Source organism: Streptomyces sp. NPDC048434 (genome assembly GCF_043200375.1).
GTDB lineage: Bacteria > Actinomycetota > Actinomycetes > Streptomycetales > Streptomycetaceae > Streptomyces.
The window spans coordinates 1-115,343 of record NZ_JBICXQ010000003.1 but is presented as its reverse complement, the minus strand read 5'-3'; the positions used below and the strand labels follow the sequence as shown (position 1 = coordinate 115,343).

General features: G+C 71.6%; 92 protein-coding genes (1 of these 92 running past the window's edge). 53 read left to right on the top strand and 39 right to left on the bottom strand.

Features of this window, described 5'->3' with window-relative positions; all coding sequences use genetic code 11:
* A protein-coding gene (locus ACGFWI_RS04735; protein WP_393904458.1) for a geranyl diphosphate 2-C-methyltransferase crosses the window boundary here: on the top strand, window positions 1-840 show its 3' portion. Its footprint begins 36 nt before the window's first position; only the last 840 of its 876 coding nucleotides appear in the window; its start codon lies beyond the left edge, outside the window; its stop codon occupies window positions 838-840.
* A 319-nt stretch (window positions 841-1,159) separates the two neighbouring features.
* Here the strand turns inward: ACGFWI_RS04735 and ACGFWI_RS04730 are convergent, their stop codons facing one another.
* Both ACGFWI_RS04730 and ACGFWI_RS04725 read right to left on the bottom strand, forming a co-directional pair.
* A complete protein-coding gene (locus tag ACGFWI_RS04730; protein WP_393904457.1) occupies window positions 1,160-3,121 on the bottom strand; it encodes an amino acid transporter in 1,962 nt (653 codons plus the stop codon).
* A 140-nt stretch (window positions 3,122-3,261) separates the two neighbouring features.
* On the bottom strand, window positions 3,262-4,038 hold the full coding sequence (locus ACGFWI_RS04725; protein ID WP_393904456.1) for a GNAT family N-acetyltransferase: 777 nt from the start codon (window positions 4,036-4,038) through the stop codon (window positions 3,262-3,264).
* A gap of 329 nt (window positions 4,039-4,367) precedes the next feature.
* Between ACGFWI_RS04725 and ACGFWI_RS04720 the strand changes: the two genes are divergently transcribed.
* The 4 genes from ACGFWI_RS04720 (at window position 4,368) to ACGFWI_RS04705 (ending at window position 10,094) form a co-directional block, all read left to right on the top strand.
* Window positions 4,368-6,548: a SpoIIE family protein phosphatase gene (locus ACGFWI_RS04720; RefSeq protein WP_393904455.1), complete on the top strand. Its 2,181-nt coding sequence runs from the start codon at window positions 4,368-4,370 to the stop codon at window positions 6,546-6,548.
* A gap of 118 nt (window positions 6,549-6,666) precedes the next feature.
* Entirely contained in the window at window positions 6,667-7,845 is a 1,179-nt protein-coding gene (locus tag ACGFWI_RS04715) for a MalY/PatB family protein (protein ID WP_393904454.1), read from the top strand.
* 150 nt (window positions 7,846-7,995) lie between these two features.
* Window positions 7,996-9,267, top strand: coding sequence for a VWA domain-containing protein (locus tag ACGFWI_RS04710; protein ID WP_393904453.1), 1,272 nt, complete (start codon window positions 7,996-7,998; stop codon window positions 9,265-9,267).
* The gene (locus tag ACGFWI_RS04705) at window positions 9,267-10,094 is read left to right on the top strand and encodes a hypothetical protein (protein ID WP_393904452.1); all 828 of its coding nucleotides are present in this window, start codon (window positions 9,267-9,269) and stop codon (window positions 10,092-10,094) included. The genes ACGFWI_RS04710 and ACGFWI_RS04705 overlap by 1 nt, the downstream gene beginning before the upstream one ends.
* A 161-nt stretch (window positions 10,095-10,255) precedes the next feature.
* Here the strand turns inward: ACGFWI_RS04705 and ACGFWI_RS04700 are convergent, their stop codons facing one another.
* The 4 genes from ACGFWI_RS04700 to ACGFWI_RS04685 all read right to left on the bottom strand — a co-directional run bounded on the left by ACGFWI_RS04700 (window position 10,256) and on the right by ACGFWI_RS04685 (window position 15,499).
* Window positions 10,256-11,158 carry a PhzF family phenazine biosynthesis protein gene (locus ACGFWI_RS04700; RefSeq protein ID WP_393904451.1) on the bottom strand — a complete coding sequence of 301 codons (903 nt, stop codon included), beginning with the start codon at window positions 11,156-11,158 and terminating at the stop codon, window positions 10,256-10,258.
* A 199-nt stretch (window positions 11,159-11,357) separates the two neighbouring features.
* A complete protein-coding gene (locus tag ACGFWI_RS04695) occupies window positions 11,358-12,650 on the bottom strand; it encodes a DUF5685 family protein (protein ID WP_393904450.1) in 1,293 nt (430 codons plus the stop codon).
* A gap of 496 nt (window positions 12,651-13,146) precedes the next feature.
* Entirely contained in the window at window positions 13,147-14,433 is a 1,287-nt protein-coding gene (locus ACGFWI_RS04690) for a PP2C family protein-serine/threonine phosphatase (protein WP_393904449.1), read from the bottom strand.
* Between the two features lie 232 nt (window positions 14,434-14,665).
* Complete coding sequence (locus ACGFWI_RS04685) at window positions 14,666-15,499, bottom strand: undecaprenyl-diphosphate phosphatase (protein WP_393904448.1); 834 nt, start codon at window positions 15,497-15,499, stop codon at window positions 14,666-14,668.
* A gap of 793 nt (window positions 15,500-16,292) precedes the next feature.
* Between ACGFWI_RS04685 and ACGFWI_RS04680 the strand changes: the two genes are divergently transcribed.
* The 3 genes from ACGFWI_RS04680 (at window position 16,293) to ACGFWI_RS04670 (ending at window position 22,372) form a co-directional block, all read left to right on the top strand.
* Window positions 16,293-17,447, top strand: coding sequence for an acyltransferase family protein (locus tag ACGFWI_RS04680; protein WP_393904447.1), 1,155 nt, complete (start codon window positions 16,293-16,295; stop codon window positions 17,445-17,447).
* A gap of 653 nt (window positions 17,448-18,100) precedes the next feature.
* Window positions 18,101-19,732, top strand: coding sequence for a PucR family transcriptional regulator (locus ACGFWI_RS04675; RefSeq protein ID WP_393904446.1), 1,632 nt, complete (start codon window positions 18,101-18,103; stop codon window positions 19,730-19,732).
* Window positions 19,733-19,894: 162 nt separating this feature from the next.
* A complete protein-coding gene (locus ACGFWI_RS04670; RefSeq protein ID WP_393904445.1) occupies window positions 19,895-22,372 on the top strand; it encodes a SpoIIE family protein phosphatase in 2,478 nt (825 codons plus the stop codon).
* A gap of 48 nt (window positions 22,373-22,420) precedes the next feature.
* Here ACGFWI_RS04670 and ACGFWI_RS04665 read toward each other — a convergent pair whose 3' ends face one another.
* On the bottom strand, window positions 22,421-23,848 hold the full coding sequence (locus ACGFWI_RS04665; protein WP_393904444.1) for an NAD-binding protein: 1,428 nt from the start codon (window positions 23,846-23,848) through the stop codon (window positions 22,421-22,423).
* 721 nt (window positions 23,849-24,569) lie between these two features.
* On the opposite strand from ACGFWI_RS04665, the gene ACGFWI_RS04660 reads away from it, so the two are divergent.
* The 15 genes from ACGFWI_RS04660 (at window position 24,570) to ppk2 (ending at window position 42,108) form a co-directional block, all read left to right on the top strand.
* A complete protein-coding gene (locus tag ACGFWI_RS04660; RefSeq protein WP_393904443.1) occupies window positions 24,570-26,033 on the top strand; it encodes an amino acid permease in 1,464 nt (487 codons plus the stop codon).
* 158 nt (window positions 26,034-26,191) lie between these two features.
* A complete protein-coding gene (locus ACGFWI_RS04655; protein ID WP_393904442.1) occupies window positions 26,192-27,181 on the top strand; it encodes a hypothetical protein in 990 nt (329 codons plus the stop codon).
* 171 nt (window positions 27,182-27,352) lie between these two features.
* Window positions 27,353-27,790, top strand: a complete 438-nt coding sequence (locus ACGFWI_RS04650; protein ID WP_393904441.1) for a hypothetical protein — start codon at window positions 27,353-27,355, stop codon at window positions 27,788-27,790.
* Window positions 27,791-27,894: 104 nt separating this feature from the next.
* On the top strand, window positions 27,895-28,215 hold the full coding sequence (locus ACGFWI_RS04645) for a hypothetical protein (RefSeq protein ID WP_393904440.1): 321 nt from the start codon (window positions 27,895-27,897) through the stop codon (window positions 28,213-28,215).
* Window positions 28,216-28,299: 84 nt separating this feature from the next.
* The gene (locus ACGFWI_RS04640) at window positions 28,300-29,328 is read left to right on the top strand and encodes a zinc-dependent alcohol dehydrogenase family protein (protein ID WP_393904439.1); all 1,029 of its coding nucleotides are present in this window, start codon (window positions 28,300-28,302) and stop codon (window positions 29,326-29,328) included.
* Between the two features lie 166 nt (window positions 29,329-29,494).
* Entirely contained in the window at window positions 29,495-31,159 is a 1,665-nt protein-coding gene (locus tag ACGFWI_RS04635; protein WP_393904438.1) for an FAD-dependent oxidoreductase, read from the top strand.
* A 340-nt stretch (window positions 31,160-31,499) separates the two neighbouring features.
* Window positions 31,500-33,905 (top strand): SpoIIE family protein phosphatase, encoded by a 2,406-nt coding sequence (locus ACGFWI_RS04630; RefSeq protein WP_393904653.1) that lies wholly within the window; start codon window positions 31,500-31,502, stop codon window positions 33,903-33,905.
* Between the two features lies 1 nt (window position 33,906).
* On the top strand, window positions 33,907-35,007 hold the full coding sequence (locus tag ACGFWI_RS04625; protein WP_393904437.1) for a sugar ABC transporter substrate-binding protein: 1,101 nt from the start codon (window positions 33,907-33,909) through the stop codon (window positions 35,005-35,007).
* An 11-nt stretch (window positions 35,008-35,018) separates the two neighbouring features.
* On the top strand, window positions 35,019-35,828 hold the full coding sequence (locus ACGFWI_RS04620) for an ATP-binding cassette domain-containing protein (RefSeq protein ID WP_393904436.1): 810 nt from the start codon (window positions 35,019-35,021) through the stop codon (window positions 35,826-35,828).
* Window positions 35,810-37,111 carry a sugar ABC transporter permease gene (locus ACGFWI_RS04615; protein ID WP_393904435.1) on the top strand — a complete coding sequence of 434 codons (1,302 nt, stop codon included), beginning with the start codon at window positions 35,810-35,812 and terminating at the stop codon, window positions 37,109-37,111. The genes ACGFWI_RS04620 and ACGFWI_RS04615 overlap by 19 nt, the downstream gene beginning before the upstream one ends.
* Window positions 37,112-37,169: 58 nt before the next feature.
* Window positions 37,170-38,354: a permease gene (locus ACGFWI_RS04610; RefSeq protein WP_393904434.1), complete on the top strand. Its 1,185-nt coding sequence runs from the start codon at window positions 37,170-37,172 to the stop codon at window positions 38,352-38,354.
* Window positions 38,355-38,499: 145 nt separating this feature from the next.
* Window positions 38,500-39,369, top strand: a complete 870-nt coding sequence (locus ACGFWI_RS04605) for a universal stress protein (RefSeq protein ID WP_393904433.1) — start codon at window positions 38,500-38,502, stop codon at window positions 39,367-39,369.
* A gap of 176 nt (window positions 39,370-39,545) precedes the next feature.
* Window positions 39,546-39,845 (top strand): dsRBD fold-containing protein, encoded by a 300-nt coding sequence (locus ACGFWI_RS04600; RefSeq protein WP_393904432.1) that lies wholly within the window; start codon window positions 39,546-39,548, stop codon window positions 39,843-39,845.
* 61 nt (window positions 39,846-39,906) lie between these two features.
* A complete protein-coding gene (locus tag ACGFWI_RS04595) occupies window positions 39,907-41,253 on the top strand; it encodes a nicotinate phosphoribosyltransferase (protein WP_393904431.1) in 1,347 nt (448 codons plus the stop codon).
* A gap of 33 nt (window positions 41,254-41,286) precedes the next feature.
* Window positions 41,287-42,108 (top strand): polyphosphate kinase 2, encoded by an 822-nt coding sequence (ppk2, locus tag ACGFWI_RS04590; protein WP_393904430.1) that lies wholly within the window; start codon window positions 41,287-41,289, stop codon window positions 42,106-42,108.
* A 21-nt stretch (window positions 42,109-42,129) separates the two neighbouring features.
* On the opposite strand, the gene ACGFWI_RS04585 is transcribed toward ppk2, so the two are convergent.
* A complete protein-coding gene (locus tag ACGFWI_RS04585; protein ID WP_393904429.1) occupies window positions 42,130-43,005 on the bottom strand; it encodes a universal stress protein in 876 nt (291 codons plus the stop codon).
* Between the two features lie 213 nt (window positions 43,006-43,218).
* Between ACGFWI_RS04585 and ACGFWI_RS04580 the strand changes: the two genes are divergently transcribed.
* The 3 genes from ACGFWI_RS04580 (at window position 43,219) to ACGFWI_RS04570 (ending at window position 47,165) form a co-directional block, all read left to right on the top strand.
* Entirely contained in the window at window positions 43,219-43,815 is a 597-nt protein-coding gene (locus ACGFWI_RS04580; protein WP_393904428.1) for a hypothetical protein, read from the top strand.
* A gap of 141 nt (window positions 43,816-43,956) precedes the next feature.
* Window positions 43,957-44,721, top strand: coding sequence for an HAD family hydrolase (locus ACGFWI_RS04575; RefSeq protein ID WP_393904427.1), 765 nt, complete (start codon window positions 43,957-43,959; stop codon window positions 44,719-44,721).
* 41 nt (window positions 44,722-44,762) lie between these two features.
* Window positions 44,763-47,165, top strand: coding sequence for a glycoside hydrolase family 65 protein (locus tag ACGFWI_RS04570; protein WP_393904652.1), 2,403 nt, complete (start codon window positions 44,763-44,765; stop codon window positions 47,163-47,165).
* A 73-nt stretch (window positions 47,166-47,238) separates the two neighbouring features.
* Here ACGFWI_RS04570 and ACGFWI_RS04565 read toward each other — a convergent pair whose 3' ends face one another.
* On the bottom strand, window positions 47,239-49,566 hold the full coding sequence (locus tag ACGFWI_RS04565; protein ID WP_393904426.1) for a collagenase: 2,328 nt from the start codon (window positions 49,564-49,566) through the stop codon (window positions 47,239-47,241).
* Between the two features lie 156 nt (window positions 49,567-49,722).
* Between ACGFWI_RS04565 and ACGFWI_RS04560 the strand changes: the two genes are divergently transcribed.
* The gene (locus tag ACGFWI_RS04560; RefSeq protein ID WP_393904425.1) at window positions 49,723-51,108 is read left to right on the top strand and encodes an aminopeptidase P family protein; all 1,386 of its coding nucleotides are present in this window, start codon (window positions 49,723-49,725) and stop codon (window positions 51,106-51,108) included.
* Between the two features lie 13 nt (window positions 51,109-51,121).
* On the opposite strand, the gene ACGFWI_RS04555 is transcribed toward ACGFWI_RS04560, so the two are convergent.
* From ACGFWI_RS04555 to ACGFWI_RS04530, 6 genes are all read right to left on the bottom strand, one after another.
* On the bottom strand, window positions 51,122-51,838 hold the full coding sequence (locus tag ACGFWI_RS04555; protein ID WP_393904424.1) for a GntR family transcriptional regulator: 717 nt from the start codon (window positions 51,836-51,838) through the stop codon (window positions 51,122-51,124).
* A 93-nt stretch (window positions 51,839-51,931) separates the two neighbouring features.
* Window positions 51,932-52,933 (bottom strand): proline racemase family protein, encoded by a 1,002-nt coding sequence (locus ACGFWI_RS04550; RefSeq protein WP_393904423.1) that lies wholly within the window; start codon window positions 52,931-52,933, stop codon window positions 51,932-51,934.
* A gap of 12 nt (window positions 52,934-52,945) precedes the next feature.
* Window positions 52,946-53,842: a dihydrodipicolinate synthase family protein gene (locus tag ACGFWI_RS04545; RefSeq protein ID WP_393904422.1), complete on the bottom strand. Its 897-nt coding sequence runs from the start codon at window positions 53,840-53,842 to the stop codon at window positions 52,946-52,948.
* Between the two features lie 74 nt (window positions 53,843-53,916).
* On the bottom strand, window positions 53,917-55,311 hold the full coding sequence (locus ACGFWI_RS04540; RefSeq protein ID WP_393904421.1) for an NAD(P)/FAD-dependent oxidoreductase: 1,395 nt from the start codon (window positions 55,309-55,311) through the stop codon (window positions 53,917-53,919).
* Window positions 55,292-55,609 (bottom strand): (2Fe-2S)-binding protein, encoded by a 318-nt coding sequence (locus ACGFWI_RS04535; RefSeq protein WP_393904420.1) that lies wholly within the window; start codon window positions 55,607-55,609, stop codon window positions 55,292-55,294. The genes ACGFWI_RS04540 and ACGFWI_RS04535 overlap by 20 nt, the downstream gene beginning before the upstream one ends.
* 182 nt (window positions 55,610-55,791) lie before the next feature.
* On the bottom strand, window positions 55,792-56,964 hold the full coding sequence (locus ACGFWI_RS04530; RefSeq protein WP_393904419.1) for an NAD(P)/FAD-dependent oxidoreductase: 1,173 nt from the start codon (window positions 56,962-56,964) through the stop codon (window positions 55,792-55,794).
* A 155-nt stretch (window positions 56,965-57,119) separates the two neighbouring features.
* Here ACGFWI_RS04530 and ACGFWI_RS04525 point away from each other — a divergent pair, with 155 nt between their 5' ends.
* Window positions 57,120-57,911 carry a uracil-DNA glycosylase gene (locus ACGFWI_RS04525; RefSeq protein WP_393904418.1) on the top strand — a complete coding sequence of 264 codons (792 nt, stop codon included), beginning with the start codon at window positions 57,120-57,122 and terminating at the stop codon, window positions 57,909-57,911.
* 121 nt (window positions 57,912-58,032) lie between these two features.
* Window positions 58,033-59,475, top strand: a complete 1,443-nt coding sequence (locus tag ACGFWI_RS04520; protein WP_393904417.1) for an MFS transporter — start codon at window positions 58,033-58,035, stop codon at window positions 59,473-59,475.
* A gap of 50 nt (window positions 59,476-59,525) precedes the next feature.
* Here the strand turns inward: ACGFWI_RS04520 and ACGFWI_RS04515 are convergent, their stop codons facing one another.
* The gene (locus ACGFWI_RS04515; protein WP_393904416.1) at window positions 59,526-60,443 is read right to left on the bottom strand and encodes an SDR family oxidoreductase; all 918 of its coding nucleotides are present in this window, start codon (window positions 60,441-60,443) and stop codon (window positions 59,526-59,528) included.
* Window positions 60,444-60,467: 24 nt separating this feature from the next.
* A complete protein-coding gene (locus tag ACGFWI_RS04510) occupies window positions 60,468-61,274 on the bottom strand; it encodes an SDR family oxidoreductase (RefSeq protein WP_393904415.1) in 807 nt (268 codons plus the stop codon).
* A gap of 82 nt (window positions 61,275-61,356) precedes the next feature.
* Between ACGFWI_RS04510 and ACGFWI_RS04505 the strand changes: the two genes are divergently transcribed.
* Genes ACGFWI_RS04505 through ACGFWI_RS04490 form a run of 4 tightly spaced genes read left to right on the top strand, consistent with a single transcriptional unit; the run spans window position 61,357 to window position 64,768 of the window.
* On the top strand, window positions 61,357-62,130 hold the full coding sequence (locus ACGFWI_RS04505; RefSeq protein ID WP_393904414.1) for an enoyl-CoA hydratase family protein: 774 nt from the start codon (window positions 61,357-61,359) through the stop codon (window positions 62,128-62,130).
* Between the two features lie 3 nt (window positions 62,131-62,133).
* Window positions 62,134-62,973 carry a CoA transferase subunit A gene (locus tag ACGFWI_RS04500; RefSeq protein WP_393904413.1) on the top strand — a complete coding sequence of 280 codons (840 nt, stop codon included), beginning with the start codon at window positions 62,134-62,136 and terminating at the stop codon, window positions 62,971-62,973.
* Window positions 62,970-63,713: a CoA-transferase subunit beta gene (locus ACGFWI_RS04495; protein WP_393904412.1), complete on the top strand. Its 744-nt coding sequence runs from the start codon at window positions 62,970-62,972 to the stop codon at window positions 63,711-63,713. The genes ACGFWI_RS04500 and ACGFWI_RS04495 overlap by 4 nt, the downstream gene beginning before the upstream one ends.
* Window positions 63,710-64,768, top strand: coding sequence for an NAD(P)H-dependent flavin oxidoreductase (locus ACGFWI_RS04490; protein ID WP_393904411.1), 1,059 nt, complete (start codon window positions 63,710-63,712; stop codon window positions 64,766-64,768). Before ACGFWI_RS04495 ends, ACGFWI_RS04490 begins: the two co-directional genes overlap by 4 nt.
* Before the next feature lie 86 nt (window positions 64,769-64,854).
* Here ACGFWI_RS04490 and ACGFWI_RS04485 read toward each other — a convergent pair whose 3' ends face one another.
* Window positions 64,855-66,012: an acetyl-CoA C-acetyltransferase gene (locus ACGFWI_RS04485; RefSeq protein ID WP_393904410.1), complete on the bottom strand. Its 1,158-nt coding sequence runs from the start codon at window positions 66,010-66,012 to the stop codon at window positions 64,855-64,857.
* A 107-nt stretch (window positions 66,013-66,119) separates the two neighbouring features.
* Window positions 66,120-66,902 (bottom strand): SDR family oxidoreductase, encoded by a 783-nt coding sequence (locus tag ACGFWI_RS04480; protein ID WP_393904409.1) that lies wholly within the window; start codon window positions 66,900-66,902, stop codon window positions 66,120-66,122.
* Window positions 66,903-67,113: 211 nt separating this feature from the next.
* Here ACGFWI_RS04480 and ACGFWI_RS04475 point away from each other — a divergent pair, with 211 nt between their 5' ends.
* Window positions 67,114-68,283, top strand: a complete 1,170-nt coding sequence (locus tag ACGFWI_RS04475) for an acyl-CoA dehydrogenase family protein (RefSeq protein ID WP_393904408.1) — start codon at window positions 67,114-67,116, stop codon at window positions 68,281-68,283.
* The gene (locus ACGFWI_RS04470) at window positions 68,283-69,263 is read left to right on the top strand and encodes an acyl-CoA dehydrogenase family protein (protein ID WP_393904407.1); all 981 of its coding nucleotides are present in this window, start codon (window positions 68,283-68,285) and stop codon (window positions 69,261-69,263) included. The genes ACGFWI_RS04475 and ACGFWI_RS04470 overlap by 1 nt, the downstream gene beginning before the upstream one ends.
* A gap of 346 nt (window positions 69,264-69,609) precedes the next feature.
* Here ACGFWI_RS04470 and ACGFWI_RS04465 read toward each other — a convergent pair whose 3' ends face one another.
* Window positions 69,610-70,215, bottom strand: coding sequence for a helix-turn-helix transcriptional regulator (locus ACGFWI_RS04465; RefSeq protein ID WP_393904406.1), 606 nt, complete (start codon window positions 70,213-70,215; stop codon window positions 69,610-69,612).
* 463 nt (window positions 70,216-70,678) lie between these two features.
* Between ACGFWI_RS04465 and ACGFWI_RS04460 the strand changes: the two genes are divergently transcribed.
* Window positions 70,679-72,910, top strand: a complete 2,232-nt coding sequence (locus tag ACGFWI_RS04460; RefSeq protein WP_393904405.1) for an FUSC family protein — start codon at window positions 70,679-70,681, stop codon at window positions 72,908-72,910.
* A gap of 30 nt (window positions 72,911-72,940) precedes the next feature.
* Here ACGFWI_RS04460 and ACGFWI_RS04455 read toward each other — a convergent pair whose 3' ends face one another.
* Window positions 72,941-74,137, bottom strand: a complete 1,197-nt coding sequence (locus ACGFWI_RS04455) for a PP2C family protein-serine/threonine phosphatase (RefSeq protein ID WP_393904404.1) — start codon at window positions 74,135-74,137, stop codon at window positions 72,941-72,943.
* A 312-nt stretch (window positions 74,138-74,449) separates the two neighbouring features.
* On the opposite strand from ACGFWI_RS04455, the gene ACGFWI_RS04450 reads away from it, so the two are divergent.
* A complete protein-coding gene (locus tag ACGFWI_RS04450; RefSeq protein ID WP_393904403.1) occupies window positions 74,450-77,008 on the top strand; it encodes an ATP-dependent Clp protease ATP-binding subunit in 2,559 nt (852 codons plus the stop codon).
* Entirely contained in the window at window positions 77,005-77,502 is a 498-nt protein-coding gene (locus ACGFWI_RS04445; protein ID WP_393904402.1) for a DUF6328 family protein, read from the top strand. Before ACGFWI_RS04450 ends, ACGFWI_RS04445 begins: the two co-directional genes overlap by 4 nt.
* Window positions 77,503-77,671: 169 nt before the next feature.
* Here the strand turns inward: ACGFWI_RS04445 and ACGFWI_RS04440 are convergent, their stop codons facing one another.
* A complete protein-coding gene (locus ACGFWI_RS04440; RefSeq protein WP_393904401.1) occupies window positions 77,672-78,658 on the bottom strand; it encodes a hypothetical protein in 987 nt (328 codons plus the stop codon).
* Between the two features lie 498 nt (window positions 78,659-79,156).
* Here ACGFWI_RS04440 and ACGFWI_RS04435 point away from each other — a divergent pair, with 498 nt between their 5' ends.
* From ACGFWI_RS04435 to ACGFWI_RS04425, 3 genes are all read left to right on the top strand, one after another.
* On the top strand, window positions 79,157-79,348 hold the full coding sequence (locus tag ACGFWI_RS04435) for a DUF6381 family protein (protein WP_393904400.1): 192 nt from the start codon (window positions 79,157-79,159) through the stop codon (window positions 79,346-79,348).
* A 107-nt stretch (window positions 79,349-79,455) separates the two neighbouring features.
* Window positions 79,456-80,352, top strand: coding sequence for a DNA/RNA non-specific endonuclease (locus tag ACGFWI_RS04430; protein WP_393904399.1), 897 nt, complete (start codon window positions 79,456-79,458; stop codon window positions 80,350-80,352).
* Between the two features lie 28 nt (window positions 80,353-80,380).
* Entirely contained in the window at window positions 80,381-80,725 is a 345-nt protein-coding gene (locus ACGFWI_RS04425) for a hypothetical protein (RefSeq protein ID WP_393904398.1), read from the top strand.
* Between the two features lie 31 nt (window positions 80,726-80,756).
* On the opposite strand, the gene ACGFWI_RS04420 is transcribed toward ACGFWI_RS04425, so the two are convergent.
* Genes ACGFWI_RS04420 through ACGFWI_RS04410 form a run of 3 tightly spaced genes read right to left on the bottom strand, consistent with a single transcriptional unit; the run spans window position 80,757 to window position 83,506 of the window.
* Window positions 80,757-81,785: an ABC transporter substrate-binding protein gene (locus tag ACGFWI_RS04420; protein ID WP_393904397.1), complete on the bottom strand. Its 1,029-nt coding sequence runs from the start codon at window positions 81,783-81,785 to the stop codon at window positions 80,757-80,759.
* A 43-nt stretch (window positions 81,786-81,828) separates the two neighbouring features.
* Window positions 81,829-82,701 (bottom strand): ABC transporter permease, encoded by an 873-nt coding sequence (locus ACGFWI_RS04415; protein ID WP_393904396.1) that lies wholly within the window; start codon window positions 82,699-82,701, stop codon window positions 81,829-81,831.
* A complete protein-coding gene (locus tag ACGFWI_RS04410) occupies window positions 82,691-83,506 on the bottom strand; it encodes an ABC transporter ATP-binding protein (RefSeq protein ID WP_393904395.1) in 816 nt (271 codons plus the stop codon). Before ACGFWI_RS04410 ends, ACGFWI_RS04415 begins: the two co-directional genes overlap by 11 nt.
* Before the next feature lie 226 nt (window positions 83,507-83,732).
* Here ACGFWI_RS04410 and ACGFWI_RS04405 point away from each other — a divergent pair, with 226 nt between their 5' ends.
* From ACGFWI_RS04405 to aspA, 7 genes are all read left to right on the top strand, one after another.
* Window positions 83,733-85,406, top strand: a complete 1,674-nt coding sequence (locus ACGFWI_RS04405) for an ATP-binding protein (RefSeq protein WP_393904394.1) — start codon at window positions 83,733-83,735, stop codon at window positions 85,404-85,406.
* A gap of 96 nt (window positions 85,407-85,502) precedes the next feature.
* Window positions 85,503-86,195, top strand: a complete 693-nt coding sequence (locus ACGFWI_RS04400; protein WP_393904393.1) for a response regulator — start codon at window positions 85,503-85,505, stop codon at window positions 86,193-86,195.
* 126 nt (window positions 86,196-86,321) lie between these two features.
* A complete protein-coding gene (locus ACGFWI_RS04395) occupies window positions 86,322-86,927 on the top strand; it encodes a GNAT family N-acetyltransferase (RefSeq protein WP_393904392.1) in 606 nt (201 codons plus the stop codon).
* 174 nt (window positions 86,928-87,101) lie between these two features.
* Window positions 87,102-87,839 (top strand): FadR/GntR family transcriptional regulator, encoded by a 738-nt coding sequence (locus ACGFWI_RS04390; protein WP_393904391.1) that lies wholly within the window; start codon window positions 87,102-87,104, stop codon window positions 87,837-87,839.
* A complete protein-coding gene (locus ACGFWI_RS04385; RefSeq protein WP_393904390.1) occupies window positions 87,836-89,422 on the top strand; it encodes an amino acid permease in 1,587 nt (528 codons plus the stop codon). Before ACGFWI_RS04390 ends, ACGFWI_RS04385 begins: the two co-directional genes overlap by 4 nt.
* Window positions 89,423-89,424: 2 nt before the next feature.
* Window positions 89,425-90,453, top strand: a complete 1,029-nt coding sequence (locus tag ACGFWI_RS04380) for an asparaginase (protein ID WP_393904389.1) — start codon at window positions 89,425-89,427, stop codon at window positions 90,451-90,453.
* A 57-nt stretch (window positions 90,454-90,510) separates the two neighbouring features.
* Entirely contained in the window at window positions 90,511-91,932 is a 1,422-nt protein-coding gene (gene aspA / locus ACGFWI_RS04375; protein WP_393904388.1) for an aspartate ammonia-lyase, read from the top strand.
* A gap of 118 nt (window positions 91,933-92,050) precedes the next feature.
* On the opposite strand, the gene ACGFWI_RS04370 is transcribed toward aspA, so the two are convergent.
* Window positions 92,051-92,743: a DUF2848 domain-containing protein gene (locus tag ACGFWI_RS04370; protein WP_393904387.1), complete on the bottom strand. Its 693-nt coding sequence runs from the start codon at window positions 92,741-92,743 to the stop codon at window positions 92,051-92,053.
* A 191-nt stretch (window positions 92,744-92,934) separates the two neighbouring features.
* Between ACGFWI_RS04370 and ACGFWI_RS04365 the strand changes: the two genes are divergently transcribed.
* Together ACGFWI_RS04365 and ACGFWI_RS04360 are read left to right on the top strand one after the other, a co-directional pair.
* On the top strand, window positions 92,935-94,257 hold the full coding sequence (locus ACGFWI_RS04365) for an MFS transporter (protein ID WP_393904651.1): 1,323 nt from the start codon (window positions 92,935-92,937) through the stop codon (window positions 94,255-94,257).
* A gap of 61 nt (window positions 94,258-94,318) precedes the next feature.
* Window positions 94,319-95,113: a carbon-nitrogen hydrolase family protein gene (locus tag ACGFWI_RS04360; RefSeq protein WP_393904386.1), complete on the top strand. Its 795-nt coding sequence runs from the start codon at window positions 94,319-94,321 to the stop codon at window positions 95,111-95,113.
* Window positions 95,114-95,129: 16 nt separating this feature from the next.
* On the opposite strand, the gene ACGFWI_RS04355 is transcribed toward ACGFWI_RS04360, so the two are convergent.
* From ACGFWI_RS04355 to ACGFWI_RS04340, 4 genes are all read right to left on the bottom strand, one after another.
* Entirely contained in the window at window positions 95,130-95,756 is a 627-nt protein-coding gene (locus tag ACGFWI_RS04355; RefSeq protein ID WP_393904650.1) for a GntR family transcriptional regulator, read from the bottom strand.
* A gap of 126 nt (window positions 95,757-95,882) precedes the next feature.
* The gene (locus ACGFWI_RS04350) at window positions 95,883-96,554 is read right to left on the bottom strand and encodes a lactate utilization protein C (RefSeq protein ID WP_393904385.1); all 672 of its coding nucleotides are present in this window, start codon (window positions 96,552-96,554) and stop codon (window positions 95,883-95,885) included.
* Window positions 96,518-98,089: a LutB/LldF family L-lactate oxidation iron-sulfur protein gene (locus tag ACGFWI_RS04345; protein WP_393904384.1), complete on the bottom strand. Its 1,572-nt coding sequence runs from the start codon at window positions 98,087-98,089 to the stop codon at window positions 96,518-96,520. The genes ACGFWI_RS04350 and ACGFWI_RS04345 overlap by 37 nt, the downstream gene beginning before the upstream one ends.
* Window positions 98,086-98,853 carry a (Fe-S)-binding protein gene (locus ACGFWI_RS04340; RefSeq protein ID WP_393904383.1) on the bottom strand — a complete coding sequence of 256 codons (768 nt, stop codon included), beginning with the start codon at window positions 98,851-98,853 and terminating at the stop codon, window positions 98,086-98,088. Before ACGFWI_RS04340 ends, ACGFWI_RS04345 begins: the two co-directional genes overlap by 4 nt.
* Window positions 98,854-99,059: 206 nt before the next feature.
* Here ACGFWI_RS04340 and ACGFWI_RS04335 point away from each other — a divergent pair, with 206 nt between their 5' ends.
* Complete coding sequence (locus ACGFWI_RS04335) at window positions 99,060-100,733, top strand: L-lactate permease (protein WP_393904382.1); 1,674 nt, start codon at window positions 99,060-99,062, stop codon at window positions 100,731-100,733.
* A 136-nt stretch (window positions 100,734-100,869) separates the two neighbouring features.
* Here ACGFWI_RS04335 and ACGFWI_RS04330 read toward each other — a convergent pair whose 3' ends face one another.
* The 9 genes from ACGFWI_RS04330 to ACGFWI_RS04290 all read right to left on the bottom strand — a co-directional run bounded on the left by ACGFWI_RS04330 (window position 100,870) and on the right by ACGFWI_RS04290 (window position 113,523).
* The gene (locus tag ACGFWI_RS04330) at window positions 100,870-101,688 is read right to left on the bottom strand and encodes a FadR/GntR family transcriptional regulator (protein WP_393904381.1); all 819 of its coding nucleotides are present in this window, start codon (window positions 101,686-101,688) and stop codon (window positions 100,870-100,872) included.
* Between the two features lie 208 nt (window positions 101,689-101,896).
* On the bottom strand, window positions 101,897-103,453 hold the full coding sequence (locus tag ACGFWI_RS04325) for a GMC family oxidoreductase (RefSeq protein ID WP_393904380.1): 1,557 nt from the start codon (window positions 103,451-103,453) through the stop codon (window positions 101,897-101,899).
* Window positions 103,454-103,473: 20 nt separating this feature from the next.
* Window positions 103,474-105,063 carry an APC family permease gene (locus ACGFWI_RS04320; RefSeq protein WP_393904379.1) on the bottom strand — a complete coding sequence of 530 codons (1,590 nt, stop codon included), beginning with the start codon at window positions 105,061-105,063 and terminating at the stop codon, window positions 103,474-103,476.
* Window positions 105,064-105,075: 12 nt separating this feature from the next.
* Entirely contained in the window at window positions 105,076-106,542 is a 1,467-nt protein-coding gene (locus tag ACGFWI_RS04315; protein WP_393904378.1) for an aldehyde dehydrogenase family protein, read from the bottom strand.
* Window positions 106,535-107,713, bottom strand: coding sequence for an aromatic ring-hydroxylating dioxygenase subunit alpha (locus tag ACGFWI_RS04310; RefSeq protein WP_393904377.1), 1,179 nt, complete (start codon window positions 107,711-107,713; stop codon window positions 106,535-106,537). Before ACGFWI_RS04310 ends, ACGFWI_RS04315 begins: the two co-directional genes overlap by 8 nt.
* A 10-nt stretch (window positions 107,714-107,723) precedes the next feature.
* Window positions 107,724-108,884 (bottom strand): N-methyl-L-tryptophan oxidase, encoded by a 1,161-nt coding sequence (solA, locus tag ACGFWI_RS04305; RefSeq protein ID WP_393904376.1) that lies wholly within the window; start codon window positions 108,882-108,884, stop codon window positions 107,724-107,726.
* A gap of 54 nt (window positions 108,885-108,938) precedes the next feature.
* Complete coding sequence (locus ACGFWI_RS04300) at window positions 108,939-111,398, bottom strand: FAD-dependent oxidoreductase (RefSeq protein ID WP_393904375.1); 2,460 nt, start codon at window positions 111,396-111,398, stop codon at window positions 108,939-108,941.
* 47 nt (window positions 111,399-111,445) lie between these two features.
* Window positions 111,446-112,531: an S-(hydroxymethyl)mycothiol dehydrogenase gene (locus ACGFWI_RS04295; protein ID WP_393904374.1), complete on the bottom strand. Its 1,086-nt coding sequence runs from the start codon at window positions 112,529-112,531 to the stop codon at window positions 111,446-111,448.
* A 188-nt stretch (window positions 112,532-112,719) separates the two neighbouring features.
* Window positions 112,720-113,523, bottom strand: coding sequence for an IclR family transcriptional regulator (locus ACGFWI_RS04290; RefSeq protein WP_393904373.1), 804 nt, complete (start codon window positions 113,521-113,523; stop codon window positions 112,720-112,722).
* Between the two features lie 168 nt (window positions 113,524-113,691).
* Here ACGFWI_RS04290 and ACGFWI_RS04285 point away from each other — a divergent pair, with 168 nt between their 5' ends.
* Together ACGFWI_RS04285 and ACGFWI_RS04280 are read left to right on the top strand one after the other, a co-directional pair.
* Window positions 113,692-114,012 (top strand): bifunctional 3-phenylpropionate/cinnamic acid dioxygenase ferredoxin subunit, encoded by a 321-nt coding sequence (locus ACGFWI_RS04285; RefSeq protein ID WP_393904372.1) that lies wholly within the window; start codon window positions 113,692-113,694, stop codon window positions 114,010-114,012.
* The gene (locus tag ACGFWI_RS04280; RefSeq protein WP_393904371.1) at window positions 114,009-115,181 is read left to right on the top strand and encodes an NAD(P)/FAD-dependent oxidoreductase; all 1,173 of its coding nucleotides are present in this window, start codon (window positions 114,009-114,011) and stop codon (window positions 115,179-115,181) included. The genes ACGFWI_RS04285 and ACGFWI_RS04280 overlap by 4 nt, the downstream gene beginning before the upstream one ends.
* Window positions 115,182-115,343 lie beyond the last annotated feature (162 nt).

Genomic DNA, 115,343 nt, shown 5'->3' with positions numbered 1-115,343 from the left:
GTGCCGACCCAGTCCACGTACCAGTCCCGCGTCGCGGACTACTGGAACGCCGAGGAAAATCCGGTCAACCTCGAACTCGGTAAGATCGACGACCTCTACCACCACCACTACGGCATCGGGGACGCCGAATGGTCGGTGCTGGACGAGCAGGACCCCGACCGGCGCCGCGAACGGGTCACCGGCGAACTGCACCGGCTGGAACACGCGCAGGCCGAACTCCTCGCCTCCCACCTCGGCGACCTCTCCCCCACCGACCGCGTCTTCGACGCCGGGTGTGGACGCGGCGGCGGCAGCGTGGTCGCGCACCTGCGCCATGGCTGTCACACCGACGGGGCCACGATCTCCGCCAAGCAGGCCGACTTCGCCAACGAGCAGGCCCGCAAACGCGGCATCGACGACAAGGTGCGGTACCACCACCGCAACATGCTGGACACCGGATTCACCCCCGGCGCGTACGCGGCGTCCTGGAACAACGAGTCGACCATGTACGTCGAACTGGACCTGCTGTTCGCGGAGCACGCACGACTGCTGCGGCGCGGTGGACGTTATGTCACGATCACCGGCTGCTACAACGACGCCTACGGGCGCGCCTCCCGCGAGGTGTCGCTCATCAACGCCCACTACATCTGTGACATCCATCCCCGCTCGGCGTACTTCAGCGCCATGGCCCGCAACAGGCTCGTCCCCGTACACGTCCAGGATCTGACGGAGGCCGCGCTGCCGTACTGGGAACTGCGCCGGCAGGCCGATCACCTGGTGACGGGCATCGAGGAGACCTTTCTGAACGCCTACCGCAACGGCAGCTTCCAGTACCTGCTGATCGCCGCCGACCGCGTGTGAGTTCCGGGGCCGCGCCGCGCGCCGGCACCGGTGATCCGGCAGCCATCCGCAGCTGGGCCGCGCGCTGATCCGGAAGAAGCGCCATAGGTTCCTGAGTCAGAGGTTCTCCGTCAGATCGCCAGTCGTCGGTGAGATGCCTGGCGCTCCCAAGACCGGGCCCGCAGCAGGGAACCCGTCCGTGCGTCGGCCCGGACAACTCCCGGGAACTGCCGGAAAACCTCTGACTCGGGCCACTGGCCCCGGCTACCTCATCCGACCGTCTTGAAGCTCATGGAGGGTCGAGAGGCAGCCCCGGGGTGACGGGTGCGGCGGTGACCGCTCAGCCGACGTGGACGCGGGGGCGGCGGTCGCGGTCGGGTTCGGCCTCGCGCAGGACCTCACGGGTGACGGGGGCGACTTCGCCCTGGCCGAAGAGGAAGAAGCGGAGGAACTGGGCGAAGGGGTTGCCCTCGGTCCACTCGAAGTAGATGTGCGGCCGCGCTCCGGTGGCGTCCCGTACGTGCAGCAGCAGCGCGGCCAGCGCGTTGGAGATGGTGGAGCTGTCCATGACGAGCACCCGGAAGCGGCCGTGCAACGCCTCCCCGCGTACCTGCAGTTCGCTCTCGAATTCGGACGGGTCGCTGACGGTGACCTCGACGAAGATGAAGTCTTCGTCGACCGGGAGATCGTTGTCGGTGCGGATCTGCTGGAGCTTGTCGCGGTACTCGGACAGATCGCGCTGGTCGGGCTCGTTGGCGATGAAGCGGATCTTGCGGTGGGCGGCGTCGCGGATGAACCGCTCGGCCGTCTTGTCGAGCACGACGCTGGTCACCCGCAGCTCGAAGGCACGGGCGAGGCGGGAGAGGAACGACAGCAGAATGATGCCGGCGATGAAGCAGGCACCGATCTTCACCCCGTCGGGGCGCTCGATGACGTTCGCCACCGTGGTGTAGAGGAACACCACGGCGATCACGGCGAAGCCGATCGTCCAGCCGCGCTCGCGGGCACGCCGGGCGGTGATGGTCACCGCGATCGCGGCGGAGCTGATCAGGACCAGGACGCCGGTGGCGTAGGCGCCGCCCTGGGCGTCCACATCGGCGTTGAAGAGCCAGGTCACGAGGAAGGCGACCAGGGTGAAGACCAGCACCATCGGGCGGACCGCTCGCGCCCAGTGGGGCGCCATTCCGTAGCGCGGCAGGTATTGGGGCATGAGATTGAGCAGGCCGGCCATGGCCGAGGCGCCGGCGAACCAGAGGATGGCGATGGTGGAGACGTCGTAGACGGTGCCGAAGGCGGAGCCCAGGTACTCGTGGGCCAGATAGGCCAGGGCGCGCCCGTTGGCCGGCCCGCCGGGCTGGAACGCCTGCGCAGGGATGAGCAGAGTCGTGATGAAGCTGGTGATGACGAGGAAGATGCTCATGATCACGGCGGCGGTGGTGAGCAGCTTCTTCGCACCCCGGATCCGCCCCGTGGGGCGCTCCTCGGTGTCGTCGGGGTCGCCCTCGATATGGGGCATGACGGCCACTCCGGTCTCGAAACCGGACAGGCCCAGCGCGAGCTTCGGGAAGACCAGCAGGGCCACGCCGACCATCGCCAGGACGCTGCCGTGCTCGGTGGTCAGCGCATGGGACCAGTCGGTGACGACATGCGCCGCGCCGACCAGATGCCACAGTCCGGCCACGACCACGACCACGTTGAGTCCCAGGTAGAGGCCCACCAGGACGATCGCCACCCCGATCGCCTCCAGGAAGCCCTTCAGGAACACCGCGCCGAGCAGCGCCACCAGGATCAGCGTGATGACCAGTTGGCTGTCGTGCAGGGCGCTGGTGAGGTGCGGGTTCTCCACCAGGTGGGTGGCGGCGTCGGCTGCCGACAGGGTGATCGTGATGAGGAAGTCGGTGGCGGCGAACCCCAGCAGGGTCAGCACGAACAGCTTGCCCTGCCAGAAGGACAGCAGCCGCTCCAGCATGGCGATCGAGCCCTGGCCGTGCGGACTCTCCCTGGCCACCCGCCGGTAGACCGGCAGCGCGCCGGCCAGCGTCACCAGGACGAGGACGACGGTGGCGATCGGCGACAGCACGCCCGCGGCCAGGGCGGCGATGCCCGGCTGATAGCCGAGCGTCGAGAAGTAGTCCACTCCCGTCAGGCACATCACCCGCCACCACCGCTGTCCGCGGTGGGCCGCGGGCGCGGCGTGCGGCCCCGGGTGGTGCTTGGCCATGTCGGCCAGGCCCTCCAGCATCCATGCGCGCAAGCGATGCCGTGCTGCGGCCCCGGGAGGAGAACCGGCGGAGGCGGCCATCGTGTGCTCCTGTCGTACCGCGAAAGCGTCCGGCCATCGGCGAGACGGCCACGTCAGCGTACGTAGTGCGGAGGGTGTCGCCGTGGTGCTCGGCGGTGTGGCGCGTCGTGTCCCCGGAGTCCACGGCGGTGGCCGGGCGGTCAGGCGGGGAGCCCGGACCCCTGGTGGGCCGGTTTTCCGGTGAGGTGCTGCACATACTCGTGCTCCAGACGGAATCCCGCGGTCCAGGCGAGGAGCCGGCTGGGGCGGTTGTCGCGGGAGCAGGTCCAGCTCGGGCTGTGGCCGCGGGTGGCGATGTCCTGGCACAGGGCGGTCACACAGGCCAGGGCCAGGCGCTGACGACGGTGTTCGGGGACGGTGAAACAGGCGATGTCCTCGTAGCGGGTGCCGTGGAAGTACGTACAGGCAACGGCGAGGACGTCCTCCTCGCGGAAGGCCGCCCAGCCGAGCCCGGAGGCGGCGAGACCGGCCGGGCCGCCCCAGCTGGCGTGGACCCACGCCGTGTCCGGGGTCAGAGCGGCCAGCGCCGGAGCGTCCTCGGCGGCGAGCCGGCGCACGGTCACGCCGTCCGGGGTGCGCGGCACCGGTACGGGCACCTGGTGCAGATACAGCATCCGCTCCCATGGCACGACCAGATCGAAGGCGCTGCCCAGAGCCGGCAGGAAGCGGGCAGGAGCCTGCACATAGTGCGCGCCGAAGACGGCGAGGGCATCCCGGGCCAGGGCCTCCGGGTCGCCGCGGAGCAGGACATGGTCCGCGCAGGCCACGGCCAGGGCGCGTGGAGCGGCGGCCCGGTCGGCCCACCAGCGGCCGGTTCCGGATGCCAGGACATGTTCGGGAAGCGCTGCCGCCCCGGGCGATCCGGCGGTGAACCAGCGGGTGAGCGGGGGGAGTTGGTCCGGGGCGAGCTCGATCACAGGGTTCCTCGGGTGGTCGCGGCCTGCGCCGGTGCGGCCGGGCGGGGCCGGTGGCCGGTGCCGACGGCGCTACCGGCCACCAGGACCCTAGGGGAGAAAAGGGGTAAGTCGGGCGCGACCCCCTCCCGGGAAGGGGAACGGGTACGCCGAACGGACCCGTCAGGGCCCGGGGGTGCACGGCGGCGAAGGAAGGACGGAGCGTTCAGCGCGTCGCCGGGCGGATCCGCTCGGTGACCCTTCCGGCTCTGGCCTGGACTCCATGGAGTGGTGTGCCAGAGTGGAAGTGGACGGGCGCCGCGGTCGGTGCGTGCGAGAGAGGGCGGCCTGTCATGTCCCTACAACCGGATCGCCTCGGCGCGGTCACCACTCATTCCAGATCCCCGTCCCGGCGGACCGGGGAGTATGAGGACCTGTTCGATCAGGCTCCGGTGATCTTTGTTGCGCTGAGCGGTCCGTCCCATCTGCTGGAGGCGGCGAATCCGGCGTTCTTCGAGGCGTTCGGAGGCGACCGTACGGATACCGGCGTGCCGATCGGCGAGCTGATTCCGGAGCTGGTGCCGCAGGGCGTCCTCGACCGGCTCGATGCGGTGTACCGCACCGGCACCGCGTTCCGTGCGCGCGGCGCACGGCTGGTGCTCGGTGCACCGGGGGCGGAGCGGGAGGGGTTCTTCGACTTCACCTACGAGCCCCGCCGGGACCCGATGGGCGAGGTTGACGGGGTGGCCGTGATCGCGGTGGAGACCACCGTGTACCACCACGCCCAGCTCCTCGCGGCCGAACAGCGCATCCTGCTGGAGCAGATCGCGCGCGACGCCCCGCTGGACGACATCCTGACCGGCATGGCCCGGGCGATCGAGGAGTTGTCGCCGGAATTGATCGTCTCGGTGCTGCTGGCCGATCCGGACGGCCGGCATCTGCGGCACGGCACCGGTCCTGGCCTGCCCGACTTCTACAACGAGGCGATCGACGGGATCGCCATCGGTCCCGACGTGGGCTCGTGCGGCACAGCCGCCTATCTGCGCGTGCCGGTGATCGTCACCGATATCGCCACCGATCACCGGTGGGAGGGTTACCAGGAGCTGGCGGCGCGGGCCGGGGTCGCGGCGTGCTGGTCCACCCCGATCCTGGGGGCGGACAACCGGCTGCTCGGCACCTTTGCGATGTACCACCGGGCCCCCAAGGTTCCCGAGGAGAAGGACGTGGCCCTCAGCGCCGCGTTCGCCCGTATCGCCGCGCTGGCCATCGAGCGCCACCAGGCCGTGGAGACGTCCCGCGCCGCCCAGGAGCGGGAGAAGGAGGCCCGGGAGGACCTGGCCTTCGTGCTGGAGGCCAGCACGGCCATCACCCGCGAGCCGCACTACTTCGACTGTCTGCAGCGCTTGGCCCGGCTGACCGTACCGACCCTGGCGCCGCTGTGCAGCGTCCATGTGCTGGAGGACGGCCGGACCCGGCGGATCGCCGTGGCCGCCGCCACCCCGGCCGAGGAGGGCCTCCTCGCCTCCCCCGTACTCCGCGACCAGGCCGACAGGGCGGTGGCCCGGGTCCTGGCCTCCGGCACCACCGAGACGGACCACACCGACGCCTCGCCCGCCGCCGACCGCCGTGTGCTGCCCGGCGTCACCGGATATGTCTGCGTCCCGCTGGCCACCCTCGGCCGCACCTTCGGGGTACTGACCCTCCTGGCCACCGACCGGCCCCTGGACGGCCATGCCATCGCGCTTGCCGAGGAGCTGGCCCGCCGGGCCGCTTCCAGTGCCGACAACGCCCATCAGTTCAGCGACCGCGTCCAGCTGGCCCGCGATCTGCAGGCTGGGCTGCTGCCTCCGGAGCTGCCCAGGATTCCCGGCGCCGATCTGGCGGCGTCCTACCACCCCGCCGGGGAAGGGCTGGAGGTCGGCGGCGACTTCTATGACGTCTTCCCGCTCCCCGACGACCGCTGGGCGTTCATGATCGGCGATGTCTGCGGGCGCGGCGCACTGGCCGCCACCACCACCGGCATGGTCCGCCACACCGCACGCGCCGCCGCGCGTCTGCTGCACGACCCGGCGGCCGTGGTGGCCGCCATCAACGACGCTCTGACCGGGAGCGCGCTCCACGAGGACTACTTCGTCTCCCTCGTCTACGGTGAACTGCGGCACACCCCGTCCCACCTCGCACTGGAGCTGATCCGGGCCGGCCATGTGCCCCCGCTCGTGCGCCGCTCCGACGGCACGGTCGAACAACTCGTCCATCCGGGCCTGCTCCTGGGGATCGACCCGGAGTTCGACGGCACCGCTTGCCGGCGCGATCTCTTCCCGGGGGACAGCCTGGTGCTGGTCACCGACGGCATCACCGAGGCCCGCTCCGCCACCGGCGAGTTCTTCGACGAACACCGTCTGGCCGACGCCCTCCTCCTGGCTACGTCCTCCGGCGCGGCCGGCCTCATCGAGGCCGTCCATGCCGCCGTGACCGCCTTCGCGGGTCGCTCCACCCCCGATGACCAGGCCACTCTGGTGCTCACCGCCACCTGACACCCGGCCCGGCGCCGACCGGTGGGCGCGGAATCGGGACCCGGCGCGCACACCCCGGCCGATGACCACGGCCGCTCCCCCTCTGCCCTTCGCCGGGCAACGTGCCTATTTTGGCTCCATGGACCCCGTGCCGTGTGCCACCCCCGACGACCCCAACCCGTTGCGCCGGCTCTCCCTCGACGATCTGCGGCGGCGTACGAGCATGAAGTGGCGCACCTACCCTGCCGATGTGCTGCCGTTGTGGGTGGCGGAGATGGATGTGCCGCTCCCCGGACCGGTCGTGGCGGCGATCACGGATGCGGTCGCGCTCGGCGACACCGGCTACCCGGCGGGAACGGCGTACGCGCGAGCGCTGGCCGACTTCGCGCGGGCGCGATGGCACTGGGACGGGCTCGCCGTGGAGCGCACGGCGATCGTGCCCGATGTGATGCTGGGCATCGTCGAGGTCCTCAAGCTGCTCACTGGCCCGGGAGACCCGGTGGTCGTCAACTGCCCTGTCTATCCGCCGTTCTACCAGTTCGTGACGCATATGGACCGGCGCGTGGTGGAAGCGCCGCTGGGTGCGGATCTGCGGATCGATTTCGCCTCGCTGGAGGGGGCGTTCCGGCGCGCCGTCGCGGACGGCGGCCGGGCCGCGTACCTGCTGTGCAGCCCGCACAATCCCACCGGCACTGTGCACGGCGCCGGGGAACTGTCCGCCGTCGCGGCGCTGGCGGGCCGCTATGGCGTACGGGTCGTCGCCGACGAGATCCACGCGCCGGTGGTGGCCCTTGACGCTGGGTTCGTGCCCTACCTGAGCGTGCCCGGGGCGGAGGACGGGCTGTCTTTGATGTCGGCGTCCAAGGCGTGGAACCTGGCCGGTCTCAAGGCCGCGCTCGCCCTCGCCGGACCCGCCGCGGCCGACGATCTGGCCCGCATCCCGGAAGAGGTCGGCCACGGCCCCAGCCACGTCGGCATCATCGCCCACACCGCCGCCCTGCGGGACGGCGGCGACTGGCTCGACGCGGTGCGCGGCGGCCTCGACGACAACCGCCGGCTGCTCGCCCGCCTGCTGGCCGAGCGGCTCCCCCAGGTCCGCTACCACCCCGCCGCCGGGACCTACCTCGCCTGGCTCGACTGCCGCCCGCTCGGCCTCGGTGACGACCCCGCCGCGGTCTTTCTCGAACGCGGCAGGGTCGCTCTCAGCCCCGGAGCCGACTTCGGCACCGGCGGCGCCGGTCACGTCCGGCTCAACCTGGCGACCTCACCCGAGCTGCTCACCGAGGCCGTACGGCGGATGGCCGTCGCGCTGAGCTGACCAGGGACCGGGCGGCGCTCCTCATGCCGCCTCGCCGCACGGAAAACGGACGCCCGGCCCGCGCGGCCGGCTGCCCCGCCACCGGCCGTTCCCCGCACCCCACTTGGGGACCGTTTTGGACTGTGGGGAGTTTCTCCATACGATCCGGCGATGATCACAAGAAAACGGCTGGCGGCCGGGGTGTGCGGCCTCCTGGCCGCGATGACCGTCGCGCTTGCCCCCACACCTGCGTCCGCCGGTGAACCGGACGCGAAGTCTTCTCCCAAGGTCGAGTTGACGCTCGATGTCAGCGGCTCGATGCGGGCGCGTGACATCGACGGGCAGAGCCGGATGGCCGCGGCGAAGCAGGCGTTCAACGAGGTGCTGGACGCCGTGCCGGACGAGGTCCAGCTCGGCATACGTACCCTCGGCGCCAACTACCGCGGCGAGGACCGGAAAGTCGGCTGCAAGGACACCCGGCAGCTCTACCCGGTCGGACCGTTGAACCGGACCGAGGCGAAGACCGCGGTGGCCACGCTCAACCCCACCGGCTGGACGCCCATCGGACCGGCGCTGCTGGGCGCGGCCGACGACCTCAAGGGCGGCGACGCGTCGCGCCGGATCGTCCTCATCACGGACGGCGAGGACACCTGTGCCCCGCTCGACCCCTGCCAGGTGGCGCGTGACATCGCCGCCAAGGGCATCCATCTCACCGTCGACACACTCGGGCTGCTGCCGGACGCCAAGACCCGCAACCAGCTGAGCTGTATCGCCGAGGCGACCGGCGGGACCTACACCTCGGTACAGCACACCAAGGAACTCCGCGACCGCGTACACCAGTTGGTGGACCGCGCCGCCCATCCGGTGGTCACCCCGGTGGCAACCGAGGGGGCACAGCAGTGCACCGGCGCCCCGAAGCTCAAGGCCGGTCTCTACAGCGACCGCGAGAAGTTCGCCGAGCACCGCTGGTACCAGGTGGAGGTCCGGCCCGGCCAGGAACTGCGCGCCTCGGTGAGCATCGCCGCCGACCGCGCGGTCAACAACGACTACGGGGTCCTGCTGCGGGCCTCGACCGTGCACGGCCGGGAGATCGTCCGCGGCTCGGAGGCCGGCGACGGCCGTACGGATGTGATCTCCTCCGGACTGCGCTACCCGAAGGCCGAGCCGGCCTCCTCGGACGACGGCGAACCCGCGGCGGAGACCGTCTGTCTGCAGGTCAGCAACTCCTTCTCGGCACCGGCCTCGGTCAAGACCGCCCCGGGCCTGCCCGTCGAGCTGACCGTCGACCTGGTGGACGGGCCCGGTGACGCCTCCGACGCGGCCTTCTTCGGCCTCGGACACGGCTGGTGGCTGCTGGGCTCGCTGGCTCTCACCGGGCTGGTCGTCGGCCTCGCGTGGGGCTGGATCTCCCGTTGGCGCGTGACCGTCCGGAGGACCAACTGATGCGCACCCTACGTACCCTGATGACCGCTGTGCTGACCGGCGCCGCCCTTTTCAGCACGGCGGCAACGGCCGTCGCCGACAGCCCGTCCCCCAGCCCGAGCACCGGCACGGACGCGGAGGCTGCCGCCCCGACCGAGGCCGGTACCTCCTTCCGTACGGCGACCGCCATCAAGCCGGACCAGCGGGCCACGGCCGACGCCTCCACCGGCGACTACCTCTACTGGGTGCTGCCCGTGGACGCGGGCCGGCGCGCCACCGTCAAGGCCAAGGTGACCCTCCCGCAGAGCGCCCGGCACGGCACGGCCACCTGGCAGCTCGATGTCTATGACGGGCTGCGCCGCCGTCAGGCCTGCACCTACGGCGCCCGGACCAGGACGGCGGCTCAGGACGCGGGATCCGTCGAGCTGTCCTGCACGCTGCGCACGGTCCGGGCCTGGGCGGAACCGTGGGCGAACGATCCCCTGCCGGGCAGCTACTACGTACGCCTGACGGTCGTCGACCTGCCCAAGGACGACCTCGGTCTGCCGGTACACGCCGAGGTCGACGCGACCACGAATGACATGGGCGGCGCCCACGCCGTGGACGGCACGCTCGCCGCACCCCTGGTGCCCGGCGCCTCCACCGCCACACCGCGGGCCGAGGAGAGCACCGCACCCGACAAGTCCGCGGCCCTGGGCGAGCCGGATGGCGGCTGGTCCTCCGGCGGGTGGTCCGACCGCTGGATCTGGACCGCGGCGGGCGGCCTGCTCGCGGCCCTGGCCGGCATCGCCGGCTATCGGTTCACCCGCGGCTCCGGCCGCCCGTCACGGGTGCCACCGAGCGCCTGACCGGCCGGGGGCAGCCCCGGCACGGGCCGTGGCCGCCCCACGCCGGACTGCCCGCTGCGTCGTGGCGGGCCGCTTCCAGCGGCTGGGGCCGGCTCACGTGCCCACGACCGCGGTGTGGGCGGCACGGTGCCGCACCTCTCGGAGGTCGCACGCCTCAACTCTCATCTCGGCACATGGAGTTCACCGGTCGCGGCCAAGGCGGCCCGGCCGGTGATACGCGGAGTGTCGTCGGTGACGGTGACCCGGAGGCGTGAGGGCCGGCCGAGCGCATGCCCCTGGACGATGGCCACCTGGTCACCGGCCTGACCGTGCCGGCGCAGCAGGCAGGCGAGCGGGCCCGCTGCGCTCCCGGTGGCCGGGTCCTCGGTGATACCGGCGACGGGGTTGACGAAGCGGGCATGCACATCGGCACGGGGCTCGGCCGGGTCGAGGGCGTACATGTACACACCCTGGCCGCCGACATCGGGCAGCAGCGCCCGCAGCCGGGCGGCGTCCGGACGCGCGGCATCGACGACACCACGGTCGCGGAGCCCGGCCATCAGATGCGCCGCACCGGTGGAGACCACCTGTGCCACGGGCAGCCCGGCGGCCGCCCCCAGTTCGTCGCCGTCGACCCCGAGCGCGTCGGCAAGGGCGGCCCGGTCGGTCAACTCGTCGCCGTACTCGGCCGCTCGCTGCTCCATGGTGACCTCGACGAGGCCGTTCCCGTCGGCAGTGATCTCGACCGGCAGCACCACGGCACCCAGCTGCTGGTGCCAACGGCCCGCGCCGCTGCGGGAGCCGAGCCGGCCCACGGCGGCCAGCCACCACCAGGCACCGAGGGCATTGTGGCCGGCCCCGAACACCTCGATACCCGCCGCGGTGAAGGAGCGCAGCCGCCAGGTGGCACCGGGCCGCGTCGGACGCAGCACAAACGTCGTCTCCGCCTGATGGAACTCGCGGGCGATACGGGGCAGCAGCCCTTCGGGCAGTGCATCGGCGTCGGGAACGAGGGCCAGCGGATTGCCCTCCAGCGGCTGGTCGGTGAAGACGTCCACCAGGGCGAACGGGGTGCGGTCGGCCATGGCTGAGCTCCTCTCGGCGAGGTCGGTCCGCGCCCCAGGCTACGTCCGGCCCCGCACACCGGGCGGACGGCTCGGAACCGTCGGTGATGTCGTCCTGGTGCACATCGGCCCACCGGGCGAACGTCCGGGCGGGGTGGCTGGTCGGGCACAGGATGCCGTCGGCGGGCCGGGCGGGCTGCTCGGCGGGCTGCCCCGGCGATCAGCAGTCGCAGCAGCTGCAGCAGTCACAGCAATCGCAACCGTCGCAGCAATCGCAGTCCTGGCAGCACCCCTCGCGCTTCTTGCGCGACCACGGTCCCTCGTACTCCTCCGCGCAGCAGAGCTTGCAGGTGCAGCACAGCCCGATGGCGACCGCACAGCCGGCGAAGAAGCCACGGGGCTTCTTCGGCTGCTGCGGGAACTGCGGCATCCCGCCCTCGCCACCGCCGGAGCCGCCGCCGTGGCCGCCGCCCGGACCGCCCGGACCCACCGGACCGCCGCTGTACGGGTTCTGAGGCCCGTTCAGAGGCTGCTGACCATGGGCGTACGGGCCGCCGGCCGGTGCCTGGCCGTACTGGGGCGGCGGGCCGTTCCGGTACGGGTTCCCGCCCTGGCCGTCGTACGGCCCTGGCGCGCCGTGCCCCTGGTGGGAGCAGGCGGCCGTACCGAAGGCACGGTCCACCGAGCGGCGCAGTTCGTGCACCAGCAGCACATGCACCAGAGCGGAGTCGGTGAACTCCACGTCGCGCAGCGCGAGGCGGATGCCGTGCAGCGCGTCGTCGCACAGCCGGCGGGCCTGTGCGGCGGTGGCGCCCGTGGCGGCGAGCGGGTTCCAGGCGCCCTCGGCCGCGTCCGCCGTACGGTCCTCCACGGCGTCGAGGAGATGGGCCAGCCGTCCGAAGAGCCGGCCGGCCTCGGCCAGCGGCGCGGCGTTGCCCGGCCGGCCCGCCAGCACCGCGGTGTGGGCGAAGGCCGCGGCGGTCGCCGTCTCGGTCGGTTCGGTGATGACCGTCAGCGGTGTGCCGGGCCCGGCCAGCTCCTCGATGCCCAGCTGCCGGTCGACCGCGTCGACGAGTACGGCGGTGTCGAAGCCGAGCGTGGCGCCGGTGCGCGCCCCGGCCCGGTCCCATCCCGCGGCGACCTTGCGCGCGGCGGCGGCCACCGGCCGGCGGCGCAGCGCTCCGTTCCCGTCGGCGACATGGTCACGTATCTTCGCCGAGGCGAGCACGAGGGACACCGACGCCGCGAGGCGAGCGCCCTCCCCGTTCGCCACCGAAGCGGTACGCATACCCCGCAGCGGGCAGGGCCCCGCGGTACGGCGGTGGGCCTGCGCGGGAGCGGACTGAGCATCCGTCAGCACGGAGACGATCAGCCCGTCGTAGTTCGTGACGACCCGGGCGAACTGCCCGTGATCGCCCCGCAGCGCGAGACAGAGCCCGCACAGATGGGCCATCCACTCCGCCTTGAGCCCTTGCGACAGGCGATGGGTGCAGGGCCTGACGATTCCGAACATATGGCAACCCCCGTAGGACGTCGGCGTGGACCGGCCTCAGTCGGCATGGGCCGGCAGCGGCAGGAATGGTACCCAGTGTGCCGTTGACCTGGACACACACCCCTGGTGCGGGACCGGCAGCGCTGATGCGCCGTCACGTGGACGGTGGCGGTGGCGGTGCGCGCCGGTTGCCGCCCGGTCCGGGTGGCAGCCGGCCGGGGCGCACCGCAGGGACCATGTCCGAGGGGCCGCGGGCCGGTACCCGTTTCGCGTAGCCGCGGGACGCCCCGGACGGCACGGTCATCGAGCTGATCCGGCCCGGCCCCTCGCGGTGTGAAGGCGGCCGCTCCGCCGTGCCAGGGGTAGCACCGGCGGAGCGGCCGCGGGGCCCAGGTCCACAGGAAGGCCGGGCCAAGCCGGGAATCGGGGAAAATCCCGCGGCACACCCCTATGTACGGACCGTGCGCCGGGATAGTTCAGCCGGCTTCGGGATTCGTCGGGGCACGGTGCGCCGGCGTCAGAGCGCCGCGGGCTCGGCCGGCCCCGCCCCGGGATGGTGGCGCAGACGCGCGGCGAGGACGGCGACATCGTCCTCGGCATGCAGACCGTCGAGGCGGAGCAGGACCTCGTCGAGTGCCTCCGCCACACCGGCCCCGGCGGGCAGCCGTATCCGGGCCAGCCGGGACAGGGAGACGTCGATGTCTTCACCGCGCCGCTCGACGAGACCGTCGGTGAACATCAGCAGGATGTCCTCGGAAGTGAGGGTGCGGGTGACGAGTTCGTAGCCCCCGACCCCGGTGCCCAGGGGCGGGCCGACGGGGACCCGGACGAGGTCGGCCACGCCCTCGCGGCTGAAGACCGCCGGAGGGAGATGGCCCGCGCTGGCGAACGCGGCGATTCCGCGCGCCGGATCGACCTGGGCCAGCAGACAGGTCGCCGGACGCCGGGTCTCTTCCTCGGCCACGGCGGCGTCGAGTTGGCGCAGTACGCGATGGGGCGGCAGATCGGTCGAGGCGACATAGCGCAGGTGGGAACGGTAGGCGTTCATGTCGACCGCCGCGTCGAGTCCGTGTCCCATCACATCGCCCATGACGAGCAGGGTGCGCCCGTAGTGGAGCCGCACCGTCTCGAACCAGTCGCCGCCGACCAGGGCGCTGCTGCCGGAGGGCAGATAGCGGGTGGCGAGTTCCAGGTTGGGGTGCGGCCGGCCCGGCTCCGCGAGGAGCGCCCGCTGCAGGTCCATCGCCGTGCCCTGCACCGCGGCGTACCGGCAGGCGTGTGCGAGGTGGGCGGCGGTGAGACGGGCCAGGAAGTGCGCCGTGGCGGTCTCGTCCGCGGTGAAGCTGCCGCCGGCGCGGAGGGCCAGCAGCGCACCGTAGCGACGGCCGTGCGCGAGGAGCGGCACCGACAGCGCCCCGGCGGAGCGGCCGCCCGGCAGGATTGCCGTCGCGGCGACGGGATGGCCCTCGGCCAGGGCCCGCAGCGCGGGTGACCCGCCGTCGGACGGTTCCGGGCCCTCGTCGGGGAACCGCGCCTCCAGCACCTTGACCAGGCCCGCCGTCGCCACGCGTCGCAGTGCTGCCGGGGAACGTGACCGCGCTCCGGTGCCCTCCGCGTCGAGCAGATCCACCGCGGCGGCGTCGCACAGGTGCTGGCACAGGAACCGGGCCAGCTCGGCACAGGTGGCCTGCTCGTCCAGGGTGGTGCCGATGCGTTCGGCGGCTTCCTCCACCGTGCGCAGACGGGCCAGTAGGCGGGCAGGATCGGCGTCCCGATCTCCGTCCGGGCCATCCTGGTTCGACAAGGCCACCTCCAGGGCGCTGCGGCCCGCCTCCTGCGCGGCCCCGCCCATGATCCGCCGGACCGGCCCCGGGCGGCCGCACGGCCCGCCGCGGCGTGGCGCCGGTCCTCCGTGCGGCCGAGGCCGCGGCCTGTCGGGCATCGGGCCGTAGTGCGGGGCTACCCGGGCGCTCCCGCAGCCCGCGGTTCCCGGCTGAGCGGCGGGTCGGCGCACCGCCGGGAACTCTCGGTGATCGTCAGGTGAGGACGCCCGTGACCAGCAGGCCGAAGAGGAGCGCGCCGACGAGGATCCGGTAGATCACGAAGGAGTTGAAGGAGTGCTTGGCCACGAACTTCAGCAGCCAGGAGATCGAGGCATAGGCGACGCCGAAGGAGACGACGGTGCCGATGGCCAGGGGTGCGACGGCGGCGCCGCTGCCGATGGCGTCCTTCAGCTCGTAGATACCGGCTCCGGTGAGGGCCGGGATGCCGAGGAAGAAGGAGAGGCGGGTGGCCGCGACGCGCTCCAGGTCGAGGATGAGGGCGGTGGACATCGTCGCGCCGGAGCGGGAGAAGCCGGGGAAGAGCAGAGCGAGGATCTGCGAGCAGCCGACCCACATGGCGTCCTTGAGCGAGGTGTCGTCCTCACCGCGCTTGTGGCGGCCCATCTGGTCGGCCGCCCACATCACCCCGCTGCCGATGATCAGCGAGCCGGCCACCACCCACAGGGAGGCGAGGGGGCCTTCGATCAGGGGCTTGGCGGCCAGGCCGACGACGACGATCGGGATGGTGGCGTAAATCACCCACCAGGCGAACTTGTAGTCGTGGTGGTAGCGCTCCTCGCGGTTGCGCAGTCCCCGGAACCACGCGCCCACGATGCGCACGATGTCCTTGAAGAAGTAGACGAGCGCCGCGGCGATCGCGCCGACCTGGATGACGGCGGAGAAGCCGACCACGGCCGTGTCGTCGACGGGGATCCCCATCAGACCTTCGGTGATCTTGAGATGGCCGGTGGAGGAGACCGGAAGGAATTCCGTCACCCCCTCAACGGCTCCGAGGACGACGGCTTGGCCGATGCTGATCGCGCTCATGGGATCCATTTCTGGGGATGGTGTGAACGTGCGGCGCGGGTGCGCCGTGGTGCGGTGGGCTTCGGGTTCTGCGGCCGGGCGGGTGGCGGGGACGAGGGGGCATCGGCGCCGTCGGCGATGCTCTCGCATCGGCCGCGGCGGGTCCCGGGGATGACTCCGGCGTCACCGGCACACACGTATGCCGCGGCACACGGGTCGGTCAGGCGACTGTACTGGTGCTCCTGCCCTCGGGCCCAAAGGAACGGCCTCGCGGGCCGCCGTATTACCGGCCCGGCGGGCGGGCGGGGCGGCGCGGGCGGCCGGCGAACGAGGCCGGGGCGGGCCGGGCCACGGCAGCGGCCCCGGGTGGCGGATGTCCGCCGGAATTCGATACGGATGAACGGTGCCCCTGCCCGGCGACGTACAGGGGGACGGATACCCGGGCACCGAGCCATGGCGTCAGCCCCTCCCCCGTGATGGGCCGGGATGCGTCCCACGCGCCCCGGCGTCTACAGTGCCCAGATGGTCTACAACACTGTAGACGACCAGGGGAGGAACCGTCCCATGGCCGAGGCACAGGCTCACCGCCGGTCCGCGGGCGAACCGGAGGCGAAGGTCCACGCAGCATTGTGGGCCACCGGCTCCCGCACGCTCACACCAGGAGCACCGCCCGGCGCCTGTAGGGTCCTTCACCCGTCCCGCACCAGCCCCTATGAGGAGCCAGGATGTCGCTTGCCACGATCGTCACGGTGATCGCCCCCACCACCACGGCAAGAAGGGCCCGGCGGCCGACGGACCGCTGGGAGGCCGTCTCGTGACCCCTCCTCCCCGCTCCTCCACCCTGCAGGAAACCGGCCGGCCGGCCCCCGCCGCGCGGCTCGACGTCTCCGCCCGCTCCCCCGCCGTCGCTCCGCGCGAGCCGGCACCACCGGCCCCGGCAAAGCACCGCGACGCATTCTTCGACAACGCCAAGTACCTGGCGATCGTGCTGGTGGCGCTGGGCCACGCCTGGGAGCCGCTCTACGCCGGCAGCCGGAGCGCGGCCGCGCTCTACATCTTCGTCTACGCGTTCCACATGCCCGCGTTCACCGTCATCTCCGGGTACTTCTCCCGCAGTTTCGATATGCGCCGCGACCGGCTGCAGCGGCTGGTCACCGGCGTCGTCGTCCCGTACATCCTCTTCCAGACGGCCTACGCGCTGTTCCGGTACTGGGCCGGCGACCTGCCGGACTTCTCGGTCGACCTGCTGGACCCGTGGTTCCTCACCTGGTTCCTGGCCGCCCTGTTCCTCTGGCGGCTCACGGCCCCGCTGTGGCGGATCGTGCGGTGGCCGGTGCCCTTGGCCCTGGCGATCGCCCTGTCGGCCTCCGTCTCCCCGGACCTCGGCAGCGGCCTGGACCTGCAACGGGTCCTGCAATTCCTGCCGTTCTTCGTCCTCGGCATGTGCCTGAAGGCGGAGCACTTCAGCCTCGTGCGCTGCTGGGCGGCGCGCATTGCCGCGGTGCCCGTCCTCGTGGCTGCGCTGGCCTTCGCATACTGGGCCGTGCCGCGCATGAACGACGCATGGTTCTACCACACCGACAGCGCACAGAAGCTGGGTGTGCCGTGGTGGTGCGGCATCCTGATGCAACTGGCCATGTTCGGCTGCTCAATGGTCCTCACGGCCTGCTTCCTGGCCTGGGTGCCCGGCCGCCGGACCTGGTGCACCGTACTGGGCGCGGGCACGCTCTACGGCTACCTGCTGCACGGCTTCCTCGCCAAGGCATCCCGCTGGTGGGACTGGTACGACGCCGACTGGATCCACACCCCGTGGGGCGCCATCGCCATCACGCTCCTCGCCGGGGCGATCGTGACGCTGCTGTGCACACCACCGGTCCAACACGCCCTGCGCTTTGCCATGGAGCCGAAGATGCGGTGGGCCTTCCGAGCGGAACCCGCGCGCGCTGCGCCGCGGGACCGTACGCCATGACGAGGGAGGAGGGGCGGACCGAACGGCGCTGACCGCTCCCCGCACGGGCAGTGGCTCGCTCCTCGTCGAAGGCGCCGGTGCGCTGCGGCCGGACCCGGTACGACGTGAACTGTCCGTGTAGGGACGGCCGGTGCACCTGACGCCCACCGAACTCCGGCTGCCGGCCTGCCGGATGGCGGCCTCCCGGATGGCGGCCCCGGCACACCCGCCGTGGCGGTGGCCGGGGCTCCGGTGACCGTGGACGCGGCGGCCGGCGGCACACCGGCCGCCGCCGGCCCCGCCGCCCCTCCCCCTGCGGACCGGCCTCCCCGGCCGTCAGGGGGAGGTGCACGGCGTGCGGTGCCGCGGTGCGCGCGGTGCCGACCGTGGGGGTGCTCCCGCAGCGGTGGCCGGAGTCTGCGTGACGGCGCGGTCCCTGCACCGCCGTCGAAGCCGGGAGCCACCGTCTACACGCCGTAGACAATGGGCACGGGGTCGCCTTCACCACGGCCCCGATCGCCCCGGCGGATAGCATCAGTACTGTTGGCTCATACGTGCGGTGGTGGCTCACCTTTGAGCCGATCGATGCTCGACGTGACGTGATCGGAAGTGCCTGCGAGATGGCCAGCAGCCCTAGGAGCCCAGGCCACCCGGACCCAGCAGAGGCGCCGGCCATGGAACCGCCTGCGGCGGCATCGCCACCCCCGACCGGTATCAGCCTCCGCCAGCTGCTGATGTCGCTGGGCGAGCCCCTGGTGGAGCTGCAGGCCGCGCCCGCCGGACTGGACGTCGAAATCCGTAGCGTCGCGCTGCTGGACCCCGAGGATCCGCCGATCGCTCACCCCGGTGAGCTGGTGCTCGCCATAGGCGCACGCGGCCGCGCCGCATTCCCCGCGCTGCGGGCCGGCGGGCGCGACGGTGCCGCCGCCGTCGCGGTCAAGCTGGACACCCCCGCGCAGGCCGCCGCGCTCAGTGCGACCGCCGTCGAGGCGGGCATCGCGCTGCTGTCCGTACGGGGAGAGGCGCGCTGGGAGCAGGTGGACGCGCTGGCCCGCGCAGCACTGGAAAGTGTGCCGCAGGGACGGCCCGGCGAGGGTTCCGAGGAAGGCGACCTCTTCTCGCTCGCCCAGACCACCGCCGTCCTCACCGGCGGCATCGTCAGCATCGAGGACACCGCCAACCGCGTACTGGCCTACTCCCGCTCCACCGACTCCGACGAGGTCGACGATCTGCGGCGGCTGTCCATCCTGGGCTGGCAGGGCCCGGAGGCGTATCTGGCGCGGCTGCGGAAGTGGGGCGTGTTCCAGCGGCTGCGCGCCTCCGACGAGGTGATCTGTATCGAGAGCCACCCCGAGCTGGGCATCCGCCGGCGGCTCGCGGTGGCCATCCGGTCCGGGGAACGGCAGCTGGGCACCATCTGGGTACAGGAGGGCTCGGCGCCGCTGAGCGAGCACTCGGACCAGGCGCTGCTGGGCGCGGCGCGGGTCGCCGCGCTCCACCTCGTGCGCCGGCGCCGGGAGTTGTCGGCGGATCTGACGCTGACCCGTACGCTGGCGGCCGGACTGCTGGAGGGCAGCACCGGCCCCCAGCCGCTGGCCAGCCACCTGGCGCTGGACCCGGCCCGCCCGGCCGCCGTCCTGGGCTTCTCGTACGGGACCGCCGAGGCCACCCCGCCGGAGCTGGCCCGCTCCGAGGTCAGCAACCTGATCTCGGTGCACACCGCCGCCCGGCACCGCAGTGCCCTGGTCACCCAGGTCGATGCGCGGATATATGTGCTGCTGCCGCAGCTGCCGCGCAGCATCGACACCGGCACGCTGCGCGGCTGGGGGCAGGCGATCACCGAGGCCGCCCGCCGGCATCTGGGCCTGTCGTTGCGCGGTTCGGTCGGCTGCATCGTGCCGGGGCTCGGGGAGGTTCCCGAGTCACGTCGGGAGGCGGACCGGATCCTCGACGCCATGGTGAGCGCCGGCGTCGCCACCACGGTCGCCGCGCTGCCGGACATCCAGGCGGAGGTATTGGTCAGCGAGGTGCTGACCCTGCTCTCCGCACACCCCGAGATGCGCGACCCCCGGCTGACCGCCCTGGTCACTCACGACAGCCGGAGCCAGGGGCAGTTGGCCGAGTCCGTCCTGGCCTATCTGAACGCCTTCGGCGACGTACGGGCCGCCGCCACCGAGCTGCATGTGCACCCCAACACGCTGCGCTACCGGATCCGCCGGGCCGAGGAGTTGACCGGTCTGGACCTCGGCCGACCGGATCAGCGGCTGCTGGCGATGCTCCAGCTGCGGCTGCCGTCCGCACCCTGAACCGGAGCGCGGCTCCCGGCGTCCCGGTCGGCCGGGGCCCGCAGCGCCCTCGCCCTCTCCCCGCAAAGCCGGCGCCCCGTCGCCCGGACCGCACAAAACGCCGGTTAGTCCGTGATTCTCCTAAACTGGGCGATATTGCTCCATTGAGCTGACGGGCTGGCGATGATGACATCGGAGAATGCCGTGCCGGGCGGGTCGGACCGCGCATGGGACATGGCGAAGGCAGCCACGGCCGAACTGGACGGACAGGGGCAGGTCGTCGCGTGGACCCGGGCGGCGGAGCGGCTGCTCGGCTATCCGGCCGAGGAGATCCTGCACCGTCCCGCTGCGGAGCTGCTGGCGATACCCGGCGACGAGGCGCGGGTGGCCGCCGTGGCCCAGTGGTGCCGTTCGGGGGACGGCTGGGGCGGTTCGGTGGCGGCGCGCCACCGGGACGGCCGGGATCTGCAGCTGGCGGTGCAGGTCACGCCCCTTCTCGACAGCGCAGGCCGCGAGCGGTGGTCCGTCCTCGCTCTGGAGGAGTGGCGGGTGCCGGGCGGCGGCGTGAACCAGCTGATGCTCGAACCGTTCCTGGCGCATGCACCGGTCGGCATGGCGGTGCTGGACACCGGTCTGCGGTACGTCTGGGTGAACGAGGTGCTGGAGCGCCTGATCCCCCTTGACCGGCGGCTGGGGAAACGGGTGGCGGAGGTGCTGCCGAAGCTGGAGGCCGAGGCGTTCGAGGAGCGGATGCGGCGGGTCCTGGAGACCGGGGCACCGGTGATGGACTACGAGTTCCGCAGCCCCACCTACGCGGACCCCAACCAGGAGCGTGCCTACTCGGCGTCCTTCTTCGGACTGGAGGACCCCCAGGGCCATCGCATCGGCCTCTGGTACATGGTCATCGACGTCACCGAACGCTGGCGGGCCCAGGAGCGTCTGGCCCTGCTGAACGACGCCAGCGTGCGGATCGGCAGCACGCTGGATGTCACCCGGACCGCACAGGAGCTGGCCGATGTCGCCGTGCCGGCGCTCGCCGACTTCGTCGCCGTCGACCTGCTGGATTCGGTCCTGCGGGGGGCCGAGCCGGTTCCCGGGCCGGTCGACGGCACCCCCACCCTGCGCCGCTCCGGTCAGCAGTCGGTCCACGAGGGCTGCCCGGAGGCCGGTCTGGCCGTGGGGGAAGCCGTCCAGCGGTCCCCGTCGTCGCCCATCGCCCGCTGTCTGCTCAAGGGCGAGTCCCTCGTGGAGCCGGTCCTGGACTTCGCCACCAGCTCCTGGGTGACCGAGGACCCGGTCCGGTCGGCCGTGATCCGCGCCTTCGGCTTCCGCTCGGTGATGGTGGCACCGGTACAGGCCCGGGGCATCACCCTGGGCGCGGCGACGTTCTTCCGCTCCCGCCGTCTGGGGCCCTTCGTGGCGGACGACGTCCAGCTCGCCGAGGAGCTGGTGGCCCGGGCCGCGGTGTGTGTCGACAATGCGCGCCGTTTCACCCGCGAGCGCACCGCGGCCCGGGTGATGCAGCAGAACCTGCTGCCGCACGAGCTGACCGGCGGATCCGCCCTGGAGGTGGCGTCGTGGTACTTCCCCGCGGACGCACCGAGCGGGGTGGGCGGCGACTGGTTCGATGTGATTCCGCTGTCCGGGGCGCGGGTCGCCCTGGTCGTGGGGGACGTGGTCGGGCACGGCATCAACGCCGCGGCCACGATGGGGCGGCTGCGGACCGCCGTCCGCACGCTCGCCAACCTGGATCTGCCGCCCGATGAACTGCTGGCCCGGCTGGACGACCTGGTCATCGGCCTGGTGAAGACGCACGGCACCGACCCGGCCGCGGACGCCGGAAACCCGAGCGTGGCCTCGACGTTCATGGGGGCCACCTGTCTGTACGCCGTGTACGACCCGGTCAGCAGGCGGTGCAGCATGGCGCGCGCCAGTCATCTGCCGCCGCTGATCGTCGGCCCCGACGGCGCCGTGGACTGCCCCGACCTGCCCGCCGGACCGCCGCTCGGCCTCGGGACGCTGCCCTTCGAGTCCGTCGAACTGGAACTGGCCGAGGGCAGTCTGATCGCGCTCTACACCAACGGTCTGATCGAGACCCGCGACCGCGACATCGGCGTCGGGCTGTCCAGGCTGAGCAACACCCTCGCGGTCCCCGGACAGACGCTGAAGGACATCGGCGGGAATGTGGTCAAGGCGCTGCTGAAGGGGCCGCCGTCCGACGACGCCGCGCTGCTCCTCGCCCGGACCCACGCCCTGGACGCGCACCAGGTCGCCTCCTGGGACCTGCCCACCGACCCGGCCGTGGTCGGCAGCGCCCGTGCCCTCGTCGGCCGGCAGCTGTCCGAGTGGGACATGGACGACCTGCTGTTCACCACGGAGCTGATCGTCAGCGAGCTGGTCACCAACGCCATCCGCCACGGCACCGGACCGATCACTCTGCGCCTGATCCGGCAGGACGCCCTGATCTGCGAGATCTCCGACACCAGCAGTACCTCGCCGCGGCTGCGCCACGCCCGGACCACCGACGAGGGCGGGCGCGGGCTGTTCATCGTCGCGCAGCTCACCCGGCGATGGGGCACCCGCTACACACCGACCGGCAAGATCATCTGGGCCGAGCAGAGCATGCCGTCCGAGACCGGATCCCCCGTCGAGGCGGACTGAATCCGGATCACCGGAGGGCCGGGCGGGGCGCCGTCGGGACGCCGCGCTTCACCCCACCCCGAGCACGCTGCGGGCGGGGTCCGGATCGCCCCCGCCGGGCACATGGCCGCAGTCGTCCCCGGCCGCGACGGGGCGGCTGACGAGACCGCGTCCCGGCAGGTCGACATAGTCGCAGTCGGCATCGGCCACGACGCGTCGAGGCGAGGCGCCGGACGGGCAGGCCGTGAGATGGGCGGTCACATAGGCCGCGCTGGTCCTGATGATGTCGCGGGTCAGCCCGAGGGGAAGCAGCGAGCGGGTCTCGGCGATCGCCTCGTCCTCGCCGGCCCGCAGCACCACCCGGATGTCCGGTGCCACACCGTGGGCGGCGACCGCGACAGCGATGTTGTCCAGTTCATGGGAGCCGACGGCGGCGAGCGCCCGTGCCCGCCCCAGTCCGAGCCGCGCGAGCACCGCACGGTCCTCGCCGTGCGCCAGCACCACGGGTATCCCCATCGACCGTGCCAGGCGCAGATTCGGGGCGGTGGGCTCGCGCTCGACACCGATGACGGGCACCCCCAGCTGACGCAGGGTCTGGCACAGCCGCAGCCCCACCTGCCCCAGCCCCACCACGATGACGTGACCGGCACGGGGCAGTACCCGCGGCCCCAGGACGCCGACCAGCCGGGGGCCGAAGAGCCGGTCGACGATGCCCGCGGTCAGCAGCGCGGTGAACCCCACCGTCACCAGCATCGCCACCGCGGAGACCACCTCGTACACGGGATGGCCGGGGTGCGGCGCGGCAGGCCCCACCCCGGCGACGACCCGGGCGGCTTCCAGGAAGGCGGTGCTGACCGGCTGGTGGAACACGGCGACCAGCCACATCCAGTCCAGGGCCAGTACGGCGACGATGCCCAGCAGCCCGATGAGCAGCAGGCGGGCGTCCGCGTCATGGGGCTGCAACTGCCCCCGCAGCCGCCCGAGCAACGCGCGCCGCCGGGCCCCCGTACTCGGCCGCCAGGCGGTCTCCACCAGCCGTTCCTCGGGCCGCCGGACCGCCACCGCACCGTTCCCGTCGTCCCATACGGCCAGGGCGTCGGGGTCCACACACAGGCCGGCCAGCGTCGGCGCCAGGAGGTCGGCGGGCGAGACCGGCACACAGTGGCGCAGCAGCAGGCGGAGCTGCTGCGCCACGGTGCGGTCGAATACGGTGACGACGATCCGGACGGTGTCGCAGACATGGCGTACCGCGAGCGCATAGCGCAGTGCGGACAGATCGTCGCCCACGAGAACGGCCACACCGGCCGGCCGTGCGGCGAGCGCCTGGCGGAGGTCCTGGTCGTCCGGTGCGGCGAGATGGTCGACCGGGTGCCCGCTCTCCCCGAGGGAGGCACAGACCCGGCGCGCCAGCGTGGTCGCCCCGATCACCACGATCCCGGCGTCCTGGCTCACCGGCCCCGTGGCCGGATCGCTACCGGGCTCTGCGGCCTCCTCCACCGGGCGCTCCGGTCCCGCCCCACGCTCCGGTGGGTCCCCCGCCGGAGCGTGGTCACGTGATTCACCTGGCGTTACGTTCCGCGACCGGCTGCCGTCGCCCACCACTGATGGTGTGGCGGGCGGGGCGTGGGTCGAGGCGGTACGGGTCTGTCGGGCGGAGGGAAGGGTGGCCATGGAGTCCCCTTGCTCGTCGGCCGTCGGAAGGGCCGAACTCACGCTAGGGCGCACACGGCCCGAGGCATCTGTCCCGCTGACCAAGGGTTCGTCGACGCCGTTGTCCGCCCGCACCAGCGGCCGTCCCGATGCCTGCCGCAGCGGGCGGGGAGCGCGGCCGACGCCCTCCGGTCACGTCACGTCCCCGGAGCGCGAGCCCGTTTTCCGCCAATCTGCATTGGCCTGACGTACAGCTCTCAGGGGGGACTTTGTCCTCTCTCACAAATACGCCGCCGCGCACCGCCACATACGCTTACGCAAATCCCAATCCGGACGTGATGCGGCTCACCTCCCACAAGGAGAGCGGGCCTACAGCGCGGAGGTGCCATCAGCACTCCCCCACCCGCGCAGGGCATCCGAAGGCCACGACCCGCTCGTCGTGCCTTCGCACTTCGTCAGGGCCATGATCGCCGCCTGCCAGCACTCGGCCCTTCCGTGCGTCCAGCCACCGAGGCGATCCCAGCAGTCACCACGTGCATGACCCCTCCAACCCTCAATGGATGTCGAGATGACTTCAACTCCCCCCAGCCCCGTGGCCGCTCCGCCCGCCCCGCCCGGGAACGGTCAGGCTCCGGCGCAGTCAGGGCTGCAGTCGGGCCTCAAGAACCGCCATCTGTCCATGATCGCCGTGGGTGGGGTCATCGGCGCCGGGCTCTTCGTCGGCTCCGCCTCCGGCATCGCCGCGGCCGGCCCCGGCATCCTGCTGTCGTACGCCCTGGTGGGCGCGCTGGTCGTCTTCGTGATGCGGATGCTCGGTGAGATGGCGGCCGCCAACCCGACCTCCGGCTCGTTCTCCGCCTACGCGGACCGGGCGCTCGGCCGCTGGGCCGGTTTCTCGATCGGCTGGCTGTACTGGTTCTTCTGGGTCGTGGTGCTCGCCGTGGAGGCGACCGCCGGTGCGGCGATCCTCACCAGCTGGGTCCCGGCCGTCCCGCAGTGGGCCTGGGCGCTGATAGTGATGATCGTCCTCACCGCCACCAACCTCGCCTCGGTCGCCTCGTTCGGTGAGTTCGAGTTCTGGTTCGCGGGCATCAAGGTCGTCGCCATCGCGGCCTTCATCGTCCTCGGCGGCCTGGCGATCTTCGGCGTGCTGCCCGGCTCCCACAACGCGGCCACCGGCTTCAGCAACCTCACCTCACACGGCGGCTTCCTTCCGCACGGGCCCAGCGCGATCCTCACCGGCGTCCTGATGGTCGTCTTCTCCTTCATGGGCAGCGAGATCGTCACCCTGGCCGCCGGTGAGTCCGAGGACCCGCAGCGCGCGGTCACCAAGGCCACCAAGAGCGTCATCTGGCGAGTCGGCATCTTCTACCTCGGCTCGATCCTGGTCGTCGTCTCCCTCCTGCCGTGGAACGACCCCTCGATCGCCAAGAAGGGCTCCTACGTCGCGGCCCTCGGCTCGATCGGCATCCCGCACGCCGGCCAGATCATGAACGTCATCGTGCTGACCGCCGTGCTCTCCTGTCTCAACTCCGGCCTCTACACCGCCTCCCGCATGGCCTTCTCGCTCGGCCAGCGCGGCGACGCACCGAAGGCCTTCGCCCGGACGAACTCGCGGGGCGTCCCGCAGGCCGCGATCCTGGCCTCCGTCCTCTTCGGCTTCATCGCGGTCGGCTTCAACTACCTGTGGCCGGACACGGTCTTCCAGTTCCTGCTGAACTCCTCGGGCGCGGTCGCGCTCTTCGTCTGGCTGGTCATCTGCTTCTCGCAGCTGCGGATGCGCGGGATCATCCTGCGCGAGAACCCGGACAAGCTGGTCGTCCGGATGTGGCTGTTCCCGTACCTGACCTGGGCGACGATCGCGATGATCTCGTTCGTGCTGGTCTACATGCTCACCGACGACAGTGACGGCGGCGGCCGGATCCAGGTGCTGCTGTCGGTGCTCCTCGCCGGGCTGGTGGTCGGGGTTTCCCTGGTCCGCGACCGGCTCGGCCGCGGTACCGCCGAGAAGGCGGCCGTCACCTCCCGCTAGCCGAAGGGTGGCCGGACGGCCACCGAACGCTGTGCCGTACGGTCAGCGGTGTGCCCGGGCACCCGCTGGCCGTACGGCATACCGGCGCCACTAGCCTGCTACCCGACCCCTGCTTCACCTCCGCCTACGAGCCCACCACCGGAAGGCCGCCGAAACACATGCCCGCGTTCAGACGCCGCAAAGGCAGCCTCCCCCGCCTCGTCCCCGAGCTCGATGACGTCACCCTGGGGCGGGTCCGGCGGCGCGTCGAGACATGCTGGTCCCGCGGTTCTCTGGACACCGCCGTCATGGCCGTCATGGCGGATGTGATCGACGACGCCGGGCAGGACTGGGACCGCAAGGCCCACCGCCTGGGGGTGCTCGCCGTGGCAGCGGGCCGGTCACTGCCCGGCATCTGGCGGCAGCACAGCCCGAACAATCACGGCGCACTGCTGCTCCACGCCTGGTCGGACCTGGTCCAGGCCCGGCAGCAGGACGCCGTCGACCTGCACGCCACCCGCGAGACCTGCCGGCTCGCCGCCGAGCTGCTGCCCGCCGACCCCACCCCGTGGGCCCTGCACCTCGCCACTCTCCGCGTCGAGCGTCGCCCTTCCACGGAGTTGGCAGCGATCTGGCGCGAGATCAAGGCCCGCGACCCCTGGAACCGCGAGGCGCATCTGCAGGCCCTGGGCTATCTCTCGCCGGACGAGTGCGGCTCCAGCGCCCTGGTGCTGGATCTGCTCGACGGGGTCCGCTCCCTGATGCCGCCCGACGCCCCCGCCGCCGGTCTGGAGCTCACCGCGCTCATCATCAGCCACCAGCGAGCGGTCGCCGGCGGCGGGATGACGGCCCTGGGCGCCGGAGAGATCTGGCGGCGCCCCGATGCCGCCCGCGCTCTGGACCATGCCGCGCACTACTGGCCGAGCCCGGGGTTCCTCCGGCACGCGACGGCCCTGGCCGATCTCAATCTGCTCGCCTACGCACTGGTCAAGGCCGGCCGGACGGCCGAGGCCGGGACCGCACTGCGCGCCACCGGCGGGGTCGCGACGGTCTGGCCGTGGAACTTGGACGGCGACCCGTTGGAGCGCTTCTCGCACTTCCACGGCCGCTATGCGAGCGGTGACCCCGACGGCGGTTCCGCGGGGCGTGCCACCTCCTGGCGGCGTTGAGCCAGGGCCGCACCGACCGGGAGCGGCCGCGCCTCTGACGGGCGTGTGTGCGAGGCCCGAGCGTGCGATGACATAGCCGGATCGAGTGGTTTTGTAGCCTCTTGCGGCGTATCGCGAGTGTCCCACCCGCTTCCCGGGGATTCCCTCCCCGAAGAGGGTTGGGAGATTCGCATGCGCGACACCGTCGGCACAGGCCGCTCCGCGGCGACTGGCGGCCGGCGCGTGCTGATGTTCGTCGCGCTGCTGGCCTTACTGCACGCCGCACTCACCACCGGCTGCTCCCACGGGCCGGCCCCCGATGCCCGCGGCTGCCCTCCCCCCGCACATGCTCCCGCCGTATCGGACTCGGCGGCCCGCCCCTGCGTCATGGCGGGGCCGGTGCCGGCATCCACCGGCGACGGCAAGCACCCGGGCAGCGGCATCCGTCGCCTGTGTGACGCGTCGGCCTGTCATCTGCGCCATCAGGGCCCCACCGGGTCCGTCGGCAAGGCGCTCGGGGACTCCCCCGACGAACAGACCCTCACCGCGTCGAAGAACGCCGCTTCCGGGGCCGCCCTCACGGCCGCCGCCCCCGCATCGCCACCCCGCGTGACCGTCCTGCGCTGCTGAGCCGACCCGACCGCATGCACCCACCCCAGCCCGCAACGGGGGCCATGGGGCGATCGCGGTCTGCCGTCATCAGCTCTCGGGACTTCCACCGCAGGAGATTTGGCATGCCCCTCGATGTCTTTGCCGCTCTGGGCGCGCTCGTCCGCGCCGAGGCCGTACGCACCAAGCGGGTGCCCGCGCCCACCCCCGCCGACCAGTCCGCGCCGCAGCAGCCGGGCGGGCCGGCGCCAACGCCGGACGAGCAGCCGACCGCCGTCACCGCGACGCCGTCCTCGTCTCCGTCGCCGTCCCCGCCCTCGTCCCCGTCGCCCGCCCGGAGGGGCCTGCTCGCCAGGATGGTTCACAGGCTGACGACGCTCTTCGGCCAGGGCGGACGCACCCCGGCGCACGGCCCGGGTGCCGGCGGTCAGCGCCCGCCGGAGTGACGCGCACGGCGAGGGCTCGGAGCGTCGACGGGCCCCGGCCGCGCACCGCTTGTCCGTCTCCCCGGTGGGCGCCATCCTGGGGACATGGCCCCCGTTGCAGGCCCGGACACGGTGTCCGGCTGGGTCGTCCGGCGCCCTGGCCCGATTGCCTCCGGGCCGCTGGCCTTCGTCCACCGTCCGGCTCCCGAGCCGGGCCCCCAGGACCTGTTGCTCAGGGTGGAGGCCTGCGGTGTGTGCCGTACGGATCTGCATCTGGCGGAGGGCGACCTGCCCCCGCACCGCCCGTCGACCGTCCCCGGTCATGAGATCGTCGGCCGGGTGGTCGCCACCGGCGAGGCGGTGACGGCGTTCCGTACCGGCGACCGGGCCGGCGGGGCCTGGCTGCGCCATACCTGTGGTGTCTGCCGGTACTGCCGTGCGGGCCACGAGAACCTCTGTCCGGGATCCCAATACACCGGCTGGGACGCCGACGGCGGCTTCGCCGATGCCGCGCTCGTCCCCGCGGACTACGCCTACCCGCTCCCGGACGACGAGGACGCCACACGGCTGGCGCCGCTGCTGTGCGCCGGGATCATCGGGTATCGCGCGTTGCGCCGCAGTGCCCTGCCCGCCGGCGGCAGGCTCGGGATCTACGGTTTCGGCGCCTCGGCACATCTGGCCGCGCAGGTCGCCCTGGCCGAAGGCGCGACCGTCCATGTGCTGACCCGTTCGCCGCGGGCCCGTGAACTCGCCCTCGATCTGGGCGCATCGTCAGCCGGCGACGCCTACGACCGCCCTCCCGAACCGCTGGACTCCGCGATCCTCTTCGCGCCGGTGGGCGAACTGGTGCCGGTGGCGCTGGAGGCACTCGACCGTTCGGGCACGCTCGCCGTGGCCGGTATCCATCTCACCGACATCCCGCCGCTCACCTATCAGCGTCACCTCTTCCACGAGCGGAATCTGCGCAGCGTCACCGCCAACACCCGGCAGGACGGCCGCGAGTTCCTGGCGACCGCGGCGAGGATCGGCATACGGGTCACCGTCAGCCCCTACCCGTTGAGCCGTGCCCCGCAGGCCCTCGCCGACCTGGCCGCCGACCGGGTTCAGGGGGCCGCTGTGCTGACGCCTGACTGACCGGCGCCACGGCTGCCGCGAAACCCGTCACGCCGTGCGCAGGGAGTGCGGAACGTCAACTCCGATGCGCCGGATGACTTCTTTCAGGTACTCGCACCCCTCGCCGTCGTCACGGATAGTAGTCAATTGACTACACCACGCCACCGTTTCGACAAGGGGAGACCAGATGGCCGTCCAGCAGGTGACGACCGGAGCCGCCTACGGGACCGAAGTGGGCCAAGGAGACGCCCGCTACGAGGCCCTTCGGAGAGGGTTCAACCAGCGCTTCATCGCGACACCCGACTACGTGTCGGTGGTCAGCTCGACGAGCGAGGTCGTCGCGGCGCTCAACAAGTATCTGGCGAGCCACCGTTCCGATGAGGATCTCCACCGGCGGATCACGGTCCGGTCGGGCGGCCACTGCTACGAGAACTTCGTCTGCGGCGACGACGTGGGGGTGATCCTCGACCTCGCGCAGATGGACCGGGCCTACCTGGACCAGGAGATGGGCGCGTACTGCGTCGAGTCCGGAGCGAACAACTGGCATGTCGCCACCCACCTCTACGCGCCCTTCGGTGTGGCGCTGCCCGGCGGCTCCTGCTACTCGGTCGCCGCCGGCGGCCATGTGTCCGGCGGCGGGTACGGGCTGTTGTCCCGCCAGCACGGGCTGACCGTGGACTATCTCTACGCGGTGGAGGTCGTGGTCGTCCGCGACGGACAGCATGCGGAGGTCGTGGTCGCGCGGCGTGATGCGCCCGAGCAGGAGCTGCGGGATCTGTGGTGGGCCCATACCGGCGGGGGCGGCGGGAACTTCGGGGTGGTCACCCGGTACTGGTTCAAGGGACTGCCGCAGCCTCCGTCCCAGGTCCTGCTGCATGCCGTGGCCTGGCCGTGGAAGGACCTCGTGGACCAACCCGACCGCTTCAAGTCGCTGGTGCGGAACTACGGGCTGTTCTTCGAGTACGAGAACACCCCGGAGCTCCCGGTGGAACTCCGCCGCGACTACAGCGACATGTTCACCCTGCTGAAGCTGAACCACCGCGCCAACGGCAAGATCGGCCTGATCACTCAGCTCGACGCCACCAGGCCGGACAGTGTGGAACGCCTGGAGGCCTTCCTCGGGTGGCTCACCCAGGATCTGGGCATCGAATCCACCCCGCTGGACCGGCGCATGGGCGAGCATGCGCCCATGGGTGACCTGGAGGTGCCGACCCGGCTGCCGTGGCTCACCGCCACCCAGACGCTCAACGGCTCCGGCGACAACCAGTGCGGCAAGTACAAGTCGGCGTATATGACGCGTGGTTTCACCGAACCGCAGCTCCAGGCCATCTTCACCCATCTGTCGCGCAAGGGCTACGACAACCCCCAGGCGCTGCTCCAGGTCGACTCCTACGGCGGCGCGATGAACCTCCCCGAAAGCGGCGACACCGCGGTCTACCAACGCAGTTCCGTGTTGAAGCTGCAGTATCAGACGTACTGGGCCTGGAAGAAGGACTCCAACGACGACGGGGTCACCGACCATCTCGACGACGAGGCCGACCCCTCGATCGCGGCACCGCACCTGCGCTGGATCCGCGAGTTCTACCGCGATGTCTACAAGGACACCGGCGGGGTGCCGGTGCTCTCGCCGACCGGCACTCCGGCCGGCGAGCAGTCGGCGCCGGTGACCGACGGTTGCTACATCAACTACCCCGACACCGACCTCGACGACCCCGACTGGAACCGCTCCGGTCAGCCGTCGCACCGCCTGTACTACGGCGACAATTACGCACGTCTGCAGGCGGTCAAGAGCCACTGGGACCCGCGCAACGTGTTCCGGCACGCCCAGTCCATCCAGCCGTACACGAGCTGACCCGCCCCGCGGCGGCCCACGGGGAGACCGGTCCGTGCCGCTGCCGTGAAGGAGTGCGCCGAACACCCTCCGTTACCTCCTCGCCGACTCGCTGCTCCCTCCCCCCGTGCCGCACCATGGAGAGGAGGCCGTGAATGACGACATATCCGGTGAGGCGGTGGCGGGGTGGACGCTCCGGCCCCGGAGGGCGGATGCGGCGACCGTGGCTTACAACGACGACGGCTTCCGGCGTACGGAGGCGGTGCAGGCAGTGACCGCACGGGTCCTTGGGTCTACCGGGGCTGAGCTGACCGCCGTCTATGTGCCCGCCGAGGGGGGCGGCGATCTTCAGCTGGCCGAGATGGTCGGCGGCTCCGGTACTCCCTACGGGCTGCCGACGAGGTTCCGGCTGTCCGGCAACTCTCCGGTCGCCGCGTGCTTCCGCACCGGCCTCGCCCTGTGGCTGAGCCCGGCGGAGCTGGCGCAGTACGGCGTCAGCGGTCCCCCGGGCAGTCCTGCTGCGGAGCCGTGGGAAGGCGCCGGGACGCTGCCGTCCGATGTCTCGCTGGGCGTGCTGCCGCTGGGCGGGGAGGCCAAGCGGCTGGGGTGCCTGGTGGTCATGGACAAGGCCCCGGACGCCTTCGACGCCGACCGCCGCCATCTGCTGGAACTGCACGCCGACCAGGTATCCGCGGGACTGGAGGCCGTCGCCGCCCGGGTCATGGCCAGGACGGAACGGCGTTCGCTGCTGGGACCGGGGCTGGACACTCTCCGGGGCGGCGCGTTCACCCTGATGCTCAGCACCGGACGGATCGACGCGGACGCCCAGGTACTGGAGCTGTTCGGGATCGCTCCGGAGGAATTCGACCGGCGGGTGGAGACGCTGCTGGCGCGCACGGCGCCGGACGACGTTCCCGCGCTGATGTCGATCGTGGAGCCGAGCCGGCTGCCCTCCGCCGGCCAGCAGCTGTCGATCCGTATCCGCCGGCCCAACGGCGAGCTTCGCTGGCTGAGCCTGCGCTGCCGGGTGCTGGTCGACGCCGACGGCGCCCCGGAGCGCATGCTGGGCGTGGTCGCCGACGCCTCCTATCTGCGCCCGAGCGCGGACGAGGTCTCCATCGTGCAGCAGCTGTCCGCCGCGCTGGCCGGCGCCACGACCATCCGCGAAGTGAGCCAGGTGGTGGTCGGCGCCCTGCGGATGCCGCTGGGGGCCGGTCGGGTGGCGGTGGCCGAGCTGGAGGCCGACCGGTTCGTTGTGTCCGTCCTCGACCCGCCGGAACCCGATGCCTGGCCCGCCGCCTGGCGGTCCGAGTGGCGGACCGAGTGGCCCGATGCGTCATGTCATTCGATGCCCACGCTGGAGAGCGTGCTGCGGGGCGGCCATGTGGCCCTGTGGCCGCCGGGACACGCTCTCGAATCCGACCTGGCGGGCATCGGGCCCGGCGGTCTCGCCGTCCTGCCGCTGCCGGCCGACGGCCGGATCGTCGGGGTGTGCCTGGTCGGATGGGAGGAGGAGCACGCGTTCGGGCCGGAGGAGCGGTCCCTGCTGACCGCGACCGCGGGTCTGGTGGGCCAGGCCCTCGTCCGCGCCCATGCGCTGGACGCCGGGCATGAGCTCGCCACCATGCTCCAGCGCAGCCTGCTGCCCCGCAAGCTGCCGTCGCTGCCCGGCGGAGTGGCCGTCGCCCGCTATCTGCCCGCCACGATGGGCCTCGAAGTGGGCGGCGACTGGTACGACGTCATCCCGCTGTCCGACGGCCATCTCGCGCTCGTCATCGGTGATGTGGAGGGCCACAGCGCCGGCGCCGCCACGATCATGGGCCAGATGCGCACCGCCATCCGGGCCTACGCGATCGAGGGCCACCCGCCCGATGTGGTGTTCTCCCATGCCAACCGGCTGCTCCTCGGCATGGAGACCGATCTGTTCGCGACCTGCTGCTATGTGGACCTGGACATGGAGGAGGGCATCGCCTGGTTCGTCCGGGCCGGACATCTGCCGCCGTTGCTGCGGTTCCCCGACGGCACGACAGAGGAACTGTCGGTCGAGGGCGGGCCTCCGCTGGGGGTGGCCGTGGAAGGTGAGTTCCCGCTGACCGAGGTGGGCCTGACCCCCGGCACCGTGCTCGTGCTGCTCACGGACGGCCTGGCCGAATCGGCCACGCTCCACCTGGACGACGGCATCCGCCGGGTGCGCGAGCTGCTGGCCGCGGCCGACCCGGCCGATGCCGGGCAGCTGGCCGACACACTGCTCGGGGAGTCGAAGCGGCGCGACGACGATGTGGCGGTGCTGGTCCTGCGCTACGACGGGATGCGCGTCCGCCCGACCCGGGTGCGCTGGGCGGTGTGGCGGCTCCCCGACGCCGTGATGCACGCCCGCCGCTTCACCGCGCGCAAGCTGCGTTCCTGGAACGTGACCGAGGAGCTGGACGTGGCACTGCTGGTGGTGTCCGAGCTGGTCACCAACGCCATTGCGCATACACAGGGCGAGGTGCGGCTGGATCTGACCCTGGCCGCGGACCGGCTGCGGATCGCGGTGAACGATGCTTCGCCCCGCGCACCGGTCAAGCCGACGAGCGTGGACTGGGAGTCGACCGGCGGCCGTGGGCTGCTGCTCGTCGAAGCGGTGTCGGCGTCCTGGGGCTCGGTGCCGCTCAGCGGCGGCAAACAGGTGTGGAGCGAGATCGCGCTGGATCCGGGCGAACAGCTCGGCATCGCGGAGGCAGCGGCCGCCGCGGACGGCCGACGGAACGGTGAGGAGGTCCCGTGAGGTGAACACTCGTCTGCGTGGAGCCGCCGTCATCCTGGCCGGGCTGTGCATGGTGGCCGGGCCGGCCGCCTGCGGGAAGGCCGGCGGGGTGCACGAGCCGAGCGGGCCTGCCTCCGGCGGTGCCCTGAAGATCGGTGTGCTGCTCCCGGACAACACCTCGCGCCTCTACCACTTCGACAAGCCGCTGATCGAGAAGAAGATCCATCAGCTGTGCGCCGAATGCACGGTGGAGGTCGTCAGTGCGGAGCACGATGTGGCCACCCAGCAGCAGCAGATGGACGCGATGATCACCAAACGGGTCCGGGTGCTGATCCTGGATGCCGTCGATTCCAAATCGCTCCGCTCACCGGTCGACAGCGCGCGAGCGGCAGGAATCCCGGTCGTCGCCTACGACCGCCTCGTGGAGGGACCGGTCTCGTCCTATGTCTCCTTCGACGGCGAGAAGGTCGGCCGGCTGCAGGGCGAGGCACTTCTCCAGGCGCTCGGCGACAAGGCGCACGGCGCCCAGATCGTCATGATGAACGGCGCTTCGACGGACCCCAACTCCGCCTGGTTCAAGCAGGGCGCGCTCGAGGCGCTGCAGGGCAAGGTGAAGATCGGGAAGGCCTACGAGACCGCCGAATGGCGACCGGAGAACGCCAACTCCAACATGTCCGCCGCCATCTCCGCCCTCGGCGCCGAGCACATCGACGGCGTCTACTCCGCCAATGACGGGCTGGCGGCCGGCGTCATCTCCGCCCTGCGGGCCGCGAAAGTCGATCCGTTGCCTCCCGTCACCGGCCAGGATGCCGAACTCGCCGCCATTCAACGCATCGTGACGGGCGATCAGTACATGACCGTCTACAAGCCCTTCGCGCCCGAGGCCGGCACCGCCGCCGCCATGGCCGTCGCGCTGGGGCGCGGCAAGAAGCTCGACGGCATCACGACGCACACGGTCAACAGCCCCACCAACCGTGGCATCCCGGCCGTGCTGCTCACCCCGATCTCCGTGACCGTGCACCGCATCAAGGGCACCGTGATCAAGGACGGTATGTACACGATCGATCAGATCTGCACCCCCAAGTTCGCGTCCGCCTGCCAGAAGGCGGGGCTCACCAGGTAAGGCAGGTATCCATGGATTCCAGCCCAGCTCTCCGGCGACCGGTGCCGGCGCCGCCCCTGCTGGCGCTGCGCGGAATCTCCAAGCGATACGGCGCCGTCCAGGCCCTGGCGGATGTCGAACTGGAGGTACGCGCCGGTCAGGTCGTCGCTCTCGTGGGCGACAACGGCGCCGGCAAGTCCACGCTGATCAAGGTGGTCGCCGGGGTCGACTCCGCCGATGAAGGCGTGGTCGAGTGGGAGGGTCGGCCCGTCCAGATCACCCGGCCCCACGAAGCCCAGGACCTGGGAATCGCCACCGTCTACCAGGACCTCGCGCTGTGCGACAACCTCGACGTGGTCGGCAATCTCTTTCTCGGCCGCGAGATCCACCGGACCGGCGTCCTGGACGAGGTGGAGATGGAGCGCCTCACCCTGGACCTGCTCGACATGCTCGCCATCCGGATGCCCGACGTACGGCTCCCGGTCGCCTCGCTCTCCGGCGGTCAGCGCCAGACCGTCGCGATCTCCCGCTCGCTCCTGGGCGAACCCCGGCTCGTGCTCCTCGACGAGCCCACCGCCGCCCTGGGCATCGAACAGACCGCCCAGGTCCTCGACCTCGTCGACCAGCTCCGCGAACGCGGGCTCGGCATCCTCCTCATCAGCCACAACATGGGCGACATCAAGGCTGTCGCGGACTGGGTCGCCGTACTGCGGCTCGGCCGGAACAACGGGTTCTTCGATGTGACGACCACGTCCCACGAACAGATCATCTCCTCGATCACCGGGGCCACGGACAACGCCGTGACACGCCGCAAGGCGCCGGGATGGGAGGCGCAGTCGTGAGCCGGACCTGGGCGCTCAGGAAGCACAAACCGTCCGGTGGGGAGGGCGGCGCCGGTGGGGCGGTGACCGCTGCCGACCGGCGCCGTCTCGCGCCCGATTTCGGGGCGCAGAACCCCCTCGACATGCTCCGGCGGAGGTTCCACAGCGGCGAGCTCGGCTCGGTTCCGGTCGCCCTCGGCCTGGTCGTGGTGTGGGTCATTTTCGAGAGCCTCAACGAGAACTTCCTCTCGCCGCGCAACCTGTCCAATCTGGCCGTGGACATCGTCGGCACCGGCATGATCGCGATCGGCGTCGTCTTCGTTCTGCTGCTCGGCGAGATCGACCTCTCGGTCGGCTCGGTGAGCGGCCTGGCGGCGGCCGCCTTCGCGGTGCTGAGCGTGAGCCACGGCGTGCCGGAGGGGCTCGCGCTGCTGGTCGCGGTGCTCGGCGGCACGGTGATCGGAGCCGTTCAGGGGTTCTTCTTCGCCAAGGTCGGGGTACCGGCGTTCGTGGTCACCCTTGCGGGCCTGCTGGGCTGGAACGGCCTGATGCTCTACATCCTGGGCGCCAACGGCACCATCAACATCGACGACAAGGGCCTGCTCGCGATGCTGACCAGCTACTACTTCAACAATGTGGCCGCCGCGTACGGCCTGGCGGCGCTCGGCACCGCCGGCTACTTCCTCGCCTCGTACCACGACGCGCGGCGGCGCAGGGCCGCCGGCGTGCCCACCCGGCCGCTGAGCGAGATCCTCCTGCGCACGGGCGTGCTGGCGGTGATCGCCATGGCCGCGGCCACCGTGCTCAACCTCTTCCTGGGACTCCCGCTGGCCCTGTTGATCTTCCTCATCATGCTCGTCGGCCTCGACTACGTGCTGCGTCGCACGCGCTACGGACGCATGATCTTCGCGATCGGCGGCAGCGTCGAGGCCTCCCGCCGCACCGGTCTCAATGTCGACCTGGTCCGCATCTCGGTCTTCATGGTCTCCGGGACGATGGCCGCGATCGGCGGTCTGTTCCTGGCCTCGCGCGTCACCTCGGCCAGTCAGACGTCGGGGGCGGGCCTGCTGCTGATGGATGCCATCGCCGCCGCGGTCATCGGTGGCACCAGCCTGTTCGGCGGGCGGGGCCGGACCTGGTCGGCCCTGCTCGGTGTCCTGGTCATCCAGTCGATCGCCTCGGGGGTGGCCCTCATGGGCATCCGGACCGCCGTGCAGTTCATGATCACGGGTGGTGTGCTGCTCATCGCCGTGGTCATCGACTCGCTGTCGAGACGGGCGCAGAAGGCGCACGGGCGGGTCTGAACGCGCTGCCGGGCGAGCGGGAGTTTGGGCCGCGGTACGCCAAGGAACACCTCAGCCGATGCACCCGATCCTGCACGCACTGTCCATCGCTGGATCCATGACCTGGGAGATCACCTGGGCGCTGATCCTGGGCTTCGCGCTGTCCGCGGTCGTCCAGGCCGTGGTGCGCAAATCCACCGTGGTCAGCCTGCTCGGCGACGACCGTCCCCGCACCCTGTCGCTGGCCGCCGCGCTGGGTGCCGCGTCCTCGTCCTGCTCGTACGCCGCGGTCGCGCTGGCCCGGTCGCTGTTCCGCAAGGGTGCGGACTTCACGGCCGCCATGGCGTTCGAGATCGCCTCCACGAACCTGGTGGTCGAACTCGGCGTCATTCTAGCCCTGTTGATGGGGTGGCAGTTCACGGCCGCCGAGTTCATCGGCGGACCGGTCATGATCGTCGTCCTGGCCGTGCTGTTCCGCCTCTGCCTGCGTGACAAGCTGCTGCGGGAGGCCCGTGAGCAGGCCGAACGGGGTCTGCCCGGCTCCATGGAGGGGCATGCCGCGATGGACATGTCCGTGCACCGCGAGGGGTCCTTCGCACGGCGGCTGTTCTCCATCGAGGGCTACACCGCGACCTCGCGCGTCTTCGTCATGGAATGGGCCGCGATCATCAAGGATCTGGTGCTCGGCCTGCTGATCGCCGGGGCCATCGCCGCCTGGGTCCCCGACAGCTTCTGGCGGGCCTTCTTCTTCGACGGGCACCCGCTGGCGGCGAAGCTGTGGGGGCCGCTGATCGGACCGCTGGTGGCGATCGCCTCGTTCGTCTGCTCCATCGGCAATGTGCCGCTGGCGGTGGTCCTGTGGAAGGGCGGGATCAGCTTCGGCGGGGTGGTCGCCTTCATCTTCGCCGATCTGCTGATCCTGCCGATCCTGAACATCTACCGGAAGTACTACGGAGCCAGGATGGCCCTGTTCCTGCTGGTCACGTTCTACGCGGCCGTCGTCGTCGCGGGCTATGCGGTCGAATTCGTCTTCGGCGGACTGGGGCTGATCCCCCGTCAGGCCGACGCACGGATCCCCATGTCCGGGGTCTCCTGGAACTACACCACCTGGCTCAACATCGCCTTCCTCCTCCTCGCCGCCGCGCTGGTCCACCGTTTCCTGCGCACCGGGGGCCGGGCCATGCTCCGCACGATGGGCGGCACTCCGCCCGACAGCCCGGGGACGCACACCGTGCCCGGCGGCACCGGGCACGGCACCCACTGACCGGGCCGGGCCCAGCGTCGCGGGCCCACGCTGAACCGAAAGACACGGCCCAGGGGCCGAGTGGCTCATGCCGGAGCGGGCGAGGTCGAGCACCCTGGAGGTATGGGCGCGAATGCGCCGAGCGCGCCAGGAACGGAGCGAGGCCATGAAGGATGTCATCACCGCCGGTGTGGACGGTACGCCCGAGTCCCTGTCGGCGATCCAGTGGGCGGCACAGGAAGCACGGCTGCGCCATGCGCGCCTGCGGCTGTTGCATGCCTGGGTGCTGCTCGCGCCGGAGCCGGTGCCCCACCCCCTTGAGGAAGGGGATCAGAACTACTGGCCCCATCGGATGATGGACGAGGCCGTCGCCGCAGTGCGCACCCGCTTCCCCGACCTCCCGGTGGACCCGGTTCTGGTGTCCAAAGACCCGCTGGAGGCCCTGCAGGAAGCCGCGGGACAGTCGGACCTGCTGGTCCTGGGCTCACAGGACCTGGGTCCGGTGTCCCGCTTCGCCCTCGGCGAGCTCGGTCTGAAGCTGGTGGCGCACACCGAGTGCCCCACGGCTCTGGTCCGCGCCCGGCAGGACGCCGCGGCGGTCGAGCAGGACGGGGAGGTGATGGTGGGGCTGGGCCTGCACGGACCGTGCGAGGCGCTGCTCGCCTTCGCCTTCGACACCGCCGCGCGGCGGGCCGTCACTCTGCGTGCCGTACACGGCAGGCACCTGCCCTCGTACGCGTACAACCGGGGCGGTGGCGTGGAGCCGATCGCCGCCGAGGAGGCCGCGCAGGACGCACGGCAGGAGCTGGCCGCGGTCCTGCACCCGTGGCGGGAGAAGTATCCGGACCTGCACGTGGACGAGCGTGTGGTGATGGAGAGTCCGGCGCCGGCCCTGTTGCACAGCGCCGCGGACGCGGGGCTGCTCATCGTCGGCCGGCGGCACCGGCACCGGCTGCCGACACCTCGTATCGGCCATGTCGTCCAGGCGGTCGTCCACCACGCTCCGTGTCCGGTGGCAGTGGTGCCGCACGCATGACCGCGAGACGGCGGGCGTCCACGGGCTGAGACGGCCGGTGGCCGGCGCCATGACGCCCCGCGGCAGAAGGCGGATGATGACGGTGAGGGCTCATACCGGCGGGGACCGGCTGCCGAGGGCGTGACGGCCCCGTTCGCGGCCTGAGGCGACGACCCCGGTAGAAGGCAGAGGTAACCATGGCAACGACAGTCGAGTGGCCCGTCCGTCTGTACCTCTTCGAGGAGGACGGAACGACCAAGGCACGCGTGGTGCTCCGGACCGGAACCACCACCCTCACCGGGCGCGGCACGGCCCGCTGCAGCCCCGAGGACCCGGATGTACCGGAGATCGGGGACGAGATCGCGGCCGGGCGTGCGATGAGGGACCTCGCCGGGCAGTTGCAGCGGGTGGCAGATCTTGATCTCGAAGGCGTCGGTGCCGGGCCGCCCCGGCATGAGCATCGCGCCTCCTACGGCTGGGCGAGCGCGATGGCGTGAGTCCGGTGCGGGCGCCGTCCCGGCCGACCGATGGCACGGCGCTCCGTGGAAGGAGTCGGCCATGTCGGATGCGACGCTCACCGACCTGTATGAAGCGACCATGGCCCTCTCATATCTGCACGAGGGCATGACGCAACCGGCGACATTCAGCTGCTTCGTACGGGCCCTGCCGCCGGACCGGGGGTTCCTGATCGCCGCCGGGGCCGAGACCGTCCTCGACTTCCTCTCCGACTTCGCCGTCGGACGCGATGATGTCGAGGTGTTCGCGGAGGCGCTGCAACGGCCGGCAAGGGATCTGGCTCCGCTGCTGGGGATGCGCTTCACCGGGGAGGTCCGGGCCGTGCCGGAGGGGCGGGTCGTGCTGGCCGACGAACCGTTGCTGGAGCTCACCGCTCCGCTGCCGCAGGCACAGTTCGTGGAGTCGTATGTGCTCAATCACCTCACCCATCAGACGACCATCGCGTCCAAGTGCGTCCGATGCGTGCTCGCCGCACGGGGACGCTCCGTCGTGGACTTCTCGCTGCGGCGCACCCATGGAACCGCTGCCGCCCACCAGGTGGCCCGGCTGGGTGCCATGACCGGTTTCGCGGGCACCAGCAATGTGGCGGCGGCGCACGCCGAGGATCTGGCGACGGTCGGCACGATGGCGCACTCGTACATCGAGGCGTTCGGGGACGAGGAGGCGGCGTTCACCGCGTTCGCGCTCTGCCATCCGGGACCGGTGACTTTTCTGGTGGACACCTACGCCACCGAATCCGGCGTCGCGGCGGCGGCCCGGGTGCTGAACGCGCTGGGGCGCGGTGACGGGTCGGCCATCCGGCTGGACAGCGGTGACCTCGCGGAACTGGCCTTCCGGGCCCGCACGATCCTGGACAACGCGGGACTGCCGCAGGTCCGCATCGTCGCCAGCGGCGGGCTGGACGAATTCGCCGTGCACGATCTGGCGCGGGCGGGAGCGCCGATCGACGGGTACGCCGTGGGCACCAGCGTCGGGGTGAGCGCCGACGCGCCCTCGCTGGATTCGGCGTACAAGCTCGTCGCGTACGACGGCCACCCCGTGATGAAGCTGTCGGTGGCGAAGGCAACCGCACCGGGCCGCAAGCAGGTCTTCCGCCGGCCCGGGTGCCACGATGTGATCGGCCTGGCCGACGAGCCGGTTCCCCCGGGCAGTACACCGCTGCTGGAAACCCTGATGCGCGGGGGCGAGCGCAGCGCACCGCGCGGCCGTGTGGAGGACGCCCGGGAGCGGGTCGCGGCCGATGTCGCGGAGCTGCCCGCGACGGCCCGGTACACCCGGTCGCCGCAGGCCGTGCGGGCGAAGGTCTCGAAGCGGCTCTCCGCCCTGACCGAGCACGTCCGGCGGCAGGTCGAGCGCGAGGTCCTGGCCCCGTTCGGCTCGCACGCCTGAGCCGCCGGGGGCTTTTCTCCGTACCGTCGTCGTATGGCGGACAAGCAGGGCGGCAAGGGCCCCGGGAAGCTGTCGCGGTCGCGGTACGAGCGGGAGCTGTACCGGCTGCAGACGGAGCTGGTGAAGCTCCAGGAGTGGGTGCGTACCGAGGGTGCCCGGCTGGTCGTCGTCTTCGAGGGGCGTGACGCGGCCGGCAAGGGAGGCACGATCAAGCGCGCCACCCAGTACCTCAACCCCCGGGTGGCGCGGATCGTGGCGCTGCCCCGGCCCACCGAGCGGGAGCGCACCCAGTGGTACTTCCAGCGCTACACGGAGCACCTTCCCGCGGCGAGCGAGATGGTGCTCTTCGACCGCAGTTGGTACAACCGGGCCGGTGTCGAGCGGGTCATGGGCTTCTGCACACCGGCCGAGCACCAGCGGTTTCTGCGTCAGTGCCCGGTCTTCGAGCGGATGCTCGTGGAGGACGGGATCCTGCTGCGCAAGTACTGGTTCTCGGTGAGCGACGAGATGCAGGAGCGGCGGTTCCGGCGCCGGCTGGAGGACCCGACGCGGCGCTGGAAGCTCTCCCCCATGGATCTGGAATCCCTGACCCGCTGGGAGGAGTACTCGCGGGCCAAGGACGAGATGTTCGTCCATACCGACATCGCGGAGGCACCGTGGTACGTCGTCGAGAGCGACGACAAACGCCGGGCCCGGCTGAACATGATCGCCCATCTGCTGTCGACGGTGCCCTACCGTGCCATCACCCCGCCGGAGCTCACCCTGCCGCCGCGGCCTCCGGCCACCGGCTATCAGCGGCCGCCCCGGGATCTGCAGACTTACGTTCCCGATCATGCGGCCGGGCTGGAGAAGTAGGCGCAGGGCTGCGGCGCCGGCTCAGGCGTGCTGCGGCACGACCGCCACGGGGCAGGCGGCGTGGCAGAGCGCGGTGTGCGCCACCCGGCCGGGCTGCAGACCGAAGTGTCCCTGTCGGCGCTGTGCTCCGACCACCAGCAGATCCGCGGCGGCGGCGCGTTGCACCAGGACCTTGTGGGCCGGTCCCTCGACCATGGCGCGGTGCACCCGCACCGCCGGATGCGCGTCGGCCGCCTGTGCCAGAGCGTCGTCCAGCAGCGCAGATGCCTGCTGTTCGTGGTAGCGGTGGGCCTCCGCGGGGAGCGGCGGGGCGTCGGGCGTCTCGTGTGCGGGGTGGCGCCAGGCGCAGACCGCCTCCAGCGTGCAACGGCGGACCTCGGCCTCGCGGAAGGCGAAGCGGACGGCCGCCATTTCGCCGGCCGGGTCGGCGACGCCGAGGAGGATGCGCGCATGGGTGCCCGCGAGTCCGCCCGCGTCACCGCGTACCACGATCACCGGGCACCGGGCGCGGGCGGCAACCGTCAGACTGACCGACCCCAGCAGCAGGCCGGTGATCTCCCCGCGTCCCCGCGACCCCAGGACCAGCGCCGATGCATGGAGGGCCTCGTTGAGCAGGACGGTGACCGCGTCGTCGGCCAGCACCTCCGCCGAGACCTTGACGTCCGGGTGACGGCGTCGGGCGTGTGCGGCGGCCGACTCCACGATGTTCTCCGCCAGCACCTGCTCACTGGGACGATCCGGGCCCTGCGCCTGTGACGTTCCCTCGTAGCGCTCCCACCGGGAGGCATGGACGATCCGCAGCGGGAGTCCGTGGCGTGCCGCCTCGTCCACCGCCCAGTCCAGCGACCGGAACGCGGCATCCGATCCGTCGGTTCCGACAGTCAGCGGATGCTCCATCGCCCCCACTTCCTTTCGCTCCTCGGCGAAGAGGCCGTACTGCCACCGTCGCACCACGGTCCGGTGCGCGCAGGGGACGGATGGCCACCGGCCATGGGCCGACCGGATCCTCTCGGCGCTTTGGGGGCGCTCCGCCGGGAGCGCCCCGGACTCTCAGCGCGACTACCGTGGAGGTGTGGCCCGCCACGGTGCGGGGCACACCGCGGAGGCATCGTGAGCAACGACGGAAGCCAGGTCGCAAGGGCTCGCAGCAAGATCCTCTGGCCGTGGCGGCGCAATCCGCTCCGGCGGCGGTCGGATGTGGCCCAGGCCTGGATGGTGCTGGTCACCGGCGTGCTGATCGCGGTGTCCGCGCCGGCCGCGGGGTTGGCGGCCGCCGGCACGGTGGATACCGGTGCCGGACAGGCCGGCGCCCACTCCGTCGCGGCCGTTCTGACCGAGGACCCTCCGACCCGTGTCGGCGTGGACGTCTCGGGCGGCGCCGTGACACGGGTGCACGCAACGGTGCGCTGGACGGCTGCCGATGGCGCGGTCCGTACGGGCGAGACCGCAGTGGCGCCGGGCCTGCGGGCCGGTGACCGTACCTCTGCCCGGCTCGACGGCCGCGGGGCGCTGATACGCGATCCCGTCACGCCCACCCAGGCGAGGGGCGAGAGCATCGCGATCGGCACCGTGGCGGCGAGCTCGACCGCTCTGCTGCTGCTCGGCGCCGAACGCACCGGCCGCGCCCTCCTGGACCGCCGGCGCTACGCCCAGTGGGAGCGGGAGTGGGCGGCGGAAGACCCCCGGTGGGGGCAACGGGCGGCGTGAAGCGACGCGGGGGGCGGCCAGGTCGTGCCGAGGCCGTCGGGCCCGGCGGCACCCACCCGAGCGGGAGACGGCGTGCGGCGCGCCCATGGTGCACAGCCGTGGTGCCATGGAAGGGACACACCGACGAACGGAACCGTCACCATGAGCGGCGCGCCGTCCCTGGCCGCTTGCCTGCACTCACTGCGGGCCGTGGTCTTCGACACCGACGGGGTCATCACCGACTCCGCCCGGATGCATGCCGCGGCCTGGAAGGGCGCCTTCGACCCTTGTCTGGCGGCCGTCGGCGGACAACGCCCCTTCGACCCGGTGGACGACTATCTGCGCCATGTCGACGGCCTCTCCCGGCAGGACGGGGCGGCCGCGTTCCTGCGCGCACGGGGCCTCGATCTGCCGCTCGGCACGCCGGACGACGCACCGGGCACGGACACCGTCGGCGCCGTCGCGGCCCGCAAGGACGCGCTGTTCACCGCGAGTCTGCGGACCGATGCCGTCACCACCTGGCCCGGCACCGTGCGCCTGCTGGGGGTGCTGCGTGACCAGGGGGTGCCGTGTGCCGCCGTCTCCGCGTCCCGTCATGCCACCGAGCTGCTGTCCGCGGCCGATGTGCTCGGGCTCTTCCAGGCCGTGGTGGACGGCAACGAGGCGCGCCGGATGGACCTGCCGGGCAAACCGGACCCGGCGCTCTTCGTGGAAGCGGCCCGGCGACTCGGTGTCCCGGCCCGGGACACCGCCGTGGTGGAGGATGCCCTCGCCGGTGTCGAGGCCGGCCGCCGCGGCGGATTCGGCCTGGTGGTGGGCGTGGACCGGACGGCCGGCCCGTACCGTGCCACCGCGCTGCGCCGCCGTGGCGCCGATGTGGTGGTGACCGACCCCGGCGAGCTGCTGACGTCCGGGGAGGGGGGATGACGGGCGCCTGGACCTGGTCTTACGACGTCCGGGGCGGGCGGATGACGCGCCCCTGGAGCTGGTCGTACGAGGGGTACGACCCGGACACGGAACGGCTGCGCGAAACGCTCTGCGCGCTCGGCAACGGCTACTTCGTCACCCGTGGCGCGGCGTCCGAGGTGCTGGCCGGGCCCGCGCACTACCCGGGCACCTACGCCGCCGGCTGCTACAACCGGCTCACCTCCATCGTGGCGGGCCACCCGGTCGAGAACGAGGACATGGTCAACCTGCCCAACTGGCTCCCGCTGCGCTACCGGATGTGCCCCGCCGACGCGGCGCCCGGCCCCTGGCTCTCCCCCGACCACCCGCAGCTGGCGGAGCACCGGCAGACCCTGGACCTGCGGCACGGCACGCTGACCCGCTGGTCGGTCTACGAGGACGAGGCCGGCCGGCGGCTGAGCGTGGAGCAGTGCCGCCTGGTGCACATGGGAGAGCCCCATCTGGCCGCGCTGCGCACCTGCTTCACGTCCCATGGGTGGGCCGGCACGGTGGAGGTGGAGTCCGGGATCGACGGTGCGGTGCGCAATGCCGGCGTCGCGCGCTACCGCGAGCTGGCGGACCAGCATCTGACGGGGTGGGACACCGGTGCCGAGCGACGGGACACGGTGTGGCTGAGCTGCCGCACCCTCGACTCGGACATCCGTATCGCGCTGGCCGCCCGGACCCGCGCCTCCTCAGGCCGGGGCGGGGCGCCCATGCCGCAGCTCACCGCACTTGCAGCGTTCCACGCCTTGGTTCTGCCCGTCGTCCCCGACTCCCCCGCGGTCGTCGAGAAGACCGTGGCGCTGTTCACCTCCCGCGACCCGGCGATCGAGAGCCCGCGGCATGCGGCCGTGGACTGTGTGGTTCTGGCCCCGCACTTCCGGCAGTTGCGGGCGTCGCACCGCCGCGCCTGGGAGAATCTGTGGCGGCAGGCCAAGCTGGAGGTCCCCGGCGAGGCGGGCGGAATCCTGCGTCTGCACCTCTTCCATCTCCTGCAGACCCTCTCGCCGCACACCGCCGAGCTGGATGTCGGGGTGCCGGCGAGGGGCCTGCACGGCGAGGCGTACCGCGGGCATGTCTTCTGGGACGAGCTGTTCGTGCTGCCGTTTTTGAACCTGCACCTTCCGCAGGTCTCCCGGTCGCTGCTCGACTACCGCTACCGGCGGCTGCCCGCCGCCTGCCATGCGGCGCGGGAAGCGGGCCGCACCGGCGCGATGTACCCCTGGCAGAGCGCCGGCGACGGCCGTGAGGAGACCCAGCAACTCCATCTCAACCCGCACTCGGGGCGCTGGCTGCCCGATCATTCCCGGCTCCAGCACCACGTCGGATCGGCGATCGCCTACAACGTGTGGCAGTACGGACAGGCCAGCGGCGACACGGAGTTCCTGCACACCAGGGGAGCGGAGATGCTGCTGCAGATCGCCCGCTTCTGGGCATCGGCCGCGGACTGGGACGCCGCGCTGGGCCGGTACCGCATCCGTGGGGTGGTCGGTCCCGACGAGTACCACGACGGCTATCCGGGAGCCGCCGAACCGGGCGTGGACGACAACGCGTACACCAACGTCACGGCGGCCTGGGTGCTGATGCGTGCCCTCGATCTGTGCCGCACACTCCCCGAGGCCCATCACCGGCAGCTGTGCGAACGCCTCCAGCTCTGCCCGGAGGAGCCCGAGCGCTGGGAGGACATCGCGCACCGGCTCCATGTGCCCTACCACCGCGGGGTGATCAGCCAGTTCGCCGGATACGGGGACCTCGCCGAGCTCGACTGGCACGGATACCGGCAGCGCTACGGCGACATCCGCCGGCTGGACCGGATCCTGGAGGCGGAGGGCGATACCGTCAACCGCTACCAGGCCTCCAAGCAGGCCGATGTGCTGATGCTGGGCTATCTCTTCTCGCCGGCGGAGCTCGCCTCGGTGTTCCGTCGGCTCGGCCACCGCCTCGACGACGACCTCTGGCACGCCACCGTCGACTACTACCTCCACCGCACCAGCCACGGCTCCACCCTCAGCGCCCTGGTCCACGCCTGGGTCCTGGCCCGTGTACACCGTCCCGACGCCTGGACGTACTGCGAGGAGGCGCTGACCGGGGATGTGGCGGACGTCCAGGGCGGCACCACCGCGGAGGGCATCCACCTGGGCGCGATGGCCGGCACCCTGGACTTCGTCCAGCGCGGTATGACCGGTCTGGAGACCCGCGACCAGGCGCTGTGGCTCGACCCGGCGCCGCTGCCCGAGCTCTCGAAGTTCGGGGTCCGCATCCGCTTCCGGCGGCACTGGGACATCGATCTGCGCATCCGCGCCGAGCAGGTACGGATCGCGGTACCGGCCTCGGAGAACGCCGCGGTGCGGGTAAAGCTGCGCGACCGCTCGTTCTCCCTCGCCCCCGGTACGTCGCGCCGGCTCGACCTGCCCGAGGAGTGACGAGCCGGCGACCCGTGCCGGACACGGCTCGTCCGCCGGACGGGCCGTGTCCCGCTGAGGACGGGCGGCTGCCTCACCGCCGCAGTGGGCCCTCGCAGCGGAAGTCCGCGCTGCCCTCCCGGCCCGAGGGCCAGACGTCGGTGGGACCGAAGGAGCAGTTCATGTCGGTGAAGTTGTTCGCGGTGGGCCCGGCGCGGTCGAGGATGAAGTAGTCGACGGTTTCGGACATGTCCTTGAAGATCTGGTCGGGGTTGCCGGAGTTGCCGAGGTTGGCGGTGATCCGGCCGTTGCAGGTGAACCGGCCGTTGCCCCGGTCGCCCTCGTCCTTGCAGACGGGCGTGTTGGAGGTGGCGGCGGCGAAGGCGCTCTGCACCTCGGCGGGGGTGGCGAACTTCAGGGAACCGTTGGGCGTGAACGTCGTGTTCGGTACGAAGAGGTCGTCGACGAGGGCGATCTGTGCGTCGAGGAAGGCGTCGTACTGCTGCTGCAGCCCTGCGTCGGAGCCCATGCGGTTGCGCCAGGAGTCGAACGCGGCCGGGTCGTCGGCGCGCAGATACCGGTACATCTCCTGCAGTTTCGCCGGGTGTTCGCGCCACAGGAACTCGAAGAACGTCCCGGCGTAGGAGTAGAAGCGGAAGCCGTCGTGGTCGTACGTCGCGTGCAGGAACTCGTTGACGCTCATGCGGGGTTTGCCGCCCGTGGTGTCCGTGATGATGTCGCGGACGAGTGACTGGCGGACGGCGATGCCGTTGTCACGGGTCGAGCCGTCGAAGAACTCGGCGCTGCCCTCGTCCATGGCGGTGGTGCGGTCGCCCTCGTACCAGGGGCCTTCGCCGAAGAAGCCGGGGACGGCGAAGCGGCCGTTGAGGTAGTGGACGTACTCGTGCCGGAAGAGCTCTTCAAGGGTGAGGCTGGAGTCCTGGGGGACGCGCCGCTGATAGGTGTAGAAGGTCGCGCCCTGCTCGATGTAGACGCCGCCGTTGTTGGTGCCCATTCCGGTGAGCAGCGGGTGGTAGACCTCGTAGCCGGCGCGTGAGGCGTACAGGACGATGGTGAGTGTGGTGTTGGGGTCACCGGCCAGCGGTTCGGTGGTCCCGAGCACCCGGTGGAACTGGGCCCTGACCTGCTTGGACGCATAGTAGAGCTGGTCGACGACGGCACGGTCGAGGGCGGTGCGGACCTTGATGGCGCCATTGTCGTAGGAGTAGGTGCGCGGGAAGATCCGCTTTTCGATGTCCTCCTTGCACACCCCGTACGGCTTGCAGGCGTCGAAGGAGATGAGCCAGGTCGCGACCTTGGCCCAGGGTTCGCTGCCGTCGCCGAAGTTGCGCACCGTGAGGGGGAGAAGGGCGCCGAGGTCGGTGACGATGGCCTTCTTGAGGGAGTCGATCTGGCCGAAGCGGCCGTACTCCCCGAGCGCATCGCGGACGACCCAGGCGTTGGGTGTGCCCTTGAGATGGGTGTATCCGGCAAAGGCCTTGAAGACGGCGCGGTATCCGGGGTCCGTGGCGACCGCGTACTGGAAGGCGGTGTCCTTGTTGCCGGGGTAGACGCCCAGGTAGTTGACCGAGAGGCCGGCGAGGGCGGCGTTGGCCCATGCCGGGTCTTTGTAAGTGGCGGAGTGGGACGGGTCCATGGTGGCCAGGACCTTCTGGATCAGGTCGAGTTGATGCTGGCGCAGGCCCGGGGCGCTGGCGGCGTAGAGGGCTTCGCGCAGGGTGTCGGCGTTGGCCCGGGTGACGTCGAAGGTCCGGGCCGCGGTGCCGAAGGCCTCGACGGCGCCGCGTACGGCGGCGACGGTGGGGGCGTCGGTGGTGTCGATCTCGTCGTGGGAGAAGTCCTGGTAGGCCACCGCGTGCAAGTACGTGAACATCTCGTACAGATGGCTGGTGTTCTTGCTGTCATGGGCGGCGGCAAGTCCGGTGATGCGACGGGCCACCGCCTGGACGTGGGCGTCGGACATGACGGGGATGAGCCGGGGGTCCCACGTCCAGACGAGGTTGCGCAGACAGTCGTCGGCCGTGACGGCCGGGTCGGCGAGGAAGTCCGCGAGCTGTTCGGGACTCAGGCCGGTGATGCCGTCGAGGGTGCAGGGGGCGGCGGCGGGTCTGGGACGGTGCGGCGCGCCGACGGGCTTGGTCTGCGGGCCCGGTATACGGCCGCTCTCGACGAGGGAGCGCGGCGCGGGTGCCGGGGCGGGGTCGAACTTCGGTGTTCTGGCAAGGCGTTGGACCTGGTCGAAGGGGTTGGCGGTGGGGGCGGCGGGCCGGTGTCCGGGCTGCTGCGCCCGGGGCCGCTGCGAGGAGGTGGCCGACGTGTGGGGTGCCGCCTGGGCGGCCTGGACGGCCGGCAGGGCGAGGGTGGTGGCGAGGGTCGCGGCCAGCAGGATGCTGCGCGGCATACGCGGGTGTGACACCTGAACCTCCGAGAGGGGGTGGGGGGTTGTGTGTGGGTGTTGAGGCAATGGCCTTCACTCCACGAGGTGTGACCCGTAACATAGTAATGTGAAATTGCACTGACAAGGCTTCAGGTAACGTTCTTTACCGGAGGTGTCGATATGACCTCGCGCGCCGCCCAACTCCACACCGGGAGCCATGACTTGCCGGTGTCGGACGCCCTCGCCGACTTCATGACCGGTCAGTGGGCCGCCGCCCCGCTCCCCGACGGCCCCCGCGTCCCGGGCTTCGCACGGTTCGCGGGCCGCCGGGCCCGGCTCACCGCGCGCTTCCCCGGCGAGCGACTGCTCGTCCCCGCCGGGGAGTTGAAGGTCCGCTCCCACGACTGCGACCACCGCTTCCGCCCGCACAGCGCCTACGCCTGGCTGACCGGACTGACGGGTGAGGACCAGCCGGGGCACGTCCTGGTGCTGGAACCGGACGGCGAGCCGGTGCTGTACCTCCGGCCGCGGCCGCCGCGGGACCGCGACGGCGCCTTCTACCGGGACCGCCGCTACGGCGAGTTCTGGGTGGGCCGCCGCCCCGATCTGGCCGAGGCCGGGCGGCTCACCGGCCTCCGCTGTGCGCACCTGGACGACCTCGCCCGCCACCGGGCCGACCGGGACGCCTCCCAGGACACCGAACTCGCCTCGGCCCTCAGCGAGTTGCGGCTCGTGAAGGACGACTGGGAGGTGGCTCAGCTACAGCAGGCCGTCGCGCACACCACCACCGGCTTCGAGGATGTCGTACGGTCCCTCCCCGCCGCCCTGCGCCACCCGCGCGGCGAACGCTGGATCGAAGGGGTCTTCCAGCTGCGCGCCCGCGCCGAGGGCAACGGCACGGGGTACGAGACCATCGCCGCCGCCGGCGCCCACGCCTGTGTGCTCCACTGGATCCGCAACGACGGGCCGCTCGATCCCGCCCAGTTGCTGCTGCTGGACGCGGGGGTGGAGACCGACTCGCTGTACACCGCCGACCTCACCCGCACCCTGCCGCTGTCCGGACGCTTCTCCCCCGTCCAGCGCCGGGTGTACGAGCTGGTGCTCGCCGCGCAGGACGCGGGCATCGCCGCCCTCAAGCCGGGGGCGAGCTTCCGCGACTTCCACCGGGCCTGTTCGGGCGTCCTGGCCGAGGGCCTGGCCGGCTGGGGCGTGCTGCGCATCCCGGCCGAGGAGGCGCTCGCCACCGACAGCGGCCTGTACCGGCGCTACACGCTGTGCAGTTCGGGCCATATGCTCGGACTCGATGTGCATGACTGCGCCCGGGCCCGCGCGGAGCAGTACCTGGACGGCGTGCTGACGGAGGGACAGGTCCTGACGGTCGAACCAGGGCTCTATCTGCAGCCCGACGACACGACCATGCCTCGGGAACTGCGCGGCATCGGTGTCCGTATCGAGGACGATCTGGTGATCACCGCGGACGGTGCCCGGCTGATGTCATCGGCACTGCCGCGCACCGCCGACGCCGTGGAGGAGTGGATGGACGGACTCCTCTCCGGGTCGGCCTGACCCGACGGCCCGGTCAGCCCTGGCGGACGCCCAGGGTGCGCTGCGGCCGCGGTACCAGTGGTTCGTCGCGGCCCTGGGCCCACAGCGAACGGACATGGCCGAGGTGGCGGGCCATACAGGACTCGGCCGCCTCGGCATCGCCCGTCAGCATCACATCGAGCAGCTCCCCGTGCTCTTCGGCGGAGGGCAGCAGCTGGTTGCGCTCATCGAGACGGGTGAGGCCGTAGAGACGGGAGCGCTTGCGCAGATCGCCGACCGTCTCGACCAGGCGGTCATTGCCGCTGAGGCCGAGCAGTTCGAGGTGGAAGCGGCGGTCGGCCTCCAGGTAGCCGATGAGGTCGTGCGCACGGGCGGCGGTGACGATCTCCAGGGCGGCCGGGCGGAGGGCCTCCAGCTGTGCGCGGCCGGCGGTGCGGGTGACCTGGCCGACGACCGGGACCTCGATCAGGGCACGGATCTCGGTGTACTGGTCGAGGTCGCGCTCGCTCACCTCGGTGATCCGGAAACCCTTGTTGCGGACCGGCTCGACCAGCCCCTCACGGGCCAGGTCGAGCATCGCCTCGCGCACCGGGGTGGCGGAGACACCGAAGTCCGCGGCGAGGCCCGGGGCCGAGTAGACCGACCCCGGGCGCAGTTCCCCCGCGATCAGGGCCGCGCGCAGCTGATGGGCGACCTGATCGCGGAGCCGCTCCTGAGCGGTGATCAGGCTGCGGTGCTTGAGTTCACCCATCGTGGTCCTCCGAGTTGACGCGGAGTGCCAGCGTACAATGTCACGTTGCGCAAAATTCCTGGTGTGGACGACGGCCGGTGTCACGGCCGTGGTTCACAGCAGAAAACCTGCGGGGAACGGGTCGGACGGGTCGAGGAAGTACTGCGCGGTGCCGGTCACCCAGGCCCGGCCGGTGACGGTGGGGACGACGGCCGGGAGCGAGCCGACCGTGGTCTCCGCGACCAGCCGGCCGGTGAACTCCGTTCCGATGAACGACTCGTTGACGATGTCCTGGTGGAGGGGTAGTTCGCCGCGCGCATGCAGCTGTGCCATCCGTGCGGAGGTACCCGTGCCGCACGGCGAGCGGTCGAACCATCCGGGGTGGATGGCCATCGCATGCCGGGAGCGGGTGGCATCGGACCCCGGCGCGGCGAAGTAGACGTGCTTGAGGCCGCCGATCCTCTCGTCCTCGGGGTGGACCGGCCGCTCGGCGGCGTTCACGGCGTCCATGAGGGCGAGTCCGGCGGCGAGGATGTCCTTGGCCCGGGCCCGGTCGAAGGGCAGGCCGACGCTGTCCAGCGGCAGGATCGCGTAGAAGTTGCCGCCATAGGCGAGGTCATAGCGGAGCGTGCCGTAGCCCGGGACGGTGACCTTGCGGTCGAGCCCGGCGCAGAAGGCGGGCACATTGGTGAGGGTGACGGCCGTGGCCGCCCCGTCCCTCACCTGCACCTCGGCGGTGACCAGTCCGGCGGGGGTGTCGAGCCGCACCCTGGTCACGGGCTCTTGGACCTCCACCATGCCGGTCTCGACGAGGACGGTGGCCACCCCGATCGTCCCGTGGCCGCACATCGGCAGATAGCCGGAGACCTCGATGAACAGGACGCCGTAGTCGGCGTCGGGGCGTGTCGGCGGCTGGAGTATCGCGCCGCTCATGGCGGCATGGCCGCGCGGCTCGTACATCAGGAGCGTACGGACGGCGTCGCGGTGCTCGGCGAAGTGCAGTCGGCGCTCGGCCATGGTGGCGCCGGGAATGGTGCCGACGCCGCCGGTGATGACGCGGGTGGGCATGCCCTCGGTGTGGGAGTCGACGGCGTGGAACACATGGCGGGTGCGCATGCGGAGTCCCTCTCAGTGGTGGCCGTCGGCGAAGAGCTTCCCGGTGGCGGCGCGGACCGCGGCCGACTGCTCGGCGGTGAGCGGGGAGCGGGGCGGGCGGGTCGGGCCACCGCGGTGTCCGGCATGGTCCATGGCGAGCTTGATCGCCTGCACGAACTCGGGCTTGGAGTCCCAGCGCAGCAGCGGGTGCAAGGTGCGGTAGAGGGGCAGCGCGGTGTCGAGGTCACCGGCGACGGCGGACCGGTAGAGGGTGCTGCACGCCTCGGGCAGTGCGTTCGGGCAGCCCGCGATCCAGCCGACGGCGCCGGCGAGGGCGAGTTCGAGCAGAACATCGTCGGCGCCGATCAACAGGTCCAGCTCCGGCGCGACTTCGGCGATCTCGTACGCCCTGCGGACATCGCCGCTGAACTCCTTGACGGCGACGATGCTGCCGTCGTTGTACAGCTCGGCGAGGAGGCCGGGAGTGAGGTCGACCTTGGTGTCGAAGGGGTTGTTGTAGGCGACGACGGGCAGGCCGGCCGCGGCCACCTCGGCGAAGTGGGCACGGACCGCGGCCGGTTCGGCACGGTAGCCGTTGGGCGGCAGCAGCAGTACGGAACCGGCACCCGCCTCGGCGGCCTGCTCGGCCCAGCGGCGCGAGGCGGCGCTGCCGTAGGCGGAGACACCGGGCATCACCCGGTCGCCGTCACCGGCGGCTTCCACGGCGGTACGGAGGACCCGGGCGCGCTCGTCGTCGGTGAGCGTCTGGTACTCGCCGAGGGAGCCGTTGGGGACGACGCCGTCGCAGCCGGCGGCGAGGAGCCGGGCGACCTGCGCGGCGTAGGCGTCGTGGTCGACGGAGAGGTCGTCGCGGAAGGGGAGGGCGGTGGCAACCATGATGCCGTGCCAGGGGCGGGTGCGCGTGACCATACGAAGTCTCCTTCTATGAGGTGTGACATTTTACTGAGTGTCCCAGGGACTTGCCAAGGTCGCCCGAGGGTTAACTAACCCTGTTCTCTGGCGAGTTCTCCCAGCACGACGGGACAGGCGAGTGGTCTGCGGTCGGCCGCAGGCCCGGCCTCCCCCGCGAGGCGGGCCACCGCGGAGCCGCACATCCGCCCCTGGCACCAGCCCATTCCGGCCCGGGTGAGCAATTTGACGGTGCGGGTGTCGCGGGCGCCGAGGTCGGCGACGGCTTCCCGGATCCGCCCGGCGGTGACCTCCTCACAGCGGCAGACGTCGGTGTCCTCGCGCAGCCAGCCGGTCCAGCCGGGGCGCGGCGCATGGGCGGCGGCCATGGTCCGGGCGAACCGGCGCAGCCGGTCGCGGCGCCGCCGCAGCGCGCTGCGGGCAACCCGTTGCGCGATGCTGTGGGCCGCCAACTCGCCCTCGGCGAAGGCAAGTTCCGCACCCCCGACGCCGCCGGCCTCACCGGCCGCCCAGACCCCGTCGACCGTGGTCCGCTGCTGGTCGTCGAGGAGCAGCGCCCAGGTGCCGTCCGGGGTGCGGCGGGTGGCGCAGCCCAGCGTGGTGGCCAGCTCCAGTTGCGGTACCAGCCCGTACCCGACGGCGAGCGCATCGCACGGGATGCGCCGTCCGGTCCCCGGCAGCGGCCGCCAGTCCCGGTCGAGCCGGGTCAGGGTGACGGCCTCGACCCGGTCGGTGCCGTGCACGGCGGTGATCGCGCTGCGGGAACGGATGCGTACGCCGTGCCGGAGCAGGGTGGCCCCGTGCGCGGCCCCTTCGGCGAGCTTGCCGGGGTTGGCGGCCAACGTACGCGGGGCGCGGGCGTATCCGGCGTAACCGCTCGCCTCGGCGACGACCGGCACCGTGGCGCCGGCCGCGGCGAGCGATCCGGCAACGGCGAGCAGCAGCGGCCCGCTGCCCGCGACCACGATCCGCCGCCCCGGCAGCACCAGCCCCGCCTTGAGCATGGCCTGCGCGCCGCCCGCGCCGACGACACCGGGCAAGGTCCAGCCGGGGAAGGGCAGTTGACGCTCGTGGGCGCCGGTGGCGAGGAGCACCTTCCGCGCGGTCACCTCGACCCGGCCCTGCGCTCCGTCGGGCCCGGTGACCGCGTGCACGGTCCAGTGCGCGGTGTCCCGGGTGACGGCCCAGACGTGGTGCGCGGCGAAGTGGCTCACCCGGCCCGCGGCGAGCTGCTCGTCCAGCCGCGCGGTGCGCCGCGCGAAGGCGCGCCAGGAGTGATGCAGGGCCTCGGGGCGGGTGGCGCCCAGTCCGGGAGCCGGCTGCCGGTAGAACTGCCCGCCGGGCCGGGCGGCCGCATCGACGAGCGCCACCCGCAACCCGAAGCCGGCGGCCGTGACGGCGGCGGCGAGCCCGGCCGGCCCCGCGCCGATAACGACGAGGTCATGGGTGTCAGACGGTGAGTTCGGCACGCCCGTGACCTTCCTGGGTGGTGATCGCGTCCCCCGGCCTGACGGGCACCAGACAGGCCCGTTGGTTGGGTTGGCCGTTGACGGTGGCCAGACAGTCGAAGCAGGAGCCGATTCCGCAGAAGGCGCCGCGCGGCCGCCCGTCGCGCCGGGTGGTCCGCCAGGAGAGCACCCCGGCCGCCCAGAGTGCGGCGGCGACGGTCTGACCGGGCAGCGCAGGCAGCGGCCGCCCGTCGAAACTGATCTCGAACGCCGGTCCTGGCTCGGCCCGTACGAGGTCGGCGGGGTGGCGTCGGGGCATGCCCGGGCTCCTCTCTGTGGTGGTGAGCGGGCGACGTGGGCGCCAACGGGGCCGGAACCAGGGCTGGTCGGGTGTGGCGATCTCGTCACCGGCCGGCCCGGCTCGCTCAGGACCGGCCCCGTACACCTCGCCCCTGTCCCTCTCGGCCCCCTCCGCCCCTGCCCCCGCGGACCCGGCCCCGCTCATCCCTGCCCCGCCCCTTCGGCGAAACGATCCGGGCGGAACGGCCGCGCGTCCAGCGGGCCGGGGGCTTCCGTCAGCGCGGCCGCGATCAGCCGGCCGGTGGCCGGGGCGAGGCCGATGCCCGCGCCCTCGTGGCCGCAGGCGTGCAGCAGGCCCGGGAGGCGTGGGTCGGGGCCGATCGCCGGGAGGTGGTCCGGGAGGTAGGGCCGGAACCCCTGGTACGTGCGCATCACCCGGACACCCGCCAATACGGGGAACAGAGCCGCCGCCTGGGCGGCGAGCCGGCGCAGCACCTCGACCGAGAGCGTGCGGTCGAAGCCGATGCGTTCGCGGCTGGCGCCGATCAGGACCGGCCCCGCCCGGGTGCCCTCGACGACGGCGGAGGTCTGCAGCGCGGCCGACCCGCTGGCCACATCGGCGACATAGTCCGCGGCATAGACCTTGCGTCGCACTACGCGTGGCAGTGGCTCGGTGACCAGGACATATCCCCGACGGGGCAGGACGGGGACGGTCACCCCGGCGAGCGAGGCCAGCCGGCCGGCCCAGGTGCCGGTGGCGTTCACGACCGCGGGAGCGAGGAGGTCGCCCTGCGGGGTACGGACGCCCCGTACCGCCTTGCCGGGCCCCCGCAGTACGGTCGTGACCTCCGCGCCCAGATACAGCCGCGCCCCGGAGGCGCGCAGCAGATGGGCGGCGGCGAGGGCGGGTTGGACCTGGGCGTCCTGCGGGTAGAGGACGCCTCCGGCGAGGCCGGGTGCCAGATGCGGTTCGGCGTCCTGCAGCCGGTCGGCGGACAGGCAGGCGCTCTGCACGCCCGCTCTGCCCTGCGCCGCGCGGAACGAGCGCAGCGAGGCCATACCGGCCTCGTCGGAGGCGACGACCAGTCCGCCCTTCGTCTCGTACTCGATCTCCGGCGGGAGCTCGGCGGCGAGTTCGCGCCACAGCCGGGTGGAGAGCAGCGCGAGGTCGAGTTCGGGCCCCGGTTCCTTGTCGGAGACGAGCAGATTCCCTTCACCGGCGCCGGTGGTGCCGCCCGCGACGGGGCCGCGGTCGACGACGGCGACGGAGAGGCCGGACCGGCCGGCGTAGTAGGCGCAGGCGGCGCCGACCACTCCGGCCCCGACGATGACCACATCCGGAGCATCCAGGGGCTGTCTGTGTCTCGTGGGCACGTCAGTAATATGTCACACAACACAGGTTCCGGAAAGGGGACTTGGCGGGTCCCGTCGAGGGGCACCCGGGCGCACGGCGAATCGCCGCTCCCGGCGTCCGGCGGCTTCGCTCACGGCAGCGCGCCTCGTCACCGCCCGCGGTCTAGCGTGGAGGGATGAACGAGACCGGGGCGGCGGGATCGCCGCCAGGACCTGGTGACAGTGCCTTTCCCGCCTCTCAGGCGGGGCGGTGCGGCGAGCTCGCGGAGCTCGATGCGCAGCTGGTCCGCTGCCGGGCCTGCACCCGGCTGGTGGAGTGGCGGGAGGAGACTGCCGCGCATCCGCGTGCGGCGTTCCGGGACCAGGAGTACTGGGCGCGCCCCGTGCCGGGGTTCGGCCCGCCGGATGCGTCGCTGGCCATCGTCGGGCTCGCGCCCGCCGCACACGGCGGCAATCGCACCGGCCGGATGTTCACCGGGGACGCCTCCGGCGACTTCCTGTTCGCCGCTCTCCATGCGGTCGGTCTCGCCTCCCGGCCCACCGCGACGCACCGGGGCGACGGGCTGGAGCTGTACGGCGTGCGGGTCACCGCGCCGGTCCACTGTGCTCCGCCGGAGAACAAGCCGACGCCCGCCGAGCGGCACACCTGCCGGCCGTGGCTGTCGGCGGAGCTCGAACTCCTCAGCCCCGGCCTGCGTACGGTCGTGGTGCTGGGTGCCTTCGGCTGGCAGGCGCTGCTGCCCGTACTGGGCGAGGCGGGGTGGCCACTCCCCCGGCCCCGCCCCGCGTTCGGTCACGGCGTGCAGCTGACCCTGCCCGCCACCGGGCGGCGGCGGGAACTCCAGGTACTCGGCAGCTACCACCCCAGCCAGCGCAATACGTTCACCGGCCGGCTCACCTTCGACATGCTCGTCGATCTGCTCGGACGCGCGGCGGGGCTCGCGGGGCTGGAGCGTTCAGGGGACTGACACCCGGACAGCCGGGGATCACGCATACGCCGCCATGCGGCCCTGGACGGCGACTTCTATCCTGAGAAACAGGACGGCTGCGCAGACCGGTGGGTTACGGCTTTACGGGCGAGGAGTGCTTGTGCGCCATCACCTGGCGGGCCAGGCCGAGGAGGCCGCTTCGGGCGGTGGCTCCTTCTCGCATCGCGACCGGGCAGTGATCGTCGCTGCCGCGCTGTCCATCCTCATCGTGCAGATGGACTGGTTCGCGCTCGATCTGATGCTCCCGGTCATCGCCAGGGATTTCGGCACCTCGTCGACCGACCTCCAGTGGCTGATCAGCGGTTACATGGTTGCCATCGGCGCCTTGATGATCGTCGGTGGCCGGGCCGCCGACCTGCACGGGCGGCGACGGGTCATCGTGATCGGCCTGACCGTGTTCGCCACCCTGTCCGTGGTGTGCAGCGCCGCCCAGAACGCGCCCTGGCTGATTGCCGCGCGGGTCGTGCAGGGGGTCGGCGCGGCCTTGATCTTTCCCGTTTCCGTGGCGGTGGTGACCAGTTACTTCCGGGACGACCGGCAGGGGCGGGCGGTCAGTACGGTGCTGGCGTTCAGTTCCGTCGGCACCGCGCTGGGTCCGTTCGTGGGGGGTGTCTTTGCCGAACACGTCAGCTGGCGTGCGGTGTTCCTGCTGAATGTGCCGGTGTGTCTGATCGCCGCGCTGCTGGTGCTGCGCTTTGTCCCCGAGACCCGCGACGAGCAGGCGACCCGCCGTCTCGACCTGCCCGGCGCGGCGGCCGTCGCCCTCGGTCTGACGTGCCTGATGGTCGCGGTCGACCAGGGGCAGGGCTGGGGGTGGGCCTCCGCCCCCACCCTGGCCACCGTCGCCGTCGGTATCGCCTTCCTCGCGCTGTTCGTGGCGGTGGAGCGGCGGGCGCCGGAGCCGTTGATCGATCTGTCGCTGTTCCGCAATGTGAAGTTCGATGTGATCACCCTCGCGGGTTCGCTCTCGAATGTGGTCTATTGCCTGGTCGCGGTGCTCTCGGCGCTCTATCTGCAGCAGGCGCGGGGGCTGTCGCCCTCGCACGCCGGGATGGTCTTTCTGGCGCTCTCCTGCGGGGTCGGGGCGGCCAGTTACCGGGCCGGGCGGCTGGCCCTGCGCTGGCGTGCCGAGCGGTTGATGGCCTGCGGCATGCTCACCAGCGGCATCGGGGTGCTGGTGCTGACCTGGGTGCGGCCCCTGGGCTGGTACGCGGTGGTCTTCGCCGTCTGCGGGGTGGGCATCGGGCTGGGGTGGGCACTGACGAATGTGGCCACCCAGGCGCATGTCCCCGCGGAGCGGACGGGCGCGGCATCGGGTCTGGTGCTGACGTCCCTGGTGCTGTTCGGCGCGGCGAGCGTGGCGGTCGCGACGACGGTGCTGGAGGTCATCAGCGGCTCCCCGTCGACCGCGGCCGCCGACGGTCCCGCCATCGAGGCGGTCCTGCGCGGCACTTCCGTGCTGGCCTTCCTCGGCGCCTTCGGTCTGCTCGCGGTCACCGCCCCAAGGCTGCGTGCGCGCAGGGATTCACCGCTCTCCGACTGAGGGCATGGCGGAGGGGCCGAGAGCTGGCCCTCCGGCCGTGGCCTCACCTGTCACCGCGCCCCGTACACCGGCTGTGGTGTGCCCGCGGCGGCCAGCAGCTCACGGGCCGTCTCGCCCGCCTCGGCCGGCGTCCAGCGGCTCTTCCTGTCCGCGGTGGGGCCGGGGCGCCAACCCTCCATCACGGTGATCCGGCCCGCTTCGGCCTCGAAGACCCGGCCGGTGACCCCGGCGCTGCCGGCCGAGGACAGCCAGACCACCAGCGGGGAGACGTTCTCCGGGGCCATTGCGTCGAACTCCCCGTCGGCGGGCGCCGCCATCGTCCCGGCGAAGGTCTGCTCGGTCATACGGGTACGGGCGGCCGGCGCGATGGCGTTGATCTGCACGCCGTAGCGGGCCAGTTCGGCGGCGGCGACGAGGGTGAGACCGAGGATGCCGGCCTTGGCGGCGGAGTAGTTGCCCTGGCCGACGCTGCCGAGCAGCCCGGCGCCCGAACTGGTGTTGATGATCCGGGCGTCGGGCGTACGGCCTGCCTTGGCCTCGGCCCGCCAGTGGGCCGCGGCGTGCCGCAGCGGCAGGAAGTGGCCCTTGAGATGGACGCGGATGACGGCGTCCCAGTCGTCCTCATCGAGGTTGACGAGCATCCGGTCGCGCAGGAATCCTGCGTTGTTGACGAGGATGTCGAGACGGCCGAAGGCGTCCAGGGCGGTGGCGATGAGCGAGCGCGCGCCGTCGGTGGTGGTGATGTCGCCGGTGTGCGCGACGGCCCGGCCGCCGCGGGCACGGATCTCTTCGGCGACCTGCTGGGCCGGTCCGGCCGAGGCACCGGCTCCGTCGGCGGCCACACCGAGGTCGTTCACCACCACCTGGGCGCCTTCGGCGGCGAGGGCCAGCGCATGGGCGCGGCCGAGGCCCCGGCCGGCTCCGGTGACGGCGGCAACGCGTCCCGTGCAGATTCCGGTGCCGGTCATGTCCGTTCTCCTGTTCCGGTCATGTCAGTGGTCCTTCGTGGCGTCGGGCGCGGCGGGATGGTTGACGGTGGCGGCGTCGAGGAAGGCGGGGCGCTCCCCGCCGCCATGGACGAGCAGGCTCGCGCCGGTCAGATAGGCGGCGCGGTCGGAGGCGAGAAAGACGCAGGCGTCGCCGATCTCGGCGGGTTCGGCGAGCCGGCCGAGCGGGACGGTGGCCCCGACGGCCGCGATGCCCTCCTCGTCGCCGTAGTGCAGGCCGGCGAGTTCGGTGCGCACCATGCCGAGGACGAGGGTGTTGACCCGGACGTGGGGAGCCCATTCGACGGCCATGGAGCGGGCGAGGTGGTCCAGGCCCGCCTTGGCCGCGCCGTAGGCGGCGGTGCCGGGCGAGGGGCGGGTGCCGCTGACGCTGCCGATCATGATGACCGAACCGCCGGCCGGCCCCTCCCGCATCACCTCGTACGCGGCGAGCGAGGCGGTCAGCGGTGCGAGGAGGTTGAGTTCGACGACCCGGGCGTGCCGCTCGGCGTCCGCCTCCCCGAGCAGCCGGTACGGCGTGCCTCCGGCGTTGTTGACCAGGCAGTCCAACCGGCCGTGATCGGCCATGACTTGGGCGAAGAAGGTGCGTACGGCGGCCGGGTCGCGCAGGTCGAGGGGGCGGAAGTGCGCACGGCGGCCGGCCGCCGTGACGGGGGTGTCCGGCGGTCGTCGTGCGCAGACCACGACCTCCGCACCGGCCTGCAGGAAGGCGCGGGCGATACCTGCGCCGACGCCCCGGGTGCCGCCGGTGACGACGGCCAGTTGCCCGGACAGATCGAGAGCCAGGCTCAACGGGCACCCCTCCCGCAGCGCGCCATCCGCTGCTAACTTCGCTACCTAACAAACGCTTGGTGGAAAGGTAGCTGATCTGCTCATGGGTGTCTCCACCTCCGAGCCGGACCAGGGCATCGCCGTCGTCACCGCCGACTTCCCTCCGGTCAACGCCCTTCCCGTACAGGGCTGGTACGACCTCGCCGACGCCGTGCGTGCGGCCGGCCGTGACCCCGGCATCCGCTGCGTCGTCCTCACCGCGGAGGGCCGCGGCTTCAACGCCGGGGTCGACATCAAGGAGATGCAGCGCGACACCGCGTCCGGCGGGCACGGGGCCCTGATCGGCGCCAACCACGGCTGTGCCGAGGCGTTTTCGGCGGTCTACGAGTGCGAGGTACCCGTCGTCGCGGCGGTGCACGGCTTCTGTCTGGGCGGCGGCATCGGCCTCGTCGGAAATGCGGATGCGATCGTGGCCAGCGACGACGCCACCTTCGGCCTTCCCGAGCTGGACCGCGGCGCGCTCGGCGCGGCCACCCATCTGGCCCGGCTGGTCCCGCAACACCTGATGCGCGCGCTCTACTACACCTCCCGCACCGCCACCGCCGCCGAGCTGTGGGCGCACGGCTCCGTCTGGAAGGTCGTCCCGCGCGCGGAACTGCGCGAGGCCGCACGGGACTTGGCCCGGGAGATCGCCCGGAAGGACGGCTCTCTTCTCCGTCTGGCCAAGGCCGCCCTCAACGGCATCGACCCCGTCGACGTACGGCGCAGCTACCGCTTCGAGCAGGGCTTCACCTTCGAGGCGAACCTCAGCGGAGTCGCCGACCGCGTCCGCGACACCTTCGGCACACCGGGCGGCACACCGACGAAGGAAGGCTGATCCGTGACCGACAAGACCATGACGCCCGAGGACGTCGTCTCCCGGCTGCGCAGCGGCATGACCCTCGGCATCGGCGGCTGGGGCTCGCGCCGTAAGCCGATGGCGCTGGTGCGGGCGCTGCTCCGCTCCGACATCACCGACCTGACCGTGGTCTCGTACGGCGGCCCCGATGTCGGCCTGCTCGCCGCCGCGGGCCGGATCCGCACACTCGTCGCGGCGTTCGCGACCCTCGACTCGATCCCCCTCGAACCGCACTTCCGCGCGGCCCGTCAGCGCGGCGCTTTCGAGCTGATGGAGATCGACGAGGCGATGTTCATGTGGGGCCTGCACGCCGCCGCCAACCGGCTGCCGTTCCTGCCGGTACGGTCCGGCCTCGGTTCGGATGTAATGCGGGTCAACCCCGGCCTGAAGACCGTCACTTCGCCCTACGAGGACGGCGAGACCTTCGTCGCGATGCCGGCCCTGCGCATGGACGCGGCACTGGTCCATCTGCACCGCGCCGACCGGCTCGGCAACGGCCAGTACCTGGGCCCCGACCCGTACTTCGACGATCTGTTCTGCGAGGCCGCGGACAGTGCGTATGTCTCCTGCGAACGGCTCGTGGACGACTTCGCCACGGCCACCCCGCAGACCCTGCTGGTCAAGCGGCACTCGGTCACCGGGGTCGTCGAGGCCCCGAACGGTGCGCACTTCACCTCCTGCGTCCCCGACTACGGACGTGACGAGGCCTTCCAGAAGCTGTATGCGACCACGCCCTGGCCGCAGTTCGCCGAGCGGTTCCTGTCCGGGGACGAGAAGACGTACCAGTCCGCGGTCCAGACCTGGCACGAGGAGCAGCAGTGAGCGCCACCACGACGACCCGCGCCGAGTACTGCGTCATCGCCTGCGCCGACGCCTGGCGCGACAACGGCGAGGTGCTCGCGAGTCCGATGGGCCTGATCCCGTCGATCGGCGCCCGGCTCGCCAAGCACACCTTCTCCCCCGATCTGCTCCTCACCGACGGCGAGGCCATGATCGTCGGCCTCGACGGATCGGCCGAGGGCTGGCTGCCCTACCGTCAGCACCTCACCATGGTCACCGGCGGCCGGCGCCATGTGATGATGGGCGCGAGCCAGCTCGACCGCTTCGGCAACCAGAACATCTCCTGCATCGGCGACTGGCAGCGGCCCGCGCGCCAGCTTCTCGGCGTCCGCGGCGCCCCGGTCAACACCCTGAACAACCCGGTCAGTTACTGGGTGCCGAAGCACTCGAAGCGGGTCTTCGTCGAGAAGGTCGACATGATCAGCGGGGTCGGTTACGACAGCGCGGCCGCCGCCGGGCCGTCCGCGACCCGCTACCACCGCATTCCGCGCGTCGTCTCCGACCTCGGTGTCTTCGACTTCGAGACCGCGGACCGCGCCATGCGGCTGGCTTCCGTGCATCCCGGTGTGACGGTCGAGGAGATCCAGGAAGCCACCGGGTTCCCGCTCGCGCTGCCCGGCGAAGTGCCCCGCACCCGGGAGCCCACCGCCATCGAGCTGCGGCTGATCCGTACGGTCCTCGACCCGGAGGGGCGGCGCAACGGCGAGGTGCCGACGCCATGACGGACGTCAGGATCGAGACGCCGCTGACCGAGCTCGTCGGGGTGCGCCATCCCCTCGTGCAGACCGGCATGGGGTGGGTGGCGGGGCCCCGGCTGGTGTCGGCCGCGGCCGAGGCGGGCGCCCTCGGGATTCTCGCCTCGGCCACCATGACCGTCGAGCAGCTGCGCTCGGCGGTCCGCGAGGTCGCCTCCCGTACGGACGCGCCCTTCGGGGTCAACCTCCGCGCGGACGCGGGAGACGCGGGCGACCGGGTGCGCCTCATCGTGGAGGAGGGCGTACGGGTCGCCTCGTTCGCCTTGGCCCCCTCCCGTGAGCTGATCGCCCGGCTGAAGGACGCGGGGGTCGTCGTCATCCCGTCCGTCGGCGCCCGCCGCCACGCCGAGAAGGTCGCGGCCTGGGGCGCGGACGCGGTCATCGTCCAGGGCGGGGAGGGCGGCGGCCACACCGGGAACGTCGCCACGACCGTGCTGCTCCCGCAGATCGTGGACGCGGTCGATATCCCGGTCATCGCCGCGGGCGGCTTCTTCGACGGCCGGGGCCTGGTCGCGGCGCTCGCCTACGGCGCGGCCGGTATCGCCATGGGCACCCGCTTCCTGCTGACGTCGGACAGCACCGTGCCCCGGGCCGTACAGGACCGCTATCTGACCGCGGGCGTCAAGGACATCACCGTCACCACGAAGGTGGACGGTCTGCCCCACCGGATGCTGCGCAGCGAGCTGGTCGCGGCGCTGGAGCGGTCCGGACGCGCCACCACGCTGTTCACCGCGCTCCGCCGGGCCGCATCGTTCAGGAAGCTGTCCGGCCTGAGCTGGGCGCAGATGGTCCGTGACGGCCTGGCGATGAAGCACGGCAGGGACCTCAGCTGGAGCCAGGTCCTGCTCGCCGCCAACACCCCGATGCTGCTGAGGGCGTCCATGGTCGAGGGCCGTACCGATCTCGGTGTGATGGCCTCCGGACAGGTCGCCGGTGTGCTCGGGGATCTGCCGTCCTGCGCGGAGCTCGTCGACCGGATCATGGCCGAGGCGGGCGCGACGCTGGGCGCGCTGCCGCGCTGAGCGGCCACCGCGGCCCGCCGGGGTGCCGGTCCCGGGCGCCGGGCCCGGCGGTCCGTCCTACGTGGGCGGCGGCCTGACGACGCCGGTCAGAGGCGCTCGATGACGGTGACGTTGGCCTGCCCGCCGCCCTCGCACATGGTCTGCAGCCCGAACCGGCCGCCGGTGCGTTCCAGTTCGTGCAGCAACGTGGTCATCAGCCGGACGCCGGTCGCGCCGAGCGGATGGCCGAGAGCGATGGCGCCGCCATTGACATTGACCCGCTCCGGGTCGGCGCCGGTCTCCTTCAGCCAGGCCAGCACCACGGGCGCGAACGCCTCGTTGATCTCCACCAGATCGATGTCGCCGATCGACATCCCCGCCTTCTTCAGCGCGTACGCCGTCGCCGGGATCGGTGCGGACAGCATCCGGATCGGGTCCTCACCGCGCACCGACAGATGGTGGATGCGGGCCCGCGGGGTGAGGCCGTGCTCGGCCACCGCCCGCTCGGAGGCGAGAAGCATGGCGGCCGCGCCGTCGGAGACCTGCGAGGAGACCGCCGCGGTCAGCCGGCCGCCCGCAACGACCGGCGCCAGCCCGGCCATCTTCTCCAACGAGGTGTCACGGCGGGGGCCTTCGTCGGCGGTGACGTCCCCGTAGGCGACGATCTCGCGGTCGAAGCGGCCCTCGTCGATGGCGCGGACGGCCCGCCGGTGCGAACGGAGTGCGAACTCCTCCATCTGCTCGCGGGAGATGTGCCACTTGTCGGCGATGAGTTCGGCGCCGTGGAACTGGTTGACGGGCGCCTCGCCGTAGCGGGCCCGCCAGCCCTCGGAGCCGGCGAACGGGCCGTCGGTCAGGCCGAGCGGGGCGGCGGCCTGCCGGCCGGCGAAGGCGATCGGGATCTGCGACATGTTCTGCACACCGCCCGCGACCACCAGATCCTGGGTGCCGGAGAGCACGCCCTGGGCCGCGAAGTGCACGGCCTGCTGCGACGAACCGCACTGGCGGTCGACGGTGACTCCGGGCACCTCCTCGGGCAGCCCGGCGGCCAGCCAGCATGTCCGGGCGATGTCCCCGGCCTGGGGGCCCACGGTGTCCAGACAGCCGAAGACGACGTCCTCGACGGCGGCCGGATCGGCGCCGCTGCGCGCCATCAGCGCCGTCAGCACATGCGCGCCCAGGTCGGCGGGGTGGACGGCCGACAGGCCGCCGCCCTTCCTGCCCACCGGGGTGCGGACCGCGTCGACGATATAGGCCTCGGACATGGGGTCTCCTTGGTCAGATTCTGCGGACGTGGCGGTCGGTTCCGCAAGGTGGTGCCGGCCGGCGGGCGGTCTCCCGGGGCTGTACGGCACCCCGGGCCCGCCGCGCCTCACGCGTGCTGGGAGCTGACGGACACCGTTTCCCCGGTCATGTACGAGGCGTAGTCGCCGGCCAGGAAGACGATGACATTGGCGACCTCCCAGGGTTCGGCGTAGCGGCCGAACGCCTCCCGCTCGGTGAGCTCCGCCAGCAGTTCGGGCGTGGTCACCTTCGCCAGGTGCGGGTGCATCGCGAGGCTGGGCGAGACCGCGTTGACACGTACGCCGTACTCGGCGGCCTCCATGGCGGCGCACCGGGTCAGCGCCATCACCCCGGCCTTGGCCGCGGCGTAGTGGGCCTGGCCGCGCTGGGCACGCCAGCCGACGACCGAGGCATTGTTGACGATCACGCCGCCGCGGCCGGCGGCCCGCATCCGGCGCAGGGCGGCCCGGGTACAGCGGAAGGTGCCGTTCAGGGTGACATCGAGGACCGTGGCCCACTGGGTGTCGGTCATCTCGACGAGGTCCGCGGTGCCGCCGAGCCCGGCGTTGTTGACCACGATGTCGAGGCGCCCATGGCGCTCTTGGGCAGTCTCCAGCAGGGCGTTGACCTGGTCCTCGTCGGTGACATCGCAAGGCAGCGACGCCACCTGCCCGGCGCCGAACTCCTCGGCGAGCGCCTCGGCGGTGGCCGTCAGCCGGCGCGCATGGGCGTCACCGAGGACCACCCGGGCGCCCTCCTCCAGGAATCTGCGGGCGGTGGCACCGCCGATGCCGGCCCCGGCGGCCGCGGTGATGACGGCGGTGCGGCCGTCGAGCAGATGGTGGCCGGGCACGTAGGGCGGCGGTGTCATGCGTGAGCCTCCTCTTCCCGCAGCCGGCTGCGGATCCCGGGGCGAAGGCTCTCGACGGTGGCGGGGGCCTCGACGCCGCTCATGCCGGTACGTTAACCTACCAAACACTTGTTAGGGAAGGAGGGCGGATGCCCGCTGCCCGCAACGACGCGCCCCCGCGCGACGAACGCCAGAGCCCGGTCGCGCCCGCCACCCGGGAGGCGGGGGCCTGATGGACCTCGACATCGCCGCCGACGAGGAGGCGTTCCGGGCCGAGGCCCGCGCCTGGCTCGCCGAGCAGGTACCCGCCCGTCCGCTGCCGTCGCTGGAGACCGCGGAGGGGTTCGCCGCCCACCGGGAGTGGGAGCACCGGCTCGCCGCGGACCGCTGGTCGGTGGTCTCCTGGCCCCAGGAGTACGGCGGCAGGGGCGCTTCGCTCCTGCAGTGGCTGCTGTTCGAGGAGGAGTACTACGCCGCGGGCGCCCCCGGGCGGGTCGGCCAGAACGGCATTCATCTCCTCGCCCCCACCCTCTTAGCGCACGGCACCGACGAGCAACGCGCCCGCATCCTCGGCCCCATGGCGCGCGGGGAGGTCATCTGGGCACAGGCCTGGTCGGAGCCGGAGTCGGGGTCTGATCTGGCGTCGCTGCGCTCGACCGCCGTACGGACCGAGGGCGGCTGGCTGCTGAACGGGCAGAAGACCTGGTCGTCCCGGGCCGCGTTCGCCGACCGGGCCTTCGGGCTGTTCCGCAGCGACCCGGACGCCGCCCGGCCGCACCAGGGGCTCAGCTATCTGATGTTCCCGCTGGACGCACCGGGCGTGACGGTACGTCCCCTCGGCCGCCTGGACGGCAAGCCGGCCTTCGCCGAACTCTTCCTCGATGAGGTCTTCGTGCCGGATACGGACCTCATCGGCGAGCCGGGGCAGGGATGGCAGGTCGCCATGAGCACCGCCGGCAACGAACGGGGCCTGACGCTGCGCAGTCCGGGCCGCTTCACCGCGGCCGCCGGGCGGCTGGCCGCACTGTGGCGCGAGGCCCCCGGGACGGCCGGCCCGGCCCTCGGCGAGCGGGTGGCCGACGCGCTGATCGGCGCCAGGGCGTATCAGCTGTTCACCTACGCCAACGCCTCCCGGATCGCCGACGGGGGGTCGATCGGCGCCGAGTCGAGCCTGAACAAGGTCTTCTGGTCCGAGCTCGACATCGCCCTGCACGAGACCGCGCTTGACCTGCTCGGCCCGTACGGCATGCTCGCCGATGAAGCCGACGAGGCCCCCGCGCACGGGAGTTGGGCCGAGGCGTACACCTTCTCGCTCGCCGGGCCGATCTATGCCGGCACCAACGAGATCCAGCGCGACATCATCGCCGAGCGGCTGCTCGGTCTGCCGAAGGGACGCCGGTGATGCGCTTCCTCCTGACCGCTGAGCAGCGGGAGTTCGCCCGCACGCTGGACGGCATGCTGGGGGCTTCCGGCACCCCGGCCGTGGTGCGGGCCTGGGCGGCCGGGGAGCAGAAGCCGGGCCGTGAGCTGTGGGCGCGGATCGCGGCCGCGGGTGTGTTCGCGCTCGCCGTTCCGGAGCGGCACGGAGGAATGGGGCTGCTGCCGGTCGAACTCGCCCTCTCTTTCGTGGAGTTGGGTCGGCATGCCGTACCGGGTCCGCTGGCGGAGACGGTGGCCTCGGCCGCGTTCCTGGCGCGTCTCGGCGAGGATGCCACGGATGAGGCCTGGCTGCCGCGGATCGCCACGGGCGATGCGGTCGTCAGCCTGTGCGCCGGGGTCCCGTACGCCGTGGACGCGGATGCCGCCGATGCCGTCCTCCTCGTCCAGGGCGACACCGTGCGCCGCGCGGACAGCCACGGCCCCGTGCAGCCCTCCCTCGACCCGGCCCGGCGACTGTCCCGCCCGCTCGGCGGCACCGTCCTGGCCGAGGGCCCCGCGGTGACCGAGGCCGCCGCGCACGCCGTCGATGTCGCACGGCTCGCCACCGCCGCGCAGTCCCTCGGCCTCGGCCGGGCCCTGCTGGCGGCGACGGTGTCCCACGTCCGGCAGCGCACCCAGTTCCAGGTGGCCATCGGCTCGTTCCAGGCGGTCAAGCACCGGCTGGCGGACACCCTGATCGGGCTGGATTTCGCACAGCCGCTGGTGTATGCGGCGGCGCTCGCGGTGGCGGCGGGTGCCCCGTCGGCCGGCCGGGAGGTGGCGGCGGCGAAGGTCGCGGCGGGCGAGGCCGGTTACGCCGCGGCGCGTACGGCGCTGCAGTTGCACGGCGCCCTCGGTTACACCGAGGAACTCGACCTCTCGCTGTGGATCCGCAAGGCCCGCCCGCTGCGGGACGCCTGGGGAACCCCGGCCGAGTGCCGCGCCCGCGTCCTGACCGGCTGACGTCGCGGGCGCCTGGCATCACGGGCGCCGCGGACGAGGGCGCGATCCACGGGGTCCAGGTGGCGTCAGCTGCGTGAGTGGATTCACCATTCACGAACGACCTGAAGGTTCGTAGAGCTTATCCCGGCCGCTACACCGTGTGCGGACGGCGTCACCGTGCGGCAAACCGCCCAAAAACGGAAGTTGATCACATGAAGGCGCTGCGGCGGGGACGGCCGCATCGCCGGCACCTGCCTCGCCGCCGGCCGCCAACCGCCAACCGCCGGACAGGGCCCGCCGCCTCGCCCGGCGCCCGGCCAACGGCCGGGCACCCCGGGCCGGGCAGCGGCATCCGAGCACAACGCCCCTACGGGCGCTTGCGGTCCAGCGCCTCCAGGTCGGCCAGCATCGCATCGGCCAGATCCCGCTCGGAGGCGTAGTGCCGCTCCGACCACTTCAGGACGAGTGAGGGGTAGGCCGAGGAGTCTTCCGCTGGGGCACCCTCGGCGTCGGTCTCGGCACGCTGCCGCATCGTTTCCGCGTACTCCCGGTGCCGGCCCAGCACTTCACGCATCTGCTCGGCCTCCAGCAGATGGCCGAGCCACAGCCGCAGCATCACACCGTGCTTGAGGACGGGTGGTTCCACCGGCGCCTCGTGCGCCCAGTGGCGGACCGCCGCCAACCCTTCGTCGGTGATCACATAGACCCGCTTGTCGCGGTTGCCGGTCTCCTGGGCGACCATCCGCGAGCTGACGTAACCCACCTTCTCCAAGCGCTTCAGCTCGCCGTAGATCTGGCTGAAGGAGGGGCTCCAGTAGAAGAAGCGCAGCGACCCGTCCGACCATTTCTTCAGGTCGTAACCGGACAGCTCCTCACCGAAGGAGAGCAGGCCCAGTACCGCCCAACTGGTGGCCGGCAGCGCAGGTCGCTCCGCATCGCCGACGCTCACGGCGCCCGCCTTCTTCTCCGTCACGTTCCGCAGTGTACGGTCCGCGTCCGCGCCCGCCCGACCGGCCGTCGCCAACTGCCCCTCCCCGTACTCGTGTTCCCGCTGCACGCATTTCCCCCGGGAAGGTGCCCGTGGTTGGTTGCGCGGAATTCGCGACGACCGTCGAGGCACACCCCCGGAACCAGACCCCTAGCGGGACGCGCCCAGGTGATCCGCGACCGCGTCGAACCGGCCGTCTGCGCCGAGGAGATGAGCTTCGACCGGATCCGAGCGGGCCCGCGAGGCGCTTCCGGGACGCCGTCGAGGAGGCGTACGCGGCCACCCAGTCGGGCTTGAGCACCCGTGCGGCCGGGCCGAGCCGTGAGCCGGACCGGGGGCGACGGGGGGACTCCAACGGGGCACGCCCCCGGCCGCGGACCGCGCGATCGATGCCGCCGCCGGCCGGCTGCGCGGTGCGGACCGGCACCCGCTGGCCAATAGTGGAAAGGTGAGCCCGCTACAGGGAGCTTCCCCGCGGTCCGGGCCGCGACGGTCGGCCGGCGGGCCCGTCGGGGCGCTGCTGCGCAGACTGCGCTATCTGCTGGAGCACGGCAGACACAGCTTGCGCGGATACCGCTCCGTCGTCGGCAACGCGGTCCGGGTGACAGCCGCCTCCTGCGTGGCCTTCTACTTCTGCCGCTACGCGCTGAACCTGACCGTCATGTCCGTCTACGCCACGTTCACCGTGGTGGCGCTCGGCGTGCTCGCCCGGATCCCGGGGTCCGGGCGCCAGCGCGCCGCGACCGTCCTCACGGCGATCCCCGCCGGACTGGTGCTGGTCACGCTGGGCACACTGCTCGCCGTACAAACATGGGCAGCCGTGCTCGGCATGCTCGTCATCGGATTCGTGGTGGCGTACGCGGGCACCACCGGGCCGCGGATCGCCGGGGCGGCACCCGGGATGCAACTGCTCTACATCCTGCCGTGCTTCCCGCCCTACGCCCCGGACGCCCTGAGCCAGCGACTGTCCGGCTTCCTGCTGGGCGCGGTCCTGCTCGCGCTGGCCCAGCGCTTTCTGCTGCCCGAACCGGACACCCCGCCCTTCTGCCGGCTGCTGGCCGATGCGGCCGACGCCGCCGCGCGCCTGGCCGACCATCACGGCGGCCCGCTTCCCGTGCAGGCGCTCGCCCAGGCGCACCGGGCCGGGGACGCCCTGCATCCGTCCCGTGTGCCGCCGGCCGATCGGCCCGCCTCCCCCACCCTCACCCACAAGGCCATGACGCATGCCACCGAGGCGGTCCGCACCCTGCTGGCCCGGCTGGACGCCCTGCACACCGGGGCCGGGCCGCACGACGCCTACCACCCGGAGACGGTGGTGCTGCTCCAGGGCATCAGCGCGGCGGCCCGTGAGGCAGCGACGGCGCTGCGGCGGGGCGAACGGCTGCGGCCCGGCGAGGGGCCGTCCGCCGCGGTTCTGCAGAGCGAGCTGGCCCCTGTGCGGGCCCACCGGGCCGTGGACACGCTGGAGCGGCTCAGCACCGATGACCGGCTGATCTATCTGCGCCGCCGGTCCCAGGTGGTGCAGGCCGCCGACTGCGCCGTCGTCCTCGCCCTGGCCACCCGGCTGCTGCTCGGCGACCGGTCCGTCGAACAGAGCCCTGACGGGCACACCTTCACCTATGCGCAGGCGCGCGCCCACGAGCTGTGGTGGCAACGGCTGACCACACACCTCACACCACGCTCGGTGATCTTCCAGAACGCCTGCCGGTTCGCGCTCGGCCTGGCCACCGCGCGGGCCGTCGCCGGACTCCTCGACCTCCAGCACGGCTTCTGGGTGCTGCTGGCGACGCTCACCCTCACCCGTACCACCAGTCTGGAGACCTGGTCCGCGGTCCGGCAGGCGCTGATCGGCACCCTGGCCGGCGCGGTGCTGGCCGGCGGGCTGCTGGCGCTGGTCCACGATCGGGAGACGGTGTACGCGGTCGTACTGCCGCTGGTGATGCTGGCGGCGTTCATCCTGGGGCCGCTGCGCGGGCTGGCCTGGGCCCAGGGCGGGTTCACGCTGGTGGTGGCCACGCTGTTCGCGCAGGTCTCCCCCGTCACCTGGCAGCTGGCCCCGGTCCGGCTGGTGGATGTGCTGGTCGGCAGCCTCATCGGACTGGCCTGCGGGCTGGTGGCCTGGCCACGGGGCGCGGGCCGCGAGGTGCGCCGAAGCATGGCGGGCCTGTGCTCGGCCGTCGCCGACGCCATCGGGCACACCACCGCGCGGGTGGTCGAACACTCCGGCAGCACCGACTTCTTCGCGATCAACCGGGCGCTCACCCTCGCGCAGGAGAGCCTGGCCCAGTACCAGTGCGAGCTGCGGGACGAGGCCGCCGGGCAGCCGGACTGGCCCTCGGTGCTGGTCGCCGGGGCGGACGCGCGGCGCGGTGAACGGCTGCTGCCCGGCCGGCCCGGACGGATCGCCCCGCACGAGGTCGGCGCCTGGCTGCGCCATGCGGCCGACCGGACGGCAGCCGACTACCGGTCCCTGGCCCGGCGGCTCCGCACGGACAGCGACGTGCCCCGGGAAGACGCCCGGCCGCTGGACATCCGCGCGCTGTTGGCGGTGGCTCCGGCCGTCCCGCACAACAGCCCGGACCGGGACACCCGCGCGCTCTCCGCCGCGCTGCTCATCGACTCGGTGATCTGGCTCGATGGGCTCACCGCCGATCTGGACCGGATCCACAAGGAGGTGTGACGCCGCGCCGCCGGAGGGCGTGCGCCCGGGTCAACGCGTGCCCGGCGGCCGCCACTCCAGGAGCAGGATCGTGGCGTCGTCACTCAGCCCCTCGTGCCGGCTCTCCAGAATGGCGTGCATCAGCTGACGGAGCGCTTCGGAGGCGAGCTCTCCGGCCGCGGTGGCCCGGATGATGGAGTCGGTGAAGCCCGCCAGGCCGAAGCGGCCGCCGCCGGCCGTGCGGGCCTCGGTCACGCCGTCGGTGTAGAGCAGCACCCGGTCCCCCGGCTCCAGCGCCTCCCGGTGGACCGTGCGCGGGGTGTCGGCGAGGGTGGCGGGCGTGCCCATCGGAGGTTCGCCGGGGCGTTCCAGCGCCTTGTCGAGGACCTGGTGGTCGCGGATCAGCAGCGGCGGCGGATGGCCGCAGTTGCACCAGGTCAGCACCCCGCTGAGGAGATCCAGCCGGGCGGCGATGCCGGTGCAGTACTGCTCGGGCAGCCAGTCGGCGAGCACCTGGTCCACGGTCTTGACGAGTTCGGGCAGGTCAGCGCCCATCCGCCGCGCGCTGCGGCAGCCTGCCATGGCGATCGATGTGGTCAGTCCCGAGGCGAGGTTGTGCCCCATCGCGTCGAGGATCACCGCATGCAGCGTCGACTCGGTCAGCGCATGGTCGAAGGCGTCTCCGCCCAGCTCGTAGGCCGGTTCCAGGACGGCGGTGGACACGGCCCGCGCGCTGCCTACGGTCCGAGGGGGCAGCAGGGAGCGCACCAGCTCGGCGGGCAGCGTCATCGTGTCCGTACGGGTCCGCTGCACCAACTGGTCGCTGACGCGCCGCTGGGAGGTGATCGCCATGGACAGGACCGCCACCAGCGTCCGGCAACGCCGCAGCAGGGCGCCGTCCAGTGCGTCGACATGCATCCCCACCACCCCCAGCCGGTCCGCACCGTCGATCAGCGGCAGCCAGACGATCAGCGGGCCGGCGGAGCTCTCCTCGACGCGGAGCCCCAGCGTGCGATAGGACCAGCCGGCCGACGAGTCGTCCACCAGGAGCCGTTCCCCGCCGGCGAGGGGCGTCAACTGCCGCTGCTGGAGGTCCACGAGGTAGACGGTCACCCGGCGCAGACCGATCTGCGCGGCGTAGCGGTCGATGAGGGCAGGGAAGTGTGACGGGGGCGCGCTGTGGACGGCAGCCAGGAACTCCTGCAGCAGATGTTCGCCGTCACCAGCAGGAACACTCTCGACGGCCATCCGCGCGTCCCTCCGAGCGCCGTGCATCCCTTGGGCACTGTGAGCCAAGTGTCTTCCGGGCGCCCGCGCCATCCGGGAGTGCCATCCGGCGGACCGGGCGCTCCGGGGCCGGATGCGGGGCACCGGGCCGTGGCCTGCCCGGGTGCGGATGGAGTTGCGGGCCCTGATCCTGAAGCAGTGGAGTCGTGTGTGACGTGTGGCGTCGCCTCTCCCGGGCATCCGCCGGACAAGACCACGAAGCAGAAGCAACAGCACAAGGAACCCGACCAGGCAGCATGTCGCGGTACCGCCGTGGCAGCGGAACGGACACACATGGGCAATGGATTCATGGGTCCGGAGGGTTACGGCCCGGACTCCTTCGGTGACTTCCTCGCGCGCTTCTTCGGTGCCGCGCAGTCCGCGAGCGGCGAGCCGGGGAAGCCCGCGCCCCGGCAGGCGGACATCGCACGCATGATGAGCGGTCCCGCCCGGGATCTGGTGACCTCCGCAGCCGCTTACGCCGCCGAGCACGGCAGCCCCGAACTCGGCACCGAGCACCTCCTGCGGGCCGCCCTCGCCGCCGAACCGACCCGCAGCTTGCTGCAGCAGGCGGGGGCGGACCCCGACGCACTGGCGGCCGAGATCGACCGCGGCGCAGGTTCGGGGCCGAAGCAGTCCAGCGTCGCCGTGACCCCCGCGGTCAAGCGGGCGCTGTTGGGCGCGCACGATCTGGCGCGGGACCACGGATCCTCGTACATCGGCCCGGAGCACGTACTGGACGCGCTGGCGGCCAACATGGACTCGGCAGCGGGGCGCATTTTGAACCTCGCCCACTTCGATCCGCAGGCCGCACCGCAGGGCAGCTCCGGGACCCCGCCCGCGGGACCCGATCACGGCACCCCGCCGAAGCACGACACACCGACCCTGGACAAGTACAGCCGCGATCTGACCGACCTGGCCCGGGCGGGCCGGATCGACCCGGTCATCGGCCGCGAGGAGCAGATCGAGCAGACCATCGAGGTGCTCTCCCGCCGGGGGAAGAACAACCCGGTGCTGGTCGGCGATGCGGGGGTGGGCAAGACAGCGATCGTCGAGGGCCTGGCCCAGCGTCTGGCCGACGGAGACGTCCCCGAGAACCTGTCGGGCCGGCGCGTCGTCGCCCTGGATCTGACGGCCGTCGTCGCCGGCACCCGCTACCGCGGTGACTTCGAGGAGCGGATGAACGCCATCATCGAGGAGGTCCGCACACACCCCGACTCCCTGATCGTCTTCATCGATGAGCTGCACACGGTCGTCGGCGCCGGCGGGGGCAGCGGGGACGGCGGTTCCCTGGAAGCGAGCAATATGCTCAAGCCCGCCCTGGCACGTGGCGAGATGCATGTCATCGGCGCCACCACCCTGGAGGAGTACCGGCGGAACATCGAGAAGGACGCCGCGCTCGCCCGCCGTTTCCAGCCCATCCTCGTGCCCGAGCCGAATGTCGCCGACACGGTGCAGATTCTGCGCGGGCTGCAGGACCGCTACGAAGCACATCACCAGGTGCGCTACACGAACGAGGCGCTGCTCGCGGCGGTCGAGCTCTCGGACCGCTATATCGCCCACCGCTTCCTGCCCGACAAGGCGATCGACCTGCTCGACCAGGCCGGCGCCCGGGTCCGGCTCCGCTCGGGTGCCAAGGGCACCGACGTACGCGATCTGGAACGCGAGCGGGAGCAGCTGGTCAGGGACAAGGACCAGGCGGTCGCCGCGGAGCAGTACGAGCGGGCCACCGAGCTGCGTGACCGGGTCGCCGAACTCACCGTGCGGATCGAGGCCGGTCAGGGCAAGCCGCCGAGCGACTGCCGGATCGTGGAGGTCACCGCCGAGGACATCGCCGAGATCGTGTCGCGGCAGACCGGCGTGCCCGTGAGCAGCCTGACCCAGGAGGAGAAGGAGCGGCTGCTCGGGCTGGAGGAACGGCTGCACACCCGGGTGATCGGCCAGGACGACGCGGTCACGGCCGTCTCCGAGGCGATCCTGCGTTCGCGGGCCGGCCTTGCCGACCCCGACCGCCCGATCGGCAGCTTCCTGTTCCTCGGTCCGACGGGCGTGGGCAAGACCGAGCTGGCCCGCGCGCTCGCCGAGGCGCTGTTCGGCAGCGAGGACCGGATGGTGCGCCTGGACATGAGCGAGTATCAGGAGCGGCACACGGTCAGCCGGCTGGTCGGTGCTCCCCCGGGATATGTCGGCCATGAGGATGCGGGCCAGCTGACCGAGGCGGTGCGCCACCACCCGTATTCGCTGCTGCTGCTCGACGAGGTCGAAAAGGCGCACCCCGATGTCTTCAACATCCTGCTGCAGGTCCTCGACGACGGGCATCTGACCGACTCCCAGGGCCGCCGGGTCGACTTCAAGAACACCGTCATCGTGATGACGAGCAACCTCGGCTCCGAGGCGCTCAGCGGCGGTCGCGGGGTGCTCGGCTTCGGCCCGGAAAGCACGGGGGCGGAGGCCGGCGACGGCGCGCGGGAACGGGCGCTGGGCACCTTGCGCGAACACTTCCGCCCGGAATTCCTCAACCGCCTCGACGAGATCATCGTCTTCCGCCGGCTCACCGACGACCAGCTGCGGCAGATCACCGGTCTGCTGCTCGACGGGACCACCCGCAGGCTGCGCGCCCAGGACATCTCCGTCGAGTTCACGCCCGGCGCCGTGGACTGGCTCACCCACCGCGGCCACCAGCCCGAATACGGGGCCCGGCCGCTGCGGCGCACCATTCAGCGGGAGGTCGACAATGCGCTCTCGCGGCTGTTGCTGGACGGTGCGCTGTCGGCCGGTGGCACGGTGCGCGTGGAGGTGAAGGACAACGAGCTGGCGTTTCGCACCGACGAGAAACAGCCGGGTGCCGGGTGACCCCGCTGGGCCCGCGCGACACGTCCCAGGGGCGTCACGAGTCGCCGGAGGAGCGGGCCGACCGGCGGTGGAACGAACTGTTGCAAGAGGTGCGGGTGATCCAGACCGGGGTGCAGATCCTCTTCGCGTTTCTGCTCACCGTCGTCTTCACCCCGCGCTTCGTCACGCTCGGACAGACCGACAAGGCCATCTACGTGGTGACGGTCCTGCTGGGGGCGGCCACGACCGGCGCGCTGGTCGGCACGGTCACCTTTCACCGGCTGGTCACCGGGCACCGGTTGAAGCCGGAGACGGTGCTGTGGGCCTCCCGCCTGGCCGTGCTGGGGATCGTCCTGCTGCTGGCGACGGTCGCCTCCGCGCTGCTGCTGATCCTGCGCATCGCCCTGCACAACTCCGTCGTCCCCTGGGTCGTCGCGGGGCTGGTCGCCTGGTTCGTGATCTGCTGGTTCGCGCTGCCCGCCTGGATTCTGCACCGGTATTCGTCCAAGGACTGAGCGGGCAGGTTCCGGGCAGTCCGGCGTCTCCGGCTCCTCCGGCGCCTGATCCTCTTCCGGCTCCCGATGCGCCGGGCGGCCACGCGCGTCAACGGCCGCCAAGGGCGCGGGCCGAGACCCTGACCTGGGTCTCGGCCCGCGCCCTTGGCGGCCGTTGCGCCGTCGCCTGTTAGGCGCGCGCGGCGGCCGGACCTGCCTGGCGCGGGCGGAAGAGCAGCGCCGCGCCCGCGAGTCCGGCGCTGACCACCGCCAGGCCCACCGCCAGCAGCTCGGGCCACATGCCCGCGTCTCCCAGGCCGCTGCCCAGGGGGGCGAAGACGCCGGCCCGGGACAGGGCGTGCAGGGCGATGATGATCATCGCCGCGGCGGCGCTCACGGTCCAGACCAGGGCGGTGTCGCGCATCGCCAGCCAGCCGGCCAGCAGCAGGTACACGACGGCGATGGCCATCGAGAGCCCGGCGGCCGCCTGGGCGCCCTGCAGGTGCGACGAGTTCACCGGCAGATGGCTCAGACCGCACAGCGCCAGGGCCGCGGCAGCGGGCCAGCGCAGTACGGACCGCAGCACACCGGGGACCGCGTATCCCGGCTGCTGCCGGGCCGCATCGGCCGGGGAGGCCCACGGCGGGCCGCCGTGCGGCATGGCGCCGGGGGGCCGCTGGGACCAGGGCGTGCGCTGAGGCGGCTGGCTCAGCACGGATTCGCGGTGTGCGGTGGGGATCGGCTGCCCGTTGCGGCCCAAGGGGCGGACATCGGGGTCGAGTACATGCATGGACGCGGTGGGTTCGGGCTCGCCGGGGTCACCGGGGCCGGGCGGGAAGTGATCGGCCATGCCGTGGAAACCGGCGCCGCCGTTCTTCGTACGGTCGAACAGCTCGATCAGCTGCGCCACCTCCTCGACGGACCGGTCGACGGCCACCGCGCGCAGCGCCTCATAGCTCGACTCTGCGGTGTGCGGGGTCGCCCGCAGCATGTCGAAGAGCGCGGCGACCTCGCTCACCGGCCGGGAAACCACTGCCATGCGCAGGGCTTCGTCGCCGGGGTTGGGAACGTCGCCGCTGCGCTGGAGCAGTTCCACCAGGGCGGCGACTTCCTCCAGGGGCCGATGGGTGACTGCCTCCCACAGAAGCGTGTGGGCCGAGTTGTTCTCAGGGGTCATGGGCGGAAAGTGCTCGCCGGGTTCTGTCGATGACAGTCCGGCGTCGCCCCCACAAAGTGCTGGTTCGGATGTCATGGAGGGACTCCACTGAACGAGGGGAGCGTCAAACACCAGAAGCGCTGACACTCGGCGGACGTTGAGAGTGCTGAGCTTCAGCCAACGTCCCTTCCGTGTGCCCCCGCCATTCAGGAAGGCCATCCGGTGGAGACACGCCGGTACGCCCGGGCGTGCCGCGCGCGACGGTCGCGTATCGGCGGACCGGATCAGCGGGCGCCGGGCGTGGACTCGGATCGGTCCTCGACGGCGCGGCCCGGCCGCTCTCGGCGGGCTGGGGACGGCTCCGCAGACCCACCGGAAGGTGGTGTGGCGCCACCTGTTCTTCCCGGTGATTACGGTCGGGCAGCCGCCCTCACGGGGCGTAGCTCTTCGAGGTGCCGAGCGCCGCCGAGCCTGATTCGCTGGTAAGGCAGCTCTCCATACACCGTTCAAGGACAGATCATGAGCGCAACAGGAGAATCACGCGGACGCATCCAGCAGATGCGCGAGAAGGCCCAGGAATTGCAGGCGGCCGCGGAACGCGCGGGCGACCCGGAGGAGCGGAAGCGGCTCCAGGAGAAGGCCCTCAGGCTCCGGTCCCAGAGTGAACAGGAAAGCGGTATGGCCAGCGGAGACATTTACCCCGCCGAGTAGGTCCGACCGGACCCCCGCGGGCGGAGCGAGGAGGTGCGCCCGGCTGTTCGAGTGGCTTCGGCGCGGGCGCCGATCGGCGGTCCGCGCCACCGGGAAGCGGTTACCGCATGATCCCATCCGATTCCCCATGGGCCGGTGGGGCGGTGGCCGGGACGGCGGCCGGGCAGTCCATGGCCGACCGTGCGGGCTATGACGAGCACTTCCTCGGAGTGCCCGTACCGCTGCCGATGCCCAGCAGCCCCGCGGTGGAGACGGTGGTGCTGCCCTACACCCACTTCACCGTGGTGCTGCGCCCGGACCGGCGGATGGCGGCGGCCGCCGCGGTCTGTATCGACGGCGGGCGTCTGGTGGAGCAGGTGCCGCGGGAGAGCGGCTGGCAGTTCGATCCGCGGCTGGACGAGGACCGGCAGACCGGCAACGAGGTGTACCGCGACAACTCCCTGGACAAGGGGCATCTGGTGCGCCGGCTCGATCCCGTGTGGGGTGGGGCCGCGGAGGCGCACCAGGCCAATGCGGACACCTTCCACTTCACGAACGCCGCCCCGCAGGCGGATGTGTTCAACCAGGGCAAGCAGGTCTGGCAGGGGCTGGAGAACCATCTGCTCGACGGCGTCGCCCGGTTCGACCGCAAGCTGGCCGTCCTGACCGGGCCCGTACTGCACGACTCGGACCCGCCGTACCGGGGCGTCCAAGTGCCGATGCGCTTCTGGAAAGTGGTGGCGTTCCTCCGGGACGGCTCGCTGGCGGCGACGGCGTTCGTCCTCGACCAGAGCCCGGACCTGACCCGGGACGCCGAGCGGGCCCTGGCCGGCGCGACGCCGGGGGCGCCGCCGCCCCTGGGCGCGTTCCGGACGTTCCAGGTGCCGGTGGCGCATGTCGTCGAGCTCACCTCGCTGAACCTGGGGCCCCTTCCCGCCGCCGATCTACTGCCCGCCGTACGCGCCCCCGGGGAACGCTGGAGACGGCTCGCCTCGCACGACGACATCGTGCTGCAGCACAGCTGAGCGGCGGGAGGCACAAGCACCGGTCCGGGTGTCCACGCCGAGACCGAGACGGCACGGCGCGGCGACTACCCCGGCGTACGACGGCCGGCGCAACGAACCGGAGTCGATGCGCCGGATGTTCATGGACCTCTACGACGTCAAACGGCTGCGGCCCGGCACCGCCACGGAGCCGGTGCCGGGCCGGAACGTCATCAGGCACGGCTGTTCCGCGCCGGGCGGCAACAGCGGCTCACCCGTCATCGACCTCACCGACCACCACCGTGTGCTGGGCCTGCAGTTCGGCGGCCGCTACGGCGGCGGCAATGTCGCCGTTCCGCTGTGGCAGCTGGTGGACGATCCGTTGCCGGACCGGGCGGGGATCAGCTTCGTATGAGCCGTGCCGTGGTGCCGTCCGTGAGCCGGTCCTACTTCTTGACGAATTCGGTGGTGTAGGTCTTCTTCAAGTCCACCGTGGCGTTCTTGAGGTTGGGGTTGAAGGCCTTCAGGACGCGTTCGACGGTGGCGGGGCCGTCGGCCGGCATCACCCCGTCCTTGGTGAACATCGGCAGGGTGGCCTTGATCGACTGGGCGTACAGTTCCTTGCCGCCCTGGGCGTAGTCGGACGGCATCTTCGCGGCGATCTGCTCGGCGGTGTGCGTGGACATCCACTTGAGGGTCTTCACGAAGGCGCGGGCCAGCTTCTGCACGGTCTCCTTGTGGCTGTTCACCCAGTCGGTGTTCATGTAGAGACTGGACGAGGGATAGGGGCCGCCGAGCGCCTTCTTCGAGCCCTCGGGGGTGCGCATGTCGATGAGGACCTTGCCGAGCTTCTTGTCCAGGATCTGCGCGACCGTCGGGTCCGTCGTCATCCCGCCCTGGATCGAGCCCTGTTGGAGGGCCGAGATGAAGGTCTGGCCGGCACCGACCGCCACCGGGGTGAACTCGTTCGTCTGCACACCGTTCTTGACCGCGAGGTACTTGGTCAGGAAGTCGGTGGAGGAGCCGAGGCCGGTGACGCCGAGCTTCTTGCCCTTGAAGTCCTTGGCGGAGGTGAGGCCGCCGGACGCCTTGTCGGAGGCGACTTCGACCTCGCCGGGGGCGTGCGCGAGCTGGACCACCGACTCCACCTGCTTGCCCTTGACCTGCAGATCGAGGGTGTGATCGTAGAAGCCGACGACGCCCTGTACGTCGCCGGAGACCAGCGAGGTGGTGGCCTGTACACCGGCCGGTTCGGTCAGCAGCGTGACGTGGATGCCTTCGTCCTGGAAGTAGCCGAGCTGCTGGGTGAGTCTCGCGGGCAGATAGATGACCTTGTCGAGGCCGCCCACCATGATCTTGACCTTGCCGTTCGTGTCGTCGGAGCCGGCGGCCGAGGAGCCGCCGCAGGCGGTGAGGGTGGTCAGGGCGAGGGTGGCGGCGGCCACGGCGGCCGAGATCTTCCGTGAGGTATGCATGGTCACGTCCTTTTGAGGTGGAAAGGGGTCGGTGGGGCGGGGTTCAGCGGCCGTCGCCGGCATCGGCCGGCTTCCAGCGGAAGAGCCGGCGTTCGAGGAAGGCCAGCAGGCCTTCGGCGAGCAGGGCGACGACGGCGAGGATCACCATGGCGGCGTACACACCGGCCGCGTTGAAGGTGCCCTGGGACGCCGCGACCAGCAGGCCGAGGCCCTTGGTGGCACCGATGTACTCGCCGACGATCGCGCCGATGAGCGCGAAGCCGAAGCTGACATGCAGGCTGGTGAAGATCCATGAGGTGGCGGAGGGGATCACCACCTGCAGGGTGACCTGGCGGTTGCTCGCGCCGAGGATCCGGGAGTTGGCGACCAGGTTGCGGTCGACCTCCCGTGCGCCCTGGAAGGCGTTGAAGAAGACCGGGAAGAAGACGAGGACGACGGCGGAGGCGACCTTGGAGGCCGGTCCGAGGCCGAACCAGATGAGGAAGATGGGGGCGAGGACGATGCGCGGCAGTGCGTTGAGCACCTTGATGTACGGGCCGAGTACCTCGGCGAGAAAGCGGATCCGGCCGAGCGCGATCCCCAGCACCACACCGCCGATCACGCCGATGACCCAGCCGAGGAGCGCTTCGTAGAGCGTGTACCAGATCTGCTCCCACAGCGAGCCCTGCGGGGTGCCGTGCAGCGCCCACTGGCTCATCTGGTTCCAGATCCTGGAGGGCATGGAGAAGTTGAAGGGATCGATGACGGCGGCGCGGGCCAGCCACTCCCACAGTCCGATCAGGACGACGAGCAGCAGCACCCGGGTGCCGTGGACCATGATCTTGTGCTGGCGCGCGGCCCGCGCCCTGGCCTGCGAACGGTCCGTACGGTCCGCTCCGGCCGGGGACTTGACCGGGGTCACGGTCTCAGGCGACATCTGCGGCACCCCTCTCGCGGGTGATCCGGACCTCTTCGCCGAGCGAGGACCAGATCTCCCGGTAGATCTCGATGAACCTCGGTTCCAGACGGACCGACTCGACCTTGCGGGGGCGCGGCAGATCGATCTCGAAGACCTCCTTGACGGTGGCCGGACCGGCGGTCATGACCACGACCTTGTCGGCGAGGGCGATGGACTCCTCCAGGTCGTGGGTGACGAAGACGACGGAGGCGCCGGTCCCCGACCACAGCTCCAAGAGCTCGTCCGACATCAGCGCCCGGGTCTGCACATCGAGGGCGGAGAACGGCTCATCCATGAGCAGGAGTTCGGGGTCGTTGACGAAGGTCGCGGCGAGGGCGACGCGCTTGCGCTGCCCGCCGGAGAGCTGGTGGGGATAGCGGTCCTCGAAGGCCGCCAGCCCGACCCGGGCGAGCCAGTCCCGTGCCCGCTGCCTGGCCTCGGCCTTCGGTACACCGCGGAACCGGGGGCCGGCCATCACATTCGACAGCACGGTGCGCCAGGGGAAGACCGCGTCCTGCTGGAAGACGAATCCGATCTTGTCCCCGATGCCGCTGACCGGCTCACCGGCGACCAGCACCTCGCCTTCGGTGGGCTCCTCCAGGCCGCTGACCAGGGTCAGCGTGGTGGACTTACCGCACCCGGTGGGGCCGACGACCGCGACGAACTCCCCGCGTTCGACGACCAGATCCAGATCCCGGACGGCGGTGTGCAGCGCCCCCGAGGGAGTCCGGAATGCCTTGCTCGTACCCCGTAGTTCGATAGCGGGGCTCGTGTGGCTGTTCATGGCTGGGGAGGCTAGAAGTGATCCGGGCCACAGCGGCAGCCTTGTGGGCGCAAGCCACCTTTCTGCGCGCAAGCCCTGTTGTGCTCATTTTGCTCACGCTAGAACGGCTAAGTCGTCACCAGGGGGTGCGCCTCCGCTCACTCACGGCTTACGGTGCGGGCACCGCGAGGTAAAAAGGAAGATTCGGTTCCGCAAGGGTGCGGGGGCCGGAGACAAGGGAGACCCCATGCGGATCCGCTGGCCCCGACGGGTCTTTGCGCAGGTGCTGACCGCACAAGTCACCCTGACCACCGGTGTCATGGTGCTCGCCACCGGCCTGTTCCTCGCCCCGCTCAGCTCCGAGCTGGACGACCAGGCGATGCGCCGGGCGCTGTCCATCGCCCAGACCACCGCCGCCGACCCGGACCTCGTCCGGGAGCTGGTCACCACCGGGCCGACGGCGCACGGTCCGGTGCAGGCCGACGCGGAACGGATCCGTACCGCGACCGGGGCGCTGTACATCGTTGTGATGGACACCCGCGGAGTGCGCTGGTCGCACACGAACACCGACGAGATCGGCCGGCACGTCTCCACCGACCCGAGCCGGACCCTCGCCGGGCGGCAGGTGCGGCAGATCGACACCGGCACGCTGGGGCGGTCGGCCCGCGCCAAGGTGCCGCTGCGCGATGACCGCGGCCGGATCGTCGGCGCGGTGTCGGTCGGTATCGCCTACGACAGTGTCCGGGGGCGACTGTTCGGCACCATCCCCGGGCTGCTGCGGTACGCGGGAGCGGCGCTGGCCGTCGGCGTGCTGGCCGCGGTCGTGCTCTCCCGCAGACTACGACGCCGTACGCACGGAGTGGCGTTCGCCGATATCTCCGCACTGCTCGACGAGCGGGAGGCGATGCTGCACGGTATCCGTGAGGGTGTCGTCGCCTTCGACCGGCGCGGCCGCATCCGGCTGGTCAACGACGAGGCCGCGCGACTGCTGGGCCTGGATACGCGGGCCGCCGGGCGGGCGCTGGACGAGGTGCTGCCGCCGGGCCGGACGACGGATGTGCTGGCCGGGCGGGTGGACGGCGCGGATCTGCTGGCCGTCAGCGGCGGACGGGTGCTGGTCGCCAACCGTATGCCGACCCCGGACGGCGGGGCGGTGGTGACCCTGCGGGACCGCACCGAGCTGGAGCTGCTCGGCCGTGAACTGGACAGTACCCAGGGGCTGTTGGACGCGCTGCGGGCCCAGGACCACGAGCATGCCAATCAGCTGCACACGGTGCGCGGGCTGCTGGAACTCGGCCGGCACGACAAGGCGGTGGAGTTCGTCAGCGAAGTGGCCAGTGCGCAGCGGGCCTCCGCGGAACAGATCGCGGAGCGGGTGCACGATCCGCTGCTCTCCGCACTGCTCGTCGGCAAGGCCGCCATCGCGGCCGAACGCGGAGTGTCACTGCGGGTGTCGCCCGCGACGCTGCTGCCCGATGCGGTGGTCGATCCGCGCGACCTGGTGACCGTGCTGGGCAATCTCATCGACAATGCGCTGGACGCCACCGGGGAGCGCCGCTGCGACGAGCCGTTCGTCGAGGTCGAACTGCGGGCCGAGCGCACCACCGCCGTACTGCGGGTCTCGGACACCGGGCCGGGGGTGCCGCCGCCGCTACGGGAGCGGATCTTCGCCGAGGGCTGGTCCACCAAGGAAGTCCCGTCCGCCGGAGCCCGGCCGTCCGCGCGCCCGGTGGCCTTCCACCGCGGCCGGGGCATCGGCCTGGCGCTGGTGCGCCGGCTCGCCGAGCGCTACGGCGGAATGGCCCGGGTGACCGCCCGCGCGGGCGGCGGCGCGGTCTTCACCGTCGTCCTGCCGGAGGCGCTCGCCCGGCAGGACGACTCGCGCGGGCCTCAGCTCACGGCCGCGGGAGAGCCACGATGAAGGGAGAAGCACGGTGACAGGAGCGCCACGACGGCCGGCGCGCGGCGGGCGAGCGGAGCCGCCGGAGCGAAGACCCCTGCCGAGCGGAGCAGCACGATGATCGATGTCCTGGTCGTGGACGATGACTTCCACGTCGCCGAGATCAATGCCGCGTATGTCTCCCAGGTATCCGGCTTCCGGGTCACCGGTCGTGCCCACACCGCCGCGCAGGCGCTGGCCGCCCTGGAGCGCGCCCCTGTCGATCTGGTGCTGCTCGACCACTATCTGCCCGACGAAACGGGCCTGGCGCTGGTGCGACGGCTGCGGCAGCTCGGCCACCGCGCCGACGTGATCATGGTGACGGCGGCGCGTGATGTCGCCACCGTCCAGGACGCGATGCGCTCTGGTGCGCTGCAATACCTCGTCAAGCCGTTCGGCTTCTCCGGACTGCGCGCCAAGCTCGAAGGCTACGCCGCGCTGCGCCGGACCGTGGAGGGGGTGGGGGGCCGCGGTGAGGCGGGCCAGGAACAGGTAGACCGGATCTTCGGCGCCTTCCGGACCACCGACGCCCCGCACACGGAGCTCCCCAAGGGCCACTCTGCGGCGACCGTCGATCTGATCCGCCGGGTCCTGGGTGCGGCCGGGCATCCACTGTCCGCCCACGAGGTCGCCGAACGCGCCGGTGTCAGCCGCTCCACGGCCCAGCGCTACCTCAAACACCTCGAACGCAGCGGCCACATCATCCTGACCCTCAAATACGGCGACACCGGACGCCCCGAACACCGCTACCGATGGGCGAGCACCCACTGAACCGCACCTGCGCGCGGCGGTCCGTACGCCCGCCGCCGCCCGGCAGCTCACCCGCCACCGCGCTCCGCGGACCGGGTGCCGCCACGGGCCGGACGGGACGTGCGGCCACACCGTAGGCTGCCGATCATGAATGGCGCGACGACCGGCGGGACGGGCCCCGGGCTCGACATCCTCGACGCGATACAGCTGTCCGCCGATCCGGAGCCGGCGGCCGGCTTCGCCGCGTCGGCACACCGGATCCTGGCGGACCTGGTGCGCGGCGGTGCACCGCTGGGCTGGGCCGAGCCGCCCCCGGCGGACGAGGTGGCGGAGCTCGTCGACCGTGTGCTGCGCGCCGCGCGGGCCGGGGACGGGGCGCTGCGTGCGGCCTACGCCGACCGCCGGCTGGTCGGGCTGGGGTACTGGCTGCGCTATGCCCGTGCGACCAATCGGCAGCACGCGGACCTGGAAAAGCTCGCGGTGGCGTCCGAGGCCCATGGCCGCGGTGTCGGCCGGGCGCTGACCACCGGCCTGGTCGAGGACGCCCGGGATGCCGGGATCGAGGTCCTCACCCTGGACGCCCGGGGCGACAACACCAGGGCGCTGGAGCTCTACCGGTCGCTCGGCTTCCGCGAGTACGGCCGTCTCCCCGACTTCGTCGCGATGGGCGGACGCCGCTACGACAAGGTCTTCTACATGCTGGACTTCCGCGGCAGCGGACCGTGTGACGAGGCGGCGCCGCGCCCGCAATAGCGGCCTCGTCACACGACGGCGCGGGGGACGTAGGGGCGAGGGTGCGAGGCGCCCCGGGACCGGGTCCGGACCGGATGCGGCGCAGGTCCGGGACCAGGTCTGTGTGCCGGCCCAGAGGAATCATCTGCGCCCCACCCCTTGACAGCTCCCCCGGCCGGGTCCGACGATCCCGGGGTGAACCTGTCAGACAGCCAGACAGCTGGCGATGTGCCCCGGCGGATCAGCGCGATGGAAGCGGTCCTGCACCACTTGCGCGGCGCCATCGAGCGGGGCGAGTACGCGGTCGGGGACAAGCTCCCCTCGGAGGCGGAGCTCTGCCGGCGGCTGGAGGTGAGCAGGCCCGTGCTCCGGGAGGCGCTGCGGGCGCTCCAGACCATGGGCCTGACCGTCTCACGTACCGGCAAGGGCACCTTCGTCGTCTCCGACGGCGCGGTGGCGGACCCGACCTTCGGCGACTATGTGGCGAGCGACCTCCTGGAAGTGCGCCGTCATGTCGAGATCCCGGTGGCCGGTTACGCGGCGCTGCGCCGGACGCCGGAGGACCTCGATCAGCTGACCCATCTGCTGGAGCGGATGGAGCAGGAGACCGACACCACCGCATGGGTGGCGATGGACTCCCTCTTCCATCTCGCCGTCGCCCAGGCCGCCCGCAATCCGGTCTTCCGCAGAGTCATCGAGGAGATCCGCGATGCACTGGCCCGCCAGTCGGCCTTCCTCAATGAGCTCGGCGGGCGGCGCGAGCAGTCGAACCGGGAGCACCGGGCGATCGTCGAGGCACTTGTCGACAGTTCCGAGCACGACGCGGTGGAAGCCATGACGCACCACCTCGCACGCGTCGAGACGACGCTGACCACCATCGTGCGGCCGCCACACCGTACGACCCCCTCCACGGAAGACGAGGATCACGCGTGAGCGAGCAATCCCTCCGGCAGGCGGAACGGCAGCAACAACAGGAAGCGGGGCGGGACGCCGCGCAACGGACGGGCGGGCATGTGGATGCCGGTGACGCCGGGTACCAGAAGTCCCTCACGTCCCGGCACGTCAACATGATCGCGATCGGCGGGGCGATCGGCACCGGGCTGTTCCTCGGCGCCGGCGGCCGGCTCGCCGACGCCGGGCCGTCGCTGGCCGTGGCGTATGCACTCTGCGGGCTGTTCGCCTTCCTCGTGGTGCGCGCCCTGGGTGAGCTGGTGCTGCACCGGCCGTCCTCGGGTGCGTTCGTGTCGTACGCCCGGGAATTCCTCGGTGAGAAGGGGGCGTTCGTCGCGGGCTGGATGTACTTCCTGAACTGGGCGACCACCGGGATCGCCGACATCACCGCGGTGGCGACCTATACGCACTACTGGGGCATGTTCTCCGATGTGCCGCAGTGGGTGATCGCGCTGATCGCGCTCGCGGTCGTGCTGACCGTGAACCTCATCTCCGTGAAGATCTTCGGTGAGCTGGAATTCTGGTTCGCGATCGTCAAGGTCGGTGCGCTGGTCGCCTTCATGCTGATCGGCATCTTCCTGCTGGTCACCCAGCATCCGGTCGCCGGCCACTCCCCCGGGCCCGCGTTGATCTCCGGCCACGGCGGGCTCTTCCCGACCGGGACACTGGCGATGCTGCTGGTCATCCAGGGTGTGGTGTTCGCCTACGCCTCGGTCGAGCTGGTCGGTGTCACGGCCGGCGAGACCGCGGAGCCGGAGAAGATCATGCCCAGGGCGATCAACTCGATCATGTGGCGGGTGGCGCTGTTCTACGTCGGCTCGGTGGTCCTCCTGGCCATGCTGCTGCCCTGGAGCTCGTACTCGGCCGGCGAGAGCCCCTTTGTCACCGTGCTGTCCAACGTCGGGGTGCCGGCCGCGGGCGGTGTGATGAACCTCGTCGTGCTCACGGCCGCGATGTCCAGCCTCAACTCCGGCCTCTACTCGACCGGGCGCATTCTGCGCTCGATGGCGATGTCCGGCTCCGCGCCGCGGTTCACCGGGGTGATGAGCCGAAGCCAGGTCCCCTACGGCGGCATTCTGCTCACGTCGGGAGTCTGCGTCCTGGGCGTGGGCCTCAACTACATCGTGCCGAGCGAGGCGTTCGAGATCGTGCTGAATTTCGCGGCGATCGGCATCCTCAGCACCTGGGCCATGATCATGGTCTGCCATCTGCTCTTCTGGCGGAAGACCCAGGCCGGGCTGCTGGTCCGCCCCGGCTACCGGCTCCCCGGCTCGCCCTGGACCGAGATCGTGACGCTGGCCTTCCTGGCCTTCGTCCTGGTGCTGATGTGGGCCGACGGCGGAGCCGGCCGTACGACCGTGCTGTCGCTGCCCGCGGTCGCGGCCGCGCTGGTCGGGGGCTGGTTCCTGGTACGGGGCCGGGTCGACACCCTCCGGGACGCGGCGGCGCGCGACAGCGGCGGGCAGACGGCCGCCGACGGCACCGGCCTCACGGCGGGCACCGGCAGCGCGGCCCGCACCCCGCACCCCGAAAACCCCCACAGCAGCGAAAGCACCGAGAACTGATCATGAGCCAGAGCACCATCCTGCCGCCGCACCGCGCTCCGGGCGAACCACCCGCGGTCCGCGAACCGGCCCACGTTCCCGTCGCCCATGTGGTGCGCGGAGGACTCGTCGAGGGCGTCCACCACGGCTCGGTCGTGGTGCTGGCGGCCGACGGGAGCGTGGAATTCCAGGCGGGCGACATCGAGGCCGCGTTCTACCCGCGCTCGGCGCTCAAGCCGGTCCAGGCGGTCGGTCTGCTGCGCGCGGGGCTGCCGCCGCTCGACGACGAGGCGCTGGCCCTCGTCGCGGCCAGCCACTCCGGTGAGGAACGGCATCTGGCCACCGCCCGGCGCATCCTGACCACCGGCGGGCTCGCCGAGGACGAGCTGCGCAATGTCCCCGATCTGCCGTACGGCCCGGACGTACGGGACGAGTGGCTCCGCCGCGGCCTCGGGCCCACCCGCCTCGCGCAGAACTGCTCGGGCAAGCACGCCGCCATGCTGCTGACGGCCCGCGCCCGGGGCTGGTGCCCGGACAACTACCTCGACCCCGGGCACCCGTTGCAGCGGGAACTCGCCGCCACCGTGGAGGACCTCACCGGCCAGGGCATCGCCCGGGTCACGGTCGACGGCTGCGGCGCCCCGCTGTTCTCCGTGTCCCTGCACGGTCTGACCCGGGCCGCCGCCCGGCTGGCGACGGCCGCCTCCGGCACCGACGAGGGCCGGGTCGCACACGCCATGCGCGAGCACCCGGAGATGGTCTCCGGCAGCGGACGGGACGTTGCCCGCCTGGTGCGGGCGGTGCCCGGTCTGCTCGCCAAGGACGGCTTCGAGGGCGTACAGATCGCGGCGCTGCCTGACGGGCGGGCGGTCGGCGTGAAGATAGCCGACGGCGCCGACCGCGCCCGGATGCCGGTCACGGCGGCGGCCCTGGCGCACTGTGGGGTCGACCCCACAGTCCTGGCCCCCTTCGCCACCACCCCCGTCATCGGCGGTGGCGCACCGGTCGGGACGCTACGGGCGACGGAGGCGCTGACTCCGCACCACAACTGACGCTGCGTCAGTACACGGCACCCCCTCCCCCCCAGCTCACAAAGGACCACCTGCACCATGACTGCCGCCGGCCACCGCCGCGAACACGATCTGCTCGGCGACCGCGAGATACCCGCCGACGCGTACTGGGGCGTGCACACCCTGCGCGCCGCGGAGAACTTCCCCATCACCGGTACGCCGATCGCCACCTACCCGCACCTGATCAATGCGCTCGCCGCCGTCAAGGAGGCCGCGGCCCGGGCCAACCAGGACCTCGGGCTGCTCGATCCGGAGCGGGCCGACGCGATTTCCGCCGCCTGCCGGGACATCCGGGCCGACGGGCAGCTGCACGACCAGTTCATCGTCGATGTCATCCAGGGCGGTGCCGGTACGTCGACGAACATGAACGCCAACGAGGTCATCGCCAACCGGGCGTTGGAGATCCTGGGCCACGACAAGGGCGACTACCGCCATCTGCACCCCAACGAGCACGTCAACCTCAGCCAGTCGACGAACGACGTCTACCCGACGGCCGTGAATGTCGCCACGATCATTGCCGTGCGGGAACTGCTCGATGCGATGACCGTGCTGCGCGAGGCCTTCGCGGCCAAGGCCGAGGAGTTCCGCGACATCCTCAAGATGGGGCGCACCCAGCTCCAGGACGCGGTGCCGATGACCCTGGGCCAGGAGTTCTCGGCGTACGCGGTGATGCTGGAGGAGGACCAGAGCCGGCTGGCGGAGGCCGTCCTGCTCATCCATGAGATCAACCTCGGCGCCACCGCCATCGGCACCGGTCTCAACGCCCCCAAGGGCTACGCCGAAGCGGCCCGCGAGCACCTGGCCGCCCTTACCGGCCTGCCCCTGGTCACCGCCGCCAACCTCGTCGAGGCCACCCAGGACTGCGGGGCGTTCGTCCATCTGTCGGGTGTCCTCAAGCGTGTCGCCGTCAAACTCTCCAAGAGCTGCAACGATCTGCGGCTGCTCTCCTCCGGCCCGCGCGCGGGTCTTGCGGAGATCAATCTGCCGCCGGTACAGGCCGGTTCGAGCATCATGCCCGGCAAGGTCAATCCGGTGATCCCCGAGGTCGTCAACCAGGTCGCCTTCGAGGTCATCGGCAACGACGTCACCATCACCATGGCCGCCGAGGCGGGCCAGCTGCAGCTCAACGCCTTCGAGCCGGTGATCCTGCACTCCCTCTCGGAGAGCATCACCCACCTCGGGGCGGCCTGCCGCACCCTCGCCGAGCGCTGTGTCTCGGGCATCACCGCCAATACGGAGACGCTGCGCGCAAGTGTGCAGAACTCCATCGGGCTGGTCACCGCACTCAACCCGCACATCGGCTACACCGCCGCCACCGCGATCGCCAAGGAGGCGCTCGCCACCGGGCGCGGCGTCGCCGAACTGGTCCTGGAGCAGGGGCTGCTCCCGGCCGACCGGCTCGCCGCCCTGCTGCGCCCGGAGGAAATCGCCGGTACGGGCGGTGCCGTGGCCACCGTCTGAACCCTGGCCGGACCGCGGCAGTTCCGGTACCCGCTCCCGTACGGGCCGGGCAGGCGCCCCTTCGGGGTGCCCGCCCGGCCCGCGGTCGTGGACGGGCTGCCGGTGTGCGCGGCGCGGGTCAGCCGATCGGCTCCGGCATCGGGACGACGTCGTAGGCGAGCTCGATGACATGGCCGGTGGCCGGGTCGGCGAGTTCGACGCGCCAGCGGGCCGCGAACTGATCGACGCCGTCGCGCATCGGGATGGTTCCCGATATCAGGACCGTGCCGGGCCGCAGATCGCCGCGCTCGCGCAGGACCTCGGTCCAGTAGCCGGGGGTGAGCAGCTCGCCCGCCGTGCCGTCCTGGAGGAGAACCTCCTCGCCGCCGCCGACGGGGGTCACCCACGCGCGCAGGGTCAGGGCGTCGAGGCGGTCGGCGACCTCGGCCAGTCGCCATGCCGTACGGGCGAGCACATCGGGTCCGGCGTTCTTGCTCCAGGCCACGCCGTGCGCCTCCAGTGCGCGGTCGGTGTGGTCGCAGGCCGCGGTGAGGAGCAGATCTCCGGTGTCGTCCACGACGAGTGCCCACTCCGCCTCGCCCGAGGTACGGGCGTGCTGCACCGGCACCTGAGCGGTCTGCTGGCCCAAGTAGGGCGCGACCGGGTAGAGGGCGGGGACGGTGGACGGTGCGGGCACGCCGAGTTCGGCCAGTTCCGCGACATGAGCGGCCACATCGTCCTGGCTGCGGCCGGCGTACCCGGCGTTGAGCAGCCTCGACACCTCGACCCTGCGCTGCGTGCCGTCAGGGAGCTCGAAGGTCAGAGCGGCCATGGTTCCTCCAGGTCACAGTGGGTTGCGCGGAAGTAAATTCGCCCCCCGGAAGGGTTGCGCATACGCCTTGTATACAGCAAGTATGCCCTGCAGTGCAGCAACCGATTCCGAGGTGGCCCTGACCCATGGACAACGAAGAACACCGCGGTGCGCAGCTCCGCAAGGCACCCCGCCCCGACCGTGGTGCGCTGGTGCGCGCCTTCGTCGCCAGCCTGACCGGCACCTCGCTGGAGTGGTACGACTTCGCGGTCTACTCGGCCGCGTCGGCGCTCGTCTTCGGCAAGCTCTTCTTCCCGTCGGCGGACCCGCTGACCGGCACCCTGCTGGCGTTCTCCACCTATGCCGTCGGCTATGTCTCGCGACCGATCGGCGGGTTCCTCTTCGGGCGGCTCGGGGACGTCATCGGCCGCAAGAAGGTGCTGGTGGCGACGCTGGTGCTGATCGGTACCGCGACCCTGCTGATCGGCCTGCTGCCCACCCAGGCGACCATCGGCCCGGCCGCGCCGGTGGTGCTGGTCCTGCTGCGCTTCGCCCAGGGCGTCGGTGTCGGCGGCGAGTGGGGCGGCGCCGTGCTGCTGACCAGCGAGTACGGGGATACCCGCAGGCGCGGCTTCTGGGCCTCGGCGGCACAGATCGGCCCGCCCGCCGGCAATCTGATGGCCAACGGTGTGCTGGCGACCCTCGGCGCGCTCCTGACGGAGCAGCAATTCCTGGCCTGGGGCTGGCGGATCGCCTTTCTGCTGTCCGGTGTCCTGGTGGTCTTCGGGCTGTGGATCCGGATGCGACTGGAGGAGACCCCGGTCTTCCGGGCCATGGAGGCGAGCGGCAGCCGGCCCGAGGCACCGATCCGTGAGGTGTTCACGACCCAGCCGCGGGCCCTGGCGGCCGCGATCCTCAGCCGGGTCGCGCCGGACGTGCTCTATGCGATGTTCACCGTCTTCGTCCTCACCTACGCCACCGAGCAGCTGGGCCTGCCACGGGGGAAGGTGCTGGCGGCCGTACTGATCGGCTCGGCGCTGCAGATCGTGCTGATCCCGCTGGCCGGGGCGCTGTCGGACCGCTGGAACCGGCGCCGGATGTATCTCGCCGGCGCGGTCGCGGCGGCGGTGTGGCCGTTTGTGTTCTTCCCCATGGCGGACAGTGGTTCGTGGGGGCTGCTGGTGCTGGGCGTGGTGGTGGCGCTGGCGATCCACTCCCTGCTGTACGGGCCGCAGGCCGCGTTCGTCGCCGAGCAGTTCACCCCCCGGTTGCGCTACACCGGCTCCTCGCTGGCGTACACGCTGGCCGGGGTGATCGGCGGGGCCGTCGCGCCGCTGCTGTTCACCGCGCTGCTGGGCTCGTTCGGCAGCTGGCTGCCCCTGGCGCTGTACCTGGCCGGGACCGCCGTGGTCACCACCGTGGGCGTGCTGCTGGGACGGGATCCGGCGCACGATGAGGACGAGGAGTACACCCGCCTGGCGAACGGCGCCGGGCAGCCGGCAGGCAGGATGACCTCGGGTGCGTCCGGCATCTGAGGCAACCGGCCCGCGGCCGGGTCCCGACGACACCGACCGGAACGAGAGAAGAGAGATCCGTATGCGCATCGCGCTGTGCCAGATGACGGCATCGACCGATCCGAAGGAGAACCTCGCGGACGTCCAGGACCAGGTCCGTCACGCGGCGCGCGAGGGGGCCCGGCTGGCGGTCCTTCCCGAGGCGGCCATGGTGCGGTTCGGGGTACCGCTGGCTCCGGTGGCCGAGCCGCTGGACGGGCCGTGGGCCGAGGGGGTGCGAGCGGTCGCCTGGGAGACGGGGGTGACGGTGGTGGCGGGCATGTTCACGCCCGCGCCCGACGGGCGGGTGGCCAACACCCTGCTGGCCACCGGACCCGGGGTCGAGGAGTCCTACGACAAGATCCATCTGTATGACGCGTTCGGGTTCCGGGAGTCCGAGACGGTCGCCGCGGGCACGCGGGTGGTGACCATCGATGTCGACGGCGTCCGGGTGGGCCTGGCGACGTGTTACGACCTGCGGTTCCCCGAGCTGTTCCGGGCGCATGCGGACGCGGGGGCGACGGTATCGGTGCTGCCCGCCTCCTGGGGCGCGGGACCGGGCAAGCGCGCGCAGTGGGACCTGCTGGTGCGGGCGCGCGCCCTGGACGCGACGGTCTGGCTGGCGGCCGTGGGCCAGGCCGCCCCGGATCCGCAGGCCGATCCGGAAGCACTCACCAAGGCGCCGAACGGTGTCGGGCACAGCGCGCTGATCGGCCCCGACGGGACCGTCCGCGGACAGCTGGGCGGCACCGCGGACCTGCTGGTCGGGGACGTGGACACCGAGGAGGCCGCCCGGGTCAGGCGGGCCGTGGCGGTGCTGGACAACCGGCGGCTGTAGGACCCGGCCGCGGGGATCAGGCGGCCAGGAGGATGCGCCGGGTCGCCCGGATGTGGCTGTCGATGGCCGCACAGGTGGCCGCGGCATCCCCGGCCACCAGGCCGTCGAGGATCTCCCGGTGTTCGGCGAGCACCTCGTCCTGGCGGTTGCCCGAGCGGTAGAGCGCGAGGACGCCGGCCCTGATCTGGCGGCTGCGCAGGGCGTCGTACTGGCGGCTCATCAGGGTGTTGCCGACGGCGGCGACGAGGGTGGCGTGGAAGCGGTGGTCGGCGGCGATGAACTCCTTGGTGGTGTGCTCGCCCCGCAGGGTGTCCTGGTGGGCCAGGATGTCCGCCATCTCGTCGAGGGGTGCGGTGCCCCGCTCCGTCGTACGCTCCGCGGCGAAGCGCTCGATCAGGCCGCGCATCTCCATCAGGTCCCTGATCTCGCGGCCGGACAGCGGGGCGATATGCGCGCCGCGCTTGGGCACCAGCCGCACCAGGTCCTCGGCGGCGAGCAGCAGCAGGGCCTCGCGGATCGGAGTGCGGGAGACGCCGATCCGGTCCGCGATCTCCTGCTCGGACAGGAACCGGTCCTGCATCTCCGGGTCGGTCAGCACGCTGTCCTTGAGATACGCGTAGGCCTTCTCGCGCCCCGACTGCATCGCCCGCTCTCCCCCACTCGTGACATCCCGCTCCGACTGCATACAACCTGTATGCGCAGGTTACACGCTGGGCGGGCCATCAGCCGGGGACGGTGGTCCGGCCGCTGTGCGGCGTACCGGAACCGCTCACACGTCGGTACGGATCACCACCACCAGGGTGCGCGGGCCGTGCACGCCCTCCACGCGCTCAAGCTCGATGTCGGAGGTGGCCGAGGGGCCGCTGATCAGCGTGATCGGGTGCTCCGGCAGGAGCTGTGCCACCGCCTCCGGCACACCGGTCCGCACCGACGACAGGTCGACGACGCACACATGCAGGTCGGGGACGAGTGTCAGTGCGCGCCGTCCCTGATCCGCCGCGGCGCCGTCCAGAAAGATCGTGCCCGTCTCGGCGCAGCTGACGGCGGAGGCCGTCACCACGCCGTCCAGCACGTCGAGCCGGGGCACCGCAATGTCCGGGGAGTCCGTCAGGATCTCCCCGTCGTACCCGGCCAGCCAGGCCGGATCGAGCCCCGGAGGCACCCCGATCTTCCGCGCCCCGCGCGCATGGAGCACCTCGGCGATCACCGCCGCGGTGGCGTCGGCCGTACAGGTGCGCACCTGTGCCTGGTAGTCGACGAGCCGGTCGACGATGAGGGCGAGTCGCTCTCCGTCGGGGAGGGAACTCCCGGTGCGGTAGGCGCGGGGAACGGTCACCTCGGGCCGGTGGGAGAGGGCCAGGGCGTCCTGGACGCGTCGGAGCACCGTCTCACGTGCGGTCGCGGTCACGGTGCCTCCTGCGGATCGTCGTCGGTGTGCCATGCGCCTTCCTCCGCCGCCGCCCGCATCGTGGCCGCGCCCTCGGCCGATGCGAGCCAGGAGCGGAAGGACTGCTTGGGCGGGGCGGGGGTGTCGCGACTGTCGCTCCAGCCGTGGAGCGGCGGCGGCAGACGGGAGAACGTTCCATTCCGCCCCGCCAGTACGCGCCCGAGTCCCGCCGCCTTCTGTGCGGCCGTGAACAGCTTCGGCTGCTTCATGACGGCGGCCGCGGCCTTCATCGCCAGCTTCTCGGCGGTCGTTCCGGACTGCTCGGTGTGCTGGTGCCGCAGCTCGACCAGCAGCGACGGAATGTCGATCTTCACCGGGCAGGCGTCGAAGCAGGCTCCGCACAGCGTGGAGGCGTACGGCAAGGAGCTGTTGGGATCGTCCTTGGCCGCATGCATGCCGGCGAGCTGCGGGGTGAGCACCGCGCCGATCGGGCCGGGGTAGGTCGATCCGTAGGCGTGGCCGCCGGTCCGCTCGTACACCGGGCAGACATTGAGGCAGGCCGAGCAGCGGATGCAGTTGAGCGCCTCGCGCCCGATCGTGTCCGCGAGCGCGGCCGTACGCCCGTTGTCGAGCAGCACGAGGTGGAATTCCTGCGGGCCGTCGCCCGGCGTCACCCCCGTCCACAGCGAGGTGTACGGATTCATCCGCTCACCGGTCGAGGACCGCGGGAGCAGCTGAAGGAAGACTTCGAGGTCCTGGAAGCGCGGCAGGAGCTTCTCGATGCCCATGACGGTGATCAGCGTCTCGGGCATCGTCAGGCACATCCGGCCGTTGCCCTCGGACTCGACGACCGACAGGGTGCCCGTCTCGGCGATCCCGAAGTTGGCGCCGGAGACGGCCACCTTGGCCGTCATGAACTTCTCGCGCAGATACGCGCGTGCCGCGGCCGCCAGCTCGGCGGGGGCGGCGTCCAGTGCGGGGTCGACGCCGGGGATCCGGCGAAGGAAGATCTCCCGGATCTCTTCGCGGTTGCGGTGGATCGCGGGAACCAGGATGTGCGACGGCCGGTCATCGGCGAGCTGCACGATCAGCTCGGCCAGGTCGGTTTCGAGGGCGGTGATCCCCTGGCTCTCCAGGTGCTCGTTGAGGCCGATCTCCTGGGTGGCCATCGACTTGACCTTGAGGACCTCGTCGTTGCCGGTCCGCTTGACCAGCCGGGTGACGATCTCGTTGGCCTCGACGCCGTCGCGGGCCCAGTGGACGGTGCCGCCGTGTTCCGTGACCTTCCGCTCCAGCTGCTCCAGCAGCTCGGGCAGCCGGTTCATGGTGTCGGTCTTGATCGCCGATCCGGCGTCGCGCAGCTGCTCCCAGTCGGGCAGTTCGCCGGTGACGGCCAGGCGCTTGGCGCGGATGGAGTGGGTGGCCTTGCCCAGATTGCGGCGCAGTTGCTCGTCGCCCAGCCCGTCGTGGGCGGCCTTGGGGAAGGTGCGCTCGCCGCGCAGATGGCCCGTTCCGTGCGGGGAGCGCGGGGGGACGGCGGGCATGCCCAGGAAGGTGCCGCTCGTCGAGGGGCCGGTCGGGCTGCTCATCGGGCGGCCTCCGTCAGGGCGTACGGCGCGGTGCGGCAGGAAGCGAGGATCTGCGCCAAGTGCAGCGTCCGCGTACCGGACTTGAGGCGGGAGAGACCGCCGCCGATGTGCATCAGGCAGGACGAGTCGCCCGCCGTGCATACATCGGCGCCGGTGCCGGTGATGTGGCCCGTCTTGTCCCGCAGCATCGCCGAGGACGTCTCGGCGTTCTTGACCGCGAAGGTGCCGCCGAAGCCGCAGCACGCGTCGGCCTCGGGCAGCTCCACCAGGTCGATGCCCTCGACGGCGCGCAGCAGCCGCAGCGGCTTCTCGCCGACCCGCAGCATCCGCAGTGAATGACAGGTGGGGTGGTAGGTCACCCGGTGGGGGAAGTAGGCGCCGATGTCGGTCGCGTCGAGTACGTCGACGAGGAACTCGGACAGCTCGTACGTCTTGGTCTTCACGGTGGCGACCCCGGCGCGCAGCGCGGCGTCCCCGTACCGCTCGGCGACGATCTCGTGCTGGTGGCGGACCGATCCCGCGCACGATCCTGACGGCATCACCACCGCCTCGATCGACGGGTCGCCGAACTGCTCGGCGAAATTCCGTACCAGCGGCACCGGCTCACGCTGATAGCCGGTGTTGACGTGCATCTGACCACAACAGGTCTGCTGCGGCGGGAACACCACGTCATGGCCCAGTCGGGCCAGCAGGACCGCGGTGGATTTCACCGCCTCCGGGAAGAGCGTGTCTCCCAGACAGGTGGCGAAGAGTGCGATGCGCATAGAGCCTCCCTGGGGCTTATGGTCCGACCATACTCGCTTCAGACCGAAGAAAAAAGTAAGGGCGAAGTTTGGTCCGACCTTATTGACATGCGACATCTTCAGTGGGCTACTGAGGGCCGATTCGTCAGCCACAGGGCGCGCCGCGATCGCCGGGGACGGGACATCCGACAGGCCGGGCGGCGCGCAGAACTCGATGAGGAGACTCCGTGGCCACCACACCACCGGCCGCCCTGGCGGCCTACACCCCCGACGTGGCCGCCGTCGGGAACAGCCTCACCGCCACCGCGCTGCTGGGTCTGGTCCCCCTGGCGACCTTCTTCCTGTTGCTGCTGGCGGCCAGGCGCCCCGCGCTGCACTCCGCCCTCGGCGCCCTGCTGGCCGCGCTCCTCGTCGCGGTCCTCGGCTACGGGATGCCCTTGCAGCTCGGCGTCCTATCCGCCACCCAGGGACTGGCCTTCGGCCTCTTCCCGGTGATGCTGATCGTCGTGTCGGCCATCTGGTTCTACGAACTCACCGTGGTCAGCAACCGTTTCGAGGATCTGCGCCGCTCCTTCAACTCCGTCGGCCGCGGCGATCTGCGCATCCAGGCCATGCTGATCGCGTTCTGCTTCGGCGGACTCCTGGAGGCCCTCGCCGGGTTCGGCGCCCCGATCGCGATCACCGCCGCCATGCTGATGGCGCTCGGACTGCCGCGGCTCACCTCGGCCGTGGCGGTCCTGGTCGCCAACACCGCACCGGTCGCCTTCGGCGCCATGGCCATCCCCATCACCACCGCCGGCACCCTCACCGGCATACCGGCCGAGGACCTCGCCGGCGTCATCGGGCGTCAGAGCCCGCTGCTCGCCCTCTTCGTCCCGCAGCTTCTGCTCTTCATCGTCGACGGGCGACGCGGGCTGCGGCAGTTGTGGCCCATCGCCCTGGTCACCGGATCCGTCTTCGCCCTCGCCCAGTTCTGGTGCTCGGCCCACTTCGCGTACGAGCTCACCGATGTCGTCGCCGCGCTCGCCGCTTTCGGCGCCGCCGTGGTCATGCTGCGCTTCTGGTCCCCCACGACGCCGGACGACCAACGCTCCCAGGTCGAGGCCGAACCGCTGACCGGCCGCCGCGTCTCCTTCGCCGTCCTGCCGTACATCCTGGTGATCGCGGTCTTCGCCCTCGCCAAGCTCCACCTCGGCGGACTCGACATGCCCAAACTGCTCGGCGCCTGCACCCTCCAGCTCAACTGGCCCGGCCTGTACGGCAATCTCCTCGGCGCCGACGGCTCCCCCGCGGCCGGCGCGGTCTACAAGCTGGAGGTCCTGAGCAATCCCGGCTCTCTGCTCATCCTCTCCGGCCTCCTCGTGATGCTGATCTACAGCCGCGCGAAGGACTCCGACCGCTTCCCGATGAGCGCACGCATGGGCCTGTCGTGCGCCGGGCGCACCGTGCGGAACATGCGGATCGCCATCGCCACGGTCGCCACCGTGCTGGCACTGAGCTACGTCATGAACCAGTCGGGACAGACCCTCGCCATCGGCACCTGGCTCGCCGCCACCGGCGGATTCTTCGCCGCGCTCTCCCCGGTCCTCGGCTGGCTCGGCACCGCCGTCACCGGCTCGGACACCTCATCGAACGCGCTGTTCGCCACGCTCCAGCAGACCGCGGGAAAGACCGCGGGCATCGACCCGACCCTGCTGGTGGCCGCCAACACCACGGGCGGCGTCGTCGGCAAGCTCATCAGCCCGCAGAACCTGACCATCGCGGCGACCGCGGTGGATCAGCCCGGCACCGAGCGGATCCTGCTGCGCAAGGTCGCCGGATACAGCGTCGCGATGCTGGCGGTCCTGTGCGTCCTGGTCTCTCTGCAGTCGCTGCCGGTGCTGTCCTGGATGCTGCCGTAGGGGTAGATGCTGCCGTAGGGGTGGGGGAGGGACGGGCCGCCACCCCGTCCCTCCCCCACCGGCGAGATTTCCGCGCCCGCCCCCATGGGGCCGGACTCCGGCCCGCCTCAACCTCAGCCTCTGCCTCGGTTTCCGCCTACCGGTCTCCGGCCTCGGCCCGGTCTCCCCGGTCCGCCTCGCCGTCCTGGTCCGCCTTGTCCGCCTGGTCCGCCTGGTCCGCCTGGTCCGCCGGCGGCTTCTCGTCGACCAACGTGCCGTGGAAGCCACGGATATGTGCCTCGACCAGGTCGGCAGCCTTCGCGCCCTTGCCCGCACGCACCAGACGCAGCAACTCGGTGTGCTCGGCGTTCAGCGCACCCGCCGTGGCCGGCCAGTCCTCCGCCGTCTCCAGCGCCTGCAGGATCAGCGGACGCACCGATTCCCGCACGGCCGAGGTAAGGGTGGAGGTGAGCTGATTGCCCGAGCTACGGGCTATAGCGACATGGAACCGGGTGTCCAGGTCGTTGAAATCGGCGACCGCCACCTCGGGCTCCTGCATGCGCACCAGGAGCGCTTCGGCCTCGTCGAGATCCTCCGCCGAGGCGCGCTCAGCGGCCGCCTCGAAACTGGAACGCTCCAGCACCACCCGGGCCTCCAGCACGTCCTGCAGGCGGTAGCTGCCCAGGGCGAAGTGCAGCCGCAGCAGCCGGCCCAACGCGTCGTCCGGGTTCCGTACGATCCGCGCCCCGGCGTCCGGCCCGCGGCCCGCCTGCGCGACCAGCACCCCGATCGTCTCCAGCACCCGCAGCGCCTCGCGCAGCGCGGACCGGCTGACACCGAGAACCGGTGCCAGCTCGCGCTCGGGCGGCAAACGGTCCCCGGCCTTGAGCTCTCCCGAGAGCACCCGCTCCTCGATGCGCTCCAGCACGAGCTCATGTGTGCGCGACTGCCGCACAGGTCGCCATTCGGCAGACATCCACCACTCCCCGGCTCGGCCCTCATGCTCCCTTGCAAAAACTATGTCACACAGGGCGTGTGGTCGGACCATATGGCCCGAGCTCAGGGTGGCTGCTCGCCCGCCCCGCCCCGGGGGGGGGGACGGGCGCAGGCGCGGCTTCGACGAGGCCGCTCGGGGGGCACCGGTTGTACTCCGCCGCCCCCAGGGCGTCACCCCGGCGCCGGGCTCACCCCGCGTCCTCCCGGAGCAGGTCGGCGCACTTCTCGCCGATCATCATGGTGGTGATGCACGGATTGACGGTGACCAGCTCCGGCATCACCGAACCGTCGGCGACCCGCAGGCCCGTGATGCCCTTGACCCGCAGCCGGGCGTCCAGCGGCGCCATGGCGTCGTCGTCGGCGCCCATCTTCACCGTCGAGGAGGGGTGGTAGACGGTGTTGTGGGTGGTGCGGATGTAGTCGAACAGCTCGTCGTCGGTGCGTACGTCGGGGCCGGGGGCCAGCTCCGCGCCCGCCCAGTCCGCGAGCGCGGGCCGGGCGGCGATCTCGCGGGCGAGGCGGAGGCCGTGGGTCATGACGCGGATGTCGTGTTCGTGGGTGAAGTAGCGCGGGTCGACCTTGGGCTTGTCGCGGAAGTCGCGGGTGCGCAGCCGGACCGTGCCGCGGGAGCGGGCCCGGGTGACGTTCGGGGTGAGGCAGAAGGCGTTCTCGGACGTGGGGTAGCCGTAGCGGGCGGTGTTCATGTCGAAGGGCACGGAACCGTAGTGGAACATCAGGTCCGGGCGGTCGAGTCCGGGCTCGGTGTCGGCGAAGATGCCGATCTCCCACCACTGGTTGGAGGTGGTCACCATGGGCTGCCTGGCCTCCCACATGATGACGCCCTCGGGGTGGTCCTGGAGGTTCTCCCCGACACCCGGGGAATGCACGAGGACGTCCACGCCGACCTCGCGCAGCTGCTCGGCGGGCCCGATGCCGGAGAGCATCAGCAGCTTGGGGGTGTCGATCGAGCCGCAGGAGACGATGGTCTCGCGGCGGCTCGTCACCGTACGGGTGTGGATCAGATCCGGGTCGAGATACTCCGCTCCGGTGCACCGGCGGTCGGCGTCGATCAGCAGGCGTTTGGCGCGCACTCCGGTGCGGACGGTGAGATTGGGCCGCTTGCCCATGATCGGGTGGAGGTACGCCACGGAGGAGGACTGGCGGGTGTTGTTCTCGTCCGAGTTGATCTGGAACCAGTGAGCGCCGCGGAGCACCGTCGTGCCGGTGTTGAACGGCGTGGTGGGGATGCCATGTTGGGCGCAGGCCGCCAGCAGGGCGGTGCCACAGGGGTCCGCGCCCTTGACCGTGCGCAGGGTGACCGGTCCCGAGCGGCCGTGGTGGTCGCCCGGCGCGTCATTGCTCTCCAGCCGCCGGTAGAGGGGAAAGGTGTCGCGGGCGCCCCAGCCCGTACAGCCGGCCGCTTCCCAGGCGTCGAGGTCCTCGGCCGGCGCCCAGAAGGCGATACAGGAGTTGTGCGAGGAGCAGCCGCCGAGCACCTTGGCGCGGGCGTGCCGCATATAGCTGTTGCCGTTCTCCTGCGGCTCCACCGGGTAGTCCCAGTCGTAGCCGGACTCCAGCAGCCCCATCCAGCGGTCCAGGCGCAGCACATTGTCGTCGCCGACATCGGAGGGGCCGGCTTCCAGGAGGCAGACGGTGACGGTGGGGTCTTCGCTGAGCCGGGCGGCCACGACGTTCCCGGCGGTACCGCCGCCGACGATCACATAGTCGAACTCTTCGGTGGGCATGGTGAGTTGTCCTCCTTGGATCAGTCGTGCGCCGTGACGGTGACGGGAGTGCCGGTGGCGGCGGGGGTTTCGGCGGTGGCCGGCTGCGCGGCGTGTTCGGCCAGCACGCCGGTGCGGTGGCGCTGGACGCACCAGTAGTAGGCAAAGCCGCCGGCCGCGACCGCGCCCACGAACAGGACCGCCCCCCAGCGCAGATACCAGTGGTGCGGCGGTGTGGCGTTGTAGACCGCGTCCCGGGGCCAGGCGAGGTTGACGATCATTCCGGCGCCCCAGAGGACGGCGAGGAGGTTGACCGGCAGGCCCCAGCGGCCCAGGGTGAACCGGCCGCCGCCGGCCGGCACCCATCGGCCGCGCAGCCTGGCCACCAGCATCGGCCCGGTGACCAGCAGATAGGCGAGGTAGATCATGATGATGCCGATGCTGGTCACCACCGAGAAGATCTGCGGCTGGCGGATGTTGATGAGCAGCACGCCCAGCGAGAGCACCCCCACGATGACCGCGGGCAGGACCGGGGTCTTGAAGCGCGGGCTGACCTTGGCCATCAGCGAGGCGGCGGGCAGGTTGTTGTCGCGGGACATGGCGAACGCGAGCCGGATGGCGGCGGTGTGCACGGCCAGCGCGCAGACGGTGACCGCGATCAGTACGCACCACAGCATGGCCTTGCCGACCGTGTCACCGAGCACGTCCAGGACGACGTACTGGAGGCCGTCGGTGGTCAGCCCCTTACCCGTCAGACTGCTCACGCTCATCATGGCGAGCAGCAGGATCAGCCCGCCGAGCGCGAAGGAGGCGATCAGCGCCCGGAGGATGGCCCGGGGTGCATTGCGGGACGGGTCGAGGCTCTCCTCGCCGAGCGAGGCCGCGGTGTCGAAGCCGTACATGACGTACGCGGAGGCCAGCGAGGCGGCGAGGAAGGCGCCCAGGTAGCCGGCGTGCTGTCCGGCGCCGGCGTGGTGGGTCTGCAGCACCACGTCCGGGCCGCGCACCACATGGACGGCGAAGAGCACGATCAGCACGACGGTGGCGACCAGTTCGATGAAGACGCCCGCGGTGTTGATCCGGGCCATGAGCTTGACGCCGAAGGCGTTCACCAGGGTGGTGAACAGGATCAGCACCGCGGCGAGCACGACGCCGTTGGTGGCGGTGTCGTAGGTGCCGGTGCCGTCGCCGATGAGCTGGAAGTCCGCGGAGATCTTCGGCAGGGTCAGCTGGTAGGCGAGGGCCACCGCGGCGAGCGAGACGATCGAGGCGACCAGCATCATCCAGCCGGCCAGCCAGCCGATGTGCGGATTGCCGAGTTTCTTGGCCCAGTTGTAGACCGAGCCGGCGACGGGGTGGCGGGCGGCCAGCTCGGCGAAGGACAGCGCGATCATCAGCTGGCCGGCGAAGACCATCGGCCAGGACCACCAATAGGCGGGGCCGCCGATCCCGTAGCCGAAGTAGAAGAGCTGGAAAGTGCCGGTGAGGATGGAGATATAGCTGATGCCGGCGGCGAAGGTGTGGAAGTTTCCCAGGGTGCGTTTGAGTTCGGGGCGGTAGCCGAATTCGGCGAGTTCCGTGTCGTCCTGCGTCCCGTCCTTCGGTGACGCTTCGTCAGGTGCAGCAGTCACAAGCCTTCCTCCTCAGTCGAACCAGTGCAGCGGCGCGGGAGCGGTGTTGCGCCAGATGTGTTTGATCTCCCGGTACTCCGCCAGGCCGCTGGGACCGAGTTCCCGGCCGGTCCCGGACTGCTTGAATCCGCCCCACTCCGCCTGCGGGAGATAGGGGTGGTAGTCGTTGATCCACACGGTGCCCAGGCGCAGCGCGGAGCTGACCCGGTCGGCCCTGGCCTGGTCGGTGGTCCAGACGGCACCGGCCAGCCCGTAGACGGTGTCGTTGGCGAGCCGTACCGCTTCGTCCTCGTCGGTGAAGCGCTCGACGGTCAGGACCGGTCCGAAGGACTCGTCGCGCACCACGGACATGGCGCCGTGGCACTCGTCGAGCACCGTCGGCAAGTAGTAGTACCCGTCGGCGAGTCCGGGGGCGTCGGGCCGGGCGCCACCGCAGCGCAGTACGGCGCCCTCGGCGAGCCCGGCTGCGACATAGGCCTCGACCTTGGCCCGGTGCGCGGCCGAGATCAACGGTCCGGTGCGGGCCCGATCGTCGAAGGGGCCGCCGAGCCGGATGAGCCGGGCCCGGCGCACCACCTCGTCGACGAAGCGGTCGTGCAGCGCGTCCTCGACCAGCAGGCGGGCGCCCGCTGAGCAGACCTGGCCGGAGTGGAGGAAGACTGCCGTCAGGGCGTGGTCGACGGCGGTCTCGAAGTCGGCGTCGGCGAAGACGATGTTGGGGTTCTTGCCGCCGAGTTCGAGGGCGACGCGTTTGACGGTGCCGGCCGCGGCCGCCATGATCCGCCGCCCGGTGAGCAGCCCTCCGGTGAAGGACACCATGTCCACGTCGGGGTGGTCGGCGAGCGGGGCGCCGGCCTCCGGGCCGGTGCCCAGGACGAGGTTGGCGACGCCGTCGGGCAGCCCGGCCTCCTGCAGCAGGCCGATCAGCGCGATCGCGGTGTGCGGGGTGAGTTCGCTGGGCTTGAGGACGAAGGTGTTGCCGGCGGCGAGCGCCGGGGCGACCTTCCATGCGGTCTGCAGCAGCGGATAGTTCCACGGCGTGATCAGGGCGCAGACCCCGACCGGTTCCTGGATGATGCGGCTGTCGACCCCGGGTGCGCCCGCGTCGACCACCCGGCCGTCCTCGGTGCCGGCCAGCCGCCCGAAGTAGCGGAAGCAGGCGGCGATGTCGTCGATATCGGCTTCGCTCTCGACCAGGCGTTTGCCGGTGTCGAGGGACTCGGCGCGGGCCAGCGCCGGCTTGTCGCGGAGGAGCAGCCCGGCGACGCGCAGCAGCAGATCGCCGCGCTCGGCGTCCGGGGTGTGCGGCCAGGGGCCCTCGTCGAAGGCGCGCCGGGCGGCGGCGACCGCGTCCAGGGCGTCCTTGCCGCCGCCCTCGTCGACGACCGCGACCAGGCTGCCGTCGGCGGGACAGCGGATCTCCCGGGTCCGCTCGGCGAGCGCGGCCCGCCAGCGGCCGGCGATGAACAGATCAGGCACGCTCGCCCTCCAGGCAGTCGGTGACCCAGTGGTGGAAGGCGCCGATGTGGTGCTCGCTGGGCACCAGCACCCCGCCGGCGCGGTAGGCGCGGGAGCTCATGGCGGGCTGGGTGCGCTCACAGGCCTCGAAGTCCTGGGCGTTGACCCGGTGGAAGAGCTCGACGGACTTGGAGATGTCGGCGCCGGAGTCGACGACCTCGGGCAGATACAGCCAGTCGCACTCGACGACGGTGTGGTCGGGGGCCATCGGGAACATCCGGTGGACGATGACATGGTCCGGGACGAGGTTGACGAACACCTGCGGCCGGACGGTCATCGCGTAGTAGCGGCGGTCCTGGGTGTCCTCGATGCCGGGGAGCCGGCCGAAGCCCTCGGTGCCGTCCACGGTGAATCCGGTGGCCTCCTCGGAGAAGGCCGCGCCGTGGCCGACGTAGTACTGGGCGGCGAGGCCGTCGGCGAACTCCGGGAGAATCTCGGTGAGTTCGGGGTGGATGGTGCCGCAGTGGTAGCACTCCATGAAGTTCTCGATGATGAGCTTCCAGTTGGCGCGCACGTCATAGGTGACGCGCTTGCCGAGGGCGAGCCCTTCGGTGCGGTAGCGGTCGAGGGAGGCGGCGTCGCCCAGCCGCTCGACGGCCGCGCCGATCACGGTGTCCTCGAAGGACGGCGGCTCGTCGGCCAGACACACCCAGGCGTAGCCGAGCCACTCGCGGAGCGGGACGGTGACCAGACCGCGTTCGGTGCGGTCGATGTCCGGCATCTTCTGCAGGTTGGGGGCGGCCACCAGGCGGCCGTCGAGGTCGTAGGTCCAGGCGTGGTACGGGCACTGGAGATTGCGGCGGACCTCGCCGGACTCCTCGGTGCACAGCTGCGCGCCGCGGTGCCGGCAGATGTTGAGGAAGGCACGCAGCCGGCCGGCCCGGTTACGGGTGATCAGTACGCTCTCCCGGCCGATCCGGACCGTACGGAAGGCACCGGGCTTTTCCAGGTCGGCGCTGCGCACCGCGCAGAACCACAGCCGCTCGAAGATCTTCTCCTGCTCCTGGCGGAAGATGCCGGGGTCGGTGTAGTAGTGGCCGGCGAGGGTGGCGATCAGGCTCGGGGAGCCGCCGGACGCGGCCGTGGTGGCGGTGGCGGTGGCCGGCGAGGACTCGGTGTGGGTGGTCGTCATGGCGGTCTCCTCAAGCGGCCGCGGCGGCGGGCCGGCGGGGGTCGAACAGCTCGATGGGGTGCGTAGTGGCCCCGGTCAGCGCGAGATCGGCGACGATCTCGCCCACCACGGGGACGAACTTGAAGCCGTGTCCGGAGAATCCGCAGGCGACGGTCACGGTCTCCGGATGCGCGGGGTGCCGGGTGATCACGAAGTGCTCGTCAGGGGTGTTGGAGTACATGCAGGTGGCGGCCTTGAGGAAGCGGCCGGGGAGGGCGGGGATACGGGGGCTCATCTGGTCGGCCATGGCGCGCACCTCGTGGTCGTGCACGGTGCGTTCGATGGTCTCCGGTGTGCAGACGGTGCCCTTGCGGAAGAACGCGACCTTGGCGCCGCCGTCGGGGCCGTCGATCGACGGGAAGCCGTAGATCTGGACGCCCCGGTCGTCCTCCCAGATATAGATCGGGTGCCGCTCGGGGACGAAGGGCGCGATGCCGCCGTCGGGGGCGAACCAGTACATGACCTGCCGTTCGATGGTGAACGGCACCCCCAGGTCGGTGAGCAGCTGGGGCGCCCAGGCTCCCGGGCAGATCACCAACTGGCCCGCGGTGTAGGTGTTCTCGGGGGTGTGGACGCGGACCCCGGAGCCGCCGGGCAGCTCCTCCCAGCGGGTGACCGGCTCCTCGAAGTGCAGCTCGGCACCGTCCTGGGTGGCCAGCTGGACATGCGCGGCGACGGTGTACTCCGGCCGGACCAGGCCGGCCCGCGCCTCGTAGAGCGCGACCTCGTCGTCGGCGGGGGTGAGGGTCGGGAAGCGGCGGCGGATCTCCTTGGGGTCGAGCATCTCGTGCGGGAGGTCCCATTGGCGGGCGGATTCCAGACTGCCGCTGACGGTACGGCTGTCGGGGCGGCCGATCATCACCCCGCCGCAGAGGGTGGCGATCTCGCGGCCGGTGTCCCGCTCCAGCTTCTCGTAGAGCTCATAGGAGCGCAGCAGCAGCGGTACGTAAGCGGGGTCCTCGAAGTAGGACTGCCGGGTGATCCGGGAACCACCGTGGCTGGAGCCGCGGTTGTGCACCGGACCGAACTTCTCCAGGCCCAGGACCCGGGCGCCGCGGGCGGCGAGATGGTGGGCGGCGGCGCTGCCCATGCCGCCGAGGCCGAGGACGATGACATCGTAGGTGGGAGCCATGCGGTTGCTCCTTCTGCGTACGGAGGACGAGCGGACCACCGGTGGGACAGGGGTCTACCTGCGGATGCGCTCCATCTGCGGGTCGAAGAGGGGCTCTTGGGCGACGGTCGCGGGGATCTTCTCGCCGAAGTACTCGATGTGGACGGCGGTGCCGGGGGCCGCCGCGGTGGCCGGCAGCCAGGCGTAGGCGATACCCCGGCCGAGGGTGTAGCCGTAGGCGGCGGAGGTGACATAGCCGGCCGGGACGCCGTCGACGTACACCGGTTCCTTGCCGAGGACGACGGCATCGGGGTCGTCGAGGGTGAGACAGCTGAGCTTGCGCGCCGAGGTCTCCTCGCTCAGGCCCTCCAGCGCTTCCCGGCCCAGGAAGTCGCCCTTGGCCGGGCGGACGGCGAAGCCGACACCGGCCTCGTACGGGTGATGCTCGGTGGTCATGTCATGGCCCCAGGAGCGGTACCCCTTCTCCAGGCGGAGGCTGTTGAAGGCGCTGCGCCCGGCGGCGATCACCCCGTGCTCCCGGCCCGCCTCCCAGAGCGTGTCCCACAGACGCAGCCCCAGGTCGGCGGTGGTGTACAGCTCCCAGCCGAGCTCGCCGACGTAGCTCAGGCGCATCGCGGTGACCGGGACATGGCCGAGGTAGGTCTGCTTGGCCCTGAAGTAGCCGAAGGCCTGGTGGGAGAAGTCGTCGCGGGTGAGCGGCTGGACCAGCTCGCGGGCGAGCGGACCCCAGACGCCGATGCAGCAGGTCCCGGAGGTGATGTCGCGGACCTGGACCCCCTCAGCGGGGGCGTGCCGCAGCAGCCAGTCGAGGTCGGATCCGCTGTTGGCGCCGAGCTGGAAGCGGTCCGGGGCGAGCCGGGCGACGGTGAGGTCGGAGCGGATGCCGCCGGTCTCGTCCAGGAGCAGGGTGTAGGTGACCGCGCCCGGCTTCTTCGCGAGGTTGTTGCTGGTCATGCGCTGGAGGAAGGCGAGGGCGCCGGGCCCGGTGACCTCCAGCCTGCGCAGCGGGGTCATGTCGTACAGGGCGACCTTTTCGCGGGTGGCCTTGGCCTCGGCGGCGGCGATCGGCGACCAGTAACGCGCCGACCAGGCGTCCCGCTCGGGGAGCCGGAGCCCCTCCGCGAGCGGGGCGTTGGCCTCGTACCAGTGCGGGCGCTCCCAGCCGCCGCCCTCCAGGAAGTACGCGCCGAGCTCCTGCTGCCGTGGGTAGAAGGGGCTGGTGCGCAGCGGCCGCGGCTGCTCCATGGGCTGCAGCGGGTGGATGACGTCATAGACCTCGATGAAGCTCTGGGCGCCGCGGTCGGCGATATAGCCGGGCGAGCGCTGGGCGTCCTCGAAGCGGTAGAGGTCGCATTCGTGGATGTCGATGGCGGGCCGGCCGTCCGTCATCCACTCGGCGACGGCCTTGGCGACGCCCGCGGAGTGGGTGACCCAGACCGCCTCGGCGAGCCAGAAGCCGCGCAGTTCACGGGATTCGCCGAGGACCGGCATACCGTCCGGGGTGAAGGAGAAGACACCGTTGAAGCCCTCGGCCACCCGGGAGGCGCCCAGCGCGGGCAGCAGCCCGACGCTGTCCTGCCAGCTCGGCGCGAAGTCGTCCTCGGTGAAGGGCAGCGAGGAGGGCATCACGGGCGCCTCGTCGAAGGCGGGGACGGTGAAGGGGTCGACGGGCATCGGGCGGTGGGCGTAGGAGCCGATGCCGATGCGGTCGGTGTGCTCGCGGAAGTAGAGGTCGCGGTCCTGGAAGCGCAGGATCGGCTTGCTCGCCTGGGTACGGGGGTCGTTGACGCCGTCGAGTTCGGGCAGCGGCTCGGTGGTGGCGTACTGGTGGGCCAGCGGCAGCAGCGGTACGTCCACCCCGGCCATGGCGCCGATCACCGGGCCCCAGAAACCGGCGGCCGAGACGACATGGTCGGCGGGGAAGGTGCCGCGGTCGGTGACGACGCCGGTGACGCGGCCGTCCTCCCGCTCGATTCCGGTGACGGTGTGCCGTTCCAGGAAGCGGGCGCCGCGGCTCTCGGCACGGGTGATCTGGGCGCGGCAGGCGAGCACCGCGCGGGCCAGGCCGTCGTCGGCGGTGTGGAAGCCGCCGTAGAGCTTGGTCTCGTCCAGCATGGGCCACAGTTGCTTGCACTGCTGCGGGGTGAGCAGTTCACCGCGTACGCCCCAGGAGGCCGCGAGCCCGGCCTTGCGGTGCAGATCGGCCCAGCGGGCCTCGGTGGTGGCGATCTCCAGGCCGCCGACCGGGTTGAAGCAGGGCAGTCCGTCCACGTCGAGGGAGCCGAACTTCTGGACGGTGTAGGCGGCGAACTCGGTCATGGTCTTGGACGGTCCGGTCTGGAAGACCAGGCCGGGTGCGTGCGAGGTGGAGCCGCCGGGAGCCGGCAGCGGGCCCTGTTCGAGGACGGTGACCTCGGTCCAGCCGCGGGCGGTCAGCTCGTCGGCGAGAGAGCAACCGACGATGCCGGCACCGATGACAACCACACGGGAACTGTTTGCGGGTGTGCGGGACATGACCCTCCTCCTGCTGGTCGGGGTGGTCTGCGGTGAGTGTGACGCCGTTACAGGACCACGACGGAGCGCAGGACCCGCCCGTCGCGCATCTTGTCGAACGCGGATTCCACCTCGTCCAGGGCGATCGTCTCGGTGACGAATCCGTCCAGGTCGAGCCGTCCGCTGAGGTAGCGGTCGATGAGCACGGGGAAGTCGCGGCTGGGCAGGCAGTCGCCGTACCAGGAGGACTTCAGGGCGCCGCCACGCGAGAAGAGATCGATGAGCGGCAGCTCGATGCGCATGTCCGGGTCGGGGACGCCGACCTGGACCAGGGTCCCGGCCAGATCACGCATGTAAAAGCCCTGGGCGTAGGTCTCCGGCCGGCCGACCGCGTCGATCACCACATCCGCGCCGTGGCCGCCGGTCAGTCCGCGGACCGCCTCGATGGGGTCCGTGCCACGGGAGTTGACGGTGTGGGTGGCGCCGAAGCGGGTGGCGCCGTCCAGCTTCCGGTCGTCGATGTCGACCGCGATGACCCGGCGGGCGCCGGCGATCGAGGCGCCGGCGATCGCCGCGTTGCCCACCCCGCCGCAGCCGATGACGGCGACGGTGTCACCGCTGCCCACCGCGCCGGTGTGCACGGCCGCGCCGTACCCCGCCATCACTCCGCAGCCGATGAGACCAGCGGCTTCGGGACGGGCGTTGGGGTCGACCTTGACCGCCTGTCCGGCGGCGACCAGGGTCTTCTCGGCGAAGGCTCCGATGCCGAGCGCGGGGGCGAGCGGGGTGCCGTCCTGCAGGGTCATCGGCTGGGTGGCGTTGCCGGAGTCGAAGCAGTACCAGGGCCGTCCGCGGCGACAGGACCGGCAGTTGCCGCAGGGCGCCCGCCAGGCGAGGACGACGTAGTCACCGGGGGCGAGACCGGTGACACCGGGGCCGACCGCCTCGATGACACCGGCCGCCTCATGGCCGAGCAGGAAGGGGAATGCGTCGTTGATCGCGCCGTCCCGGTAGTGCAGATCGGTGTGGCAGACCCCGCAGGCCTGCACGGCGACGAGCACTTCTCCCGGGCCGGGATCCGGCACCAGAATCGTCTGCAGCTCGACCGGTGCGCCTTGTTTCGCCGCGACGACGGCACGGACTTCGTGTGGCATGCCCTACCCCTCAGTGTTGCGCAGTGCACGACTGGTTGCGCGATGAGAGACATAGTGGGAACGCCGGATCGGCAGCGTCAAGGGGTACGGGCCAGCTCTTGGTAAAGGACTTGTTACGCCCCTGGACACAGCCGCGGGGCCGGAGCATCCGCTCCGGCCCCGCATCGATTCTCGCCCCCGTCACCAGGTCAACAGGCGTATCCCATCCGCCGCGACAGCTCCTCGGCAGCGGAAACGGTGCCCTTGACGACCTCGGGCAGCCGCTCGTCGTCCAGCCGGTAGGCGGGCACCGACACGCTGAGCGCCCCGATCACCGAGCCGTCGTGCGAGCGCACCGGCGCCGCGACCGCGCGCAGCCCGAGCTCCAGTTCCTCGACCGCCACCGCGAAGCCACGCTCGACCACCGCGGCGAGCTCACGGCGCAACGCCGCGGGCGAGGTGACGGTCCGCTCGGTCAGCCGCGGCAACTTCCGTGCCAGCACGGCCTCCCGGACCGGGGCGGGCTGATAGGCGAGCAGCGCCTTGCCGCTGGAGGTGGCGTGCAGCGGCGTCCGCCGGCCGAGCCAGTTCTGTGCGGTGACCGACGCCGGGCCCCGTGCCTGCATGATGTTGACGGCGGCATCGCTCTCCAGCACCGCGATGTTGACCGTCTCCCCCAGCTCGTCGGCCAGCTCCCGGCAGACCTCCGCCCCCTCCTGCGAGATGTCCAGCCGAACGGCCGCCGCGCCGGCCAGCCACAGCACCCCGGCCCCGAGGAAGTACTTGCCGCGCTCCTGCTCCTGCCCGACCAGCCCGCGGTTCTCCAGGACGCCCAGCAGCCGGAACGCGGTCGACTTGTGGACGCCCAGCTCATCGGCGATCTCGGTCACCCCGGCCTCGCCGTGCCGCGCCAGGATTTCCAGTACGGTCACGGCCCGGTCCACCGACTGCACGGCGCTGCCCGGCCCTTTCGGCGGCTTGCCCTCCGCCCGCCCCTCCACGCTGTCCGTCATCTGTTGGATCTCACCACCTGGCAACCCGGCCGAGGCTCGGGTTTCGAAGGACCGGCAATTCCGGGGATCGCTTGACGCAGCCGCTCCCCATCTGGATTCTGTTGCGCATAGCGCTTCATCGTGCGCACCGCGAAACTCGATGATACCGAACAGTAACAGGGGGGTCCTGTGATTCCTGTCTGCCCTCTCGCCGACCTGCCGACAGGCGAGTCCGTACGCATCGACACCGCACCTCCGATCGCCGTCTTCAACGCCGACGGGCAGCTGTACGCCGTCGACGACACCTGCACCCACCAGGACGCCTCACTGTCGGACGGCTGGCTGGAAGGGTGTCTGGTCGAATGCCCGCTGCACGCCGCTTCATTCGATCTCCGCACCGGAGCGGCGACCTGCCTGCCCGCCCGCCGGGCCGTGCGCACCCACCCCGTGACCGTCGAGGACGGCATGATCTACATCCACCACGCCGCCGAGGAGGGCACCGCCGCATGAAGTCGGTCGCTGTCATCGGGGCCTCGCTGGCGGGCCTGTACGCCGCGCGGGCCCTGCGTTCCCAGGGATTCGACGGCCGCCTGGTGATCGTCGGGGACGAGTGCCACCGCCCCTACGACAGGCCCCCGCTGTCCAAGGACTTCCTCACCGGCGCCACCGCCGACCAGGGTCAACTGGCCCTGGCCGACGCCGAGGAGATCGCCGAGCTGGACGCCGAATGGCTGCTGGGCACCCGGGCCACCGGGCTCGACACCGGCGGGCGCACGGTGCTGCTCGACGGCGGCCGGACCCTGACCACCGACGGCGTGGTCCTCGCCACCGGCGCCACCCCGCGCCTCCTGCCCGGCCCGGTACCCGCCGGAGCACACACCTTGCGCACCCTCGACGACGCCCAGGCGCTCCGCGCGGAACTGGCATCGGCGCCGGTCCGGGTCGTGGTGATCGGCGGCGGCTTCATCGGCGCCGAGGTCGCCTCGTCCTGTGCCACCCTCGGCCATGACGTCACCGTGGTCGAGGCCGCCCCGCTCCCGCTCGTCCCGCAACTCGGCAACACCATGGCCGAGATCTGCTCCGCCCTCCATGCGGACCACGGCGTCACGCTGCTCACCGGAACCGGTGTCGCCCGGCTGCACAGCGGCGGCCCCGAGAACCACGTCACCGGCGTCGAGCTGACCGACGGCCGGCTGCTCCCCGCCGAGGTGGTCGTCATCGGCATCGGGGTACGCCCCCGCACCGCCTGGCTAGCGGACTCCGGGCTGCCGCTCGACGACGGTGTGCTCTGCGACGCGGGCTGTGTCACCCCGCTGCCCGCCATCGTGGCCGTCGGCGATGTCGCCAGGGTGAACGGCGCCCGCGCCGAGCACTGGACCAGCGCCACCGAACAGGCTGCCGTCGCGGCGCAGAACCTGCTGGCAGGCAGCACCGTTGCCACCCACCGGAGCCTGCCGTACTTCTGGTCCGACCAGTACGGCGTACGCATCCAGTTCGCCGGCCGCCGGCTGCCGACCGACACCCCGCGCATCGTCGAAGGCTCCCCCGACGACCGCAGCTTCCTCGCCTGTTACGAACGGGACGGGCGCACCACCGCGGTGCTCGCCCTCAACCGTCCGCGCCCCTTCATGCGACTCCGTCGCGAACTCGCCCGCGCCACCCAGCCGGCCACCACCTGACCTCCGCCCAGGAAGGCGCCGTCCCATGCCGCTTCCCGACAACTCCCGCTCGTTGCTGCACCGTTCGCTCCATGAGGTCGACCCCGACGTCGCCGCCGCCGTCGACGCCGAACTCCACCGCCAGCAGTCCACCCTCGAAATGATCGCCTCGGAGAACTTCGC

Coding starts and splice junctions, on each gene's coding strand:
- ACGFWI_RS04415 (WP_393904396.1), bottom strand. CDS start 82,701: ATGTCGCCTGAGACCGTGACCCCGGTCAAGTCCCCGGCCGGAGCGGAC.
- ACGFWI_RS04480 (WP_393904409.1), bottom strand. CDS start 66,902: ATGACACCGCCGCCCTACGTGCCCGGCCACCATCTGCTCGACGGCCGC.
- ACGFWI_RS04470 (WP_393904407.1), top strand. CDS start 68,283: ATGCGCTTCCTCCTGACCGCTGAGCAGCGGGAGTTCGCCCGCACGCTG.
- ACGFWI_RS04405 (WP_393904394.1), top strand. CDS start 83,733: ATGCGGATCCGCTGGCCCCGACGGGTCTTTGCGCAGGTGCTGACCGCA.
- ppk2 (WP_393904430.1), top strand. CDS start 41,287: ATGGCGGACAAGCAGGGCGGCAAGGGCCCCGGGAAGCTGTCGCGGTCG.
- ACGFWI_RS04630 (WP_393904653.1), top strand. CDS start 31,500: ATGGTCGGCGGCTCCGGTACTCCCTACGGGCTGCCGACGAGGTTCCGG.
- ACGFWI_RS04455 (WP_393904404.1), bottom strand. CDS start 74,137: ATGGCCGTCGAGAGTGTTCCTGCTGGTGACGGCGAACATCTGCTGCAG.
- ACGFWI_RS04685 (WP_393904448.1), bottom strand. CDS start 15,499: ATGAGCGCGATCAGCATCGGCCAAGCCGTCGTCCTCGGAGCCGTTGAG.
- ACGFWI_RS04380 (WP_393904389.1), top strand. CDS start 89,425: ATGAGCCAGAGCACCATCCTGCCGCCGCACCGCGCTCCGGGCGAACCA.
- ACGFWI_RS04450 (WP_393904403.1), top strand. CDS start 74,450: ATGGGCAATGGATTCATGGGTCCGGAGGGTTACGGCCCGGACTCCTTC.
- ACGFWI_RS04640 (WP_393904439.1), top strand. CDS start 28,300: ATGGCCCCCGTTGCAGGCCCGGACACGGTGTCCGGCTGGGTCGTCCGG.
- ACGFWI_RS04565 (WP_393904426.1), bottom strand. CDS start 49,566: ATGCCGCGCAGCATCCTGCTGGCCGCGACCCTCGCCACCACCCTCGCC.
- ACGFWI_RS04295 (WP_393904374.1), bottom strand. CDS start 112,531: ATGCCACACGAAGTCCGTGCCGTCGTCGCGGCGAAACAAGGCGCACCG.
- ACGFWI_RS04280 (WP_393904371.1), top strand. CDS start 114,009: ATGAAGTCGGTCGCTGTCATCGGGGCCTCGCTGGCGGGCCTGTACGCC.
- ACGFWI_RS04485 (WP_393904410.1), bottom strand. CDS start 66,012: ATGTCCGAGGCCTATATCGTCGACGCGGTCCGCACCCCGGTGGGCAGG.
- ACGFWI_RS04715 (WP_393904454.1), top strand. CDS start 6,667: ATGGACCCCGTGCCGTGTGCCACCCCCGACGACCCCAACCCGTTGCGC.
- ACGFWI_RS04595 (WP_393904431.1), top strand. CDS start 39,907: ATGTCGGATGCGACGCTCACCGACCTGTATGAAGCGACCATGGCCCTC.
- ACGFWI_RS04330 (WP_393904381.1), bottom strand. CDS start 101,688: ATGTCTGCCGAATGGCGACCTGTGCGGCAGTCGCGCACACATGAGCTC.
- ACGFWI_RS04670 (WP_393904445.1), top strand. CDS start 19,895: ATGATGACATCGGAGAATGCCGTGCCGGGCGGGTCGGACCGCGCATGG.
- ACGFWI_RS04350 (WP_393904385.1), bottom strand. CDS start 96,554: ATGGCACACCGACGACGATCCGCAGGAGGCACCGTGACCGCGACCGCA.
- ACGFWI_RS04660 (WP_393904443.1), top strand. CDS start 24,570: ATGACTTCAACTCCCCCCAGCCCCGTGGCCGCTCCGCCCGCCCCGCCC.
- ACGFWI_RS04345 (WP_393904384.1), bottom strand. CDS start 98,089: ATGAGCAGCCCGACCGGCCCCTCGACGAGCGGCACCTTCCTGGGCATG.
- ACGFWI_RS04340 (WP_393904383.1), bottom strand. CDS start 98,853: ATGCGCATCGCACTCTTCGCCACCTGTCTGGGAGACACGCTCTTCCCG.
- ACGFWI_RS04525 (WP_393904418.1), top strand. CDS start 57,120: ATGAACGAGACCGGGGCGGCGGGATCGCCGCCAGGACCTGGTGACAGT.
- ACGFWI_RS04370 (WP_393904387.1), bottom strand. CDS start 92,743: ATGGCCGCTCTGACCTTCGAGCTCCCTGACGGCACGCAGCGCAGGGTC.
- ACGFWI_RS04615 (WP_393904435.1), top strand. CDS start 35,810: ATGGGAGGCGCAGTCGTGAGCCGGACCTGGGCGCTCAGGAAGCACAAA.
- ACGFWI_RS04550 (WP_393904423.1), bottom strand. CDS start 52,933: ATGCGCACCCGCCATGTGTTCCACGCCGTCGACTCCCACACCGAGGGC.
- ACGFWI_RS04505 (WP_393904414.1), top strand. CDS start 61,357: ATGGGTGTCTCCACCTCCGAGCCGGACCAGGGCATCGCCGTCGTCACC.
- ACGFWI_RS04620 (WP_393904436.1), top strand. CDS start 35,019: ATGGATTCCAGCCCAGCTCTCCGGCGACCGGTGCCGGCGCCGCCCCTG.
- ACGFWI_RS04720 (WP_393904455.1), top strand. CDS start 4,368: ATGTCCCTACAACCGGATCGCCTCGGCGCGGTCACCACTCATTCCAGA.
- ACGFWI_RS04435 (WP_393904400.1), top strand. CDS start 79,157: ATGAGCGCAACAGGAGAATCACGCGGACGCATCCAGCAGATGCGCGAG.
- ACGFWI_RS04440 (WP_393904401.1), bottom strand. CDS start 78,658: ATGACCCCTGAGAACAACTCGGCCCACACGCTTCTGTGGGAGGCAGTC.
- ACGFWI_RS04585 (WP_393904429.1), bottom strand. CDS start 43,005: ATGGAGCATCCGCTGACTGTCGGAACCGACGGATCGGATGCCGCGTTC.
- ACGFWI_RS04355 (WP_393904650.1), bottom strand. CDS start 95,756: ATGCAGTCGGGGCGCGAGAAGGCCTACGCGTATCTCAAGGACAGCGTG.
- ACGFWI_RS04695 (WP_393904450.1), bottom strand. CDS start 12,650: ATGTTCGGAATCGTCAGGCCCTGCACCCATCGCCTGTCGCAAGGGCTC.
- ACGFWI_RS04360 (WP_393904386.1), top strand. CDS start 94,319: ATGCGCATCGCGCTGTGCCAGATGACGGCATCGACCGATCCGAAGGAG.
- ACGFWI_RS04560 (WP_393904425.1), top strand. CDS start 49,723: ATGACCTCGCGCGCCGCCCAACTCCACACCGGGAGCCATGACTTGCCG.
- ACGFWI_RS04605 (WP_393904433.1), top strand. CDS start 38,500: ATGAAGGATGTCATCACCGCCGGTGTGGACGGTACGCCCGAGTCCCTG.
- ACGFWI_RS04600 (WP_393904432.1), top strand. CDS start 39,546: ATGGCAACGACAGTCGAGTGGCCCGTCCGTCTGTACCTCTTCGAGGAG.
- ACGFWI_RS04410 (WP_393904395.1), bottom strand. CDS start 83,506: ATGAACAGCCACACGAGCCCCGCTATCGAACTACGGGGTACGAGCAAG.
- ACGFWI_RS04710 (WP_393904453.1), top strand. CDS start 7,996: ATGATCACAAGAAAACGGCTGGCGGCCGGGGTGTGCGGCCTCCTGGCC.
- ACGFWI_RS04430 (WP_393904399.1), top strand. CDS start 79,456: ATGATCCCATCCGATTCCCCATGGGCCGGTGGGGCGGTGGCCGGGACG.
- ACGFWI_RS04700 (WP_393904451.1), bottom strand. CDS start 11,158: ATGGCCGACCGCACCCCGTTCGCCCTGGTGGACGTCTTCACCGACCAG.
- ACGFWI_RS04290 (WP_393904373.1), bottom strand. CDS start 113,523: ATGACGGACAGCGTGGAGGGGCGGGCGGAGGGCAAGCCGCCGAAAGGG.
- ACGFWI_RS04705 (WP_393904452.1), top strand. CDS start 9,267: ATGCGCACCCTACGTACCCTGATGACCGCTGTGCTGACCGGCGCCGCC.
- ACGFWI_RS04535 (WP_393904420.1), bottom strand. CDS start 55,609: ATGCCCCGACGCCACCCCGCCGACCTCGTACGGGCCGAGCCAGGACCG.
- ACGFWI_RS04655 (WP_393904442.1), top strand. CDS start 26,192: ATGCCCGCGTTCAGACGCCGCAAAGGCAGCCTCCCCCGCCTCGTCCCC.
- ACGFWI_RS04310 (WP_393904377.1), bottom strand. CDS start 107,713: ATGACGACCACCCACACCGAGTCCTCGCCGGCCACCGCCACCGCCACC.
- ACGFWI_RS04650 (WP_393904441.1), top strand. CDS start 27,353: ATGCGCGACACCGTCGGCACAGGCCGCTCCGCGGCGACTGGCGGCCGG.
- ACGFWI_RS04610 (WP_393904434.1), top strand. CDS start 37,170: ATGCACCCGATCCTGCACGCACTGTCCATCGCTGGATCCATGACCTGG.
- ACGFWI_RS04400 (WP_393904393.1), top strand. CDS start 85,503: ATGATCGATGTCCTGGTCGTGGACGATGACTTCCACGTCGCCGAGATC.
- ACGFWI_RS04325 (WP_393904380.1), bottom strand. CDS start 103,453: ATGCCCACCGAAGAGTTCGACTATGTGATCGTCGGCGGCGGTACCGCC.
- ACGFWI_RS04420 (WP_393904397.1), bottom strand. CDS start 81,785: ATGCATACCTCACGGAAGATCTCGGCCGCCGTGGCCGCCGCCACCCTC.
- solA (WP_393904376.1), bottom strand. CDS start 108,884: ATGGCTCCCACCTACGATGTCATCGTCCTCGGCCTCGGCGGCATGGGC.
- ACGFWI_RS04635 (WP_393904438.1), top strand. CDS start 29,495: ATGGCCGTCCAGCAGGTGACGACCGGAGCCGCCTACGGGACCGAAGTG.
- ACGFWI_RS04475 (WP_393904408.1), top strand. CDS start 67,114: ATGGACCTCGACATCGCCGCCGACGAGGAGGCGTTCCGGGCCGAGGCC.
- ACGFWI_RS04555 (WP_393904424.1), bottom strand. CDS start 51,838: ATGGGTGAACTCAAGCACCGCAGCCTGATCACCGCTCAGGAGCGGCTC.
- ACGFWI_RS04300 (WP_393904375.1), bottom strand. CDS start 111,398: ATGTCCCGCACACCCGCAAACAGTTCCCGTGTGGTTGTCATCGGTGCC.
- ACGFWI_RS04490 (WP_393904411.1), top strand. CDS start 63,710: ATGACGGACGTCAGGATCGAGACGCCGCTGACCGAGCTCGTCGGGGTG.
- ACGFWI_RS04730 (WP_393904457.1), bottom strand. CDS start 3,121: ATGGCCGCCTCCGCCGGTTCTCCTCCCGGGGCCGCAGCACGGCATCGC.
- ACGFWI_RS04395 (WP_393904392.1), top strand. CDS start 86,322: ATGAATGGCGCGACGACCGGCGGGACGGGCCCCGGGCTCGACATCCTC.
- ACGFWI_RS04545 (WP_393904422.1), bottom strand. CDS start 53,842: ATGGTCACGCGCACCCGCCCCTGGCACGGCATCATGGTTGCCACCGCC.
- ACGFWI_RS04575 (WP_393904427.1), top strand. CDS start 43,957: ATGAGCGGCGCGCCGTCCCTGGCCGCTTGCCTGCACTCACTGCGGGCC.
- aspA (WP_393904388.1), top strand. CDS start 90,511: ATGACTGCCGCCGGCCACCGCCGCGAACACGATCTGCTCGGCGACCGC.
- ACGFWI_RS04570 (WP_393904652.1), top strand. CDS start 44,763: ATGACGCGCCCCTGGAGCTGGTCGTACGAGGGGTACGACCCGGACACG.
- ACGFWI_RS04515 (WP_393904416.1), bottom strand. CDS start 60,443: ATGACCGGCACCGGAATCTGCACGGGACGCGTTGCCGCCGTCACCGGA.
- ACGFWI_RS04645 (WP_393904440.1), top strand. CDS start 27,895: ATGCCCCTCGATGTCTTTGCCGCTCTGGGCGCGCTCGTCCGCGCCGAG.
- ACGFWI_RS04675 (WP_393904446.1), top strand. CDS start 18,101: ATGGAACCGCCTGCGGCGGCATCGCCACCCCCGACCGGTATCAGCCTC.